This window comes from Maricaulis virginensis (assembly GCF_027922185.1).
Classification (GTDB): Bacteria; Pseudomonadota; Alphaproteobacteria; order Caulobacterales; family Maricaulaceae; genus Maricaulis; species Maricaulis virginensis.
Genome location: NZ_BSFE01000004.1, coordinates 56,257 through 169,602, shown reverse-complemented (window position 1 = coordinate 169,602; position 113,346 = coordinate 56,257). Strand labels below are relative to the sequence as shown.

At 65.2% G+C, this 113,346-nt stretch carries 107 protein-coding genes and 3 tRNA genes (2 of these 110 cut by a window edge); 62 read left to right on the top strand and 48 right to left on the bottom strand.

Features of this window, described 5'->3' with window-relative positions; translation table 11 throughout:
• Nucleotides 1–503, bottom strand: the 5' end (the start) of a protein-coding gene (locus tag PKE71_RS09205; RefSeq protein WP_271186671.1) for an alkaline phosphatase PhoX. Its footprint begins 913 nt before the window's first position; 503 of the gene's 1,416 nt are visible here — the first part of the coding sequence; the start codon lies at nt 501–503; the stop codon falls past the left edge of the window.
• A 224-nt stretch (nt 504–727) separates the two neighbouring features.
• On the opposite strand from PKE71_RS09205, the gene rplM reads away from it, so the two are divergent.
• Nucleotides 728–1,192 (top strand): 50S ribosomal protein L13, encoded by a 465-nt coding sequence (gene rplM, locus PKE71_RS09200; RefSeq protein WP_271186670.1) that lies wholly within the window; start codon nt 728–730, stop codon nt 1,190–1,192.
• A 1-nt stretch (nt 1,193) separates the two neighbouring features.
• Nucleotides 1,194–1,691: a 30S ribosomal protein S9 gene (gene rpsI / locus PKE71_RS09195; RefSeq protein WP_348508517.1), complete on the top strand. Its 498-nt coding sequence runs from the start codon at nt 1,194–1,196 to the stop codon at nt 1,689–1,691.
• Nucleotides 1,692–1,763: 72 nt separating this feature from the next.
• On the opposite strand, the gene PKE71_RS09190 is transcribed toward rpsI, so the two are convergent.
• A complete protein-coding gene (locus tag PKE71_RS09190; RefSeq protein WP_271186669.1) occupies nt 1,764–2,660 on the bottom strand; it encodes a LysR family transcriptional regulator in 897 nt (298 codons plus the stop codon).
• A gap of 91 nt (nt 2,661–2,751) precedes the next feature.
• Between PKE71_RS09190 and PKE71_RS09185 the strand changes: the two genes are divergently transcribed.
• The 3 genes from PKE71_RS09185 to PKE71_RS09175 all read left to right on the top strand — a co-directional run bounded on the left by PKE71_RS09185 (nt 2,752) and on the right by PKE71_RS09175 (nt 5,768).
• Complete coding sequence (locus tag PKE71_RS09185) at nt 2,752–3,375, top strand: class I SAM-dependent methyltransferase (RefSeq protein ID WP_271186668.1); 624 nt, start codon at nt 2,752–2,754, stop codon at nt 3,373–3,375.
• Between the two features lie 904 nt (nt 3,376–4,279).
• Nucleotides 4,280–5,257 (top strand): lipoyl synthase, encoded by a 978-nt coding sequence (lipA, locus tag PKE71_RS09180; RefSeq protein WP_271186667.1) that lies wholly within the window; start codon nt 4,280–4,282, stop codon nt 5,255–5,257.
• 10 nt (nt 5,258–5,267) lie between these two features.
• Complete coding sequence (locus PKE71_RS09175; protein ID WP_271186666.1) at nt 5,268–5,768, top strand: type II toxin-antitoxin system RatA family toxin; 501 nt, start codon at nt 5,268–5,270, stop codon at nt 5,766–5,768.
• On the opposite strand, the gene PKE71_RS09170 is transcribed toward PKE71_RS09175, so the two are convergent.
• Nucleotides 5,739–6,239, bottom strand: a complete 501-nt coding sequence (locus PKE71_RS09170) for a CinA family protein (protein WP_271186665.1) — start codon at nt 6,237–6,239, stop codon at nt 5,739–5,741. The genes PKE71_RS09175 and PKE71_RS09170 overlap by 30 nt on opposite strands.
• On the bottom strand, nt 6,236–7,387 hold the full coding sequence (locus tag PKE71_RS09165; protein ID WP_271186664.1) for a bifunctional 2-C-methyl-D-erythritol 4-phosphate cytidylyltransferase/2-C-methyl-D-erythritol 2,4-cyclodiphosphate synthase: 1,152 nt from the start codon (nt 7,385–7,387) through the stop codon (nt 6,236–6,238). Before PKE71_RS09165 ends, PKE71_RS09170 begins: the two co-directional genes overlap by 4 nt.
• An 84-nt stretch (nt 7,388–7,471) precedes the next feature.
• On the opposite strand from PKE71_RS09165, the gene dusB reads away from it, so the two are divergent.
• From dusB to hflX, 10 genes are all read left to right on the top strand, one after another.
• The gene (dusB, locus tag PKE71_RS09160; protein WP_271186663.1) at nt 7,472–8,473 is read left to right on the top strand and encodes a tRNA dihydrouridine synthase DusB; all 1,002 of its coding nucleotides are present in this window, start codon (nt 7,472–7,474) and stop codon (nt 8,471–8,473) included.
• Complete coding sequence (locus PKE71_RS09155) at nt 8,470–9,522, top strand: two-component system sensor histidine kinase NtrB (RefSeq protein WP_271186662.1); 1,053 nt, start codon at nt 8,470–8,472, stop codon at nt 9,520–9,522. Before dusB ends, PKE71_RS09155 begins: the two co-directional genes overlap by 4 nt.
• Nucleotides 9,519–10,787, top strand: coding sequence for a sigma-54-dependent transcriptional regulator (locus tag PKE71_RS09150; protein WP_271186661.1), 1,269 nt, complete (start codon nt 9,519–9,521; stop codon nt 10,785–10,787). The genes PKE71_RS09155 and PKE71_RS09150 overlap by 4 nt, the downstream gene beginning before the upstream one ends.
• A gap of 77 nt (nt 10,788–10,864) precedes the next feature.
• Nucleotides 10,865–13,078, top strand: a complete 2,214-nt coding sequence (locus PKE71_RS09145) for a sensor histidine kinase (protein WP_271186660.1) — start codon at nt 10,865–10,867, stop codon at nt 13,076–13,078.
• Between the two features lie 3 nt (nt 13,079–13,081).
• Nucleotides 13,082–14,470 (top strand): nitrogen assimilation response regulator NtrX, encoded by a 1,389-nt coding sequence (gene ntrX, locus PKE71_RS09140; RefSeq protein ID WP_271186659.1) that lies wholly within the window; start codon nt 13,082–13,084, stop codon nt 14,468–14,470.
• A 21-nt stretch (nt 14,471–14,491) separates the two neighbouring features.
• Entirely contained in the window at nt 14,492–15,865 is a 1,374-nt protein-coding gene (gene trkA, locus PKE71_RS09135) for a Trk system potassium transporter TrkA (protein ID WP_271186658.1), read from the top strand.
• A gap of 3 nt (nt 15,866–15,868) precedes the next feature.
• Nucleotides 15,869–17,272 carry a potassium transporter TrkG gene (locus PKE71_RS09130; protein ID WP_271186657.1) on the top strand — a complete coding sequence of 468 codons (1,404 nt, stop codon included), beginning with the start codon at nt 15,869–15,871 and terminating at the stop codon, nt 17,270–17,272.
• Nucleotides 17,273–17,282: 10 nt separating this feature from the next.
• Nucleotides 17,283–18,131, top strand: coding sequence for a D-amino-acid transaminase (locus PKE71_RS09125; RefSeq protein WP_271186656.1), 849 nt, complete (start codon nt 17,283–17,285; stop codon nt 18,129–18,131).
• A 107-nt stretch (nt 18,132–18,238) separates the two neighbouring features.
• On the top strand, nt 18,239–18,514 hold the full coding sequence (gene hfq / locus PKE71_RS09120) for an RNA chaperone Hfq (protein WP_271186655.1): 276 nt from the start codon (nt 18,239–18,241) through the stop codon (nt 18,512–18,514).
• Nucleotides 18,511–19,860 carry a GTPase HflX gene (hflX, locus tag PKE71_RS09115; RefSeq protein ID WP_271186654.1) on the top strand — a complete coding sequence of 450 codons (1,350 nt, stop codon included), beginning with the start codon at nt 18,511–18,513 and terminating at the stop codon, nt 19,858–19,860. Before hfq ends, hflX begins: the two co-directional genes overlap by 4 nt.
• Nucleotides 19,861–19,867: 7 nt before the next feature.
• On the opposite strand, the gene mazG is transcribed toward hflX, so the two are convergent.
• Nucleotides 19,868–20,686 carry a nucleoside triphosphate pyrophosphohydrolase gene (gene mazG, locus PKE71_RS09110; protein WP_271186653.1) on the bottom strand — a complete coding sequence of 273 codons (819 nt, stop codon included), beginning with the start codon at nt 20,684–20,686 and terminating at the stop codon, nt 19,868–19,870.
• 958 nt (nt 20,687–21,644) lie between these two features.
• Between mazG and PKE71_RS09105 the strand changes: the two genes are divergently transcribed.
• Nucleotides 21,645–22,520, top strand: a complete 876-nt coding sequence (locus PKE71_RS09105) for a universal stress protein (protein ID WP_271186652.1) — start codon at nt 21,645–21,647, stop codon at nt 22,518–22,520.
• A 6-nt stretch (nt 22,521–22,526) separates the two neighbouring features.
• Here PKE71_RS09105 and PKE71_RS09100 read toward each other — a convergent pair whose 3' ends face one another.
• The 3 genes from PKE71_RS09100 to PKE71_RS09090 all read right to left on the bottom strand — a co-directional run bounded on the left by PKE71_RS09100 (nt 22,527) and on the right by PKE71_RS09090 (nt 29,912).
• Complete coding sequence (locus PKE71_RS09100; protein ID WP_271186651.1) at nt 22,527–25,220, bottom strand: bifunctional acetate--CoA ligase family protein/GNAT family N-acetyltransferase; 2,694 nt, start codon at nt 25,218–25,220, stop codon at nt 22,527–22,529.
• 79 nt (nt 25,221–25,299) lie between these two features.
• Entirely contained in the window at nt 25,300–28,038 is a 2,739-nt protein-coding gene (locus PKE71_RS09095) for a cation-translocating P-type ATPase (RefSeq protein WP_271186650.1), read from the bottom strand.
• Between the two features lie 77 nt (nt 28,039–28,115).
• On the bottom strand, nt 28,116–29,912 hold the full coding sequence (locus PKE71_RS09090; RefSeq protein WP_271186649.1) for an adenosylcobalamin-dependent ribonucleoside-diphosphate reductase: 1,797 nt from the start codon (nt 29,910–29,912) through the stop codon (nt 28,116–28,118).
• A 171-nt stretch (nt 29,913–30,083) separates the two neighbouring features.
• Here PKE71_RS09090 and PKE71_RS09085 point away from each other — a divergent pair, with 171 nt between their 5' ends.
• The 10 genes from PKE71_RS09085 (at nt 30,084) to PKE71_RS09040 (ending at nt 39,374) form a co-directional block, all read left to right on the top strand.
• Entirely contained in the window at nt 30,084–30,488 is a 405-nt protein-coding gene (locus PKE71_RS09085) for a hypothetical protein (protein WP_271186648.1), read from the top strand.
• A 31-nt stretch (nt 30,489–30,519) separates the two neighbouring features.
• Complete coding sequence (locus tag PKE71_RS09080) at nt 30,520–32,340, top strand: PHA/PHB synthase family protein (RefSeq protein WP_271186647.1); 1,821 nt, start codon at nt 30,520–30,522, stop codon at nt 32,338–32,340.
• 97 nt (nt 32,341–32,437) lie between these two features.
• Entirely contained in the window at nt 32,438–33,406 is a 969-nt protein-coding gene (locus PKE71_RS09075; protein WP_271186646.1) for a thiamine pyrophosphate-dependent dehydrogenase E1 component subunit alpha, read from the top strand.
• 13 nt (nt 33,407–33,419) lie between these two features.
• Nucleotides 33,420–34,439 carry an alpha-ketoacid dehydrogenase subunit beta gene (locus tag PKE71_RS09070; RefSeq protein ID WP_271186645.1) on the top strand — a complete coding sequence of 340 codons (1,020 nt, stop codon included), beginning with the start codon at nt 33,420–33,422 and terminating at the stop codon, nt 34,437–34,439.
• Entirely contained in the window at nt 34,432–34,740 is a 309-nt protein-coding gene (locus tag PKE71_RS09065) for a biotin/lipoyl-containing protein (RefSeq protein ID WP_271186644.1), read from the top strand. Before PKE71_RS09070 ends, PKE71_RS09065 begins: the two co-directional genes overlap by 8 nt.
• Nucleotides 34,741–34,769: 29 nt before the next feature.
• Nucleotides 34,770–35,543 carry an SDR family NAD(P)-dependent oxidoreductase gene (locus PKE71_RS09060; protein ID WP_271186643.1) on the top strand — a complete coding sequence of 258 codons (774 nt, stop codon included), beginning with the start codon at nt 34,770–34,772 and terminating at the stop codon, nt 35,541–35,543.
• A complete protein-coding gene (locus PKE71_RS09055; protein WP_271186642.1) occupies nt 35,543–36,292 on the top strand; it encodes a 2-oxo acid dehydrogenase subunit E2 in 750 nt (249 codons plus the stop codon). Before PKE71_RS09060 ends, PKE71_RS09055 begins: the two co-directional genes overlap by 1 nt.
• 148 nt (nt 36,293–36,440) lie before the next feature.
• The gene (locus PKE71_RS09050) at nt 36,441–37,967 is read left to right on the top strand and encodes a PAS domain-containing sensor histidine kinase (protein ID WP_271186641.1); all 1,527 of its coding nucleotides are present in this window, start codon (nt 36,441–36,443) and stop codon (nt 37,965–37,967) included.
• On the top strand, nt 37,960–38,577 hold the full coding sequence (gene fixJ, locus PKE71_RS09045; RefSeq protein WP_271186640.1) for a response regulator FixJ: 618 nt from the start codon (nt 37,960–37,962) through the stop codon (nt 38,575–38,577). The genes PKE71_RS09050 and fixJ overlap by 8 nt, the downstream gene beginning before the upstream one ends.
• A gap of 116 nt (nt 38,578–38,693) precedes the next feature.
• Nucleotides 38,694–39,374 (top strand): helix-turn-helix domain-containing protein, encoded by a 681-nt coding sequence (locus PKE71_RS09040; protein ID WP_271186639.1) that lies wholly within the window; start codon nt 38,694–38,696, stop codon nt 39,372–39,374.
• A 118-nt stretch (nt 39,375–39,492) separates the two neighbouring features.
• On the opposite strand, the gene PKE71_RS09035 is transcribed toward PKE71_RS09040, so the two are convergent.
• Both PKE71_RS09035 and PKE71_RS09030 read right to left on the bottom strand, forming a co-directional pair.
• Nucleotides 39,493–40,059 (bottom strand): HPF/RaiA family ribosome-associated protein, encoded by a 567-nt coding sequence (locus PKE71_RS09035; protein WP_271186638.1) that lies wholly within the window; start codon nt 40,057–40,059, stop codon nt 39,493–39,495.
• A 4-nt stretch (nt 40,060–40,063) separates the two neighbouring features.
• Entirely contained in the window at nt 40,064–40,273 is a 210-nt protein-coding gene (locus PKE71_RS09030; RefSeq protein ID WP_271186637.1) for a dodecin family protein, read from the bottom strand.
• Nucleotides 40,274–40,398: 125 nt separating this feature from the next.
• Here PKE71_RS09030 and PKE71_RS09025 point away from each other — a divergent pair, with 125 nt between their 5' ends.
• From PKE71_RS09025 to PKE71_RS09005, 5 genes are all read left to right on the top strand, one after another.
• On the top strand, nt 40,399–41,097 hold the full coding sequence (locus PKE71_RS09025; RefSeq protein ID WP_271186636.1) for a dienelactone hydrolase family protein: 699 nt from the start codon (nt 40,399–40,401) through the stop codon (nt 41,095–41,097).
• Nucleotides 41,097–41,765, top strand: coding sequence for a phosphoribosyltransferase (locus PKE71_RS09020; protein WP_271186635.1), 669 nt, complete (start codon nt 41,097–41,099; stop codon nt 41,763–41,765). The genes PKE71_RS09025 and PKE71_RS09020 overlap by 1 nt, the downstream gene beginning before the upstream one ends.
• Nucleotides 41,766–42,123: 358 nt before the next feature.
• The gene (locus PKE71_RS09015; RefSeq protein WP_271186634.1) at nt 42,124–42,558 is read left to right on the top strand and encodes a DUF2267 domain-containing protein; all 435 of its coding nucleotides are present in this window, start codon (nt 42,124–42,126) and stop codon (nt 42,556–42,558) included.
• Between the two features lie 38 nt (nt 42,559–42,596).
• On the top strand, nt 42,597–42,980 hold the full coding sequence (locus PKE71_RS09010; protein ID WP_271186633.1) for a hypothetical protein: 384 nt from the start codon (nt 42,597–42,599) through the stop codon (nt 42,978–42,980).
• Between the two features lie 80 nt (nt 42,981–43,060).
• Nucleotides 43,061–43,264: a hypothetical protein gene (locus PKE71_RS09005; RefSeq protein WP_271186632.1), complete on the top strand. Its 204-nt coding sequence runs from the start codon at nt 43,061–43,063 to the stop codon at nt 43,262–43,264.
• A 51-nt stretch (nt 43,265–43,315) separates the two neighbouring features.
• Here the strand turns inward: PKE71_RS09005 and PKE71_RS09000 are convergent, their stop codons facing one another.
• The 6 genes from PKE71_RS09000 to PKE71_RS08975 form a co-directional block, all read right to left on the bottom strand.
• Entirely contained in the window at nt 43,316–43,744 is a 429-nt protein-coding gene (locus PKE71_RS09000) for a CBS domain-containing protein (protein ID WP_271186631.1), read from the bottom strand.
• A 30-nt stretch (nt 43,745–43,774) separates the two neighbouring features.
• Nucleotides 43,775–44,275, bottom strand: a complete 501-nt coding sequence (locus PKE71_RS08995; RefSeq protein ID WP_271186630.1) for an Hsp20/alpha crystallin family protein — start codon at nt 44,273–44,275, stop codon at nt 43,775–43,777.
• A gap of 107 nt (nt 44,276–44,382) precedes the next feature.
• Nucleotides 44,383–46,392, bottom strand: coding sequence for a protein-L-isoaspartate(D-aspartate) O-methyltransferase (locus PKE71_RS08990; RefSeq protein ID WP_271186629.1), 2,010 nt, complete (start codon nt 46,390–46,392; stop codon nt 44,383–44,385).
• 388 nt (nt 46,393–46,780) lie between these two features.
• A complete protein-coding gene (locus PKE71_RS08985) occupies nt 46,781–46,999 on the bottom strand; it encodes a hypothetical protein (RefSeq protein ID WP_271186628.1) in 219 nt (72 codons plus the stop codon).
• 31 nt (nt 47,000–47,030) lie between these two features.
• Nucleotides 47,031–47,549, bottom strand: a complete 519-nt coding sequence (locus tag PKE71_RS08980; RefSeq protein ID WP_271186627.1) for a hypothetical protein — start codon at nt 47,547–47,549, stop codon at nt 47,031–47,033.
• A gap of 887 nt (nt 47,550–48,436) precedes the next feature.
• Nucleotides 48,437–48,901, bottom strand: a complete 465-nt coding sequence (locus tag PKE71_RS08975; RefSeq protein ID WP_271186626.1) for a hypothetical protein — start codon at nt 48,899–48,901, stop codon at nt 48,437–48,439.
• A gap of 794 nt (nt 48,902–49,695) precedes the next feature.
• On the opposite strand from PKE71_RS08975, the gene PKE71_RS08970 reads away from it, so the two are divergent.
• Nucleotides 49,696–50,145, top strand: a complete 450-nt coding sequence (locus PKE71_RS08970; RefSeq protein ID WP_271186625.1) for a DUF411 domain-containing protein — start codon at nt 49,696–49,698, stop codon at nt 50,143–50,145.
• 6 nt (nt 50,146–50,151) lie between these two features.
• On the opposite strand, the gene PKE71_RS08965 is transcribed toward PKE71_RS08970, so the two are convergent.
• The 6 genes from PKE71_RS08965 to PKE71_RS08940 all read right to left on the bottom strand — a co-directional run bounded on the left by PKE71_RS08965 (nt 50,152) and on the right by PKE71_RS08940 (nt 55,628).
• Nucleotides 50,152–51,012, bottom strand: coding sequence for an MBL fold metallo-hydrolase (locus PKE71_RS08965; RefSeq protein WP_271186624.1), 861 nt, complete (start codon nt 51,010–51,012; stop codon nt 50,152–50,154).
• The gene (locus tag PKE71_RS08960) at nt 51,009–51,791 is read right to left on the bottom strand and encodes a TatD family hydrolase (protein ID WP_271186623.1); all 783 of its coding nucleotides are present in this window, start codon (nt 51,789–51,791) and stop codon (nt 51,009–51,011) included. Before PKE71_RS08960 ends, PKE71_RS08965 begins: the two co-directional genes overlap by 4 nt.
• A gap of 8 nt (nt 51,792–51,799) precedes the next feature.
• Entirely contained in the window at nt 51,800–52,843 is a 1,044-nt protein-coding gene (locus tag PKE71_RS08955; protein WP_271186622.1) for a DNA polymerase III subunit delta', read from the bottom strand.
• Nucleotides 52,840–53,472, bottom strand: a complete 633-nt coding sequence (tmk, locus tag PKE71_RS08950) for a dTMP kinase (RefSeq protein WP_271186621.1) — start codon at nt 53,470–53,472, stop codon at nt 52,840–52,842. Before tmk ends, PKE71_RS08955 begins: the two co-directional genes overlap by 4 nt.
• 5 nt (nt 53,473–53,477) lie before the next feature.
• Nucleotides 53,478–54,623, bottom strand: coding sequence for a D-alanyl-D-alanine carboxypeptidase family protein (locus tag PKE71_RS08945; protein ID WP_271186620.1), 1,146 nt, complete (start codon nt 54,621–54,623; stop codon nt 53,478–53,480).
• A gap of 99 nt (nt 54,624–54,722) precedes the next feature.
• Nucleotides 54,723–55,628, bottom strand: a complete 906-nt coding sequence (locus PKE71_RS08940; RefSeq protein ID WP_271186619.1) for a septal ring lytic transglycosylase RlpA family protein — start codon at nt 55,626–55,628, stop codon at nt 54,723–54,725.
• A gap of 169 nt (nt 55,629–55,797) precedes the next feature.
• Here PKE71_RS08940 and PKE71_RS08935 point away from each other — a divergent pair.
• Nucleotides 55,798–55,885, top strand: a tRNA-Ser gene (locus tag PKE71_RS08935).
• Nucleotides 55,886–56,087: 202 nt separating this feature from the next.
• On the top strand, nt 56,088–56,483 hold the full coding sequence (locus tag PKE71_RS08930) for a VOC family protein (RefSeq protein ID WP_271186618.1): 396 nt from the start codon (nt 56,088–56,090) through the stop codon (nt 56,481–56,483).
• Here PKE71_RS08930 and PKE71_RS08925 read toward each other — a convergent pair.
• Nucleotides 56,435–57,067 carry a helix-turn-helix domain-containing protein gene (locus tag PKE71_RS08925; RefSeq protein WP_271186617.1) on the bottom strand — a complete coding sequence of 211 codons (633 nt, stop codon included), beginning with the start codon at nt 57,065–57,067 and terminating at the stop codon, nt 56,435–56,437. The two genes, PKE71_RS08930 and PKE71_RS08925, sit on opposite strands and share 49 nt — an antisense overlap.
• A gap of 241 nt (nt 57,068–57,308) precedes the next feature.
• Between PKE71_RS08925 and PKE71_RS08920 the strand changes: the two genes are divergently transcribed.
• The 3 genes from PKE71_RS08920 to PKE71_RS08910 all read left to right on the top strand — a co-directional run bounded on the left by PKE71_RS08920 (nt 57,309) and on the right by PKE71_RS08910 (nt 58,859).
• On the top strand, nt 57,309–58,415 hold the full coding sequence (locus PKE71_RS08920; protein WP_271186616.1) for a pentapeptide repeat-containing protein: 1,107 nt from the start codon (nt 57,309–57,311) through the stop codon (nt 58,413–58,415).
• A 75-nt stretch (nt 58,416–58,490) separates the two neighbouring features.
• Entirely contained in the window at nt 58,491–58,619 is a 129-nt protein-coding gene (locus PKE71_RS08915) for an entericidin A/B family lipoprotein (RefSeq protein WP_367277704.1), read from the top strand.
• A 111-nt stretch (nt 58,620–58,730) separates the two neighbouring features.
• A complete protein-coding gene (locus tag PKE71_RS08910) occupies nt 58,731–58,859 on the top strand; it encodes an entericidin A/B family lipoprotein (protein WP_271186615.1) in 129 nt (42 codons plus the stop codon).
• A gap of 6 nt (nt 58,860–58,865) precedes the next feature.
• On the opposite strand, the gene PKE71_RS08905 is transcribed toward PKE71_RS08910, so the two are convergent.
• Genes PKE71_RS08905 through PKE71_RS08890 form a run of 4 tightly spaced genes read right to left on the bottom strand, consistent with a single transcriptional unit; the run spans nt 58,866 to nt 62,752 of the window.
• Complete coding sequence (locus tag PKE71_RS08905) at nt 58,866–59,246, bottom strand: GFA family protein (protein ID WP_271186614.1); 381 nt, start codon at nt 59,244–59,246, stop codon at nt 58,866–58,868.
• Between the two features lie 4 nt (nt 59,247–59,250).
• Nucleotides 59,251–60,741 carry a RimK family protein gene (locus PKE71_RS08900; RefSeq protein ID WP_271186613.1) on the bottom strand — a complete coding sequence of 497 codons (1,491 nt, stop codon included), beginning with the start codon at nt 60,739–60,741 and terminating at the stop codon, nt 59,251–59,253.
• On the bottom strand, nt 60,738–61,220 hold the full coding sequence (locus PKE71_RS08895; protein ID WP_271186612.1) for a GNAT family N-acetyltransferase: 483 nt from the start codon (nt 61,218–61,220) through the stop codon (nt 60,738–60,740). Before PKE71_RS08895 ends, PKE71_RS08900 begins: the two co-directional genes overlap by 4 nt.
• Nucleotides 61,208–62,752, bottom strand: a complete 1,545-nt coding sequence (locus PKE71_RS08890) for a bifunctional GNAT family N-acetyltransferase/carbon-nitrogen hydrolase family protein (RefSeq protein ID WP_271186611.1) — start codon at nt 62,750–62,752, stop codon at nt 61,208–61,210. The genes PKE71_RS08895 and PKE71_RS08890 overlap by 13 nt, the downstream gene beginning before the upstream one ends.
• Before the next feature lie 178 nt (nt 62,753–62,930).
• On the opposite strand from PKE71_RS08890, the gene msrP reads away from it, so the two are divergent.
• Nucleotides 62,931–63,944, top strand: a complete 1,014-nt coding sequence (msrP, locus tag PKE71_RS08885) for a protein-methionine-sulfoxide reductase catalytic subunit MsrP (protein ID WP_271186610.1) — start codon at nt 62,931–62,933, stop codon at nt 63,942–63,944.
• 3 nt (nt 63,945–63,947) lie between these two features.
• Nucleotides 63,948–64,622: a protein-methionine-sulfoxide reductase heme-binding subunit MsrQ gene (locus PKE71_RS08880; RefSeq protein WP_271186609.1), complete on the top strand. Its 675-nt coding sequence runs from the start codon at nt 63,948–63,950 to the stop codon at nt 64,620–64,622.
• Here PKE71_RS08880 and PKE71_RS08875 read toward each other — a convergent pair.
• A complete protein-coding gene (locus PKE71_RS08875) occupies nt 64,565–65,047 on the bottom strand; it encodes a hypothetical protein (RefSeq protein WP_271186608.1) in 483 nt (160 codons plus the stop codon). The two genes, PKE71_RS08880 and PKE71_RS08875, sit on opposite strands and share 58 nt — an antisense overlap.
• Nucleotides 65,048–65,166: 119 nt before the next feature.
• Between PKE71_RS08875 and PKE71_RS08870 the strand changes: the two genes are divergently transcribed.
• The 4 genes from PKE71_RS08870 (at nt 65,167) to PKE71_RS08855 (ending at nt 69,812) form a co-directional block, all read left to right on the top strand.
• Nucleotides 65,167–66,300: a M14 family metallopeptidase gene (locus PKE71_RS08870; RefSeq protein WP_271186607.1), complete on the top strand. Its 1,134-nt coding sequence runs from the start codon at nt 65,167–65,169 to the stop codon at nt 66,298–66,300.
• Nucleotides 66,297–66,752 carry a YaiI/YqxD family protein gene (locus tag PKE71_RS08865; protein WP_271186606.1) on the top strand — a complete coding sequence of 152 codons (456 nt, stop codon included), beginning with the start codon at nt 66,297–66,299 and terminating at the stop codon, nt 66,750–66,752. Before PKE71_RS08870 ends, PKE71_RS08865 begins: the two co-directional genes overlap by 4 nt.
• Nucleotides 66,753–66,824: 72 nt before the next feature.
• Nucleotides 66,825–68,720 carry a M2 family metallopeptidase gene (locus PKE71_RS08860; RefSeq protein ID WP_271186605.1) on the top strand — a complete coding sequence of 632 codons (1,896 nt, stop codon included), beginning with the start codon at nt 66,825–66,827 and terminating at the stop codon, nt 68,718–68,720.
• Between the two features lie 165 nt (nt 68,721–68,885).
• A complete protein-coding gene (locus PKE71_RS08855; protein WP_271186604.1) occupies nt 68,886–69,812 on the top strand; it encodes a hypothetical protein in 927 nt (308 codons plus the stop codon).
• Nucleotides 69,813–69,867: 55 nt separating this feature from the next.
• Here the strand turns inward: PKE71_RS08855 and PKE71_RS08850 are convergent, their stop codons facing one another.
• Entirely contained in the window at nt 69,868–70,455 is a 588-nt protein-coding gene (locus tag PKE71_RS08850; RefSeq protein ID WP_271186603.1) for a HupE/UreJ family protein, read from the bottom strand.
• 154 nt (nt 70,456–70,609) lie between these two features.
• Here PKE71_RS08850 and kynA point away from each other — a divergent pair, with 154 nt between their 5' ends.
• Together kynA and kynU are read left to right on the top strand one after the other, a co-directional pair.
• Nucleotides 70,610–71,458, top strand: coding sequence for a tryptophan 2,3-dioxygenase (gene kynA, locus PKE71_RS08845; RefSeq protein ID WP_271186602.1), 849 nt, complete (start codon nt 70,610–70,612; stop codon nt 71,456–71,458).
• An 18-nt stretch (nt 71,459–71,476) separates the two neighbouring features.
• On the top strand, nt 71,477–72,712 hold the full coding sequence (kynU, locus tag PKE71_RS08840; protein WP_271186601.1) for a kynureninase: 1,236 nt from the start codon (nt 71,477–71,479) through the stop codon (nt 72,710–72,712).
• Nucleotides 72,713–72,901: 189 nt separating this feature from the next.
• Here kynU and PKE71_RS08835 read toward each other — a convergent pair whose 3' ends face one another.
• Nucleotides 72,902–73,990: a DUF2855 family protein gene (locus tag PKE71_RS08835; protein WP_271186600.1), complete on the bottom strand. Its 1,089-nt coding sequence runs from the start codon at nt 73,988–73,990 to the stop codon at nt 72,902–72,904.
• A gap of 35 nt (nt 73,991–74,025) precedes the next feature.
• Between PKE71_RS08835 and PKE71_RS08830 the strand changes: the two genes are divergently transcribed.
• From PKE71_RS08830 to PKE71_RS08815, 4 genes are all read left to right on the top strand, one after another.
• The gene (locus PKE71_RS08830; protein ID WP_271186599.1) at nt 74,026–74,700 is read left to right on the top strand and encodes a TetR/AcrR family transcriptional regulator; all 675 of its coding nucleotides are present in this window, start codon (nt 74,026–74,028) and stop codon (nt 74,698–74,700) included.
• A 109-nt stretch (nt 74,701–74,809) separates the two neighbouring features.
• Nucleotides 74,810–76,189 carry an L-serine ammonia-lyase gene (locus PKE71_RS08825; protein WP_271186598.1) on the top strand — a complete coding sequence of 460 codons (1,380 nt, stop codon included), beginning with the start codon at nt 74,810–74,812 and terminating at the stop codon, nt 76,187–76,189.
• A 117-nt stretch (nt 76,190–76,306) separates the two neighbouring features.
• Nucleotides 76,307–76,831: a hypothetical protein gene (locus PKE71_RS08820; protein ID WP_271186597.1), complete on the top strand. Its 525-nt coding sequence runs from the start codon at nt 76,307–76,309 to the stop codon at nt 76,829–76,831.
• Between the two features lie 1,033 nt (nt 76,832–77,864).
• Entirely contained in the window at nt 77,865–78,554 is a 690-nt protein-coding gene (locus tag PKE71_RS08815; RefSeq protein WP_271186596.1) for a DUF4386 domain-containing protein, read from the top strand.
• Between the two features lie 239 nt (nt 78,555–78,793).
• Here the strand turns inward: PKE71_RS08815 and PKE71_RS08810 are convergent, their stop codons facing one another.
• The 5 genes from PKE71_RS08810 to PKE71_RS08790 form a co-directional block, all read right to left on the bottom strand.
• Nucleotides 78,794–79,858 (bottom strand): efflux RND transporter periplasmic adaptor subunit, encoded by a 1,065-nt coding sequence (locus tag PKE71_RS08810; protein WP_271186595.1) that lies wholly within the window; start codon nt 79,856–79,858, stop codon nt 78,794–78,796.
• Between the two features lie 15 nt (nt 79,859–79,873).
• Nucleotides 79,874–82,957 carry an efflux RND transporter permease subunit gene (locus PKE71_RS08805; protein WP_271186594.1) on the bottom strand — a complete coding sequence of 1,028 codons (3,084 nt, stop codon included), beginning with the start codon at nt 82,955–82,957 and terminating at the stop codon, nt 79,874–79,876.
• A gap of 140 nt (nt 82,958–83,097) precedes the next feature.
• A complete protein-coding gene (locus tag PKE71_RS08800; RefSeq protein ID WP_271186593.1) occupies nt 83,098–83,757 on the bottom strand; it encodes a CoA transferase subunit B in 660 nt (219 codons plus the stop codon).
• On the bottom strand, nt 83,757–84,461 hold the full coding sequence (locus PKE71_RS08795) for a CoA transferase subunit A (protein WP_271186592.1): 705 nt from the start codon (nt 84,459–84,461) through the stop codon (nt 83,757–83,759). The genes PKE71_RS08800 and PKE71_RS08795 overlap by 1 nt, the downstream gene beginning before the upstream one ends.
• A gap of 78 nt (nt 84,462–84,539) precedes the next feature.
• Complete coding sequence (locus tag PKE71_RS08790) at nt 84,540–85,439, bottom strand: YihY/virulence factor BrkB family protein (protein WP_271186591.1); 900 nt, start codon at nt 85,437–85,439, stop codon at nt 84,540–84,542.
• Nucleotides 85,440–85,526: 87 nt separating this feature from the next.
• Between PKE71_RS08790 and PKE71_RS08785 the strand changes: the two genes are divergently transcribed.
• Nucleotides 85,527–86,519 (top strand): helix-turn-helix transcriptional regulator, encoded by a 993-nt coding sequence (locus PKE71_RS08785; RefSeq protein ID WP_271186590.1) that lies wholly within the window; start codon nt 85,527–85,529, stop codon nt 86,517–86,519.
• Between the two features lie 148 nt (nt 86,520–86,667).
• On the opposite strand, the gene PKE71_RS08780 is transcribed toward PKE71_RS08785, so the two are convergent.
• Nucleotides 86,668–86,919, bottom strand: coding sequence for a hypothetical protein (locus PKE71_RS08780; RefSeq protein ID WP_271186589.1), 252 nt, complete (start codon nt 86,917–86,919; stop codon nt 86,668–86,670).
• 338 nt (nt 86,920–87,257) lie between these two features.
• Between PKE71_RS08780 and PKE71_RS08775 the strand changes: the two genes are divergently transcribed.
• The gene (locus PKE71_RS08775; RefSeq protein ID WP_271186588.1) at nt 87,258–88,472 is read left to right on the top strand and encodes a pentapeptide repeat-containing protein; all 1,215 of its coding nucleotides are present in this window, start codon (nt 87,258–87,260) and stop codon (nt 88,470–88,472) included.
• 61 nt (nt 88,473–88,533) lie between these two features.
• On the opposite strand, the gene PKE71_RS08770 is transcribed toward PKE71_RS08775, so the two are convergent.
• Entirely contained in the window at nt 88,534–89,622 is a 1,089-nt protein-coding gene (locus tag PKE71_RS08770; RefSeq protein ID WP_271186587.1) for a CaiB/BaiF CoA transferase family protein, read from the bottom strand.
• Between the two features lie 93 nt (nt 89,623–89,715).
• Between PKE71_RS08770 and PKE71_RS08765 the strand changes: the two genes are divergently transcribed.
• Nucleotides 89,716–91,032, top strand: coding sequence for a diguanylate cyclase domain-containing protein (locus tag PKE71_RS08765; protein ID WP_271186586.1), 1,317 nt, complete (start codon nt 89,716–89,718; stop codon nt 91,030–91,032).
• Here the strand turns inward: PKE71_RS08765 and PKE71_RS08760 are convergent.
• Nucleotides 91,023–91,340 (bottom strand): hypothetical protein, encoded by a 318-nt coding sequence (locus PKE71_RS08760; RefSeq protein ID WP_271186585.1) that lies wholly within the window; start codon nt 91,338–91,340, stop codon nt 91,023–91,025. The two genes, PKE71_RS08765 and PKE71_RS08760, sit on opposite strands and share 10 nt — an antisense overlap.
• 234 nt (nt 91,341–91,574) lie before the next feature.
• Between PKE71_RS08760 and PKE71_RS08755 the strand changes: the two genes are divergently transcribed.
• Nucleotides 91,575–92,273 carry a helix-turn-helix domain-containing protein gene (locus tag PKE71_RS08755; RefSeq protein ID WP_271186584.1) on the top strand — a complete coding sequence of 233 codons (699 nt, stop codon included), beginning with the start codon at nt 91,575–91,577 and terminating at the stop codon, nt 92,271–92,273.
• A 181-nt stretch (nt 92,274–92,454) separates the two neighbouring features.
• On the opposite strand, the gene mfd is transcribed toward PKE71_RS08755, so the two are convergent.
• Together mfd and PKE71_RS08745 are read right to left on the bottom strand one after the other, a co-directional pair.
• Nucleotides 92,455–95,955 carry a transcription-repair coupling factor gene (mfd, locus tag PKE71_RS08750; RefSeq protein WP_271186583.1) on the bottom strand — a complete coding sequence of 1,167 codons (3,501 nt, stop codon included), beginning with the start codon at nt 95,953–95,955 and terminating at the stop codon, nt 92,455–92,457.
• A 21-nt stretch (nt 95,956–95,976) separates the two neighbouring features.
• Nucleotides 95,977–96,270 (bottom strand): FAD assembly factor SdhE, encoded by a 294-nt coding sequence (locus PKE71_RS08745; RefSeq protein ID WP_271186582.1) that lies wholly within the window; start codon nt 96,268–96,270, stop codon nt 95,977–95,979.
• A 179-nt stretch (nt 96,271–96,449) separates the two neighbouring features.
• On the opposite strand from PKE71_RS08745, the gene recG reads away from it, so the two are divergent.
• Nucleotides 96,450–98,534, top strand: a complete 2,085-nt coding sequence (gene recG / locus PKE71_RS08740; protein ID WP_271186581.1) for an ATP-dependent DNA helicase RecG — start codon at nt 96,450–96,452, stop codon at nt 98,532–98,534.
• Here the strand turns inward: recG and PKE71_RS08735 are convergent.
• On the bottom strand, nt 98,521–99,183 hold the full coding sequence (locus PKE71_RS08735; RefSeq protein ID WP_271186580.1) for a DUF502 domain-containing protein: 663 nt from the start codon (nt 99,181–99,183) through the stop codon (nt 98,521–98,523). The two genes, recG and PKE71_RS08735, sit on opposite strands and share 14 nt — an antisense overlap.
• Nucleotides 99,184–99,324: 141 nt before the next feature.
• Between PKE71_RS08735 and PKE71_RS08730 the strand changes: the two genes are divergently transcribed.
• A complete protein-coding gene (locus PKE71_RS08730) occupies nt 99,325–100,530 on the top strand; it encodes a DUF3089 domain-containing protein (protein ID WP_271186579.1) in 1,206 nt (401 codons plus the stop codon).
• On the opposite strand, the gene kdsA is transcribed toward PKE71_RS08730, so the two are convergent.
• Nucleotides 100,527–101,375, bottom strand: a complete 849-nt coding sequence (gene kdsA / locus PKE71_RS08725; RefSeq protein WP_271186578.1) for a 3-deoxy-8-phosphooctulonate synthase — start codon at nt 101,373–101,375, stop codon at nt 100,527–100,529. The genes PKE71_RS08730 and kdsA overlap by 4 nt on opposite strands.
• 123 nt (nt 101,376–101,498) lie before the next feature.
• Between kdsA and PKE71_RS08720 the strand changes: the two genes are divergently transcribed.
• Nucleotides 101,499–102,968 carry a cryptochrome/photolyase family protein gene (locus PKE71_RS08720; protein ID WP_271186577.1) on the top strand — a complete coding sequence of 490 codons (1,470 nt, stop codon included), beginning with the start codon at nt 101,499–101,501 and terminating at the stop codon, nt 102,966–102,968.
• Here PKE71_RS08720 and PKE71_RS08715 read toward each other — a convergent pair.
• Nucleotides 102,965–103,567, bottom strand: a complete 603-nt coding sequence (locus tag PKE71_RS08715) for a DUF6134 family protein (RefSeq protein WP_271186576.1) — start codon at nt 103,565–103,567, stop codon at nt 102,965–102,967. The genes PKE71_RS08720 and PKE71_RS08715 overlap by 4 nt on opposite strands.
• Before the next feature lie 115 nt (nt 103,568–103,682).
• Between PKE71_RS08715 and PKE71_RS08710 the strand changes: the two genes are divergently transcribed.
• Genes PKE71_RS08710 through PKE71_RS08695 form a run of 4 tightly spaced genes read left to right on the top strand, consistent with a single transcriptional unit; the run spans nt 103,683 to nt 106,865 of the window.
• Nucleotides 103,683–104,687, top strand: coding sequence for a cysteine synthase A (locus PKE71_RS08710; RefSeq protein WP_271186575.1), 1,005 nt, complete (start codon nt 103,683–103,685; stop codon nt 104,685–104,687).
• The gene (locus PKE71_RS08705; RefSeq protein ID WP_271186574.1) at nt 104,684–105,508 is read left to right on the top strand and encodes a sulfurtransferase; all 825 of its coding nucleotides are present in this window, start codon (nt 104,684–104,686) and stop codon (nt 105,506–105,508) included. Before PKE71_RS08710 ends, PKE71_RS08705 begins: the two co-directional genes overlap by 4 nt.
• A 20-nt stretch (nt 105,509–105,528) precedes the next feature.
• Nucleotides 105,529–106,677 (top strand): cystathionine beta-lyase, encoded by a 1,149-nt coding sequence (gene metC / locus PKE71_RS08700; protein WP_271186573.1) that lies wholly within the window; start codon nt 105,529–105,531, stop codon nt 106,675–106,677.
• A 23-nt stretch (nt 106,678–106,700) separates the two neighbouring features.
• Nucleotides 106,701–106,865, top strand: a complete 165-nt coding sequence (locus PKE71_RS08695; RefSeq protein WP_271186572.1) for a hypothetical protein — start codon at nt 106,701–106,703, stop codon at nt 106,863–106,865.
• 16 nt (nt 106,866–106,881) lie between these two features.
• On the opposite strand, the gene PKE71_RS08690 is transcribed toward PKE71_RS08695, so the two are convergent.
• Nucleotides 106,882–108,009 (bottom strand): TetR family transcriptional regulator, encoded by a 1,128-nt coding sequence (locus PKE71_RS08690; RefSeq protein WP_271186571.1) that lies wholly within the window; start codon nt 108,007–108,009, stop codon nt 106,882–106,884.
• Nucleotides 108,010–108,241: 232 nt separating this feature from the next.
• On the opposite strand from PKE71_RS08690, the gene PKE71_RS08685 reads away from it, so the two are divergent.
• Nucleotides 108,242–110,320 (top strand): TonB-dependent receptor, encoded by a 2,079-nt coding sequence (locus PKE71_RS08685; protein ID WP_271186570.1) that lies wholly within the window; start codon nt 108,242–108,244, stop codon nt 110,318–110,320.
• Between the two features lie 11 nt (nt 110,321–110,331).
• Nucleotides 110,332–112,284, top strand: coding sequence for an alkaline phosphatase D family protein (locus PKE71_RS08680; RefSeq protein WP_271186569.1), 1,953 nt, complete (start codon nt 110,332–110,334; stop codon nt 112,282–112,284).
• A 241-nt stretch (nt 112,285–112,525) separates the two neighbouring features.
• On the opposite strand, the gene PKE71_RS08675 is transcribed toward PKE71_RS08680, so the two are convergent.
• From PKE71_RS08675 to PKE71_RS08660, 4 genes are all read right to left on the bottom strand, one after another.
• Nucleotides 112,526–112,602 (bottom strand) — tRNA-Arg (locus tag PKE71_RS08675).
• Between the two features lie 15 nt (nt 112,603–112,617).
• On the bottom strand, nt 112,618–112,923 hold the full coding sequence (locus PKE71_RS08670) for an ETC complex I subunit (protein WP_271186568.1): 306 nt from the start codon (nt 112,921–112,923) through the stop codon (nt 112,618–112,620).
• Nucleotides 112,924–112,968: 45 nt separating this feature from the next.
• Nucleotides 112,969–113,045: transfer RNA gene (locus tag PKE71_RS08665), tRNA-Pro, on the bottom strand.
• A gap of 40 nt (nt 113,046–113,085) precedes the next feature.
• Nucleotides 113,086–113,346: the final stretch of a DUF192 domain-containing protein gene (locus tag PKE71_RS08660; RefSeq protein WP_271186567.1), read on the bottom strand. Its footprint extends 378 nt past the window's final position; only the last 261 of its 639 coding nucleotides appear in the window; the start codon falls outside the window, past its right edge; it ends in the stop codon at nt 113,086–113,088.

Sequence of the window (113,346 nt, the reverse complement as noted above, 5' to 3'; positions counted from 1 at the left end):
TTGATCGTGCCGGCGAGCGACATGTATTGCTCGGTCACCTCCAGGGTTTCCGGATCGACGACCAGGTGGGTCGTTCCGCCCAGATGCGGTGCGCCGTCATCGGTCCAGTCATGCACCTTGTCGCGATCGATCAGCTCGAGACCGGCCGCATCGGGTCCGAAGGCGGATTTCTCGATCTCGTCCGGCGTGAGCTCGTGATTGCGCACTAGGACCCATTTGCCGTCCGCGCGGGTGAAACAGGCCATGCCGTCGAAATCGCCCGGCGCAACAAGACCGTCGGTCATGGCATCGCCGACGGTGGAGATGACCTCATAGGTGAAGCCCTCGGGCAGGTCGAACAGGCCGGCCGGATCGGCCACCAGCGCGCCATAGCCTTCGACCTGGTTCAGCCAGGGCTGGGTAATCCCGTCAGCCCGTGCACAACCGGCCAGAGCCGGCAGTCCGGCGAAGGCGACGGAGGTCGCTGTGGCGGATTTCAGGAAATTGCGGCGGGACAGGGACATCGAACAACTCCGGACGGTCTGGGGAGGGTGTAATTTAGTGTGGCAATACAACGGGTTCACGACGGAAAAATGACGTATGCGATATATGTGGTATCATTTGACCGTATGCGCAGGTGTATAAAATTCAACGCGGAATTCCGCCGAGGCTTGACCGGTTCGTATTTCACCTCTAAACGGCGCGCTCGAATTCAAACCGGGGCCGACCGGCCAAAGGCGAGAGAGTTATGAAGACCTATTCCGTGAAACCGGCGGATGTCGAGAAGAAGTGGGTCGTGATCGATGCAGAAGGCGCCGTTGTCGGCCGTCTGGCTGCCTACATCGCGACGCGTCTTCGCGGCAAGCACCGTCCGGACTACACCCCGCATGTCGACATGGGCGACAATGTGATCGTCGTGAATGCCGAGAAGGTCGTGTTCACCGGCCGCAAGCGCGACGACAAGCGTTACTACTGGCACACCGGCCACCCGGGCGGCATCAAGGAAACCAGCCCGGCGAAGCTGCTGGACGGCCGTTTCCCGGAACGCGTCGTCGAGAAGGCCGTGCTGCGCATGCTGCCGAAAGACAGCCCGCTGGCCCGCAAGCAGTTCTCGAACCTGCGTGTTTACGCCGGTGCCGACCACAAGCATGAGGCCCAACAGCCGGAAGTGGTCGACTTCAAGTCCATGAACACCAAGAATTCGCGAGGCTGATATGAGTGACGAAGCCCGCTCGCTCGAAGACCTGAAAGACGTCATGAAGGACGCCGACACCGGCGCCGTCGCGACTGAAGAGTCTGTCCCGGCCGAGCCCAAGATCGACGAACACGGCCGCGCCTACGCGACCGGCAAGCGCAAGAACGCGGTCGCCCGCGTCTGGATCAAGCGCGGCAATGGCAAGATCACTGTGAACGGCAAGGACCAGGAGCAGTATTTCGCCCGCCCGGTTCTGCGCATGCTGCTCCAGCAGCCGCTGGAAACCGCCGAGCGCAAGGACGAGTTCGACATTGTCGCCACCGTCGTCGGCGGCGGCCTGTCCGGTCAGGCCGGTGCCGTGCGTCACGGTATCTCCAAGGCGCTGACCCTGTTCGAACCGGGCCTGCGCCCGGTGCTCAAGGCCAACGGCTTCCTCACCCGCGACAGCCGCGTGGTCGAGCGCAAGAAGTACGGCCGCAAGAAGGCCCGCCGCAGCTTCCAGTTCTCGAAGCGCTAAGGGTTTTCGGAGCGATCCGATTTCAAAGAGACGGGCGGTGCCGCTGGCGCCGCCCGTTTTTTTATTGCGGGGTCACCGCCACAGCCTGCCCAGCTCCTCGGCCAGTATGTCATAGACCAGCCGGATCTTGCGGCTGGTATTGAGTTCGCGGTGGGTGACCAGCCAGACCGGGACCGGGATATGGGGCAGGGCGGGAAAGACCGGCTCCAGATCGGGACAGAAACCGATCATGTCGCGCGTCACCACGCCGACGCCGAAACCCTGGCGGATCAGGGCGAGATAGGCCGGCCCGCTTTCCGAGGTGACACGGAAACTCTCCGGTGTGAGATCGAGCCCCAGCTCCCGTAGAAATTCCAGGATGCGCGGATCGCGCTCGAAACCGACAAAGTCGAGCCGGCTGACCTCCTCCGCCGTTTGCGGCCGGCCCACCCGGTCGAGAAAGGCCGGCGCGGCATAAAGATGCGCACTGGTCTCGCCCAGCAGGCGGGCGATCAGGTCCGGCTGGTCCGGGCGGCCGTGCCGGATGGCGATATCCGCCTCGCGCTTGGTCAGGTCACGTACCGTGTTGGAGGCGATGATCTCGATCTGCAGTTTCGGCGCGATCGTGCGCAGGCGTTCCAGCGCCGGCGGCAGGAAATAGGTCGCCACCAGGTCGGTCGATGTGATCGAGACATAGCCGTCGACCGAATTGGCCTGGCCGGACGCGGTCAGCGAGATGCGCTGGGCCGCTTCGCCCATGGCGCGGACATGTTCGACCAGTTCCAGCGCTGCCCCGGTCGGCCGCATGCCGCGCGGGCCGCGCTCGAACAGGGTGATGCCCAGGGCCTCTTCCAGCGCCGTGATCTGGCGCGACAGGGTTGGCTGGGTCTGGCCCAGAGCGCGGGCGGCTGCGGAAAACGAGCCTTCCTCCACCGTCGCCAGAAAGGCGCGGACCTGGTTCCAGTCAAAGGCGATACTCGTCCAGTTCATCGGTTTTCGTATATCAGCTACAGGGATTTGCAGATTTATATCCGATTTGCGTATGGGTACATGGGGATCTGACCAACAGGGGATTGAACCGATGGACCGCAACCGCCGCTTCTGGGACCGCACGGCGAAAAAATACTTCAAGGCGCCGATCGGCGACGAGGCGGCCTATGAGCACAAGCTGGAAAAGACGCGGGAGTATCTCACGCCCGACAGCGAGGTACTGGAATTCGGCTGCGGCACGGGCGGCACGGCCGTGCTGCACGCCCCCCATGTAAAGCATTACCTGGCCACCGACATTTCCGATGAAATGCTCAATTTCGGCCGCGAACGGGCGCGCGAGGCCGGTGTGCAGAACATCACCTTCCAGCGCGCGAATTTCGACGAGCTGGACGCGGCACCGGAAAGCTTCGATGCCGTCCTCGGCCTGTCCATCATCCATTTGATGCAGGATCCCGAAGCCGCGATCGCCCGCGCCTTCCGCCTGCTCAAACCCGGCGGCGTCTTCGTCACCAGCACGGTGTGTATCGCCGACGGGCTGTGGTTCCTGGTGCCCGTCATCCCGCTCATGCAGCTCTTCGGCCTGGCCCCGCACGTAAAATTCCTGTCGGCCCGCCGCCTTCGCAAAAGCATGGAAACCGCCGGTTTCACAATTGAGTACGAATGGTGGCCCAAACGCTCCAAGGCCCTCTTCCTGGTCTGCCGCAAGCCGGGGTAGGGGGCTCGGGCAGGCCAAGGCCGCCCTCAATTTGTCATCCTACGCATTTTTCCTTGTCATCCTACGCATTTTCCCGGCCGGACGCCCGGCCAAGGCCGGGCGCAGTGCCGGGTTCTATGGGAAGCGCATCGCTTGAAATGATCTTCGGTCGGTCCCGGATCTGCAGCCTGCCTGCGCAGGCCTCCGTCCGGGAAAAGTGAGAGCGTTGGAAGAGAAGGCACCAACGCTCCAACAAGCACCGTCACCCTGACGAAAGTCAGGGCCCAGTTCATAGAGCGCGGTGGCCGCGATCTCGCACTTATCCCTCACATCGCCGACATTCGATCTGAGCCCGCCTGGCGAAAATCTCCCTTTACGATCTGGGTCCTGACTTTCGTCAGGATGACGGAGTGTGGGACCTGGGCCGGAAACTTATCCCCGCCCGCTCATTTGCCCTTACCATCGTCATCGGTTTCCGGGATGGGAGGCATGAGCTCAGTCCCTTGTGCCCGGGAGCGTGCGGAGCTCGTCCGCGCCTGGTGGGTGACAGCATCAGGCTCCGGCGTGGCCATCTGCGGGGACACCGGCACAAAGCTCGACCGGAGCGTGCCTGCAGGTTTCGAGACGGGGCCCGCAAGGGACCCGGGTAAATCTCCGCGTGCGGGATGCCTCGGGCATCACCACCAACACTTCAAATCGGACACGATGTCCGCCGTGCATCCCGCACCCCTCTCATATCTCCAGGGTTCTGCCCGTGGAGGGTTTCGTGCTGGGTGGCATCACCACACACTGCTTTCCCCGGATTTATTCCGGGGCCGGGGGAAGTGGAGGGAGTGGGGCGAAAACTGCGTCCCCCGCATTTCCGCAGGCCTGCCAGCAGCAGGCTCAACTTGATGGAAACCGCGCACGGGCTTATGTGCTGGGCATGGCCAATCTGATCGACAATACGGCGCGCAGCGCCGCGTCCGACGCCCGCGCTGCCCGTCACCCGGAAAAGCAGAAGCGTGCCGATACGCCCGTCCTGCGCAAGCCGGACTGGATCCGCGTCAAGGCGCCGCTGGGCAAGACCTTCTCGGAGACGCAGGAGATCGTGAAAAAGGGCGGTCTCGTCACCGTGTGCGAGGAAGCCGGCTGTCCGAATATCGGCGAGTGCTGGGAGCAGAAGCACGCCACCTTCATGATCCTGGGCGATACCTGTACCCGCGCCTGTTCCTTCTGCAATGTGAAGACCGGCCTGCCGGGCCCGGTCGATCATGACGAGGCCCGCCGCGTTGCCGAGGCGACGGCCCAGATGGGGCTGAACCATGTCGTCATCACCTCGGTCGACCGCGACGATCTGGACGATGGCGGTGCCCAGCACTTTGTCGATGTGATCGAGGCGATCCGCCGCGAGACGCCGGGTACGACGATCGAGATCCTCACTCCGGACTTCCTGCGCAAGCCGGGTGCGGCCGAGCGCGTCATTGATGCCAGGCCGGACGTGTTCAACCACAATCTGGAAACCGTGCCGCGGCTCTATCTCTCGATCCGTCCGGGCGCGCGCTACTACCATTCCCTGCGCCTTCTGGAGCGGGTGAAGGAGCGCGATCCGGCGCAATTCACCAAATCGGGCATCATGGTCGGCCTGGGCGAGACCAAGGAAGAAGTGATGCAGGTGATGGACGATATGCGCTCCGCCGGCATCGATTTTTTGACCATCGGCCAGTATCTCCAGCCGACGCGCAAGCACGCCGCCGTCGACCGTTTCGTCACGCCGGACGAGTTCAAGGCCTATGAGACGATCGCGCGCGCCAAGGGTTTCCTGATGGTGTCGGCGACGCCGCTGACACGTTCGAGCCACCATGCCGGCGATGATTTCCGCAAGCTCCGCGAGGCGCGCGACGCCATGCTGGCGCGCGGCTGACGGGGCCGGCGTGACCGTCGAGACCCGCGAACGCCTGCGGCTTTTCCATGCGCCGGACGATCTGTTCGATCTGGTGATGGATGTGCGCAGCTATCCCGAATTCATCGAGCAGATCACCGCGATGCGCGTGCTCAATGAAGCGCGCGACGGACCGCTGACCGAGCTGACGGCGGAAGCGCGGGTGCGCTATAAATTCGTCTCCGAACGCTTCACCTCGCGGGTGATCGCCGACGCCTCGCGCCGCTCGATCGATGTGAGTTTCGTGGCCGGGCCCTTCCGGGTGCTGGAGAACGCCTGGCGGTTCCGCGAATTGTCGGACGGCTCCACCCTGGTGGAGTTCTCCATCCGGGCGGCGTTCAAGAACCCGATCCTGCAGATGCTGCTGGAGACCAATCGCGAGCGGGCGGGCCGTGTCCTGGTGCAGAAGTTCTCGGCCGAGGCTGAACGGCGCTATACCCGGACTGGCAATCCGTCCAGGGACTTATCCAAAGAAATCGACGCCCTGCGATAACAGGTCGAGGGCCGTGGCCACGCTGGCCAGGCGCACGGCATCGCGGCCGCGATCACCGAAACGGTGGACCTCGGTGATCGTCGCGCCATCGCGGCGGGCGAGGGCGAAATGCACCAGGCCGGCCGGCTTGCGCTCCGATCCGCCCGGACCGGCCACGCCCGTGATCGCCACGGCGATATCTGCATTCGAGCGCAGCAGCGCTTCCTCGGCCATGCGGCGGGCGACCTCGTCGGACACGGCCCCCTGCGCCTCGATGACGCGCGCCGGAATGCCCAGCATTTCGGTCTTGGCGGCGTTGGAATAGGTCACGAAGCCGCGATCCACCACATCCGAAGATCCCGGGATCTCGGTCAGCAGCGCGCTCACGAGGCCGCCAGTGCAGCTTTCCGCCGTGGCGATCATCACGCCGGCGGTGCGCGCCCGGTCCAGCAGGGTTTCCGCCTGGTCGACGAGGGAGTGATTGAAGATCATGACAGTCTCGCGGTGACGATGGCCTGGGCGGCGAGGCCCTCGCCGCGCCCGGTGAAGCCGAGTTTTTCCGTCGTGGTGGCCTTGATGTTGACGCGCTTTGGATCGAGTCGCAGGAGCTGCGCCAGCCGGGTCCGCATCGCCTCGCGATAGGGCCCGATCTTCGGCCGTTCGGCGATCAGTGTGACATCGGCATGGATGACCTCGCCGCCGGCTTGCCCGAGCAGCTCCAGCGCATGCAGGAGAAACGCGTCCGAGGCGGCGCCTTTCCATTTCGGGTCGGAGGGCGGGAAGTGCTGGCCGATATCGCCGGCGCCGGCACAGCCCAGCACCGCATCGGTGACGGCATGCAGCCCCGCATCGGCATCGGAATGCCCCACAAGGCCCAGACCTTCATGCAATTCCACACCGCACAGCCACATCGTTTCGGCCGGCTCGAGACGGTGAACATCGAAACCCTGGCCGCTCACCGTGATCGTCTCGCCCATCAGCATCGCCTCCGCGCGCCGGAAATCGGCCGGCATGGTCAGTTTGAAATTCTCCGCTTCGCCCTCGACGGTGTGAACCTGACCGCCTGCGGCGAGGATCACCGCGGCATCGTCCGCCAGCCCGCCGCCGCCGAGCCGGGCATAGGCCGCGCTCAGCGTATCGAAGCGGAAGGCCTGCGGTGTCTGGGCAGCACGCACGACCGCCCGGTCGACGGGTTCGACGATCGTGCCATCGGTCATCACCCGCATCAGTGCATCGGTAGCGGGCAGGGCGGGGATCACGGCTGCGTGCCGGTCCAGCGCCTCGGCGAGGCGATCGATCAATGCGGAGGACAGGAAGGGGCGCGCGGCGTCATGGATCATCACCGCATCGGGGGCATCGTCTGCCAGAGCCGCCAGCCCGGCCCGGACGCTATCGGTCCGGGTGGCTCCGCCGGGCACCGTTGTGAAACTGCGGGCGGTTTCCCCGCGCACGGCCTCGACATGATCCGTATCCTGTGGATTGACGACCACAACGACCCGGCGGATTGCAGCATGGCCGGCGAGCGCGTCCAGCGTCCGCGCCAGCACGCTGCGGCTTGCCAGGGACCTGAATTGCTTGGGAATACCGCCGCCGGCGCGCTCGCCGCGTCCTGCAGCCACGATGATGGCATCGATTGTCATCCGGCACCCTCATGCATTGCCGCAGCGCAGCATAATCGCTAGCCTGACGGGCTTACGACGCCCCTTCAGGATTTGTCCAGACGCATGCACTTCTCGATCGGTCCCCACCGGATCACCGTTCCGGCCATTCTGGCGCCCATGTCGGGCGTGACAGACCTGCCTTTCCGCTGCCAGGCGCAGCGTTTCGGGGCGGGCATGGTCGTGTCGGAAATGGTCGCCAGCGACGCGCTGGCCCGCGGCCGGGTCGATATGGTGCGCAAGGCGGCACTGGACGCATCGCTGCAGCCCTGTGTGATCCAGCTGGCCGGGCGCGAGGCGCACTGGATGGCGGAAGGGGCGAAAATCGCCGTCGATGCCGGCGCCGACATCGTCGATATCAATATGGGCTGCCCGGCCCGGCAGGTGACCAGGGGGCTCTCCGGTTCTGCCCTGATGCGCGATCTCGACCACGCCCTGACCCTGATCGAAGCGACCGTCTCTGCGTCCAGCGTGCCGGTGACGCTGAAAATGCGCCTGGGCTGGGATCATGACAGCATCAACGCGCCGGAACTGGCGCGGCGGGCCGAGGATGCCGGCATCCAGCTGGTGACGGTACACGGCCGTACCCGCCAGCAATTCTACAAGGGCGAGGCCGACTGGTCGGCCGTGCGGCCGGTGAAGGAGGCGATCTCCATCCCGCTGATCGTCAATGGCGATATCCATACGGCCGAGGATGCCCGCAAGGCCATTGCCGCCTCGGGCGCCGATGCGGCGATGATCGGCCGTGCGGCACAGGGGCGCCCCTGGCTGGTCGGCGAGATCGGCGCAGATCTCCTTGGCGAGCCTGTCGAAACGCCCTGGGCCGACAAGCTGCCTGCGCTGGCCGCACAGTTCGACATGTCGCTCGATCACTATGGCGGCGAACTGGGAATTCGCATGATGCGCAAGCACTTCGCCTCCTTTGTTGATGCCGAAGCGCAAGCGGAAGGATGCGATCCGGACTGGCTCTCGGGACTGAAAGCCACGCTGTGCCGCTCGACCGACGCCACGGCGATCCATGATGCGCTGGCCCGGCTGGCCGTGCCGGAAAAGCGGGCTGTCGCATGAACGGACGTCCGGCACCGACATCGCCGGCCGAACCCGCTGCCGAAATGGCGGCGATCCCCTTGCTGCAATTCTCCGAAGATGCCCGCTTCACCTGGGCCAATACCCAGGCCGAGGAATGGCTGGGCCTGTCGGCCCGGCACCTGATGAAAGGCGATTTCGGCACCCAGTCGCCGGTCTGCGCCCATCTGGCCGAGATCGTCGAGCAGGCCTGCGACGCACGGCGCACCGTCGTGGCGCTGGGCTGTGTGCTGGGCCCGGGCGGGCCCTTCGACCTGCACGCCCGCTGGTCCGACGAGACGTCTTCGGTGACGCTGTCCGTGCTGCCGCACCGGGAACCGGGCGCCAAGGCCTCCCAGGCGCCGGCGCTGGGTTTCGGCCGCATGCTGGCGCACGAACTCAAGAACCCGCTCGCCAGCGTTCGAGGTGCGGCGCAGCTGATCCGCCGGGAGAGCAATATCGACGCGGCCGCCGAGCTTGCCCAGCTCATCATCCAGGATGTCGACCGGATCACCCGCCTGGCCAATCACTGGAGCCGGGTGGGGGATATCCGCCTGGGGGAACGCGGCGAGGTCAATCTCAACCACCTCGCCATGGATGCGATGGAGAGCATTGTGCGGGCCGATCCGCATGCCAGATCGATCCTGAAAGAGGATTTCGACCCCTCGCTGCCACCGGTCGATGGCGACCGGGATCTTCTGCTGCAGGTGGTTCTGAACCTCCTGCAGAACGCGCTGGATGCGGTGCGCGACATGCCGGATCCGAAAATCCGGGTCGAGACGCGCTTCGATACGGGACCGCGCAGCCGCACCGGCGCCAATCCGACGCCGCTGGTCCTTGTGGTGCGGGATAACGGCCCCGGTATCCCCGATGCGCTGGGCGCGGGTATCTTTACCCCCTTTGTCACCACCAAGCCGGCGGGCGAAGGGCTGGGACTGGCTTTCGCCGCGCGCATCGCCGCGCTGCATGACGGCCAGCTGGACTATGAAAGCGAACCGGGACGGACGGGCTTCAACCTGCGCCTGCCGGTCGCCAGGGAGGAAACATCGTGAGCGCGCGCATCCTGCTTCTCGAAGACGATGAAAGCCTGAAACTCATCCTCTCCCGGGCCCTCGGCTCGGCAGGCTACCAGGTGCGCGCGACCGCCTCGCCGGACACGGCGCTGGGCTGGATCCGCAATGGCGAGGGTGATCTCCTGCTGGCCGACGTTCTGCTGGACGGCACGAACTTCCTGGAAAATCTCGGCCTCGTCGCCCGCCTGCGTCCCAACATGCCGGTCATCGTGATGAGTGCGCAGGCGACCGCCTCCACTGCGATCAATGCCGCCAAGGGCGGTGTGTTCGAATATCTGCCCAAACCCTTCGACCTGGATGACATGATCTCGGCGGTTGCCGCAGCGCTGGGCGACAAACGGGCCGGCCAGCAATCGCGCTCCACCGAGGAGCCGACAGGCTTCATCGGCCAGTCCGTCGCGATGCAGTCGGCCTTCAAGGCGATCGCCCGTGCCGCCACCAGCCAGGCGCATGTCATGATTACGGGCGAGCCCGGTGTCGGCAAGCGCCAGGCCGCCGAGGCCCTGCTGCGCGCCCGCGGTGTGGCGTCCGAGGATGCCGTTGTCGTCACGCCATCGAATACGGCGACCGAGATTTTCGGCTCCACCCAGGCCGCCCGTCAGGTGGTCTGGCTGCGTCTGGAGGAATGGAGCGCCGAACAGCAGCGTGCGGCCCGCGATGCGCTGGACGGTGGCGCCGGCCGCGTCATCGCCACGGTGTCGCAGGCGCCGTCCAATCCGATCGACAACCGGCTGGCGGCCCGGCTTTCGGAATGCGTTATCACCGTGCCGCCGCTGCGCGAACGCCGCAGCGATATCCCTGCGCTGTGCGAAGCCTTTCTCGGCCAGTTTGCCCGCCGCGACAAACAGGATCCAGTGCGTCTGTCGAAGGAGGCCGTCGACTATCTCGTGAACTCGCCCTGGACCGGCAATGTCGTCGAATTGCGCTCTGTGCTGTCACGCCTGGCCCTGGCGACGCGGGGCCGTGTGGCGGGTCTGGACGATGTCGCCCAGGCGCTCAATGCCGACGGTGCCGATTTGAGCGAGGACATTGCCGTCCATGCCAACGCCCTGGCCGCATTGGCCCTGTCGCGGCCGGATGCGCGCCAGAGTGCCGTCGATGCACTCGAAAGGGCGTTGTTCACCCAGGCGCTGGACCGCTGCAATGGCAACCGGTCACGGGCGGCGGACCTGCTCGGGCTGAACCGCAACACGCTGGCGCGGCGGCTGTCGGAGCTGGACGGGACGGACGAGGAAACGCCCTGACTGTTGCGGGTGCGGCACTGTGTTGATTTCGTGCAACGCAGGAGTAAGCTCGGTCGCTTGAAGCAAGTGAGGCTGATTTGCCGAACGCGTCCAGGAACACTCTGATCCGGAACATTTCTCCGCGCTCGGCCGCGCTGTTCGGCGCGGGCTTTCTGGTCTCGCTCGGCCTTCTGGGCGTGGCCGCCTTCATTCTGCTGAACGAAGGCGGGCTGACCGGCGCCAACAACCGGATCGCGCTCGGCATCCTCGTCGGCAACCTCGTGCTTCTGTTCGGCCTGGCCGGGGTCGTCGTGCTGCGCTTTGTGCGGCGGGTGAGGGCGCGCCGCTTCGGCGAACCGACGCCGCGCCTGCATCTGCGCTTCGTGGCACTGTTCTCGATCGCTGCCGCCACGCCGGCCGTCCTCGCGGCCATCTTCCTGGGCTTTGTCATTACGCGCGGCGTGGATCTGTGGTTCGACGACAGGATTGGCACCCTGGTCGAACGGCTGGAGGAAGTGGCGTTCGATTTCTATGGTCGCGAAGCGATAACGGCTTCTGCTCATGTGGAAAGCATGGCCACCGATCTCAGCCAGGATGGCTCCGTCGACGCCTTCACGACCGCGCGCATCCAGTACATCACCTATCTGAATAACCAGGCCGCGCGGCGCGGGTTCGCGGCGGCCTATATTGTCGACGGCCGCGGCACCTTGCTTGCCCGCACCCGCTTCCGGGAAAACGAGGAATATGTCGCGCCGTCGCAGGCGCTCTACGACTATGCCAATGACGGCGATGTCGCGGTGTCCACGCCCAGCTCGTCGGCCGAGGCGGTCGATGTGATGCGGCTGCTCTATCGCCTCGACGCCTATCCGGACGCCTATCTCTTCGTATCCTATCCGGTGAATATCGATCTGTTCCGGGAGATGGCGCAGGCACGCAATGAATTGCGCGATGCCGGCAATCAGGAAAGCCGGGTCCGCGGCTCCTTCTACTTCCTTTATTTCGAGGTCGCGGTCCTCATCCTGATCGGCTCGATCTGGCTGGCCCTGTCGGCGGCGACCCGGGTCGTGACGCCGATCTCGCGCCTGGTCGGGGCGGCCGAGCGTGTGCGTCGCGGCGATCTGGATGCACGGGTGCAGATGGGGCGCGAGGATGACGAGATTGCAGCGCTCGCCCGGGCTTTCAACCGGATGACGCGGCAATTGCGCAGCCAGCGGCGCGAGCTGATCGAGGCGCATGCCGAATCCGAACAGCGCCGTGCCTTTATCGAGGCGATTCTCGCCGGGGTGCGGGCCGGTGTGATCGGTCTGGACAAGGATAACCGGATCACGCTGATCAACCGCTCGGCAATCTCCATGCTGGCCCCGGGGACGGACGATCTGATCGGCGTCGGCATCGACGAAGTCACGCCGGAACTGGCCGGGATCGCGGCTGAGGCCCGCCGTCGGCCGGGCTCCGTTGCCGAGGCGCAGATCGATCTCAAGGCGCCGGACGACCAGATCCGTCACCTCACGGCGCGGGCGTCAATGGACGAGGAAGCCGGCCTCGTCATCACCTTTGACGATGTGACCCGTCTCGTCACCGCCCAGCGCAATGCGGCCTGGCGCGAGGTTGCGCGGCGCATCGCCCACGAGATCAAGAACCCGCTCACCCCGATCCAGCTGTCGGCCGAGCGCATCCGGCGCAAGTATCGCGACGAGATCACCTCCGACGTCGAGACCTTCGACCGCTGCACCGACACGATCGTGCGCCAGGTCAGCGATATCGGCCGTATGGTCGACGAGTTCTCCAGCTTTGCCCGCATGCCCCAGCCGAAGGTGGAGCGTGTCGAGATGGGCGAGCTGGTGAAATCCTCGGTGTTCACCCAGCGGGTCGCCTCGCCGAATATCGAGATCGTGTTCGAGCATCCCGGCGTGCAGGTTCACGCCATGTGCGACGCGCGGCTTTCGGTTCAGGCGCTGGCCAATATTCTCAAGAATGCCTGCGAGAGCGTCTCGGCCCGCATGGACCGGGATGGCGGCCCGGGGCAGCTCGTGGTCAGCCTGACCGAGGCGAACGGTTATGCCGTGATCGAGGTGGCCGATAACGGTCTGGGCTGGCCGACGCCCAATCGCGAACGCCTGACCGAGCCCTATATGACCACGCGCGAAAAGGGCACGGGCCTCGGCCTCGCCATCGTGAAGCGCGTGATGGAAGACCATGACGGACGTCTGGAACTGGACATTCCGCGAAGCGGGCAGGGCGCTCTCGTGCGGCTCGTCTTCCCGCTGGCGGATATGGCCGATCCGGCGCCGCAATCCCTGAAGGAGGCTTGATAGATGGCCCGGGATATTCTCATCGTCGACGACGAGGCCGATATTCGCGAGCTGATCGGCGGCTTGCTCGAGGATGACGGCTATGAGCCGCGCGAGGCCGCCGATGCCGATGGCGCCCTGGCGGTGATCCGGCAGCGCAAACCGTCGCTGATCATCCTGGATGTCTGGCTGCAGGGCAGCCGGCTGGACGGGATCGAACTGCTCGACGAGTTCCGCGCGCTCGATCCGGACCTGCCGGTGATCGTGATTTCCGGTCATGGCACGATCGAGACCGCCGTCGCGGCCATTCGCAAGGGCGCCTATGACTTCCTCGAGAAGCCCTTCAAGAGCGACAAGCTGCTGCTCACGGTCAAGCGGGCGCTGGAGACCAGCCGCCTGCGCAGCGAGAATGCCGACCTGCGCGCCCGCACCCAGGCCCAGAGCACGCTGATCGGCGATTCCAGCGGCATCCTGCAGGTGCGCCAGTTGATCGAGCGCGTCGCGCCGACAAACAGCCGCGTCCTGATCCGCGGTCCCTCGGGTGCCGGCAAGGAACTCGTTGCCCGCCTGATCCACGAGAACTCGCCGCGCTCGGGCGCCGACTTCGTCGCCGTCAGCGCGCCGGGCATGTCACCGGAAGGCGTCGAGGAGGAACTCTTCGGCCGCGAGAATGATGACGGCTCGGTCAAGCATGTCGGCCTGCTGGAGCGGGCCCATGGCGGTACGCTCTATCTCGACGAGATCGCCGACATGCCGACGGCCACCCAGAGCAAGCTCCTGCGCCTGCTGGTGGAACAGCGCTTCCGCCGGATCGGCGGGGCCGGGGATGTGCAGGTCAATGTGCGGGTGATCTCCTCGACCGCCCAGGATCTGGCCGTGCGCATCCAGGAAGGCCGTTTCCGCGAGGATCTCTACCACCGTCTCGCCGTGGTGCCGGTCACCGTGCCGGCCCTGGCCGAGCGGCGCGAGGATATTCCCGCGCTGGTCGATCATTTCGTGAAGACCCTGACGCAGTCCGCCGGCCTGCCGCTGCGCGCCTTCGGCGACGATGTCATGGCGGCGCTGCAGGCGCACAGCTGGCCGGGCAATGTCCGCCAGCTGCGCAACAATATCGAGCGCCTGCTGATCCTCGCCACCGGTCCGGCCAGCGAGCCGATCACGCTGGATGCCTTGCCTTCGGAAGTCGTCACGCGCGACAATCACGAGACCGGCTTCGATGCCGAGAAGATGATTGCCCTGTCGCTGCGCGAGGCCCGGGAGAATTTCGAGCGTGAATACCTCAAGGCGCAGATCGACCGGTTCGGCGGCAATATCTCCCGCACGGCGGCCTTTATCGGCATGGAGCGGTCGGCGCTTCACCGCAAACTCAAATCGCTCGGCGTCACCTCGCCGCAGCGCGACGGCGCGGCCTAGTCCGCACCCAACGGAGACGACATGAAAGCCATAGTCTGCGGAGCCGGGCAGGTCGGCGTGGGCATCGCCCGGGCGCTCGCCCGGGAAGGTAATGCGGTGACCGTCGTCGACTGGTCGACCGAGCTGATCGACAATGTCGTGACCGACCTCGACGTGCGCGGCGTGGTCGGCCATGCCTCGCACCCGGACGTACTGGAAAAGGCCGGGGCGGCGGAAGCCGATCTCCTCGTCGCCGTGACCTATTCGGACGAGGTGAACATGATTGCCTGCCAGGTCGGGCATTCCCTGTTCTCCACGCCGATGCGGATCGCCCGGGTGCGGGCCCAGGAATATCTCGATCCGGCCTGGGGCGATCTCTTCTCCACCGGCAATCTGCCCGTCGATGTGGTGATCTCGCCGGAGCTCGAGGTCGGCCGCGCCATCCTGCAGCGGGTGGAAACGCCCGGCGCCTTCTCCACGGCGGTGTTCGCCGGCGGACGGGTACAGCTGCTGGGGCTGCGTCTGGAAGAAACCTCGCCGGTGGCCGGATCGACGACGGAACAGGTCATGGAGCTTTTCCCGGATCTGCGTCTGGCCGTGGTCGGTGTGCAGCGCGAACGCACGCTCTTCATTCCCAAGCTCAAGGACCCGCTGCTGCCCGGCGACGATGTCTATGTCGTCACGGAAAGCGCGCAGGTACGGCGTCTGCTGGATATTTTCGGCCGCAGCGCCGAGCAGATCCGCCGCGTCGTGGTGGTCGGGGCCGGCAATATCGGTGTCTATGTCGCCCGCGCCCTGGAACGCGCCGGCGGGGTGAAGGTGCGCCTGATCGAGGCCGACAAGGCGCGCGCCGAACACGCCGCGGAACGCCTCAAGCGGACGGTCGTGCTGCACGGCGACGGTCTGAATGCCCGCATGCTGCGCGAGGCCGGGGTCGCCAACGCCGAGCTGGTCATCTGCGTCACCAATGACGACAAGGTCAACATGCTCTCCGGCGTGATGGCCAAGCGGGAAGGGGCCGAGCGCGCCCTCAGCCTGATCAATGACCGCACCTTCGAGGGCATGCGCGAACCGCTGGGCATCGACGTGCTGATCGATCCGCGCGCGACCACCGTGTCGACCATTCTCCAGCACATCCGCCGCGGCCGGATCACCGGCCTGCAGACGCTTGGCGGCGGTGAGGCGGAAGCGCTGGAAGGAATCGCGCTGTCGACCTCGCCGCTGGTCGGCAAGACGCTGGACGAGCTGGAGTTGCCGGACGGGGTGGCGCTGGGCGCCGTGGTGCGCGGCGACAAGGTGATCCTGCCCTGCGACGAGGGCCGGATCCGCGAGAATGACCGCGTTCTCCTGTTCTGCAACAAGGCTCTGGTGCCCAAGGTCGAGCACCTGTTCCGGGTCAGCCTGGAATACTTCTGATCCATGTCGCCGGCGGCGCTCTTCCGCCCCCTCGGGGCCTTGTGGGTGCTGGTCGCGCTGATCGCACTGCTGGCAGCTCTCTGCGCGCCGGCCGTGGAGGAATGGCATCTGGCGCCTTTCTTCATCACCACGGCCGGGCTCGCCTTTGTGCCCGGTGCGCTCGTTCTCGCGGCCACCCGGGGCATCCAGGTGGGCGCCAGCGCACTCGATGCGCTGGGTCTGGCCCTGCTGGCCTGGGTGACGACACCCGCCTTTGCAGCGCTGCCATTCTGGCTGACCGGCTATTTCGGTCCGATGGATGCGCTGTTCGAGGCCTATTCGGCCCTCACCACAACCGGCGCGACCCTGCTGCCCGCCGACGAGCTGCCGCGCTCCCTGATCTTCTGGCGCGCCGTGCTGGCCTGGCTGGGCGGGTATGCGACCCTGTTGCTGGCCATTGCCGTTTTCGCCGCGCTCGACCGGGATGTGCCTGCGATCCGGAAATCGGCACTCCTGACCGTGCGGCCCGACAATATCCTCTCCCACCTGCCGGTCGCGGCACGGCGGGTGGGACTGGTCTATGCCGTGCTGACCGCGGTGACCTGGCTCATGCTGCTGTTTGCCGGCAATGGTTTCTTCGACGCCAGCGTGCTGGCCATGTCGGCGATCTCGACCTCCGGCTATGCGCCGGTTGATGGGGGGCTGGCGACGAATTTCGGCACGGTATCGATGCTGATCGTGGCGCTGGCCTGTCTGGCCGGATCGGTGAATATCGCCCTGTTCTGGGACGTCTTGCGCGACCGGGGCGTGCTGCGGGACCCCGACCTTGCCGGTATCGCCGCGCTCGTCATCGGTCTGGGCGGGCTCTACGTGATCGCCGACACCTCGCACATTCCCTCGCGCTTCATCGACGCCTTCTTCGTCGTTTCGACCAGCGGCTACACCGTGTCCGCGCCTGCATCGCCGGTTCCGGTGGCGGCGGTTTTCGTGGCGCTCGTGGGCGGGGCGGCGGCATCGACCACGGGCGGTGTGAAAATCTCCCGCATTCTCCTGCTCTGGCGGCGCATGGGCTCGGAACTTGCCGTGCTGACCGATCCGTCCAGCCTTGTGCCCGTCACCTTCCGCGGGCGCTCGGTGCGTGACACGGCGCTGATCGGCATCTGGGCCTATGTGCTGGGCTTCCTGGCCTGTCTGGGCCTTGGCGCCCTGGTGCTGACACTGGCCGGGCTGGATTTCCAGACCGCCTTCCTGGCGAATGCAGCCGCGCTGGCGAATGCCGGGCCGCTGCTGCATGAAACCAATGCGGGACACGGGTGGGACGAGCTTGCAGACAACGCCAAACCGATCCTTATTTCAGCCATGATTCTCGGGCGTCTGGAGGTGCTCGCCGCGGTCGCGGCCATATGGGCGCTCTTCATCAGGAAATAAGAGAGAACGCGTGTCCAGGATTGCCTATGTCAACGGCCGCTTCCAGCGCCACGACCTTGCCGCCGTACACATCGAGGACCGGGGCTTCCAGTTCGCCGACGCGATCTACGAGGTCTGGGCCGTGCGCAAGGGCGAACTGCTGGACGCCGAGGGGCATTTCGACCGGCTCGACCGGTCCCTGGGCGAACTGCGCATTGCGCACCCGGTCACCCGGGCCGCGCTGACCATCGTGATCCGCGAACTGATCCGCCGCAACCGGATCGGCGATGGCTTGGTCTATCTGCAGATCAGTCGCGGCCGGGCGCGCCGCGACCATGGCTTCCCGCCCCCCGGCACACGGCCGACCCTGGTTCTCACGACCAAGCGCCTCGATCTGGATGCCGTGGCCGGACGGGCAGCGCAGGGGGTCTCGGTCATCTCCGTACCCGACCAGCGCTGGGCACGTTGCGATATCAAGACCGTGAACCTGCTGCCCAACACGCTCGCCAAACAGGCTGCGCGCGATGCCGGCGCCTATGAGGCCTGGCAAGTTGATGCCGACGGCTTTGTCACCGAGGGCACGTCGTCAAACGCCTGGATCCTGACCGCCGACGGCGCGCTGGTCACGCGGCCCGCCGATCACGCCATTCTGCACGGCATCACGCGGGCAACACTGATCCGCGTCGCGACGTCCGCCGGCTATCGTCTGGAAGAACGCCCCTTCACGATCGCCGAAGCGCTCGAAGCCCGCGAGGCCTTCCTGACATCGGCCACGAATTTCGTGATGCCGGTGACCCGGATTGACGGCCGTCCGGTGGCAAATGGCGAACCGGGTTCGGTATCTGCCGAGCTGCGTCAGGCCTATCTGGCGGCCGTGTGACCAACATTCCGGCTTTCTCAGAAAGATGAGATGGTTGCAGGCCATGGCGGGGGCTGTATACCCTGTTTGGCGAATCGCTTGCTTCAAGCGAGTCATGTGGAGCCGACATGTCGCACGATAAAAAACAAAACCTGCAGGACGTCTTCCTGAACTCGGTGCGTAAGACGAAAACGCCGCTGACCATTTTTCTGGTCAATGGTGTGAAGCTTCAGGGCGTCGTAACCTGGTTCGACAACTTCTGTGTTCTTCTTCGCCGCGACGGGCTTTCCCAGCTCGTCTACAAACACGCCATCTCGACCATCATGCCGGCTGCGCCGGTTCAGTTGTTCGATACGGACAGGACGGACGAGGATGACGCAACGGATGAAAGCACCGCGGATTGATTGATCGCGAGGCGCCGGTATCGCGCGCACTTGTCATTCATCCCGCTGCCCGCGACGGCATGGCGCGCTCGGAAGCGCGTCTGGAAGAAGCCACCGGTCTGGCCGAAGCGCTGGACCTGGAGGTGGCGGAGGCCTTTATCGCACCGATCCGCAAGATCGATGCGGGACGCTATTTCGGCCGCGGCAAGCTGGATGAATTGAAGGCGCGGATCGAGGAAAACACGGCGGATGTCGCCGTGATCGATACGGCTTTGTCGCCTATTCAACAGAGAAATCTGGAAAAGGCGTGGAACGTCAAGGTGATAGACCGAACCGGTCTGATCCTTGAAATCTTCGGCCAGCGCGCACGCACCAAGGAAGGTGTGCTGCAGGTCGAACTGGCGCGCCTGGCCTATGAGCGCTCGCGCCTGGTGCGGACCTGGACCCACCTGGAACGCCAGCGCGGCGGCCGCGGCTTTCTGGCCGGTCCGGGCGAGACCCAGATCGAGACCGACCGGCGCCTGCTCAACGAGAAGATGGCCAAGCTGCGCCGCCAGCTCGAGGATGTCCGGCGCACGCGCAGCCTGCACCGCGCGCAGCGCCAGGAGGTGCCGTTCCCGACGGTCGCGCTGGTCGGCTATACCAATGCCGGAAAATCCACGCTTTTCAACAAGCTGACCGGGGCAGGGGTGTTCGCACAGGACATGCCCTTCGCAACGCTCGACCCCACTGTACGGGCCGTGGATCTGCCCGGTGGCACCCGCATCCTCCTGTCCGACACGGTGGGCTTCATCACCGACCTGCCGACCGAGCTGATCGCCGCCTTCCGGGCCACGCTGGAAGAGGTGCGCGAAGCGAATCTCCTGGTCCATGTCATCGACGCCTCCGACCCGGACCATGAAGGCCGGATCGGCGATGTGATGAGCGTGCTCGACGCCATCGAGGCCGGCCCCGCACACGAACAGCCGATGATCGAGGCCTGGAACAAGGCCGACAATCTGGCGCTTGAAGAGGCCGAGGATCTCGCCATCCAGTCCGACATCGCCAACATGAAGGCGGGCCGGGCCGTCAAGCTCCCGCTGTCGGCGATCTCGGGCGATGGCGTGGACGCGCTGGTCGATGCCATCGAGAGAGCTCTGGCGACCGATGACGAGCGGATCGAGGTGCGCGTGCCGCCGGAACAGCCGCGCGCGCTGGCCTGGCTGCATTCCCATGGCGAGATTCGCGACAGCCAGATGGATCCCGAAACCGGCGTGACGACGGTGCGCGTACGGCTCGCACCGGCCGAGGCCGGCCGCTTCCGGGCTCAATTCCCCGATCTCGCCATTCCGCAAGGGATTGGCGAGGTGGAAGAGGACGAATTCTAGGGGGGATTCAGGCCGGTGCCGCGGCCTTCTCCTTGAGCTTTGCCTCGGTCCACAACGCTTCCATCTCGTCCAGGCTGGCGTCCTCGGGCTTGCGTCCCTGGGCCGCAAGGCGATCCTCGATATAGCGGAAGCGGCGTTCGAACTTGGCGTTGGCATCACGCGTCGCGGTCTCGACATCGACCTTCAGCTTGCGGCCGAGATTGGTGCAGACAAACATCAGATCGCCGATCTCCTCGGCGATATGCGCCGCATTGCCCGAAGCGATCGCCTCACGAACCTCGGCGATTTCCTCATCCACCTTGTCGAGGACGCGCCCGGCGTCCGGCCAGTCGAACCCGACGCGCGCCGCGCGCTTCTGGAGCTTCTGGGCGCGCTTGAGGGCGGGCAGGGCGACCGGCACATCGTCCAGCACGCGATCGCCCTTGGCCGATCCGGCGCGCTCGGCCGCCTTGATGGCTTCCCATTCAACAGTCTGGGTTTCGCTGTCGCGCGTGTCCGCATCGCCGAAAACATGGGGATGCCGGCGGATCATCTTGTCATTGATGGCCCGGCAGACATCGGCAAAGTCGAACAGGCCGGCTTCCTTCGCCATCTGGGCGTGGAACACGACCTGCAGGAGAAGATCGCCCAGCTCGTCCTTCAGCTCGCCATGAGCCTCGCGCTCGATCGCGTCGGCAACCTCATACGCTTCCTCGATCGTGTAGGGCGCAATCGAGCGGAAATCCTGCTCCAGATCCCAGGGGCATCCGCCATCCGGATCGCGCAGTTTCGACATGATGGCGAGGAGGCGATCGATAGGGGCGAGATCGGGCGATGGCGCGGTCATGTCGGCTCCGTGGCGGCGGTCGCGGGATTCGCGCGCCATGCTAGCCCGGAACGGCCGCATGACGCGATGCAGGATACTTCAAGCACCAACGCAGAATGCACCTGCCATACCACGCGAACCAGAAACCCGAATGAGGTGCTGGTTTGATAATCAGGCATTGTGTGTTGAAATCAATTCAGAATTTTGGATTGGATTTGACGAGGGGCCGGAGTAACAGCGCCGGATTGCGACATCAATTTCGCGCACAGGCGGAACTTTCGCAGACCGCTGCAGGCGGAGTTTTGCCTGACTTCGGATGCCGGCAGGCTCTGCGCCGGCGTTCGATTCATTATGCTGTCTACGTCAACAACTAGGCTGCGGGAGGGCGAACGATGCAAAATTCCGAGACGGAGTTTCTCGAGCAGTTTCGCTCGCCAACCGAAGAATAAATCGCGGAGGGGTTCCGGGCTGTGGTCAGGTTGTTCGTGAGCCGGCAGCTGGATGATACGGACGCCACCGCTGTCCTTGATGTAAACGTGGATACGTATGGCAAGTGGCGAGATGATAGTGGCTGTACCTTCGATCGGGCTTTGGGGGGGCCGGTTCTCGCCCTTGTTGGGCATCCACAAGGCCCCCAGTGCGGGGATATGCTTGGATCAAACGCAAGAACGACACTTTCGACGGGTATTCTGTGCTGGATCTATTGACTACCGGCCAACTGCCTCAAGCCCGCCGTCTACACTCGTATCTGGCCGCTGAGGCCGAGTAGCGGGCCGCCCCAGTTATCCACACCGCGCATTTCATACATCAAGGCTGGCATGGAAAGATACTGATTGTCGTGTGTCGCGCTTGTTCCTGCAGACACTGCCGTCGGCGTGTTCTTCGTCCTGCAGGACGTGACTTTGGGGCGGTTTTGATCCGCGTCAATGCCACGGCCCGCGGCCGGTTCCACTCTTCACGCGTTTCAAGGAGTGGGACGATGGACATCCGCAAGATCACCATACCCTTTGTCGACGCCGGGACCTGTGAGACCGGCTTCAAGAACGCCCTGGTTCTGGCCCGGCATTTCGGGGCGCATCTCGACGTGGTCCATGCCCGGCCCCGCGTCGAGCTGCCCGGCGGGATGTATAATCCGGTTGCCGTTCCCTATCTGCAAAGCAATTACGATGCCTTGTCCGAAGCGATTGCATCGGCGGCGCGGGAACTCAAGACGCGCTTTGAAGGTCTGTGCAGGACTCACAAGCTGGATGTGGTCGAGCTGGGGGAAGTCCGGCCGGAGCAGGCGCCGACGGCGTCCTGGAGCGAGTTCGAGGCTGGCAGCGTCTACGGGCTCGGTGAGCGGGCCCGCCTTTGCGATCTCTCGGTCATGGTGAGACCCGACGCGGTCGACCGGCGCGACGAGTACGGCCTCATGGAATCTGTGCTGTTCGGATCGGCGCGGCCGCTTCTCGTGTTCGGCCGTGAAACGCGCATCAAACACGTTCCCGCCACCATTGTTGTCGCCTGGAATGGCGGGCTGGAGGCCGCGCGGGCCCTGCTGGCGGCGCGGCCGCTGCTGGCCGCCGCACGCGCCGTCTCCCTGCTGTCTATCGGCGATACGGAAAAGGACCAGCTTTCGGCCGAGGCTGCCTCGGCCTATCTGCGTCTGCATGGTATTGCCGCCGAACCGCGGCAGCTTGAGCGGAGCCTGTTTGAACGGGCCGAAGACGTGATGATGAAAGTGATCGATGCCGATGAACCGGAACTGGTCGTCATGGGTGCCTATTCTCACGGCCGGCTGCAGCAGACCGTGCTGGGCGGGTTCACGCGCCGTCTTCTCCACGAGGCCGAATGCCCGGTATTGCTGGCACACTAGGCGCGATCATGCCTGCGTCAGATGCAGGAAGACGCGCGTCAAACCCTCGCGATCGGCTACGCGTTCCGCGTGGAAGCCGAGGTCGTGCGCCAGAGCGAGCATGGCGGCATTGCCGGCGGGAACCAGTGCGAACAGTTCGCCGATTCCGCGGCTGCGGGCGCAGGCAATCAGATGTGTCATCAGGCAGGTGCCGACACCGGCGCCGGCCTTGTCGGGCTGAACGATCAGCGTGAATTCGGCGCGCTCGCCGTCCGGATCCGCGCTCATGCGGACAATGCCATAGAGTGTTGCTTTCCCGGCCGGCCCCGGCTCGGCAAGAACCAGGCTCATCTCCCGGTCATAGTCGATTTGTGTGAAGCGCGCCGCAGCGGCATGACCGGATATTGCCACGGGACCGAACAGGCGCAGCTGGGTTTCCTCCTCGGCCAGCCGGGCGAAGGCACCGTGGAAGGCCGGCTCGTCCTCCGGCCGCACGGGACGCAGTATGGCGGGGCCGATGCCCGCCAGTTCCACGGGGGTTTCCAGTTCCGCCGGGTAGGGCCGGATCGCCAGCCGGTCCAGCCCGCTGCCGGCCCGGTCCGCGACGCGGATCCGGGCGTCCAGTGCGATCACGCCGGTGGCGTCCGCCAGCAGCGGATTGATGTCGAGTTCGACGATCTGCGGATGGTCGGCAGCCAGCTGGGCGATGCGGATCAGGCTGACCGCGATGCCGTCGAGATCGGCCGCCGGCCGGTCGCGATAGCCGCGCAGCAGGTGCACAACCCGCGTACGGCCGATCAGTTCTCGGGCCAGCTTCATGTTCAGCGGCGGCAGGCCGATGGCGCGGTCCGCCACGACTTCCACGGAAACGCCACCCTGTCCGAACAGCACGACCGGGCCGAACTGGGCGTCTTCCTTGAGGCCGAGAATGAGCTCGTGAGCGCCGGGCCGCTCGATCATGGGTTGGACGGTGAAGCCGTCGATACGGGCTCCCGGGCGATGCCTGGCGACACGGTCAAGCATGGCCTGCGCGGCCGCCGCGACGGCATCAGCGCCGGTCAGGTTCAGGGCCACGCCGCCGACATCGGACTTGTGCGTGATATCCCGCGACAGGATTTTCAGGGCGACGGGGACGGCGAACTCCTCGGCGCGGGCTGCAGCGTCGGCGGGCGTGCGGGCGACCGCCGTTGGAGAGACCGGGATGCCATAGGCGTCCATCACGGACTTCGCTTCCGGTTCAGAGAGCCACTCACGGCCTTCGCGGATCGCGGCCGAGAGAATGGTCGCAGCGCCGTCCCGGTCGGGCCGGATGTCGCCAGGCTGTGCGGGCGGCGTCTCCATCAGGGTCTCGCGGGCGCGCCGGTCTTCGACCAGGTACATGAAAGCCTTCACCGCTTCTTCCGGCGTGGCGAAATCGGCCATGCGGGACGCGGCGAAGCGGGTACGGGCCGCGCGGGCGGTCAGCTCGCCGACCCAGCTGGTCAGCACCGGCTTGTCCGGCGCCATGCGCGTGACCGTGTCGATCACGGCTTCGGCGGCCTCCAGCGAGGAGGTTACGCCGGTCGGACAGTTGAGCACGAGGACGGCGTCATTGCTGTCGCTCTCCAGCAATGCCTCGAGCGCTGCCGCATAACGCGGACCGTCGGCATCACCGATGATGTCGACCGGGTTGCCGTGCGGCCAGGTTGGCGGCAGGACGCCGTCGAGCCTCTGGCGGGTGGCCGTGTCCAGAGGGGCCAGCGCGCCGCCCTCATCGATCAGCGCGTCGGTTGCCAGCACGGCGATTCCGCCGCCATTGGACAGGATCGCCAGCCGGTCGCCGGCCGGGCGCTGCCGCGTGGCAAGGATGCCGGCGGCGTGGAACAGGTCTTCCAGGGAATAGACCCGCAACAGGCCGGCCCGGCGGAAGACGGCATCATAGACCGCATCCTCGCCCGCCAGGGCTCCGGTGTGTGAAGCGGCGGCGGCGGCGCCTTCGGCGTGCCGTCCCGCCTTTACCACGATCACCGGTTTCATGCGGGCCGCCGCCCGCGCGGCCGACATGAACTTGCGGGCAGAGGTAATGGCCTCGACATAGAGCAGGATCGCATTGGTTCCCGGGTCGCGGGCGAGATAGTCCAGCATGTCGCCGAAATCGACGTCGATCATGTCGCCCAGCGATACGAGGTGGGAAAAGCCGATATCGCGGGCTGCCGCCCAGTCGACCACCGAGGTCACGATGGCGCCGGACTGGGTGGCGAAGGCCAGCCCGCCTGTGCCGGGCATCAGATGGGAGAAGCTGGCATTGAGCCCGGCCGGCGGCACGACGATGCCCAGGCAGTTGGGACCGACGATGCGCATCAGGTGCGGCCGGGCAGCGTCGAGCACGGCCTGGCGGCGGGCCAGGCCCGCCTCATGTCCGCCTTCGCCGAAGCCGGCCGTGACGATGACGGCCGCCCGCGTGCCGCGCGCGCCCAGTTCGGCGATGATGTCCGGCACGGTGTCAGGCGGGGTGCAGATGACGGCGAGGTCGGGCGTTTCCGGCAAGGATGCAATATCGGGATAGGCCAGAACGCCGGCGATCGAGCGATACTTCGGATTGACCGGCATGACGAGGCCCGGGAACCCGCTCCGGAACAGGTTGCGGGCCGTGACCTCGCCGACCGAACCCGGGCGATTGCTGGCTCCGATCAGGGCCACGCTCTGCGGCCGGAAGAGAGCGTCGAGATTTCGGATGCTCAACTGGGGACCTCGCTTTGTGCTGCGACGGGTGAAGACCCGGCGATAGAACCTGTCTTCAGGACGTCCGCATTGACCGGGGTCATTGTACCACCTGTATGTGGTGACGCCGGCGTCGATGCCACAACAGCCACTTGACGCTCTCCGGTATCAGAAAGATCGGCGCGGATACGGCCAGGATGACGCCCCAGTCCGCAAGGGTCAGCGGCACGGTGTGAAGGATGGGCTGCAGGATCGGCGCGTGGACGGCGAGAACCTGCAGACCCAGCGTGGCGGCGACGGCACCGATCAGAAGGCGGTTGGAGAACAGGCCGATCCGGGTTGCCGGTTCGTGCATGGTGCGGAAATTCATCACGTTGAACTTTTCCATCACGATCATCGCCGTGAAGGCCATGGTCTGGGCGCGCGCCGCGAGATCCGGCGTGGCGAGATAAACGGCGAACAGGCCCAGCGCGCCCAGTGCGAGATAGCCGCCCAGCGCTGAGACCAACAGCATGGCGGGCCGGTCCAGCACGCCTTCCGACGGTCGTCGCGGTGGCTGTTCCATCAGATCAGGCTCGCCTTTTTCAACACCCAGGGCGAGAGCCGAAAGCCCGTCGGTGACGAGGTTCATCCACAGGATCTGGACCGGCAGCAGGATCATCGGTCCCCCGGCGATGAGGGCGACCGCCACGGCCAGGACTTCGCCGATATTGGACGACAGCAGGTATCGGACGAATTTCTGGATATTGGCGAACTGGCGCCGCCCTTCGCGGATGGCGGCAATTATCGAAGCGAAATTGTCGTCCAGCAACACGATGTCCGCGACATTCTTAGCGACGTCGGTACCGCGAACGCCCATGGCGACGCCGATATCGGCCTGTTTGAGCGCGGGTGCATCGTTCACGCCGTCGCCGGTCATCGCGACGATCTCGCCCCGGGCCTGCAGCAACCGGACGACACGCATCTTGTCTTCCGGCGTCGCACGCGCCAGCACTGCCCCGGCTTTCAGCTTCTCTGCCAGCTCGGCATCGGCCAGCTCGGCAAATTCGGAGCGCGCCAGCACCAGATTGGTTGGCAGGTCCAGCTGGCCGGCAATGGCCGCGGCGGTGGGCGCCGCATCGCCGGTAATCATGATCACGCCTATTCCCGCGGAACGGGCGGTATCAACGGCGTGGCGGGCCTCGGCCCGCGGTGGATCGGAAATGCCGAAGACACCAAGCAATGTCAGCCCCGTCTCGGCCGTCTGCGGGCCCGGGGTCTCCGCATTTGCCGGCAGGTCACGGCGGGCAACGGCCAGCGTGCGCAGACCACGGGCGGCCATGTTGTGATAGGCGGCGAGGGTGACATGACGATCGGCATCGACAATCGGGCGAACGGTTGCGCCATCGAGTATGTGGGTCGCAAACGCCAGCACGACTTCGGGCGCCCCTTTCATGTGGAGGCGTTGCCCGCTTTCATGATCGACGATCACGCTCATGCGCTTGCGGTCTGAGTCAAAGGGAAATTCGCAAACCCGCACCGGCGCGCCGTCGGAAAATCCGGCCTTGGCAGCGGCCACCTTGAGGGCAGCCTCCGTCGGCTCGCCTGTCACCCGCCACCGGCCGTCTTCTTGGGCCAGGCTGGCGTGATTGCACACATTGCCGGTCTCCAGCGCTGCCATCAGGTCAGGCCGGGAGTCAGCGGCGATCACATGGCCGTCCTCGTGGAAATGGCCGTGCGGACGGTCGCCCGCACCGTCAACCGAGACGGACCCGGCGGGCAACCAGATATCGGTCACGGTCATCTCGCCGCGGGTCAGCGTGCCGGTCTTGTCGGTGCACACGACAGTCGCCGCGCCGAGCGCCTCGATCGCCTGAAGACGCCGGACAAGAGCATTGTGGCGCACCATGGCCGCGGCGCCGAGCGCCAGTACGATCGTCACCACAGCCGGCAGGCCTTCCGGAACAACGGCGACAGCCAGGGAAATGGCCGTCAAGGCCATTTCGTCGAGGGGACGGCCCGCCAGCCAGCCGGCTGCAGTGACCAGGACCGACACCGCGATAGCGAACAGCGCCAGACGGCGTCCCAGACGATCCAGCTTGCGTTGCAGTGGCGTACCGGTGTCGCCGGCCGCTTGTGCCAGGGCCGCGATGCGGCCGAACTCGGTCGCCATGCCGGTCGCCACGACCACGCCCTGGCCCTGTCCCGCCACGATATCCGTGCCCATCCAGCTCATGCCCGTGCGCGCGGCAAGGTGGACCTGCGGAGATGTCGGTGCGGGATGCTTGCTAACCGGTGCCGCTTCGCCGGTCAGGGCGGCCTCGTCGGCGCGCAGATCGACGGTCTCGATGAGACGGATATCCGCCGGGGTCCGGTCGCCGCGCTTCAGGCAGACGATGTCGCCGGGCACGAGGTCGCCGCGATCGATCTCCTGGCGGCGACCGTCGCGTATCACGGTGGAGGTCGGCGCCAGCATCCGGCGCAGGGCGTCGAGCGCCCGCTCCGCGCGCCATTCCTGGATGAAGCCGAGGGCGGCGTTGAGCAGGATGATGGCAGCAATTGCCGCGGCATCGACACGTTCGCCGATTGCCAGGGAGATCGCCACCGCGACCACCAGGATAAGAATCAGCACGTTCTGGAACTGCCGCGCCATCAGGCGGGGCCAGCCGATCCGGCGGCGATCGTCCAGGCGGTTTGTGCCGTAGCGGTCGAGCCGGTCGCGGGCCGCATCACCGGAAAGGCCCTGCGGACCGGTCGTCAGCCGGTCGAACACCTGTTCGACCGGCAGGGCATGCCAGTCGGGGCTGGGCGCCGGCGGGGCTGTCTCTCCACCAGGCCTTTCGTCGACGGGCAGCTGCATGATCGGTCGTCCTCCCCTGGGCCGGCGGCTGCAGTTATCCTATACGCCGGACACGGCAGGTCGCAGCGGCCAATTCGTCACGCCTCGACCCGGCAGCAATGCCGGTCCTCCGGTCGATCTTCTCCGGTCAGGACCGCACCGGTCACGGGATTGGGCCGGAAGACGGTGCATCCCTTGAGACCCAGCGCGAAAGCGCGCTCGTAGAGGCCCGCGAAGGCCTCGCGCGTGCAGTCGGCCGGAACGTTGACGGTTTTTGAGATGGCATTGTCGACATGGGGCTGCAGCGCGGCCTGCATGTCGAGATGGGCCTCAGCCGGCAGGTCGGTGGCGGTCACAAAACCGTGGGGCACGCCGTCTTCGTGACGCGCCATTCCGCGCCACACTGCCAGCGCGTAATCGGTCAGATCCAGCGAGACCGGCTCGCCGTCCGGACCGATGACACGTCGCCGGAACCGCCCGGCGAAGATCGGTTCCAGCCCGCTTGAGACATTGCCGGCCAGGAGGCTGATACTGCCCGTCGGAGCGATGGCGAGGAGGTGGCTGTTGCGGATGCCGTATGCGGCGATGGCATCGCGGATATCGGCAGGCAGGGCCGAGACGAAGCCGCCCGCCAGATAGGCGTCGCGCTCGAAACGGGGAAAGGGGCCCTTGTCCCGGGCGAGTGCGATGGAGGCGCGATAGGCGGCGTGGCAGATGCGGCGCATGGTTTCGGCAGCCAATTGCCTGGCGGTGTCTTCACCATAATCCAGGCCCAGCATGAGAAAGGTATCGGCCAGACCGGTCATTCCCAGTCCGATGCGCCGGGTCTGTCGGGCCATTTCGGCCTGGGCGTCCAGCGGGAAGCGGGAGATGTCTATGACATTGTCGAGCAGGCGTACCGCGACCGGCACGATCGCTTCGATAGCGCCGGTGTCGAGCCGGGCCCGGGGCGTAAAAGGATGTTGCACGAAGCGGGTCAGGTTGATGGAGCCGAGATCGCAGGCGCCATAGGGCGGCAGCGGTATTTCACCGCACGGGTTGGTCGCCGTGATGCATTCGCAATAGGCCAGATTGTTGAGCCGGTTGATCCGGTCGACAAAAAGTACGCCCGGTTCGGCGGTGTCATATGCGGTGTCGGTGATCCTTGCCCAGAGGTCGCGGGCCCGGATCCGGCGCAGGATGCGGCACGGCACCGGCTCCGGCGCGCCGGACCATGGTCGCACGACCGTCTCCCCTCTGGCCTTTTGGCCGGTCGAGGGGAAGACGAGCAGCCAGTCGCCGTCGGTGCGCACGGCCTCCATGAAGGCATCGGATACCAGGACCGACAGGTTGAAATGACGCAATTGCCCGGGCTCGCGCTTGGCATCGATGAACGTCTCGATGTCGGGATGGTCGCAGCGCAGGGTTGCCATCATGGCGCCGCGGCGGGCGCCGGCGGACAGGATTGTGGCACACATGGCATCCCATATCCGCATGAAGGAAACCGGTCCGGTTGCGATGTTTCCGGTCCGGCGCGCCGGCATGCTGCAGGGACGCAGCGGAGAGAAGTCGATCCCGATGCCGCCGCCCTGCTGCATGGTGCGGGCGCTCTCCTCCAGGGCGCCAAATATGCCCGCGACCGTGTCCTCCAGGGTGCCCATGACAAAACAGTTGAACAGGGTGACGTCGCGCCCGGTTCCCGCGCCCGCCAGTATGCGGCCGCCGGGCAGGAAGCGGAAACCCGACATCGCGCCGAAAAAGCGATCCGCCCATGCCGCACTGTCCTGCGTTTCCGCCGCGGCGAGGGCGTTTGCGACACGCCGCCAGCTATCGTCCGGTGAGGTCTCGGCCGGATCGGCATGACGATACTTGTCTTCCCAGACACGCCGGGAGATCGCGGCAGGCCAGTGGAACATGGCGGCAATCTAGCGGTCTGACAGGCCTCTCTCCAAGCGAAACCGGGCCGGCTACGTAGAATTGCGGGGTTGTGGCGAATGGGTCCGGAACGGATCAATAGAGTGCAGGGCCAATGCGTCCGCAGGCCCGTCACAGCAGACCAGAGCGCGTCCAGTCACGGAGCTTCGACCATGACAACCACAACCACGAACCAGACCGAAACCAGGACCTCGACCGGCAGGGACAAGGCACCCGCGGCCGTCAAGGCCGATGGCCGGGCGGAAGCAGCTGCGGCCGCCGTCAACGAAGCCGCCTCAAACATCAAGACGGTCATGGAAGCCGCGACCAACGGCTTCTGGCAGCGGGCGATGGCCTTCAATGGCGAAGCCGCTCGGCTCGCCAGCGTGAGGGCCGGGCATTATCGCGAGTATTTCGACGAACTGGCGTCCTGCCAGTCGCCGGTTGATGCCGGCGAGGTCGCGACACGCGCGGCGCAGACGGCCTTCCAGGATTATATGGACGAGTTCGGGCGCCTGTCCCAGATCGCCATGTCGGGACTGCCGGATGCGGGCAAGGGCGGCGCGTCCAGGCGCTGAGCCCTGCCGGCACCGGCGGGAGGGAAGCGCGATGGAAAAGACCCGTCGGGAAACGGGCCGGCCCGAGAGCGGCGCAGGCCCTGAAGCCGATGCCGATACGGCGCCCCGCCCGGCCGGTGGGGGTGCTCCGGAGGATCCGCACACACTTGACCGTACAGCCCGCGCGGCCATGGCGCGCCTGACCGGAGGCGTTTCACCGTCCGCCGTTCTGGCACCCTGGGCCGACTGGGCGATCAATCTGGCTGCGGCGCCCACGCACCGCGCAGCCTTGGGGCTGAAGGCCGTGGCCGATGGCTGGGCGCTGGGCAGCTACGCGCTGCAGCGCCTGGCGGGCCTGTCCGATGTAGAGCCGCCGTTTCCCGAGACGGGCAGGGACGCTCGTTTCGCCGATCCGGGCTGGCGCGACCTGCCCTTCGATCTCTATGCCCAGTCCTGGGCCGCAGCGGACAGCTGGTGGCACGCGGCGACCGGTCCCGTCCGTGGCATGCACGAACGCAATGTCCGGCGCACGGCCTTCATGGCCGATTTCGCGATGGACGCCGTGTGTCCGGCCAACAACCCGGTTCTCAACCCCGTCATATGGCGCCGCACGGCGGAAACAGATGGCCGCAATCTCTGGCAGGGCGCAGCCAATTTCCTGGAAGACATGGTCAGCGTCACCCGCGGCAAAGGGCATGACCGGGCCGTCCGGGAAGCGGTCGGTCACAGCCTGGCCACGACGCCGGGAGAGGTTATCTACCGCAACGGGTTGATGGAGCTCATCCAGTACGCACCGCAGACCGGGAGCGTGCATGCCGAACCGATCCTGATCGTACCGGCCTGGATCATGAAATACTATATCCTCGACCTGTCGCCCGAGAACTCGCTGGTCGGCTGGCTGACCCGCCAGGGCTTCACGGTCTACATGATCTCCTGGATCAATCCGGGGCCGGACGACCGCGACCTGTCGCTCGACGACTACCGTACCTTCGGGATCATGGACGCGCTCGACACGATCGGCGCCGTCCAGCCGGGCGCGAAGGTTCATGCCTGTGGCTATTGCCTCGGCGGCACGCTGCTTTCCATCGCCGCCTCGGAAATGGCGCGGCGCCGGGACGACCGGCTTGCCACCATCACCTTGCTCGCAGCCCAGGTCGATTTTGCCGAGGCCGGCGACCTGCTGCTCTTCGTCGACGATGCGCAGATCGCGTGCCTGGAAGACATGATGTGGGATCAGGGTGTGCTGGAGGGCCATCAGATGTCCGGCGCCTTCACCTTGCTGCGGGCGGACGAACTTTTCTGGTCGAAGGCAGCACGGGAGTATTTTCTCGGCGAACGCGACAAGCCCTTCGACCTGTCGATCTGGAATTCCGACCAGACCCGCATGCCCGCCCGCATGCATTCGGAATATCTGCGCGGCCTGTTCCTGGAGAACAGGCTGACGGCGGGGCGGTTCGCCGTGGAGGGGCGGGTAGTTGCGCTGTCCGACATCGACGCGCCGATCTTTCTGGTCGGGACCGAGAAGGACCACATCGCGCCCTGGGCTTCGGTCTACAAGCTCAATCTCTTTGCCCGGGTGCCCATCACTTTCGTGCTGACGAGCGGCGGGCACAATGCGGGCATCGTCTCCGAACCGGGCCATATCGGCCGGTCCTTCCGCATTGCGACGCGCCAGCCGGAAGACGATTATCTCAGTCCGGAGCGCTGGAAGGCGGGTGTCGAGCCGCAGGACGGTTCGTGGTGGACGGCCTGGGCCGGATGGCTGGCCGAGCGCGGTTCGCCAAGCCGTGTCGCACCGCCCCGGATGGGCGCGCCGGAGCAGGGCTATGCCCCTATCGGGCCGGCCCCGGGCTGCTATGTCCAGATGAGCTGATAGCGGTTTCCCGTTACCGACTTGACGAATGTCAAAGCGTGCCGCGGTCCTGCCGTTCAGGATCGATCCGACATCAAGAAGTCGGGGAGATCCGGTCATGAGACTAGAGCGTGAAGACCTGCTGCGCGCCTATCGCCGCATGCGCACGATCCGGGAGTTCGAGGAACGGGTGCACCGGGAGTTCGCGAGCGGCGGCATTCCCGGCTTCGTACACCTCTATGCCGGCGAGGAAACCGCAGCCGTGGCCGTGTGCGAAAACCTGCAGCCTGGGGACCAGATCACCTCGACCCACCGCGGCCATGGTCATTCCATCGCCAAGGACTGCGATGTGACGGCCATGATGAAGGAGATTTTCGGGCGTGCGGACGGGCTGTGCCATGGCAAGGGCGGCTCGATGCATATTGCCGATATCTCCAAAGGCATGCTGGGCGCCAATGGTATTGTCGGCGGTGGTCCGCCGCTGGCCTGCGGCGCGGCGCTGTCGGCACGTGTGCTCGACAATGGCGGAGTGGCTGTCGCCTTCTTCGGCGATGGTGCCTTCAACCAGGGCACGACGCTGGAATCGCTGAACTTCGCCCGGGTCTACGACCTGCCGGTCCTCTTCGTGCTGGAAGACAATGGCTATGCCGAGAGCACGTCGAGCGACTGGTCGATCGGCGGCAACGATCCGGTCCGCCGTGCCGAAGGCTTCGGCATCAAGGGCGAGAAGGTGGACGGGCATGATTTCTTTGCCGTCTACCGCGCCGCACAGGAAGCGCTGGAAGCAATCCGCAATGGCGCCGGACCGCGCTTCATCCACATCGAATTCACCCGCTACTACGGACATTTCGAGGGCGATGCCATGACCTATCGTCCGCCCGGCGAGGTGGAGGAGGAGCGCAGCTTCCTGGATTGCCTGGCGTTCTTCCGGGCCCGCACCACCCAGGGCGGCCAGCTCGACACTGCCGAACTCGACGCCATCGATGCCGAGGTGCGCGCATTGGTCGAGGATGCGGTGGCCCAGGCGAGGGCGGCTCCGCCGCCCGCGCCGGAAACCCTGACGACCCACGTCTACGCCGCCTATTGATGGGAGAAATGCGATGTCCGTGAAATCTTTCCGCCAGGCCATCAATGAGGCCTTGCGCGACGAAATGCACCGCGATCCCACTGTCGTGCTTCTGGGCGAGGATATCGCCGGCGGCATGGGCGCGCGCGGTGCCCAGGATGCCTGGGGCGGCGTGCTCGGCGCCACCAAGGGCCTGCTCAACGAATTCGGCCGCGGCCGGGTATTCGACACGCCGATCAGCGAAAGCGCCTTCATCGGTGCGGCCGGCGGCGCGGCTGTAACCGGCTTGCGGCCTGTGGCCCAGCTGATGTTCGTCGACTTCTTCGGCGTGTGCGGCGACCAGATTTTCAACCAGATCGCCAAGTTCCGCTACATGTTCGGCGGCACGGCGAAGACTCCGGTGGTGATCCGCACCCTCTGCGGGGCCGGCGTGCGGGCAGCAAGCCAGCACAGCCAGATGCTCTATCCGGTCTTCACGCACTTTCCGGGCCTGAAAGTGGCCGTTCCGTCTTCACCTTACGAAGCGAAAGGGCTGCTAACCCAGGCGATCCGCGACGACGACCCCGTGGTCTTCTTTGAACACAAGGCGATGTTCGACGACACGGGGGAGGTGCCGGACAAGCCCTACGCGATTCCCTTCGGTGAGGCCCGTATCGTCTGCGAGGGCGGGGACGTCACACTGGTGGCCCTGGGCCGCATGGTCGGGTTCGCGAAGACGGCCGCCGACCGGCTCGCCAAGGACGGCATACAGTGCACCGTGATCGACCCGCGCACCACTTCGCCGCTGGACACCGAGACGATCCTGGCGAGCGTGCGCAGCACCGGCCGGCTGGTCGTCATCGATGAGGCGCATCCGCGCTGCGGCATGGCGGCCGACATCGCCAGCCTCGTCGCCGAAGAGGCATTCAACAGTCTCAAGGCGCCCATCCGCAAGGTCACGCCGCCGCACTGCCCCGTCCCCTTCGCCCCGGAACTCGAGGACGCCTACATCCCCGGTCCGGACGATATCGAGCAGGCGGTACGCGCGATTGTCAGAGAGCGGGCCGATGCCTGAGGGGCTGGTACCGATCACCCTGCCCAAGCTGGGGCTGACAATGGAAACCGGATCGGTCAGCCGCTGGCTCCGCAAGGAGGGCGAGACGGTGAGGGCGGGCGAACACCTGTTCGACGTCGAGACATCAAAGAGCGCGAATGAATGCGAGGCGCCGGCCGGCGGAATGCTGTCGCGGATCGTCGTCGGGACGGGGATCGAGCTCCCCGTCGGAGCCCTGATCGGGGTGATTGCGACGGGCAAGGCATCGGAGGCCGACGTGTCGGCTTTCATCAAGAACTACCAACCGCAGAGGAAGGCGTGACAACGCCGGCGACAGGAAAGGACAGACCGATGAAACTGAGCGGGAAGACAGCACTGGTTACGGGAGGCAGTCGCGGTATCGGGCGCGGCATCGCCCTGGAACTAGCCCGCGAGGGTGCGGATATTGCCATTGCCGATGCCCGGCTGGGAACGGATGCCCAGAAAACCCTGTCGGACATACAAGCGTTGGGGCGTGAAGCGGTCGAGATCGAGGCGGATGTCTCGAAGGCCGACCAGGTCGCCTTCATGATTGACCGGACTATCGAAGCGCTCGGTGCGGTCGATATTCTTGTCAACAATGCCGGCGTGCTCAGCGCGGCTCCGGTCGAGGAACTCGAGGAGGCCGAATGGGACCGGATCATGGCGGTCAATGCCAAGGGCCCCTTCCTGTGTTCCAAGGCGGTCATCCCGCACATGAAGGTCTGCGGCGGCGGCCGGATCATCAACGTCGCCTCGATCGCCGGCAAGAACGGCTTCACGACGCTGGCGCACTATTGCGCCTCCAAGTTCGCTGTGGTCGGCTTTACCAACACCCTGGCCAAGGAGCTCGCCCGCGACGGCATCACGGTGAACGCGATTTGCCCTGGTATCGTGCGCACCTGGATGTGGGACTATCTCTCCGAGGAATGGCGTGCGCCGGAGGAGGGCGTCGAGGATTCCTGGGCCCGGCATATCGACACGATCATCCCGCAAGGCATCGCCCAGACGCCGCAGGACATGGGCCAGCTTGCCGTCTTTTTCGCGACGGCACCGCATGTCACGGGCCAGGCGTTCAATGTGGACGGCGGCGTCGAGCTGCACTGATGGCCCAGTCGGACACGCCCTTATCAGTCGTCGAGACTGAGGCTGCGCTCTTTGGCGCGGTCGACCGCGAACCGCTCACGCCGGTGCGCCGTGTCGTGGCGGAACGCATGACGACGAGCTGGCGGGAGATCCCGCAGGTCACCCAGTTCGACGAGATCGATCTGCAGCCGCTCGAACGGCTCCGACAGCACGTCTCGGATGAGGCCGGTGAAGCTGGTGTGCGACTGACCTGGCTGCCTTTCATTCTCAAGGCCTGCGCTCGAACGCTGGTTTCGCACCCGGCTCTCAATGCGGCTTTCGATGCGCAGGCCGGGGCGCTGGTCCTCAAACGGTATGTGAATCTGGGCGTGGCCGTGGATACGCCTGCGGGTCTCATGCGGCCGGTAATCAAGGATGCCGCGGATCTGGGCTGGCTGGACATTGCCCGGCGGCTCGCAACCTTGTCCAGGGGCGCCCGCGAAGGGCGGCTGCCCTTCTCCGATATGGAAGGCGCATCCTTTTCCGTGACCAGCTTGGGCCGGATCGGCGGAACCGGGTTCACGCCTCTCGTCTTTCCGCCGGAAACGGCCATTCTGGGTATCGCGCGGGCGTCTCATAGGATTGTGCCCGAAGCCGGGGGTGTCACGGCGCGCCTGCGCCTGCCCCTCGTGCTGACCTATGATCACCGTGCGGTCGACGGGGCCACGGCGGGCCGCTTCCTGACGGAACTGGCAGCCTGTCTGGAGCATCCCGAGCCGCTCGCTTCCTGAAAAACTCTGTCACACCCGGCCTTTACCGTGCAGTTTTTTGCAATTGGACCGCTGGGTTGTTCCTGACCTAGGATGATGTCCTACAAGGCGGGCTCGCGGATACTCCGGACACCGGGCCGACGGCAAAACGGGTCGGGGCGACGGGCAAATGGTCAGCAATATTCCCCCTTTTCTGCAGCGCGAACCGGTTGACCCTCGGGAACTGGGAGATGCAGCGAGGCGGTGCGGCATTCTTGCGCTTGATGCGGACGGCCGGATCACGGGCGTCAGCGTGCCCTTCGAGCGTATTACCGGATGGACCCCGGACGAGATTGTCGGCCGCCGCGCCTCGTTCCTCTACCCGCCCGATACACCGGCGGACGCCCGACTGGACGCGCTTCTCTCGGATGCTGCCGAGGCGGGCTACCACGAAGACCACAGCGACCGGATGACACGGGATGGCAACCGGTTCCTGGCAACCGTCATAACCATGCCCGTGCGAACGGCCGATGGCGGTCTGAACGGGTTCGTCAAATTGGTCTGCGATCGGGCGGATATCGATGCGGCCGTCGATGTGCTGCGTCTGCGCGAAGCGCATCTCAGCGCCGTCGTCGAGGCGGTTCCTGCGGCCGTGGTCACGATCGATGAGAGCGGCATCATCCGCGCCTTTTCCAGGAATGCGGAACGCCAGTTCGGCTACGCCGCAAACGAGGTCGTCGGGCTCAATGTGTCGATCCTGATGCCGGCGCCCTATCGCGAAGAACATGATGGCTATCTCGCCCGCTACCTCGAAACGGGCGAGAAACGGGTTATCGGTATCGGGCGGGTGGTGACGGGCGAGCGAAAGGATGGCGGGACCTTTCCCATGGAGCTCAATATCGGGGAAACGAGGGCCGGCGAGCAGCGCTATTTTACCGGTTTTATCCGTGACCTTACCGAGCGCAGGAAGGCGGAGGTCCGCATGCAGGAGCTCCAGTCCGAACTGACCCACATTTCGCGACTGACAGCTCTGGGCGAAATGGCGTCAAGCCTCGCACACGAGCTGAACCAGCCGCTGGCGGCAGTCACCAACTATCTCAAAGGGTGCCGGCGGATGATAGAGCAGGGGGATGCTACGGACACCGCGGTCCTGGTGCAGGCCCTCGACCGGGCGGCCGACCAGGCCATGCGAGCCGGCCAGATCGTCAATCGGCTGCGCGAATTCGTTGCGCATGGCGAAAGCGAGCGCCGGGTCGAGCGCGTCGGCAAGCTGGTGGAGGAAGCGGGAGCCCTCGCCCTCGTCGGGGCGCAGGACCAGGGTGTCCAGGTGCGGTTCGATCTCGATCCGCGCGCCAGCCATGTCCTGGCCGACCGGATCCAGATCCAGCAGGTCCTGCTCAATCTGATGCGCAATGCGCTGGAGGCGATGGAAGGCAGCGATCGCAGGGCGCTCACGGTGTCCACATGGTTGCGCGCCGACGAGTACATCGAATTCCGGGTGAGCGACACGGGGCCGGGATTGAGCGAATACATCGCGTCTAGACTCTTCCAGCCTTTCGTTACCTCCAAACCTCACGGCATGGGTGTGGGATTGTCGATATGCCGCACGATTGTGGAAGCGCATGGCGGCCGCATCTGGGTTGAGCCCAATTCGGGGGGCGGTACAGTGTTCGCGTTCACACTAGGAACTATAGACCCGGAGGGTCGCGATGAGTGACCGGCAACGCGTTCATGTCATTGATGACGATGAAGCGATGCGGGATTCGCTGGCCTTTCTGCTGGGTGCTGCGTCGCTGGACGTGACCGGGCACGCGTCCGCGGAAGGCTTTCTGGAGGCGCTGCCCGATACGCCTCCGGGCTGTGTTGTCACCGATGCCCGCATGCCGGGCCTGTCCGGTATCGACTTGCTGGTTCGCTTGCAGGAGATCGACGACACCTTGCCGGTTATCGTGATCACGGGGCATTCCGATGTTCCAATGGCTGTAAGGGCGCTGAAGGCCGGTGCCTTCGACTTCATCGAAAAGCCCTTCGACGACAGCAAGCTGATCCAGACTGTGCGCGATGCGCTGGCCTGCCGTAGCGATGCGGTGCGTCGCAAGCACAGCCGCGAGGCGGCAGCGGGGCTGATCGAGACGCTCACGGCGCGTGAGCGGCAGGTGTTCGATGGCCTGGTTGCCGGGCGGCCCAACAAGGTGATTGCTCACGATCTGGGCATAAGCGCCCGCACGGTCGAGATCTACCGGGCCAATGTGATGAGCAAGCTGGATGCATCCAGCCTCTCCGATGTTGTCCGCATCGCCTTCGTCGCGCGCGGGCCGGATCTTTGACGCCGCTCGCTTGACCGGGCCGGATTACGCAATTTCCCTTAGGGAGAATATCCGAATATCGCCCCTGCAGGGTGCGCGCTAGGAAAATGGCCTGTCCTGTCAATTCGGGGGCTGCCATGCTGAATGCCACTCTTCCGACGGACACACGGCATTGTGCCGTGTCCGCATTGCGCTGTATCGCTGCCGAGGCTGGGGATCCCCTTGCCAAACTGTTCGAGAACGACGGCGCGACGGCGCACTTCCGGGCCAATGACGAGATCTTCGCCGAGGAGGAGGCCGCAGATGCGGTCTACCGGGTGACCGAAGGTGTCGCGCGCATCTGCAAGTTCACCGAGGATGGCCGCCGCCAGATTGGCGAATTCCACTTTTCCGGTGACGTATTCGGACTGGAATACGGCTCGCATCGTTCCGTGTGCGCCGAAGCGGTTACCGATTGCCGGGTCAGCATCGTCGGCCGGGCGCAGCTGCTCGCCAAAGCCCGGAGGGATGGCGAGCTGGCAAATGCGCTGTGGCGATCGTCCTGTGACGCGCTGCACCGTATGCACGAGCAGCTATTCCTGCTGGGCCGGGCCAATGCCGCCGATCGGGTCCTCGCCTTCTTCCACATGACTGCCGAACGTCTCAACAGCCGGGGCGTGGTGGAGATTCCGATGTCCCGCCAGGATATTGCCGATCATCTTGGCCTGAATATAGAGACCGTGTCCCGCACAATCACCCAGTTGCGCGGCGAAGGCGCGATCCGGCTGGAAGGGGCCCGGCGCGTGTGCCTCGACACACATGACAGGCTCTACGCCTGAGGGCGCAACTATTGCAGAGGTCTGTGAACGGTCCCTTCGAGCCCTCGCCCGTTCGCATGACAAGCCCCGGCCGTGAGGGCCGGGGCTTTCCTTTTACGGCTGATGGCTGGGCCATCGTTCAGCGCAGGGCGCGCTTGCCCAGGGGCTTCACCGTACTGGCCTGGGGACCTTCATCGCCGCGTTCTTCGTGAAACACCACGCGCTCGCCCGGGACCAGTTCATCGATGTCCATGCCCAGCAGGCTGTTGGCATGAAAATAGATCCGGCGGCCGTCCACCGCTTCCAGAAAGCCGAATTCTCCGGACCCGTCGATGGCGATGACGGTGCCGATAGGCGGGTGCTCGCGATCGCCGGCATGGGGGCGCATCTGTTGCGCCTTGGTCTGCAGCTGCCGGCGGGCCCGCTTGAAGGCGTCATTGATCGCGAAGGCGAGCTGCCCGTGACGCTCGTCGGGCGTCGGCGTGCGGCTCACCGAGACTGTGCGGCCTTCGGGCAGGTCCAGATGGATGCGCACCTCGTAGAGTCCACCTGTCGTGTGATGGCCGCTGGGCGCGCGCACGACGACCCGGCCGGCCGTTATACGTCCGAAGCGGGTTTCCAGTTCGGCTATACGGTCGACGATGACCGCCTGCCATTTCGGCTCGGCGTCCATGCCCTGGAAATCGATCTGAAGCGGCGTTTCCACGACCTCAGTCCCGGCCGTCGAGGACAAAGCTGATCTTGGCGTTCACACGGAAACTCGAAATGGCGTCGTCCTCGACGGTTGCCTCGAAATTCTCGATATAGATCGACCTCACATTCCGCACACTGGATACGGCCTCGGCAACAGCTTGCCGGGCAGCGTCTTCCCAGCCTTCGGACGACTCCGCGAGGACCTCGATTACCTTGAGCATGGCCATGGTGGTCCCTCCTTTCATGCTGCGAACCCGGACATCATCGGCGCTGCGCGGCAGTCCGGCATTGACGCACGTCAATGCCGATCGCCGTCCGAACGGGTTTCGTGGCGATGAAGGAGACAGACCTCATGATTGCGCCAACCCTGTCTGCCACGGACGCAGAAGGCTCCCCGCATCGTCACGTCGATGTCAGCATTCCGCCGCTGGACCTGCCCGGACTGTTGCGGATGCCCGAGACGGCGGTCGGGCTGATCATCTTTGCTCATGGCAGCGGATCGAGCCGCTTCAGTCCACGCAACAACCACGTGGCCGAGGCTCTTGGCCGTGCCGGCTTTGCGACCTTGCTGTTCGATCTCCTGTCGTCCGGCGAGGAGGCGGACCGGCGCAATGTCTTCGACATCCCGGTCCTGGCCCGTCGCGTATGTCATGCCATCGACTGGGCTGTCGCCGCCACGCCGGCGACCGGCTTGCCGATTGGCCTGTTCGGGGCCAGCACGGGCAGTGCGGCTGCACTGACCGCGGCGGCCGCGCGTCCTGAAGCTGTGGCTGCGATCGTGTCGCGTGGCGGACGCCCCGATCTCGCGATGGCGGTGCTGGACAAGGTCCGGGCCCCGACCCTGCTTCTCGTCGGCAGCCGCGACGGCGAGGTACTCCGGCTCAACCAGATGGCCCATGCCCGGCTCCGGGAGCCCAAACGGCTGCAGGTCATTCCGGGTGCCTCGCACCTGTTTTCCGAACCCGGCACGCTGGACATGGTCATCAATGCGGCGACGGTCTGGTTCCGGCGTTTCTGCACGCGACCTCAAGACCGGAAAGGATCAGGCTGATGGTATTTCGCGATCGCAACGAGGCCGGGCGCCTGCTCGCCCTGGCCCTGAAGGATTATCGGGATCAGAAAATTGTCGTTCTTGCGCTCCCGCGCGGCGGTGTCCCGGTTGCCGCACAAGTGGCCCGGTATCTTGATGCGCCGCTGGATCTGCTGCTGGTACGCAAGATCGGCGTTCCGGGACATGCCGAGCTGGCAATGGGTGCGGTGATCGACGGTGACCATCCGATCGCCGTGCGCAACGAGGATGTGATCCGCTTTGTTCGCGCAACGCCGGCCGACTTCAGCCGCGCCTATAACAAGGCGCTCGACGAACTCGAACGGCGCAGACAGCGTTATCTGGCCGGGCAGTCGCCCTTTCCCGTGTCGGGGCGCACGGTTATCCTCGTCGATGACGGTATCGCGACAGGTGCAACGATAAGGGCTGCCATCAAGGGGCTCCGCCAGCGCAACCCGGCAGCCATCGTGCTGGCGGCGCCGGTCGCCCCGCCGGAAACGGTCGAGGCGCTGCGTCCACTTGTCGATGATATTGTCTGTCTTGACCGGCCGGCGCTCTTCCGGGCGCTCAGCCTTCACTATGCCGACTTCCACCAGGTCAGCGATGAAGAGGTGCTTGAACTGCTGGCGGCCGCGCGGGCACGGACAGACACGCCGGAACGTGCAGGTTGAAGCCTGAAAAAAAGAGGCCGCCGTACTGCGAGGTCCGGCGGCCTTTTCAACCAACCACAGGGGGCAAGTGTGGGTGAACGATGCCCGCGGCGGCGGTTTTCAACTCGAGAGTCTCCTCCTGAGCGACCAACGCGCCTGACCGCGGGCCCGTTCGTACCGGTTCTCCGGCGGGCCGGTCCGTCGCTTCGGTCCGATTCGCGCCTGGCGACGTTTCACGGCCTTGCTTCTCCGGTCTCACCTCCCCGGTACGACACGATCATTTCACCGCGACCGGAAGCCCACCGCATTGACCTGCATCAATGCCCGGTGGCGGACGGAAGTCGAAATTGACGGATGAATATTTGCCATGGAGCGATACATGAGCCATCCTACGTTCGATCATACCCTGCAGGAAGGAAACCTCTGGCTCAAAGCGGTCGCCGGCGAATTGCACATGGACGAGATGCGGCACGCCTACTCCGCTCTGCGTGCCACGCTGCATGCCCTGCGCGATCGTTTGCCGCCGGAGCGGGCGGTGCATTTCGGCGCGCAGCTGCCCATGCTGATCCGGGGACTGTTCTTCGAGGGGTGGCGCCTGGCGGGCAAGCCGACAGGCGAACGCTCCGTCGATGCTTTCTGCGAGCATGTCGGTCATGAGTTGCCGCCGCACTTTCCCATGGATGCACAGACAGTCGCGCGAGGTGTTTTCGCCACGCTTGCCGCAAGGGTTGATGCCGGTGAGATCGGCAAAGTGATCGACCAGCTGCCCATCCCGTTGCGCGCGTTGTGGCCTGAAGTGGCGCGCCGTATCTGAACGCGTATCGGTTCTGTTCAGGGCAGGGAGGCTGGCCGGTGGAGAAGAGCGATCTGTCCTTCCGGGCGGAATCCCTGCCGATCCCGCTTCAGGAATTGTGCTGGAAGTTTTCTAAAACTCGGGAGGCTGACGCCAAGGATGTCGGCATGGCTCCCGACTACGGTCCCGCTCCGGCTGATGACATGATGGGATCGGCCGCCAAGGGCGGCGCCTGTGCGTGTCTCTTTAAAGAGCCGACTGCTTTCATCGAAAACTCGATAGCCGTCGCACGGCCGGACTTCTTCATCCTGGCCCGACCGGTCAAGACGCTGCCGCTGGCGTGCGTGGATGCGGCGACGGCTTGGAAAGCGCGCTTTGTGACCTATTTTCCCCGGCGCCCGTGTCCGGCTTGCTGCCAGTGTGGCGATCTCGGCCACCTGTAACGGCCCGCTATCTGCTGCGCAGTCTGGACAGGTGCGGGTTTCGGGATAGAAACCGTATCTTTATTGTGGGAATATATTGTATGTGGCGTGAAATCGGGACGGCTCCGGACGATCGGGACATCGAGCTCGCGGTGATCGATGAAGGAGAGGCGCATCCGCTTGTCTTTCCGTGCCGCCGCGGCAGCGCCGGCTGGCACGATGCATCGACCGGCCAGCGCATCGATATCGATCCGACCCATTGGCGTGAATGGAGCGGTGAAGGCGGTGGGGATAGCGGGATCTGAACGTTTAGAAGGAGAGGCGGGACCGGTCCCGCCTCTCGGGCGGCACGAAGTCTAGGCCACCAGGTCGCCGTGGCGGGAAACCGTGCTCAGGAGCTCTCCCGACACGGCGTGTGACATGCGCTGGGCGATGTCGCCGAGGGCCACCACGCCGACGATCGTGTGATTGTCGTCGATGACCGGAAGACGGCGGACCCGGTATTTCTCCATCTTGCGAACGACATCATTCACATCGTCGTCTTCCTGACAACAGACCGGCCTGTCGCTCATGAAGTCGCCGACGGTTTTTTCCGTGGCCGGCCGGTTGTCGGCAACCGCTCGAATGACGATGTCCCGATCGGTGATTATCCCCACAAGGCGTTTGCCGTCGACGACCGGAATGAAGCCGATATTGGCATCGCGCATCAGGTAAGCAGCCCGTGTCAGCGACGCGCCGGTCTGGATCGTCGTTGCATTGGGCGTCATGATATCCTTGACCTGCATGGTGTACCTCGTTCGGGTATTCGGGGGCGGTCAGCTGGCGTGGATCTCGATTTTCTTGCGGGCCTGTTTGGCCTGGGGCGCCTTGGGCAGGTGAATCCGGAGCACCCCGTCCTTGAGGTCCGCCTTGATCTTGGCAGCATCGACTTCGTCGGGCAGGCGGACGGAGCGGGAGAATTCGCCATGCCCGCGCTCGGCCCGATAATAATTCCTGTCCTTCTTTTCCTCTTTCCATTCGCGCTTGCCGGAGACGGTGAGGCGGTCACCGGCCAGGTCGATCTCGATCTCGTCCCGCTTGAGGCCGGGCACGTCCAGCGTGACCTCCACGGCATCGTCGCTCTCGCAGATATCCATGTCGGCGAAAAAGGCCTCGGTCCCGTCGCCATTCGTCAGCGGCAATTGCGTGCTGGCGAAGAGATCGCCGAAGACGCGGTCCACTTCATCGTGAATCCGGCGCATTTCAGCGGGCCACAATCGCGATTCAGCATTCTGGCGGCGCAGGCTGAGCGGGTTCAGGAGGGATTGCATTCTCATGGTCTCATACCTCTCTTCCAGTAGCCGGCCGGAGGCCGGTAGCAGCGTTGGCAAGGATATGATGACCGGGCCGGCCGGGCGTTGACCTTTGTCAATTGCCAGCCGCCCTACAGGCCGAAGGGGTAGGTATCGGGCACACCGTCGCACACGCTGGTGTCCAGCGCCCGGACCGGGCTCGTTTCGTCGATCCAGACATATTCATCGAACTGGCGCGGCAGATCGGCTTCGAAATAGTGGCTGAACCGCTCGCTTTCGGGCCGGTAGATGACGCCGATCGCGCGTTCCAGGCGCGGTGATGACAGGTATTCTCGGACAACAGCCTTGCCCTTGCGCAAGGGCAGAAGCAGGCAGGGCTGATTGCTCAGGTGAAAGAGGCGTTCATAGCTCTGCGGGTGCGCCGGACGGATCGTCTTGTATTGCAGCGGGCCGCCCCAGTCGCTCGCGGCCGCGACCCGGCCGTGATCGGTACCGAAGCCGATAGAATAGACTTTCGATCCCCATCGGGCGCGGGCGAGGCGCCCGATATTGAACTCGCCGCGGGCCGACATCTCCGTCGCAGCCGAGTCCCCGAGATGGGAGTTGTGAGCCCACACGATCCCGCGGGAGCGCGGACCGTAGTGGTCCAGGAGGCTTTCCAGCGTTTCGAACATATGGGTGTCGCGCAGATTCCAGGACGCGCGCGATCCGTAATACATCGTGCGATAATAGCGCTCGGCGCTTGCGACCAGCCGCGCATTGCGCTCGGCGTCGAAAAAGGCGCCTTCTGCCATCGCCTGCCATGCGTTGCGGCTGCGCAGGAGGGCGACCAGGACGTTCAACACATCCTGCTCGCAATCCCGGTAGGCGCCCGTGAGGGCAGCATGGCCGTAAGCGGCCGGGTCCGTTTCCCAGGGCGTCAGGCAGGCATAGCGCTGCCGCGCAATGGTGGCGATATCGGGGTCGACCGTTTCGAGGTGATTGAGGACCTGCTGGACCGAGAGATAGAGCGAGTAGAGATCGAGACCATGAAAGCCGGCCCGGCGATCCGGCTCTCTTTCCTTGTTCCAGCTGTGCAGCCAGTCGGCAAAATCGCGGGTCTCTTCATTACGCCACATCCAGGTCGGGAACCGCGCGAAGGCGGTCCATTCGGCCGGCACGGCTTCCTTGTGGCGGACATAGTGATCGATCCGGGCCGCATCCGGCCAGTCAGCCTCGACGGCCACGAAGTCAAACCCGCGCTCTGCGATGAGCGCCCGGCTGATCCTTGCGCGCAGGGTATAGAATTCATGCGTGCCATGCGTGGCCTCGCCGATCAGGACAACCCGTGCGTCGCCGATGCGGTCGAGCAGGGGCCGGATGTCGATCGCTTCCGGCGCTGCCGCGGTTTCGCCGTGGGCCGCGATGAGGCTCACCGTCGACAGGTCGGTCACGGGGCGCCGTTCGACAAGGCGCGGCGGCCAGGACGACGGCGCGTCCGGGGGCGGCGGCGCCTCTGCCTCGTCCTCGCCGCCCAGCGGCGCGACATAACGAATGTCGGCAATGTCCTCCCGGACGAAGCGGTCCTCTCCGGTTCGGGTTATGCGGACCAGTTCCTGACCGGCCGGGGTTGCGCCCACCGGTGCGACGAGCCGCCCGCCGGGGGCGAGCTGGCTCAGCAGGGCCTGCGGGATATCGGCGACGGTCATGGAGACCAGGATTGCGTCGAACGGGGCCTGGCGCGGCCAGCCCTTGCGTCCATCGCCGCAACGCACGTCGATATTGGTTATGCCCAACTGGTGGAAGACCGTCCTGCAATGATCGGCCAGCGCATCGATCCGCTCCACGACCGAGACATGACGGCAAAGGTCGGCGAGGATGGCGGCGGCATAGCCCGATCCGCCGCCGACTTCGAGCGCGGTTTCGTCTTCGGACAGATCCAGTGCCTCGGCCATGAAGGCGACAAGCCGGGGCGGGGTTGCGGTCTGGCCATGGCCGATGGGAAGCGGAATATCCTCATAGGCGATCGCGGCGTCCGACGGCGCGAGGAAGCATTCGCGCGGCAGACGCATCATGGCCGCGAGCACCCGGGGATCGCGCACGCCGCGGCCGCGGACCTGGCGCTCCACCATCGCAGCGCGCTGCCTTTCATACCCGCTCATCGCTCGCTCCTGCTTCACGCCAGCAGTATTGCAGCGCCGGGCACGCAAGGGTTTGACCTGCGTCAAGGCTCTCGCGGCAGGCATGGATGGCGGTTCAGTTCTATGAGGCACCGTCCGCGTCAGGGACTGGACGAACACCTGGCATCTGAATCGGATCCGAAAGTCTGATCTGGACCCGAACCGCTACAGGGATGGTCGATCAAGGCGCTGAAAAGATCGCGAAAGGATGTCCGCGATCGCCCGAAGCTTGTCCGTAATTGCCCGTTGGTCTGGGGAAGTCAGACTGTTGGAATTGGGATTTCGGGTTCACCGGCACACAAAGTAGATTACAGCCGGTCTACCGCGGACATCATACAATAGCGGAGGCATAATCCGCACGCTTCCGGCATCAACCCCGGTCAAGCTCAGTGATCTCGGCGTCATTCTGACCAAGTGCGCCGCCTTCTTCGAGATAATCGAGAATGTGCTGATAGTCCTCAAAGAATCTCCTCCAGGCACGCATATCTCCAAGTTCCCCCACAGCCGTGATCATGGCCTGGTGGGAGGCAATGAGCACGGCGTTCTGTCTCTCCAGATCTGAAGTCTTCCTTCTGGCCTCTGCCAGCAAGAGACTTTCACCTTCACTAAGACGCCCGCGTTTATTGTTCGCTAGCCGCTTCACAGTCTTGGCCAGCGCCTGGCACCGCCGAATTCGTGGCTTTGGGCGACACTCTTTCGTCCGAAGCGGTTGGTGATGATCGTGTCGGCAACTCCGGCAGCGAAGAGTTGGTTTTTGTGCATGTGGCGTGAGGAGTGGCTCTTGAAGCAGAGCGATCGGTGCTCCGGCTTCTGATGACGTCGAACGGCAGCAGGAGGACTTCACCGCGCCTGAGGTCCTGATGAAGAAGACAGAGCAGGATGGCCATGTTTTGCCAGCGTTGCGCTTCGGACCGGAAAGGGTTGTCTGCACTGTTGGGTTTGAAGAGCGCGTAGAGCTCTTCAATCACGCGCGCCGGCAAAGCCCGCAACACATGGATCCGCTTGGGGAGAGGGGCGGGCGACAGGTTCCGGTATCGCAGCTCCCAGCGATGAAGCTGTGAAGTCAACTCAACGAACTTCGATTGATCGCCGGAGGGGTGAGCCAAATCGCGAAGTGTCTCGACAACAAACTTGCGCACGATCTGCCACCCGCGGCCGACGCCGGCGCTGGAGCGGGTGGCGGTTGTTGGGCATTGAAGAATGCCTTGAGTAGCTTATCGAGTTCGTCAGTCACGAGATCAGCGGTCAATTGATCGAGTGTGTCTCGTCCTTAGAAGTCGCCCGCGAAGTTTCTTTCTCACTGTAGAGGGCGCATGAGCTGAACGGTTTCGTTGGGCGTAGACACCCGCCCAGAATCCATGGCTCCAAACTCCGCGGAAACAGCAACCGGCGCAGCAAGCGCTCGCGGGACCTGAATGCGGAAGAATCGTAATACCGGCATGCCGCCTTTCCACAAGGCAAGCTCGATGACAACAACGCGGCGCTCAGCATCACTTTCCGCACTTAAAGCTCGAACCCGTGACACATGCCATACCGCATGAACTTGGGAGCGACCTGAAGTTTCACAAAAACCTATCGCCGTAAGTCACGGAACAAAAAGTGGAAAATCGCCACGTTGGCTTGCGGGGGCTGCCGGTCCCGAACCAGTTCCTAAAGCATCAATTTAGCGCATAATAAATATTATGATAAATATTGGATGGGTAGCGGCATGGTGTGTGAAGACAATCGACGATGCTCAAAAGACGCGAGCATGGCCAATGAGTCCGGGAAAACCATCGGGCGTTTGACACACCTGAGTTCCGCTCCGGACATCCCGAGCGCGTTCGCCAACAGCGAGCCGCACGCCGCCGCCTTATAATCTTCTGAAATCGCGCGAACGGCTTCGTGATCCGATCGGCGACGTCACAAGGCCTTTCTGGCTGGATTCGATCGGTCATGAAGCCCCGGTTTCCGGATCAGCCCATGAACGGTACTTGGCTTCCCGGTCCGCAGTGCGTCGACGGTAGGTCGTCGCTGTGGCCGGAGGTCAGCGAAGAGAAAGCTTGGCCAGCGCGATGCCGGCGAGCGCCTGCTCCTCCCTGTGAAAATCGCCCCAGAACGCGCCATCAACCGTGACGCGCCAGATTCCGCCCGTCTCCTTGAGCTGTATCCTGTCGGCCGGCAGCTTGGCGGGGCCGCAGGATTGCGCGCGAGTTGCAGTCGGCGCACTTGCGAGCGGGAGGACATGCTCGGCTGAACGGGCGGGTTTGCCGGTCTCCCCGATCAACATGATCGCGCGGATGAATTCCTCTGCGAAATCATCCACCTCCCTGTAATTGTGCTCGTGCCGGGCCATCTTCATGGGTTCGACAAACCGATCCCGCAGATGATCCAGAAAGCGCGGCTCGGTTCTGGACATGTAGGCGATGAGTGACTGAAGAATTCGCGCGTGCGCCAGAACACGGCGCTCCAGTTCGGTAATTTCCGGCGGGCTAGATCGTGCGGTTGGCATGACAAGCCTCCCGTTCACGGCTTTCCTCATCGCGCCTGGCTTGCGCAATAGCATCCGACAGGCTCGTGTATCGAAATTCGCGATAATGAAAACAATCTACAGGACAACACTATATTCCGTATTTTTCTGCGTATTCAAAATATTTTGTAATATTTTTCTTGGTTTTTCTCAGCGATTCAGGAGGTAACATTTTTCACTCCATCATACATTTTTATGAATACTATATATGATCCGTTTTTTGTAGAATTACAATTGATCTCGCGAAGGCCTCGGGCTTCATACCGCGGATCGGTCTGGCGATGCATGGCTCGCTCTTGCACCTTCTTGAGCGCGTCCGACACGAGCTACTGCCCCCGGCGCCGGCGGGCTTTGCTGAGGGCGCCATCGGCCTTTCTTTTCTCGATGGGCTCTATCGGCCCGTGGCCGGAGTTCAGGGCGCTCAGTCGGGTTCTCGACTTCTTGAATATCACCGATGTCGCATTCAGCAGTGATGTCACGAAAACATGCTGGAAATCGGTGTTACACTTGTAACGAAGCGCTCCGTGTATCGCGTCTCGAGAGGTTCCCTCATGTCCGTTTCCCGCTCTTGTCCGCCTCAGTGCCCTGACAGGCCTTCAGGGCGTCGCTTCGATTGGAGGCACGGAGATCCAGCTGGCCGAGCGTGACGGTGAAAGCCAGATCGTCTGCCCGCCGAACCGGCACCGCCAAACTGGAACGCGCGGATCGCCGCATCGTCCTGTCAGTCCTTGTCTGCTAGATAGTGCGATGAAACGCGAAAAACCCGGAGCCTCTTCATGATCGACCGCCGCGCCCTCGTCCTGTCCGGCCTCGCCAGCCTGGCTTTTGCCGGCCGGGCCAGTTCAGAGGATCACCCCGTCATGGTGGTCTACAAATCACCGACCTGCGGCTGCTGTGGTGCATGGATCGAGCATGTCGAGGCAGCCGGTTTCCGGGTTGCGGTCCGCAACATGCCGGATGTGGTGCCGGTCAAGACCGAGTTCGGCGTGCCGCAGGCCTTGTGGTCCTGTCACACGGCCCGGATCGGCGACTATACGATCGAGGGACATGTCCCGGCCGAGGATATCCTGCGGATGCTGGACACCCGGCCGCAGATTGCCGGTATCGCCGTGCCCGGCATGCCGGCCGGATCGCCGGGGATGGAAATCCCGGGCTACAGCGAACCGTATGATGTCTATGCCTTTTCCGGCGATAACATGTCGGTTTTTGCCAGCCATGAGGGCTGAGGTGCCCTACTCCGGAAGGTCGTCGAACCGCACGCTCTCGCCATCCCAGATCAGCCGCATCCCGTCATAGCCGGGCCAGACATGCTCGGGCAGCGTGTCGACCAGGACGTCGTAATCCAGCGTGATGTGCATATTGGTCAGCACGCCGAACCGGGCCCCCACCCGCTCCAGCGCTTTCAGGGCGTCGTCGACGGTATAATGTGTCGGATGCGGTTCGCGGCGCAGGGCATCGACAATCCAGCAGCCCACACCGTGCAGCAGCGGCACGCTCGCCTCCGGCAGGGCGTTGATATCCGGCGAATAGGCGATATCGCCGATGCGGAAGCCGAGCGAACGGATCGATCCGTGCTCCTGATCGACCGGAATGAGCGAAACCTCACCGCCCGGCCCGTCAATCGTCACCGGCACACCGAAATCCGGCATGTCGCGGCGGTCGAGAATGGCCGGATAGCTGGAGCCCGGCGGTGTGTCGAATGTGTAGCCGAAACGCGACACCAATGTTGCTGCTGTGGGGCTGTCCATCCACACAGGGATGCGCTGACGTTGCAGGTATGCAAAGGCCCGCAGATCGTCGATGCCGTGGGTCTGGTCGGCATGGTCATGGGTCAGGACCACACCGTCGATCCGCGTCACCCGGGCTGACAGCATCTGCTCCCGGAAATCCGGCGAGGTATCGATAACGACGCGTGTCACCGCTTCCCCGCCATCCAGATCGGTACGCGTTTCTGCACGCTCCACCAGGGCCGAGCAGCGGCGGCGGCGATTGCGCGGATTATTGGGATTGCAGTCGCCCCAATCGCCATTCGCACGCGGCACACCGCCCGAGGATCCTGTGCCCAGCAGGGTTATCCGGACCAGGCCCGTCACGGTTTCGCGATCCGGTCGAACAGGTTGAGCGCGGCTTGCGTGGTCCGGGTCGCGCACTCCTCGATCGTCCAGCCCTTCACCGCGGCAAGTCCGGCCGCAACGTCGGGCAGGAAGGCCGGTTCGCAGCGCTTGCCGCGGTGCGGTACGGGCGCGAGATAGGGGCAGTCGGTCTCCAGGATCACCCGGTCGTCCGGCACCTCGTCGCGGAACACGGCCCGCACATCTTCGGCCTTCTTGAATGTGACAATGCCGGACGCCGAAAACCAGGCGCCCAGACGGGCGGCCCGGCGGGCCAGGTCGGCACCGCCGGTATAGCAGTGCAGCAAGGGCCGGAAGGCCCCCTTCCCCATTTCCTCTTCCAGAAGATCCGCCATCGCCTCATCCGCTTCACGGGTGTGCAGGACGAGCGGCAGATCCGTCTGGCGCGCCGCTTCTATATGCGCCTTCAGGCTGGCGAACTGGTCCTCGCGCGGGGAATAGCCGTAGTGGAAATCCAGCCCGGTCTCGCCGATGCCGACGACCTTGGGGTGGCGGGCGATCTCGACCAGCTCGCCGGCGGTGATATCCGGCCGGTCCTTGGCGTGGTGCGGATGCGCGCCGATCGTGCAGTAGATGTCGTCATGCGCCTCGGCGATGGCGGAGACGGCATCGAAATCGCTCAGACGGCAGCAGATCGCGATCATGCGCTCGACGCCCGCCGCGCGGGCCCGTTCGATGACGGCGTCGAGATCGTCGGCAAACTGCTCGCCGTGAAGATTGACGTGTGTGTCGATGAACATGGCGGGTCTCAGACGGTTTCCTTGCGCGCGGCATCCCGGGCGAGCGAGAGGGCTGCAAGCGCACTTTGCTTCGGGTCGAGATAAAGCGCCTCGGCATCCCGGACAAGCGAACCAAGCTCCCGCCAGGCCGTAAGCCAGGCCGTCACATCCTCGCCATTGGCGGCCCGGCGTCGTGCCTGATTGCGCAGGGCACCGGCCAGCGCCTCGTAGAACAGGTCGCGCAGATCCTCGCCGGCCTTGGTGGAAACCCGGTCGGCCAGGCGGCGCATTTCGGGCTCGCTGGCCGAACGCCCCTTCTCCACGATGGCCTCGACATCGCGGGCCAGGCCGACCCCGCCCGAGACATGCAGGGACAGCGCCCGCCCCGGTGCGCCCGCGGCCAACCTGGACGCAGCCAGCGCATCGCCGGCGCCGGCATCGCTGATCCCGGCAAGCCACTCGGCTGTCGCCTCGACGGATGGAGCGCGCAGGTCGAGCCGGCGGCAGCGTGAACGGATCGTGGCCGGCAGGCGGCCCGGCGTATGGGTCACCAGAAACAGGACACCGCGTTTGGGCGGCTCCTCAAGAGTTTTCAGCAAGGCATTGGCAGCGTTCGTATTCATCTCGTCCGCACTGTCGACGATACAGACACGCCAGCCGCCCTTGGCGCCCGAGCTCATCTCGAAAAAATGCGGCGCCCGTCGCGCTTCTTCCACGGTGATCTCCGCGCGCCAGCGCTTGCGCTTGTCGTCCCAGGGACGCCGCAACAGCAGGAGGTCCGGATTGGCCTGGGCCTCCAGCAGCTTGCAGACAGGGTCCTGCGGGCTTGAGCCGAGCGGTCCGCCCTCCTCCATCGGTGCCGCGCCAAGAACCCGGCGTGCGGCGCGCCAGGCGAAGCTGGCCTTGCCGACGCCACGCGGTCCGGTGATCATCCACGCGTGATGCAGGCGCCCGCTCTGCCAGGCCTTCGCGAAAGCCTGTTCTGCGGCCTCGTGGCCGAACAGGTCATAGCGCTCGCGAGGCGGCAGGCAGCCCGGCTGGACGTCGGACCCGGTATCCGGATCCGTACTCATGCCGGGGCGCCGAGCCGCGTCTCGATGGCCTGAAGGGCCGCCGCGGCGACGGCACCCGCATCCGACCCGGCATCCAGAACGACACAGCGGTCAGGCTCGGCCGCCGCAATGTCCAGGAAGGCCTGGCGCAGGCGAGCATGGAAATCCGCATCAAAGCGCTCGAAGCGTGTCGCATCCTCGCCGCGCGCGACCGTCCGCTCCAGCCCGGTCCGCGGGTCGAGGTCGAGCACCAGGGTCAGGTCCGGCCGGAAATCGCCCAGCGCGGCCGCATGCAGCTGGCGGATACGGTCGAGCGGAACGCCGCCGGCCGTGCCCTGGTAGGCCATGGTGGAATCGGCAAAGCGATCGGAAATCACCCAGGCGCCACGGGCCAGTGCAGGTTCGATCAGCCGTTCGACATGATCGACACGGGCGGCATACATCAAGAGCGCTTCGGTGACCGGGGACCAGCGATCCGTCGCGCCCTTGAGCAGGATGTCGCGCAGGACTTCCGCGCCCGGCGTACCGCCGGGCTCCCGGGTGACGACCACATCCAGGCCTTTTGCCGCAAGAGCGGCCTGCACGGCCTTGATCAGTGTCGTCTTGCCGGCGCCCTCGCCGCCTTCAAGTGTGATGAACTTGCCCCGCACGCCGATCAGCCCCGGATCATGTGGACAAGCGCAGCCCCGATACGGCCCATCAGCCCCTTGCGGGGAACGTCATTCGCTGCGACCAGCGGGAAATCCTGCGGCTCCATCCCGGGCGCTTCGACGGTCAGCGTGGCGATAACATCGCCTTCCGCGATCGGCGCGGAAACAGGGCCGTCATAGTTCACCGAAACCGTCATGTCGCGGCGGGCCCGGCGATGCAGGCCGACGGCAATGTCTTCGTCGACACGCAGGGCGACGGTGGACGCCGTGCCCATGAAGACCTCGGCTTCATGCTCGACCGTGTCACCGGCCGCGAAAAGATCGTAGACGCCGTAATCGGTCAGCGCCGCACGCATCATGCGCTCGGCCTCGGCGGCGCGGGCCGCATTCGAGTCCATGCCATTGAAGACGATGATGCGGCGTTCGCCATCGCGTTCGGCAGATCCGACAAGGCCGTAGCCGCTGTCTTCCGTATGGCCGGTCTTCAGTCCGTCGGCACCGGAGAACACACCGAGCAGCGGGTTGCGATTATACTGGCGGATGCCGTTATAGGTGAATTCCCGCTCGGCCCAGATGCCATAGAAGTCCGGGTGATCGCGGATCAGGATCTGCGCGATGCGGGCAAGATCCTCCGCGCTGACCATGTGGTCCGGGTCGGGCCAGCCTGTGGAATTGGCAAAGTGCGCATTCTCCAGGCCCAGCTCGCGGGCACGCTGGGTCATCATGTCGGCAAAGGCCGCCTCGCTGCCGCCGATCGCCTCGGCCAGAACGATGCAGGCATCATTGCCGGACTGGATGATGACACCGCGCAGCAGGTCCTCGACGCGGGCCCGGCTGTTCACGTCCAGAAACATGGTCGACGATCCGGAGGCGGCGCCGCCGCGGCGCCAGGCCTCTTCGGAGACGGGCAGTTCATCGTCCAGCGACAGCGAGCCCGACTCGATGGCTTCCAGGGTCATCAGCACCGTCATCATCTTGGACATGGAGGCCGGCGGCATGGGCTCGTCGCCATTTTTCGAGAACAGGACCGTGCCTGTCTCGAAATCCATGATCACCGCATGGCTGGCATCGGTCTCATAGGTGTTCTGGGCGGCGGCCGGTGCGGCTGCAACCGGAATGGCGAAAAGAAGAATCGCAAGAAGACTGCGCACGGAGGAACTCCCTGGCCGGAATCAGATGGGGCGGCTTGGCAACAGGAAGCATCAAAGCGCGGCAAGACCATGGCGTCCAGCGCCACGGACGCAGCAGGCTCAGTCGAGGGCGACGATCCGGGCGCCGAACACGCCCCAGTCGGCCAGGCTGGCCCGTGCCGCATCGGCACCGCTGCGATCGGCCCAGCGCCCGAAGAAGACCCGGTATATCGGGCCATGGTCGGACTGGCCGGGCTCGACCCACACCTCTCCCGCTCCGGCGACGCGCCGGACCAGCCGGTCGGCATTGTCCGCATCGCTGAAAGCGCCGAGCTGCAACGTCACATCCCGTCCGGCGCGGACCGGGATGTTGTCGACGGCAGCCACGGTCTGTGCTGTGGCCGGGCTGGATGGTTGCATAGCGGGAGCTGTAGCAGCCGCACCGGCGACCCGGACATTGCGCTGAGGTGGCGGTGCATCGGGATGGGCCGGACCGAGATAGCGGACCCGGACCCGGGCGAGTCCCGAACCGATATAATCCAGCTCGGTTGCCGCAGCGCGGGACAGATCGATAATCCGGTCGTCCACGAAGGGACCGCGATCATTGACGCGAACGATGATGCTGCGCCCGTTCTCGAGATTGGTGACTTCCGCGATCGAGGGAATCGGCAGGGTCGTATGCGCGGCAGTCATCGCGTACTGGTCGAAAATCTCACCGTTAGCCGTTGGTCTTCCATGGAAATTCGGGCCGTACCAGGACGCAATTCCGGTCCGGTCATAGCGATCGTCCCGCTGCGGGCGATAGGTCCGGCTGCCCACGCGATAGGGGTTGCCGACCTTCTGGTGACCACTGTCTGTCGCAATCAGTCCCGCCACATCGATATCGACCGGCGTCGCCGTCCCGCTCGTCTGCGGTGGCGTCGAAGGTACCGAGGCCGGATAGCTGGAATAGCGTTCGGGCGAGGATGCACACGCTGCGAGCGACGCAGCGGCGAGGCCAACAAGAGCGAGAGACAGTCTGGACAAGTCTGAACCGGATTTCCGCTGACGAAGTTGCGGCAAGATTATCCCGGATTGGTGAAGGGAGGGTAACCCTGTTTCATGTCGCGACTGTCCTGGGTGCGCGCCTCGGCTGCCATGCGTTCTGCATCCGCACTTGCACTGCAGAACGCATCGCCGTTATCTGCACGGGACCGGAGGGGTGGCAGAGTGGTCGATTGCGGCGGTCTTGAAAACCGTTGAACCGCGAGGTTCCGGGGGTTCGAATCCCTCCCCCTCCGCCATTGTCTTGATCTCGCGGCAGTCCGCTGCGCGGACGTGCTTGCGAACCCTCCGGGTTCGATGTTGTTCCGTACAGCTCCCCCACCAGGCTCGATGCTTCTGTCCCGGCCGGCACCTGCCCGGCATCCCTGTCGCGATCCTTCAAGACGGACCGGCCCGGCATGCGCTAGACGCCCGGATCGCTTTTGCACACCGGAGCCTCGCATGATCTTTCGCTACACCATTCTCTATGTCGATAACGTCGCCGCCTCGATGGCCTTCTACGAAGCCGCTTTCGGACTGGAGCGGAATTTCCTGCATGAGGGCGGAGATTATGGCGAGCTGAAAACCGGCGAGACGCGGCTGGCCTTTTCCTCGACGGCCCTGATGCGGCAGCTGGGCAAGTCGCCGAAAAAGCCGGAAGCCGATGCGCCGGTCTTCGAACTGGCCTTCGAGACGGAGGATGTGGCGGCTGCCCTCGCCCGCGCCGTCAAGGCCGGTGCCACGCTGAAGCAGGATGCGCGGGAGGAGGACTGGGGCCAGACCACCTCCTATGTCAGCGATCCGGACGGCTATCTGGTGGAGATCTGTTCTCCGGTCCAGTTGCCCAGCGCCGGCTGAGATATCAACGCAAGACGGCGCGGATCGCGGCGCAGGCTGGCCGGTGTCGCGCCGAACCAGCGCAGGCATTCGCGCGTCATGTGGGCCTGGTCGGCATAGCCGCTTTCACCGGCAATGTCGGCCAGCGTACATGCAGACGTCAGGCATTGCGCAGCGCGGCGTGCCCGCGCGAGCAGGCGCCAATAGTCCGGCGCAGGCAGACCGAATTCGCGAAACCGCCGCTGCAGGGTGCGTTGCGATACGCCGGCCGCTGCGGCCACGGATCGAAGGCTGGCACCCGGCCGGGTCAACGCCATGATCGCATCGCCGAGATCGTCAGGATCGCGCCGGGTTTCGGTGAGTATGGCATCTGCATCGCCGGGCTGTCTTGCGATGGCGTCCAGAGCGGCGGGATCGAGTTGCGAACCGGGACGAAGCCGGAAGCCCGTGATGTGTGTTCCCGCTGTCAGTCGAACCTGGCGCGGCACGAGGTCATGATCGGTCAGAATGATGCGCGGCGGACCGCTCTGCGTCTCGATCACGAGGATGTCGCGGCAGCCATCGGGAAAGACGGGCGCTTCATTGTCACTCGTCGCGGTAAACACCCATTTTTCGTATCCGCGCGAAGCCATCATCCCGCGGTGAATAGCAAGCGTTGCACAGACTGCCTAGACAGTCAGCGTGTCCGCGTCGGTGCGCTTGACCGCCTTGTCTTCGTCTTCGTCCGGCCCCACGCTCTCCGTAATAAATTATGCCGTAATATCAGCAGGAAACAGCCGGAACTTGACCCGGTTTTAAGCTTGGCCGCGGATGTCTGACAGCCACAAAACACGGGAATGACGGGATATGGGGCATACTTCCAACGGGGAGCTGATCGCAGCGCACGAGGATTTCGCGCAGGGCGTGCCCGGCGGATGCCGCGCCGTCTTCCGCTTCGATGCGCTTCGTGACCTGCGCCTGCTTCGCCGGAAACTGGAGGGGATCCAGTTCATTGGCTGTGATCTGTCGGGCGGCCGCTTTGCCGAAAGCGACCTGCGCTTCGCGTCCTTCTACTGCTCACGGCTTGAGCAATGCGACTTCCGGGGCAGCGATCTGACCCGCGCCGACCTCCGGGGCGTTTCCCTGCGGGGGACACGCCTGAACGGCGCTCGGCTTGACGAAGCCGATTTCCGGAGCGCGGAGCTGGCCCGCATTGACGAGGACGAGCGGTTTGTCCGTCATGTCGTCCATGCTGACCGCCAGACGCATGACGGAGCGGACGGCCTGGTCGCCAGTGTGGATTTTTCACACTGCTCGCTGAAAGGCGCGCGTCTCAACGGCGCGCGGCTTCAGGGTGCTGACTTCTCGGACGCGATCCTGTCGGAAGCCGATCTCAGCGGCGCCAACCTTCTCGGCGCCCGTTTCAACGGCGCCATCATGACCGGCGTAGCCCTTGCGAATACCCGGCTGGACGCCGACGCGCTTTCAGGCGCCTTGCAGGATCCGACATCGGCAGCGCACGACGCCCGGCCTGGCCTGCAGGCCAGCATCCGGGCCGGTAATCTGTGGACTTTGACGCAGGGGCGCGAGGGAGAAGTCCCCCGCTTCGACGGTGAAGACCTTCGAGTTTGCGGTCGGGACTTTTCCGGAGTCGCCCTTGCTGGCGCCTCCCTCCGGAACTGTTGCGCTGTCGGGGTGCCGTTCACAGGCGCCCGGCTGATCGGAGCGGTCTTTGACGGCGCCGACTTGCGCGATGCCGACTTTACCGGCGCTGACCTTCGCGGCGTGTCCTTTCGAAACTGCAAGCTCGCCCATGCGCGGTTTTCCAGCTGCGACCTTCGCAGCCTGGAAGGATCGGGCGGACGCCGCTTTGCACCGCGTTTCGAGGGCAGCGCCCCGGAGCTTGCCTGGTTTTTCCGTTGCGAGACTGATGCACGTGCGCGCCAGCTGGACCGGATTTTCATCGCGTCGTGAAACCGCGCTTATCCGGCTTCCCAAGCGGCCCGCGCATGCTAATCTCCCGGGGTATTCCAAAGAGGAAATCGTCCCGTGAAAAAGCTCGCTACCGGCGTCCTGATCGCCCTGACTGCCCTCTCGCTTGCTGCCTGCAACACGATCCGCGGGATCGGGCAGGATGTTGAACGCGCCGGCGAGGCCGTCCAGGACGCCTCAAGCTAGACGCGGCCGGCATACCGACAGGTTTTCACTTGGTTTCGGGACGGGGTGTGGAACCCTTTCCTGCACTTATGCGTATCTCCTGCACATGTTCTGCAAATGGAGATTGTTGCGATGAAAAACCTTGTGATCGGCCTTCTTCTTGCCCTGACCACGCTCTCGCTGGCCGCCTGCAACACCGTCCGCGGTGCCGGGCAGGATGTCGAGGATGCGGGTGAAGCGGTCCAGGACGCTGCGGACTAAATCCTGCTAATCCAGGAAATCCCAGCTGTCAGCGCCGTCAAAATGCCGGACCCGCAGATGTGAAATCTGGTCAGGGTCCAGCATGGCGGCGTTGACGGCCATACGCGTCTCTTCAGGCTTTTGTCCCTCGGACCTTGCAGACAGATTCTCCCAGTGCGTCGTGCAACCGCAATGCCGGCACGACACGAAGGCGAGCGTAGCCTCGCCGTGGGTATAGCGGATCCTGTCGGCAGGATTTCCATGCAGGCTGATTTCGGCCTCGCTCACATGCGCCCAGAGTGCGCCGCTTCGCCGGCAATAGGAGCAGTTGCAGCGGGTCAGCCATTGCGGCTCGACGTGCAGCGTCCAGCCGACGTGTCCGCAATGACAGCGACCTTCGTAGGGCACGGCATCAGGCTCCCGCGTCACGCCCGGCCTGCCCCGGCACACCGCCGATGCGGCGCTCCAGCCGGTCTGCGAACCAGGCAATGATGGACTGCCAGAGCGCATCCTTGAGCACCAGGCCCTCCACCTCCCCGTCAAGATTGGGGTTGTCATTGACCTCGATGACAAAGACACCGCGGTCATTCTGCTTGAGATCGATGCCGTAAAGCCCCTGCCCGATCAGGCGGGCCGCCTTCACGGCGACATCGATCACCTCGGCCGGAGCGTCTTCGACGGCGACGGTTTCCGACCCGCCCTCGGTGACCTTGCCGCCCTCGCCATGCTTGATGATCTGCCAGTGGCCGCGCGCCATCTTGTACTTGCAGGCATAGAGCGGCTTTCCGTCCAGTACGCCGACGCGCCAGTCATAGGCGGTGGGCATGTATTCCTGGGCGATGATCAGAGCCGTGTCCTTGAACAGCGCCTTTGCGCGTTCCTTCAGTTCGGCTTCGCTGGAGACCTTGTGGACCGAGCGGCTGAAGGAGCCATCCGGCGCCTTGAGCACGACCGGGCTGCCCAGCCGCTCGATCAGCCCGTCCAGGGACTGGTTCTCGTCCAGCACTTCAGTGCGCGGACACGGCACCCCGCCCAGCTCCATCAGCTCCTTGAGGAAGACCTTGTTGGTGCAACGGATCATCGAGGCCGTATCGTCTATGACCGGCATGCCTTCCTGTTCCGCCCGCCGTGCAAAGCGGTAGGTGTAATTGTCGATCGCCGTCGTCGCCCGGATAAAGAGCGCGTCGTATTCCGCGAGGCTGGACAGGTCATTGGGCCCGATGGGCGCGACTTCGACGCCCATCTTCGAGGCAACCGCCGCGAGGCGTTTCAGCGACGCCGGGCTCGAAGGCGGCAGGGCTTCCTTGGGATCCGCAAGAACAGCCAGCGACCAGCGTGCCGGCACCCGGTCTTTCTGGGCCGTCCAGGCCCTTCCCGTATGGGCGTCCAGGCTCTCCAGGAAAAAGTCCCGCGCCTCGCCTTTGAGCGTGTTGGGCGGGACCGGACGGATACGCTCGATCCGCCCGCCCGGATTGAGGCTCACCTCGAGCACGGGAACCCGGAACCAGTCGAACAGCAGGCGTCCGAACCGCTTCAGGCCATGTTCGCGCACGCGGCCGAATGCGACCAGCAAGGGCCCGAACGGCATGTCGCGTCCCTCGCTTTCCCGCGCCAGCGCCGCATCGAGTTCCGGAAGCGCCTGGGCGTAGAGCGTCTTGCGCGACAGCTCGACCATCGACTGGGCGGTCGGCACGATCCGGTGCCCGCGCGCCTCGGCCAGCAGCGACGCATAATAGCCGTTGGACTGATAGGCATAGGAGCGGGCGAGATTGATGATGTTGGGACGGCGCGACATGAAGAGCCGCGGGTTCGCCAGATAGTCCCGCACACGCAGAACCTTGTGTGGTGTTTCGTGCTGCGCCACGTCGGTGGCGTGTTCGACGAGAATGAGCCAGTCGCTCACGAGATAGGTGTCTCCCGGGTCCGTGCCGGCTCCAGAGGTTCAAGGAGCGCTTCGAGTTGCAGGGCCGCTTCGCCGTCCTCGTAATAGGCCGGACGCCGCTCACGCAAGCAAAATCCTTCGCGTTCATAGAGCCGGCGTGCAGCCAGATTGCTCTCCCGGACCTCTAGCCGCAGCGCGCGCAGTCTTTCGGCCCGCGCCAGGCTCCGGGCCGCAGCGATGAGTGCCGCGGCAATCCCCCGCCCCCGGGCGTCGGGGTGTACGGCCAGGGAATAGATTCGCCCGGTGCGGCCGCCGCGCCGCAGGCTCAGCGCGAGGTAACCGGCACCCTCGTCCGCCAGGAAAAACCGGGTCCGACCGCCCTTCAGCATCCGGGCGAGATTGCGCCGCGGAAAGCGGTCGCGCTCGAAGCTGGCTGCTTCGATCGCGTCGATCGCCGGGAGATCGTCCCGGCCGGCTTCGCGGACGGCTACCGCTTCCATCGAATGGCGTAGAGGTCGAAGCGCCGGTCACGCAGATTGCGGACCGTGCCCTCCTGGCGCGCCCAGTCGAGATCGGTCAGATCGAGATCGGCGATCGAGACGGTCTCGACATTCTCCGAGCATTCCTCGGCAATCCCGTCTCGGGCAAAGTTGAAGTCGCACGGCGTAAGGATGCAGGACTTGGCGTACTGGATGTCCATGTTTTCCACACCCGGCAGATTTCCCACATTGCCGGACATCACGACATAGCACTGGTTTTCGATGGCCCGGGCCTGGGAGCAGTAGCGCACCCGCATATAGCCCTGCCGGTTGTCGGTGCAGAACGGCACGAAGAAGATTTTCGCGCCCTCGTCCGCCAGTTTGCGGGCGAGCTCGGGGAACTCGCTGTCATAGCAGATCAGGATGCCCACCGGGCCGCAATCGGTCTGGATCGTGCCGATCTGGTCGCCGCCCTTGATATTCCACCAGTGACGCTCGGACGGCGTGGGATGGATCTTCTCCTGGGCGTGTACGGAGCCGTCGCGCAGGAAGACATAGGCGACATTCTGGATATCCCCGTCATCGGTGCGCGTCGGGTGCGAGCCGCCGATGATGTTGATGTTGTAGCTGATCGCCATCTGCCGCATTTCCTCGACAAAGCGCGGCGTGTACTCGGTGAGCCGTTCGATCGACTGGGCATGCGTCAGACGCGTCTCCTCCAGCGCGAGGAGCTGGAGGGTGAACAGTTCGGGGAAGACCACGAAATCCGATCGATAATCCGAGGTCACCGAGACGAAATACTCGATATTGCCGATGAATTCCTCGAAGCTCGACACGCGCCGCTGCTGGAATTGTACGGTCGCGACACGCACGACGTCTTTCGATCCCGGCGGTGCGCTTTCGCTCTTGGTCTGCTCGATCGCATAGGGATTGCGCCAGACCATGTGAGTGGCATAGCCGCCCGATTCCCGGTCCGACGGCAGGTAGGCCTTGAGCACACCGATCGGCTCGAACCCCATACGGGTCTGGAAGCGGATCACCGGATCGGCGACTTCCTGGGCCATCACGGCCGCGAGATAGGCTCGCGGCGTCGAATACTGTTTGCGGCGCCGCTTCCAGTGCGGCATCCGGCCGCCGAACACGATGCCCTTCAGCTCCATTCGTTCGGCCAGTTCGCGCCGGGCGTCATAGAGGCGCTGGCCGATACGCAGACGCCGGCGGTCCGGGTCGACGCAGATTTCCATACCGTAGAGCCAGTCGCCCTTCGGGTTGTGCCGTGAGGCATAGCCATTGCCCGTGATCGCATCCCAGGTGTGCGGCGACAGCGCTGCGGCCTCGTCGATGATGAAGCTGGCGGCGTAGCCGACGACTTCGCCCTCATACTCGACGACGACTTGTCCTTCGGGGAAATTGATGAGCTGGCCCTGGATCTCGCTTTCCGAATAGGCTCCCATCACAGGATAGACCTTGCCGGACAGGGCGACGATGCCGGGGATGTCCTGCAAGGTCGCATTGCGGACATTGAGGGCGGAGCGGGAAGTATGGCGGGGCATGGGACCGATCGATCTGCTGTCTGCATCAACTGGTCTCAAGCCGGTGCCGGCGTCAAGCCGCGCGGCATTCGGGCCGCACGATGGCCTGACATCCTCATCACGATCGCGTGGACCGGGAAGACGCGGCGCGTTTGCGCCCTATTATCGGGGACAACAACGTTAGCTGTGGACCGAACCCATGTTTTTCTATCGCAAGCCCAAACCCTGGCAGGGGCGCGAAGCGGACGTGACGCCGCGCGCGCTCTACATCAACCGGCGGCAGATCATGGCGGCCGGTGGTGCCGTTGCGGTGACCGGCCTGGTCGGTTGCGGCGGCTCGGAGACCGAAGCCTCCACGAGCGCTGAGAGCACGGCTTCCAGCACAGCCGCGGCCCGACAGCCGGCACCTCCTTCAGGCGGGCTGCAATACGCCGGGACCGGGTACAGCGTTCCCGATCCGCTCACCCCCATCGATGCCGTCACCGGCTACAATAATTTCTACGAATTCGGCGTCGACAAGTCGGACCCTGCCCGCCACGCGCATGAGATGTCGGTCGACCCCTGGTCGATCGAGGTCGACGGGCATGCCGGGCGGACGGGACGTTTCGCACTCGAGGACGTGGTCGATTTTTCTGCTCTGGAGGAGCGCATCTACCGGCTGCGCTGTGTCGAGGCCTGGTCGATGGTGATCCCGTGGATCGGCGTGCCGCTGGCCGGCGTGCTGCAGCAGTTCGAACCGACCGCGGACGCGCGCTATGTCGCCTTCGAGACCTATCTCGACCGTCGCGAGATGCGCGGCACGCGTTTCCCGGTGCTGGACTGGCCCTATGTCGAAGGCCTGCGCATGGATGAGGCGATGAACGAGCTCGCCTTTCTGGCCGTCGGTCTCTATGGCGATGTGTTGCCCAACCAGAATGGCGCCCCGGTCCGGCTCGTCGTGCCGTGGAAGTATGGCTACAAGTCGATCAAGTCGATCACCCGGATCAGCTTTGTCTCCCAGCAGCCCGAAACCGCCTGGAACAAGGCCGCGCCGAACGAGTATGGCTTCTATTCCAACGTCAATCCGAACCGCGCTCATCCGCGCTGGAGCCAGCAGACGGAGCGCGTGATCGGCGGCAATCTGTTCAATCGGCGCGAGACGGAGATGTTCAACGGCTATTCCGAACAGGTCGCGCATCTCTATGCCGGCATGGACCTGATCGAGAACCACTGAACCATGGCCAAGCGTGCGGTCCTGCGCAGTTTCGGCCGTCACTGGCTGAAACCCCTCACCTTCTGGCTGCTGGCCCTGCCCGGGCTCTGGCTGGGCTGGCAATGGGCGATGCTGCTCAACGGTCAGCCGCACGCCCTCGGCTTCAACCCGATCGAGACGACCCACCGTTTCCTGGGCGACACGGCGCTGCGGGTCCTCCTGATCTCGCTGGCGGTGACACCGTTCCGCGATATCACGCGCTGGCTCCCCGTCATGAAAGTGCGCCGGCGGATCGGACTGGCGGCATTCTGGTACGCCCTGCTGCACGTTGCCGCCTATCTGGGGCTCGATCTCCTGATCGCGGCGAATATGAGCGTGGCGGGGATGTTTGCCGGCCTCTGGGAGGATGTCGCCAAGCGGATCTACATCACGCTGGGCATGGCAGCCTTTGTTGGCCTCATCCCGCTGGCCGTGACCTCGTTCAACGCCATGGTGCGGTGGCTGGGCGCCCGGCGCTGGCAGCAACTGCACTGGGCGATCTATCCCGTCGCGATCCTGGCCGTGCTGCACCATGGTTTCATGGAAAAGGGCAATCAGCCGATGCCCTGGATCCATGGCGGCATTCTGGCCCTGCTGCTGGGCTACCGGCTGGTGCGCAGTGCCCGCAACAGATCGCGGCCCAGCCCTGCGGCCTCGTGACGGTTGATCACCAGCAAGGCAAGACAGGACAGCCAGACCAGGCAGGCGGCCACGAAGAGGCCGCCGCCATCATTGTTCGGGTCGATGCCCAGCGGCGTGAACAGGTGGAAATTCACCGCGCCGGTCATGATGGCGAGACCGAGAAGACTGCCCAGCGCCTGCAGGCGTTTCAGTCCCGGCAGGAAACCGGTGAGCAGGAGCGTCGAAGCGGCGAGCTCGGCCGAGCCGATGACATACTGGCTGAACAGGCCGGTATGTCCGAACAGGCCCGCCGCGCCCCAGCTGGCCGCCCAATCGTCAAGCAGGCCGAATATCACCTGCGTCTCCGCGGCGTCGGTAAATTTGTAGCGCAGCGAATCGAGAAAGATCGCGCAGACGAAAAGCGGCAGTCCGATCGTGACGATCCGCCAGATCCAGGTTTTCATGCAGGCCTCCAGGCTCCTGGCGAACCGGCACATGCCGCCGCCCCGTATCTCGAACGGGCATTATGGGCTATCCCCCTCACAAGCCAGTCACCCTTTCGCGAGCTGCCGGAGACGACCCCATGAGCCTTCACATCACCGACGCTTTCGACAGCGGCAATATCGAGGTTCTCGATGCCGCCGATCCGCAACGTATCCGCCTGGAAATCCGCAAGGATAACGGGTCGGATTTCTATCAATGGTTCCATTTCCGGGTGACCGGCGCGCGCGGCTCGGCGCTGTCCATGGCGATCGAGAATGCCGGTGGAGCCGCCTATCTGGAAGGTTGGCCGGATTATCGCGCCTGCGCGTCCTATGACCGGGAGACCTGGTTCCGGATCGATACCGAATATGCCGACGGTGTCCTGACGCTGCACCACACGCCGGAATGCGACACGGTCTGGTATGCCTATTTCGCGCCCTATTCGATGGAGCGCCACCAGAACCTGATTGCCTGGGCGCAGACCCATGTCGATGTCGATCTCGAAGTCCTCGGCGAAACGCTCGACGGTCAGGCGATGGACCTCCTGCGCGTCGGCACGCCGGGCAGCGGCAAGCGCACGATCTGGGTCACGGCGCGCCAGCACCCCGGCGAGACCATGGCGGAATGGTGGATGGAAGGCTTTCTCGGCCGCCTGCTCGACGATGAGGACCCCGTTGCCCGTGTCCTGCGAGACCGGGCCGTTTTCCACATCGTTCCGAATATGAACCCGGATGGCAGTAAACGCGGGCACCTGCGCACCAATGCCAAGGGCGTCAATCTCAATCGCGAATGGGACAAGGCCAGCGCCGCGAACTCGCCCGAGGTCTTCCACGTGCTCAACCGCATGCGCGAGACCGGGATCGACCTCGCCCTCGATGTCCATGGCGACGAAGCCCTGCCCTACAACTTCATCGCCGGCGGCGAAGGCGCGCCGAATTTCGACGCGAAGGGCCAGGAATTGCTCGACGCCTACAAGGCGGCGCTGAAGACGGCGAGCCCGGACTTCCAGACCGCGCACGGCTATGCCGTCGATGCCCCGGGGACCGCAAACCTGTCCGTCTGTACCAATTATCTGGCGAACGAATTCCGTTGCCTGGCGATGACACTGGAAATGCCCTTCAAGGACAATGCCGATCTGCCGGACAGCGAGCATGGCTGGTCGCCGGAGCGCTGCCGCAAGCTGGGCGCCGCCAATCTCGATGCCATGCTGGCCCTGGTGGATCGTCTGCGGTGACCATCTACGTCGATGCCGATGCCTGTCCGGTAAAGGACGAGATCATCCGGGTCGGTGAACGCCACCGCACCGAAATGCTCTTCGTGTGCGATGGCGGTCTGCGACGGCCGAATTCCCAATGGGCGCGGCTGGTGATCGTCAATGAAGGCCTCGACGCCGCCGACAACTGGATCGCCGAACAGATCGGTCCGGGCGATGTCTTCGTGACGGCCGACATCCCCCTCGCCGACCGCTGCATCAAGGCGGGGGCCATCGGGATCGATCCGCGCGGCAAGCTCTGGACCGTGGACAATATCGGTGCCTCTCTGGCGACGCGGAACCTGATGAGCGATCTGCGCGAGGCGGGAACCGTGACCAGCGGCGCCCGTCCGTTCGGACCGAAGGACAGGTCCGCCTTTCTCGACGGTATGGAGCGCGTCATGCGGCAGGCTGCCTCGGCGCGCGGCGCTTGACCCGCAAGCCGATAAGGCGAGGATGGGCGCGGGTAAGTTGATCGCCCGTTCCGGGCAAAAGGGGAGAGACCAATGAGAGCACTACTGGGCGGCGTCGCGATCGGCGCCATTCTGGCCGGCGCCGGTGTCTATTATTTCGGACCGGGCTTCGGCTCCGTGCCGGACGCCAGCGAACAGGCTGACAGCGGGACCGGCAGCTCGGCCTCCGGCGCCGGGGGCGCCGAGACCGGCGATGTGACCGTCGCCGACGCCGAAGCCTTCCTGGCCGAGACCGAGGCAGAGATGCGCGAGTTCGGCGAATTCGCCTCGCGCACGGCCTGGGTCCAGAACAACTTCATCACCTACGACACCAACTGGCTGCTCGAACGCATGTCGACGCAGGCCACGGAAATGTCCGTCGCGGCCGCCGGCGAGACGGCCCGCTATGCCGATCTCGACCTGCCCGAGACCATGGCGCGGAAAATGAATTTCCTGCGCGCCGGAATCACCCTGCCCGCGCCGGCCGACAGCGCTGCAGCGGCGCGCCTGTCCGAGCTGACGACGCGCATGGGCTCGTCCTATTCGTCCGGCCTGATGGAAATCGACGGCGAGATGGTCGATCACAACGAGCTGGAAAACATCATGCGGACCAGCCGCGACCCGGAATTCCTGGCACATGTCTGGGATGGCTGGCGCCGCGCCTATGATCCCGCACAGATGTCGACGGACTATGCCGAGATGGTCGAGATCGCCAACCAGGGTGCCCGCGACCTCGGTTTCGACAACCTCGCCCAGATGTGGCTGTCCAATTACGACATGCCGGCTGACGAGATGGAAGCGGAAGTCGAGCGGCTGTGGGGCCAGGTCGAGCCGCTTTACCAGCAGCTGCACTGCCATGTCCGCGCCAATCTGAACGAGCTCTATGGCGACGAGATCCAGGCAGCCGAAGGCCCGATCCGGGCCGACCTTCTGGGCAATATGTGGGCCCAGTCCTGGGCGTCGCTCAGCGATGTGGCCGCGGTCAGCGAGAGCGGCCCGGCCTATAATCTCGACGACCTGCTCGTCGAGGCCGGCTATGACCAGCACCAGATGGTGGAAACGGCGGAAAGCTTCTTCACCTCGCTGGGCATGGAACCGCTGCCCGATACCTTCTGGGAACGCTCGCTGATCACCCAGCCGCGCGACCGGCAGGTGGCCTGCCATGCCTCGGCCTGGAACATGGATTATGAAGACGATCTGCGCATCAAGATGTGCACTCGCGTCAATGGCGACGACTTCGTCACTGTGCACCACGAACTCGGCCACAATTTCTACCAGCGCGCCTATAACGAACAGGATGTCCTGTTCCAGACCGGCGCCCATGACGGTTTCCACGAAGCCATCGGCGATTTCATCGCGCTGTCCGTGACCCCGGAATACCTGGTGCAGATCGGTCTGCTCGACGAGGCCGACATGCCGGATGAAAGCGCCGACCTGTCGCTGCTGATGGATACGGCCCTCGACAAGATCGCCTTCCTGCCGTTCGCGGTGATGATGGATCAGTGGCGCTGGCAGGTCCTGCGCGGCGAAATCACGCCGGAAGAGTATAACGAACAGTGGTGGGCGCTGCGCGAGAGCTATCAGGGCATCGTGCCGCCGGTCGACCGGCCGGGCGACGCCTTCGATCCGGGCTCGAAATACCACATCGCGAACAATGTGCCGTACCTGCGGTATTTCCTGAGCTTCATCATGCAGTTCCAGTTCCATGAAGCGGCCTGCGAGATGGCCGGCTGGGAAGGCCCGCTGCACCGCTGCTCGATCTATGGAAACGAGGAAGTCGGCGCGCGTTTCAATGCAATGATGGAGATGGGCGCGTCCCGGCCCTGGCCGGACGCGCTGGAAGCCTTCACCGGCACCCGGGAAATGGATGGCTCGGCCATCATCTCCTACTTCCAGCCTCTGATGACCTATCTGGAAGAGGAAAACGCCGACCGCAATTGCGGCTGGTAGATTCCGCTTTACTGGAAATCGGGAAAGGCGGTCCTTCGGGGCCGCCTTTTTCGTTTCCGGCGGATCGCTTCGCTGATCGGCAAATTGTCACAACCGGCCATTCCGCAATTGCCGCGTGCAGGCGAGGCGGACTACCCTGTCACAACAGCAGACAGGGGGTTGCTCATGTTCCAGGATTTCCTTCGTCCGGCCGCCGCCGGAGCCGCCGCCGCGCTTGTCCTTGCGCCGGTGGTATCAGCCCAGGACTATTCGCTTCAGCCGTCCTTCGGTTCGATCAACCTGTCGGCCGGCTTTCTTCCGGACCCGTATGAGCGGCGCCTGACCGCCGGCGGATCGATCCGGGCGCAGAACCGGTTTTCCAATTGCCGCGGCTATATCGCCAATGCGCCGGACTTCTCGCTCTACTACACGGCCGGTTCGCAGGACCTTTTCATCAATGTCGATTCCGAAGCCGACACCACACTGGTGGTGAACGGCCCGGACGGGCGCTGGTATTGCGACGATGACGGCGCGGACGCACCCTTCAACCCCCTCCTCCACTGGCAGACGCCCCAATCGGGCCGCTACGACATCTGGGTCGGCACCTATTCGACGGGATCGGGCGTTCCGGCCACGCTGTTCATTTCGGAGCTGGGCGAAGCGACCGTGCGCGGCGGCCTCAACATGCAAAGCGCCAGCGGCGTCGATATCACGGCGCCTGCGCGCCACAATGTCATCCTGAATGGCGGCTTCCTGCCCGATCCTGAACAGGTATTCGTGCAGGCGGGCGGCAATATCCGGGCGGCCGACGCAATCTCCGGCCAGTGCCGCGGCTATGTCGACTACGCGCCGACTGTCCAGCTGACCTATAACGGCTCGGGCTCGCTGCACATCTACACGCACGGCAATGCAGACACGACCCTGGCGATCAATGCGCCGGACGGTCAGTGGTTCTGCAATGATGACGCGATCGGCACGGATGCCGGTATCAGTTTCACGGCCGGCACGCAGGGCGTCTACGACATCTATGTCGGGACCTATAGTTCCGGCCGGGCGGATACGACCTTGCGCATTTCCGAAATCCGGCTCGGTTACGCGCCGGGCGGAAAATAGCTCCCGTTTCCAGAGGATTGCGAGGGCGGCCCGGCGGCCGCCCTTTTCTTTGGGCCTACGCTGCCAGCACCGTCCGCTCCAGCGTCCACCAGAGCGCGATCAGCGCAATCCCCACCGACACGATCCGCACCAGCCAGGGATACCAGGTCGCGTCCCGGAAACGGTGCAGCGCCAGCCAGCAGGCCAGCACGATGGTCAGCTGGCCGAGTTCCACACCGACATTGAAGCTCAAGAGGGCCGGCACCAGCTGTCCGGCCGGCAGACCGAGTTCGGAGAGTACGCCGGCAAAGCCCAGCCCGTGGAAAAGGCCGAAGACAAAGACGATCAGCGGCCGCCAGCGGGTCATGTCCTTGAAAACGAGATTTTCCACCGCGACGAAGGCGATCGACAGCGCGATGATCGGCTCCACGATCGCACCCGGCAGCGTCACCAGGCCCAGCGTTGCCAGGCCCAGGGTCAGCGTGTGGGCCACCGTGAAGGCCGAGACCTGCCAGACCAGCGGTTTCAGGCGGGTCGAGGCGAAGAACAGCGCCAGGACGAACAGGATATGGTCCAGCCCCTTGGGCAGGATGTGGGTATAGCCCAGCTGCAGATAGAGTCCGATTACGTCCCGCACGGTCTGTTCGCTGACTTCGGCAAGCATGGCTGTCTCCCCCGGCATGATGCGCGCAGACGCTAGCCACACCCGCACCCCGCTTCAAGCGCGGCTCGCGGTTGGCGGCGAAGCAGGCTAGACCGGGGCACCACGAACAAGACGGCGGCCCGATCCGCCCGAACCGATCCGCGGGAGAGGCAGAATGAGCGAGCAATTCTCGTCCAGCGTGGACGTGTCCGGTGAGGACATCCACTGGGACTTCAAGGACGCCATGTCCTATGGCGGCTATCTGGGGCTGGAGCGGCTCCTCACCTCGCAGAAATGCCTGACCGAAGAGCATGACGAGATGCTGTTCATCGTCATCCACCAGGTCGGCGAGCTGTGGATGAAGCTGGTGCTGCACGAGACCGAAGGCGGGATCGCCCATCTGCAGCGCGACGAGGTCGGCCCGGCGCTGAAGATGTTTGCCCGCGTCAGCCGCATCCAGGAACAGCTGATCCATGCCTGGGACGTGCTTTCCACCATGACCCCGGCCGACTATCTCGCCTTCCGCGATGCGCTGGGCCAGAGCTCGGGCTTCCAGTCCTTCCAGTACCGCACGCTGGAATACCGGCTGGGAAACAAGAACGCCGCCCTCGCCCGCGTGCACAAGCACAATCCGCCGGCCCACAGGATGGTGACGCGCGCGCTGGAACTGCCCAGCCTGTGGGACGAGACCCTGCGCCTTCTGGCCCGCCGCGGTTATGCCATTCCGGCCGAGCTGGTCGAGCGCGACTGGACGCAGCCCTATGCGCCGTCCGAAGCGGTCGAGGATGTCTGGCGCACCATCTATCGCGATAGCGAGACCCATTGGGAAGCCTATGAGCTGGGCGAGAAGCTGGTGGACCTGGAGCACAAGTTCCAGCAATGGCGATTCAACCACATGAAGACGGTCGAGCGCATTATCGGCTATCGCAAGGGCACGGGCGGTACGTCGGGTGTGTCCTATCTCGTCAAGGCGCTGGATCTGCGCTTCTTCCCGGAAATCTGGACCGTGCGCACCACGCTCTGAAGCTTCACGAGGCCTCGCATGAAAACGCTCGAAGACGTCCGCGCCCTCGATGCCGCCGATCCGCTGCGCAGTTTTCGCGACCGGTTCGACCTGCCCGAGGGTGTGATCTATCTGGACGGCAATTCGCTGGGTGCCCGGCCCAAGACCGCCGCGGCGCGGATGGCCGATGTGGTCGAACGCGAATGGGGCCAGGATCTGATCCGCTCCTGGAACACCAATCACTGGATGGACATGCCGCGCCGGCTGGGCGGCAAGGTGGCCCCGCTGATCGGCGCGAAGCCCGAGGAGGTCGTCGTCGCCGATTCGACGTCGATCAATATTTTCAAGGCGCTGTCGACCTGTATTCAATTGCAGCCCGAACGGTCGGTCATCCTGTCCGAGACCGGTAATTTCCCGACCAATGTCTACATGATGCAGGGTCTGGCCGCGGCGTCCGGCGGCCGGGTCGAGCACAGGCTGGTGGCGACAGAAGACCTGGTCGATGCGCTCGACGAGACGGTCGCGGCGCTGCTGATCACCCAGGCCCACTACAAGACCGGCTATCTGCACGACATGCAGGCAATCACGCGCGCGGCCCAGGACAAGGGCGTGCTGGTGATCTGGGATCTGTGTCACTCGGCCGGGGCTCTGCCGATCGATCTGAATGCCTGCAATGCCGATTTCGCGGTGGGCTGCGGCTATAAATATCTCAACGGCGGACCGGGTGCGCCGGCCTTCATTTTCGTCGCAGAGCGGCACCAGGACCGTGTCATGCCGGTTCTCAGCGGCTGGCTTGGGCATGCAAGACCGTTTGATTTCAGTGATATATATGAGCCGGCTCCGGGTATCGACCGGTTCCGATGTTCCTCGCCCAGCATCCTCGCAATGGCCTCACTGGAGTGCGGTCTGGACATCTTTGCGGATACACAGATGACCCATATCCGCACCAAATCTGTTGCATTGTGTGACCTCTTCATCGAGCAGGTCGAGGCCCGTCTGGACGGGCACGGTTTCACCCTCGCCAGTCCGCGCGATGCCACCATCCGCGGCAGCCAGGTCTCCTTCACCCATGAGCACGGCTATCCGATCGTGCAGGCCCTGATCGATCGCGGTGTGATCGGCGATTACCGCGATCCGGGCATCATGCGCTTCGGCTTCACCCCGCTTTATGTCAGCCACGAGGATGTGTGGCAGGCCGTCGAAATTCTGCAGGATATCATGACGACGCAAGCGTGGGACAAGCCGCACTTCCACGCCCGTGCTGCCGTGACCTAGGCGGGGATAAACCGCCGTTCCCATCGTCCTTCCCCATCAAGGGGAAGGTGGGCCGAGGCGAAGCCTCGGGCCGGAAGGGGTGAAGCCCGGTGTGAGCCTTCCAGGTGCGAAATGGCAGGCACCTTGCCACCACCCCATCCACCACGCCTTCGGCGCGGTCCCCCTTCCCCATCAAGGGGAAGGACAATGCTACAGCACGATCACATGGCCGACCGCCGGATCGCCGCCATTGGCTGCAAGATCGGCGATGACGGCCTGCGCGCCGGCGAAGCCCTCGGCCTCGTCCAGGCGGACCCAGGCCGGGCTGGCGCTGTCGAGATGGGCGAAGAAGTCCGACTCGGCCTGGTTGTAGCGGCGGGTGACCTCAGCCGGTCCCCAGTCCTTGTTGCGCTTCTTGATCTGGTTGGGCGCGAAATAGAAGACCGGCTTGGGTCCGGGCAGATCCTGCTCGCCGATGAAACCGGTATTGGCGGCCGAGCCGGCAAAACAGTCATGCACGAGATTGTCGCCGAAATGCCGGTGGATGCGCTCGCGCAGGCCGTTGTCGCCGGAAAAATCGACATAGATCGCCGGTGTTCCGGCATCGAGGCTTTCGACATCGCCATAGGCCACCACGCCGTCATAACAGCCCAGCCCCTCGACATAGGCCGCATTGCGCGGCGAGGTCAGCCCGGTCGCCGGGATGCGATCCGCGCCGAGGCAGAAGGCGGTGCCATAGGCGGTCTTGCTCGAGGCGCTGGAGATGATCAGCTGGCGCGCGCCGAAGAAATCATTGTCGGCCAGATAGTCGGCCAGCATGAAGGAGGTGATGAAGAGCGGCCGGTAGAGCGCCTGGAAGGCCTCGCGCTCCGGCGCATAAACGGTATCGGCGCTGCAGCGCGTATACTGATTATAGGCGGAAACCAGGGCCTGGCGGTGTTCGGCGCCGTCATAGAAGCCGCGCTCGGAAATCCGCTCCGGCTTCATCACAACATGGCTGGCGATCGGGAAATAGCCGTAGAAGCGTTCGCCGGCTTCCAGACCGGGGATATCCGAGGCGACGATATCGGCAAAACCCCAGACCGGCATATGGCCCCAGCCCTCCTGGCCGGTCGGGAAGAAATGCCAGTACTGCATGGCGTCGCCGAAGGCGGCATAGGTGATATTGTTGGTCGTCAGGGAGAAACGGTCGAGTTTCAGCACGATCTCGCCCGGCCCGGCCTGCGGTGCGGGGCCGGTTTCCAGACGGGTGCTGCCAAGATCGCCCTTGTCGGTGAGAAGACGGGTATACTCGCTCATATCGGTCCTGCCGGTCGGGAAGTGGAAGATGTGCCATGAGTGATAGCAGGTCGCGGCCCGTACGGGGTTCGGATTTGTCGACCGCGCGCACGCCGGAGGCAGATGCCCTGCCCCGCCCGCGAAAACGCCCGGTCCAGGCGCGCGCCCGCTTCACCGTCCAGGCGATCTATGACGCCTATGTTCGGATTTGGCGGCGCGGCGGTCCGGACGCGCTGACCATGCGGGCGCTGGCGGATGAATCCGGCTTCGCCATCGGCACGATCTACGAGTATTTCCCCAACAAGGCGGCCCTGCATTCCGGCTATGTCCGCCATGTGATGGACACACTGCGCGCGCGGATCCGCGAGCAGGTCGTCGAAGCCGGACACGGCCCCTGGCGCGAACAGCTGGCCCGGCTGGTGGAGATCACCTGCGCGGCCGATGGCGATGCGGCCTTCTTCGACACCGACATGCATTATCTGGAAGCCCGGATCGCGGCGCCGGAACACCATCAGCGTTCCTTCGATGCGCTGGCCGATGTGTGGTGCGATGCGGTGGCGGGCTGGGACGATCTGGTGCCGCAGCCGGCACCGGAGCGCGTGCGCATGCTGATCTTCCTGGTCTGGAGCGCCATGCGCTATCGCCTGCTCGCCGACCCGGTGAAGACGGACGAGGCCCTCTGGCTCGCCGAGATCCGCGAAATCTGCGAACGCACCCTGGCGCCGGCCTGATCGCCTGCATTGCGGCAATGGCGAAACGGGGTTTCGCGCGCTCGTCAGGCCGACTAGTTTCGCGTCGCGCCGCTGATCAACCCCGCAGCGGTTTCAAGGAGTTCGCGCCATGCATTTCGGTGTCTTCGACCTGTTCAAGATCGGTGTCGGTCCCTCCAGTTCGCATACGGTCGGACCGATGAAGGCGGCGAAAATCTTTGTCGAGCGCTGCCTGGCCGATGGCGCCTCTGTCGCGCGCCTGAAGACCGAGCTCTACGGATCGCTCGCCCTGACCGGGCTGGGCCATGGCACCGATACGGCGGTGCTGCTGGGCCTGGAGGGCAGCGATCCGGCCAAGATCGACCCGGATACCATCCCGGACCGGCTGGCCCGCATCCGCAGCGAGAAGACGCTGAAACTGGCCAATGGCCGGGAAATCGCTTTCGAGGAAAAGGCCGATCTGGATTTCCGCGGCGATGTGCGCCTGCCCTTCCACTCCAACGCGATGAAATTCTTTGCCTATGACCCGCATGGCGATGTCGTGCGCGAGGAGATCTGGTATTCCATCGGCGGCGGCTTCGTGATCGACGAGCACGAGGCCGGGCGCAATTCGGCGGCTGACGTCAAGGAGGGCGAGCCCTTCCCCTTCAACTCCGCGGCCGAACTCCTGGAGATCGGCGAGCGCGAGGGGCTGTCCATCCACCGCATCATGCTGGCAAACGAGCGCACCTTCCTGCCCGAAGACACGATCCGCGCCGGTATCGAGGGCCTGTGGCGCGCGATGGAGGATTGTATCGACCGCGGCCTCACCGAGGACGGCGTGCTGCCCGGCGGGCTGGGCGTCAAGCGGCGGGCGCCGAAGATGCATCGCGATATCCTGGCCAATCCGGTCAGCCCGGAAGAAGACCCCCTCGCCCCGATGGACTGGATCAATCTGTGGGCGATGGCCGTGAACGAGGAAAACGCCGCCGGCGGGCGCGTCGTCACCGCCCCCACCAATGGCGCCGCCGGCATCATTCCGGCCGTGGCGCGCTATTTCGACAAGTATCACCGCGACCCGGACGATGAGGAGGCGCTGCAGCGCTTCTTCCTGACCGCCGCGGCGATCGGCTCGCTCTACAAGAAGAATGCCTCGATCTCCGGCGCCGAGGCCGGCTGCCAGGGCGAGGTCGGCGTGGCCTGTTCGATGGCGGCTGCGGCGCTGGCTGCCGCCATGGGTGCCAATAACCACCAGATCGAGGATGCCGCCGAGATCGGCATGGAGCACAATCTGGGCCTGACCTGCGACCCGGTCGGCGGTCTGGTGCAGATCCCCTGTATCGAGCGCAACGCCATCGGCGCCATCAAGGCGATCGACGCCGCCCGCCTAGCCCTGCGCGCCACCTCCGCCGACATGAAGGTCTCGCTCGACCAGGTCATCGAGACGATGCGCCAGACCGGTGAGGACATGCAGGAGAAGTACAAGGAGACCTCGAAGGGCGGTCTCGCCGTGAATGTCGTCTATTGCTGACGCGTGATTCGTTGTGGACGGGATGAATTTATAGTAGCATCACGCAACCCGGCCCGCTCCGGGTGTGTAGTTCGCATTCCCCCTCTTCTGACTGTCAGAAATGAAAAGGCGAACGAGATGACTTCTTCCCATTCCAACACCGTGACCCTCGAATCCGGCCTGATCGAGAGCATCAGCTATATCGACGGCACCTTCGTGATCACCGACGGACAACCCTATGAGTCAGGCCCGACGGCCAAGAACAAGGGCAAGGGCGTCTGGGAGATCACGGTCAATTGCGGCCGCAAGAAATCCGACGCCGTGGCCCAGAAATTCAACAGCCTGGCCGGCGGCGAGTATCACGAATACGCGCCCAAGGGCGGTGGCGGCACGCCGGACGAGCTGAACTTCATGTTCGGCGTCACGGTGACCTTCTCCAATGCGGCGCCGATCACGCTCTACCTGGCCCAGGGCTCCTATTCCTCCACCAATAACTGGTGGATCGGCGGCCAGAATGTGATCAATGACGGCAAGCCCGACCTGGTGCTGATCTCCAACAATCTGCCCACCCAGGTACTGCGCATGTCCGGCTCGACCTCGGAATTCGTGTTCGAGACCCTCGCCGCCGGCGTCAGGAAAGCCGCCCTCGCCAGCGCGGAATAGCGGCGGCCTCCCGTTCTTTCTTCCCCACATCGTGGGGAAGTGGCCCCTTCTTCGCCTTGGCGAAGGAGGGGTCGAAGGGGCGGCGCGAAGCGCCGGAAAGCAACCCCGCCAAGCTCCACCATTCCGCCGCTGACGCGGCAGCCCCTCCCCCGTTTCACGGGTCCCCCTCCCCATGAATGGGGAGGAAAGGCATCGCGCCTGTCGCAGCGCTCCCCCTTCTCCCCCGGGGAGAAGGTGCCCCGAAGGGGCGGATGAGGGGAAAGCCCGGTGCTGGCGCTTCTATCGCGAAGGCCGGTGTCTCCCCCCTCTCCCTCGATCCCTCTCCCCTGGGAGAGGGAGGAACGGGTTCAGCGCTTGCCGTTCTTCTTCCCCATGAATGGGGAGGAAAGGCATCGCGCCAGTCGCACCAGCGCTCCCCCTTCTCCCCCGGGGAGAAGGTGCCCCGAAGGGGCGGATGAGGGGGGAAGCCGGGTGCTGGCGCTTCAATCGCGAAGGCCGGTGTCTCCCCCTCTCCCTCGATCCCTCTCCCCTGGGAGAGGGAGGAACGGGTTCAGCGCTTGCCGCACTTTCTTCCCCACGTGAGTGGGGAAGTGGCCCCTTCTTCGCCCTGGCGAAGGAGGGGGCGAAGGGGTGGCGCGCAGCGCCAGAAAGCAGCACAGCCAGGCTCCACCATTCCGCCGCTGACGCGGCGGCCCCTCCCCCGTTTCACGGGCCCCCTCCCCATGAAATGGGGAGGAAAGGCATCGCGCCTGTCGCAGCGGGCTCGTCCGATCCTCCACAAACCCTTTCCCCCGGCCCTGTGCCGGGGCCTGGCATGCGCAGCCTGATTTCACGGACTCAGGAGAGCGTACTCGCGGATATCCCCCAAGCCCCGGCACAGGGCCGGGGGAAACGTACCGGCGGTTTCCGGGCGGGCCTTCCGTCCCCATTTCGCCAATTGACATGGCCGATTTCCAAATCGGCCAGACTGACGGCCTGCGCCGGTACAGGCTGGACGCTGACAGTGTCCAACCCCTTGTACCGGAGCGTATTGATGACCCTTCGACTATCCGACGGCAGACTGGCCGGCCTGCTGTATCTCCTGCTCGTCCTGACCGGGATTTTCAGCCTGATCTATGTGCCCTCGCAGGTGATCGACCTGGACGATCCCGTGCGGATGCTGGCGCTGATCGGCGATAACCGCACCCTGTTTGCTGCCGGCATCTGCGTCGGCCTGACCGCCTATGTGATCTATCTCGCCTTGCCGGTGGTGCTCTACCGCGTCCTTGCACCCTACGGACAAAGCGCGGCGCGGCTGATGGTGCTGTTTGCACTGGCCAGCGTGCCGATGACCTTCCTGGCCCTGGGCGAACAGCTGGCCCTGCTCGATCTCGTGACCGGCGAAAACGGCCCCTCCGAGGCGGCGGGCGCGCAGGCGCTGGTGCGGATGGAGACCTATTTCCGCTATACCGGTCTGGCGTCGATCTTCTGGGGTCTGTGGCTCTTCCCGCTGGGCTGGCTGGGCTGGCGCTCGGGCCTGCTGCCGCATGTGCTCGGCTTCCTGTTGATGATCAGCTGTATCGGCTTCCTGATCGAGTTCGCCGGCCCGCTTTTCATGAGCGGCTATTCCGGCAGCCTCCTCAGCACGATTGCCGGCACGCCCTCTTCCTTCGCCGAGATCGGTACCTGTCTGTGGCTTTTGATCATGGGTGAGCCGAAGGCGTGGCGGCGGGAGGCGGCATAGCCGGTGCGGCGACGCTCCCCCTTCCCCCTCGGGGAGAAGAGGGCCTACGCCCAACCAGTGTCATCCCGGACGCATGCCCGGCCCTGTGCCGGGCGGAGATCCGGGACCCATAATCCCGGTGCTGATCCTGATACCATGGCCGGTGAGCCCGCTACCGGTCGAGCGCGGTGCGTATAGGTCCCGGCCCTTTGCCCCGCCTTCGCGGGGCGTCCGGCCGGGATGACATATGAGCTTGCCCCCTAAGCGTCCTCGCCCAGTTCCTGGACCGGGCGGCCGTCGCTGAGGGTTTCCGCGCCGGAGACCACGACGCGCTGGCCGGCTTCCACATCCCCGTCGATGGCGACATAGCCGCCTTCGCGCACGCCGGCCACGACAGCAACCTGGCGGGCGATGTCGTCCGCGTCGACGACGAAGACATGGCTGCCGCTGGAGCGCAGTACGACGGCGTCATAGGGCGCAGCGGCCTGCAGGCGCGGGGTTTCGGCCGGGAAAGCCGCGCGGGCGGCCGAGCCGACAATCCAGTCGGAACCGGTCAGATCGATCCGCACCTCGAAGGTGCGCGAGACGGCGTCGCCGACCGGAATGATGGCGCGGATCGGCGCACGCTGGCTGGTGCCGTTGGCGAGCGACAGCGTGACCTCCTGGCCCACTTCCAGGAAGGGCGCGATGGCGACGGGCACCTGGGCGACGGCCTCCTTGTGTTCGATATCCACCAGGCGGACGATCTCGCGGCCCGGCGCGGAGATTTCCCCGGCCTGGATCAGGCGTTCGGCGACCCGGCCCGGAAACGGTGCGACGATCTGCGTGCGCTCCAGTTCCAGCTCGGCGCGCATTACCGCAGCCCGGGCCTCGCGCAGATCCTGGTCGGCCAGGTCGCGGGCCAGTTCGACCTCGCGCAGCCGGTTGGCCGGCACGGTGCCGTTTGCGGCGAGGCCTTCATAGCGGTCGGCCTCGGCATTCTGGTAATTCGCATTCGAGGTGGCACGGGCCAGGCGGGCGCGGGCCTCGTCGAGCTGGATGCGGGCCTGGCGGTCGTCCAGCTGGGCGATCAGCCCGCCGGTCTCGATCATGTCGCCCGGCTCGGCCACGAAAGTGACCCGGCCGAAGGCTTCCGCGGCGATGCGGGCATCATTGCGCGCCATCACGCTGGCCGGTGTCATCACCGTGCGGGCCATGTCGCGCTGGACGATCTCGGCGGTGCGTACCACGGCCGGCGGCGGCCCCTCCTGGGCCAGCACCGCGGCGGGGGCAGCGGCCAGGAGCGCGGCGGAGCCGGCAGCGAGGCAGATGAAGGATCGCAACATGTCGGAGCTCCAGGGCTATTCGGCCGGCGCAGGGGCCGGATCCGCCACCGTGCGGGCCTGGCGCAATTCGCCCAGGCGCAGGAGGCAGGGAATGAGAACGAGGGTGAAGACGAGGCTGACGCTCATGCCGCCGACAATGGCCGCCGCCAGTCCGCGATAGATGGTCGAGCCGACGCCGGGCACCAGCAGCAGGGGCAGCATGCCCAGCAGGCTGGTCATGGTCGACATGAAGATCGGCCGCAGACGCACGCGCAGGGCCTGGTCGACCGCTTCGCGCCGGGCCAGGCCTTCGCGCTCGCCCTGGCGGGTCTGGTCGACCAGCAGGATGGCATTGTTGATCACCAGGCCCAGGAGGATGACGAAGCCCATCATGGTGAGAAGATCGAGCGGCTGGGAGACGAACAGGTTCAGCACCTGCAGCATCACCACACCGCCAACCCCGGCCAGCGGGATCGAGACCAGCACCAGCAGCGCGTCGCGCAGCGAGCGGAACATGCCGGCCAGGATCAGGAAGAGGATCACCATCGCCATGCCCATATTCATCAGCATGGTGTTGATGGCCCGGTTCAGGCTGTCGGCGCTGCCGCCATAGACGATCGAGCCGTCGGCCGGCAGTTCGGCGCGCATGGCCGGCTCGATCTCGGTGCGCACGGTCTCCAGGATCTCTTCCAGCGAGACGTTTTCCGGCTGGTTGATATTGATGGTGACGGTGCGGCGGCGGTTGAGGCGCTGGATGGCGCCCGCCCCCACTTCCTCGCGGATGTCGACCAGATCGCCCAGCGGCACGACGGCGCCGGACGGGGTCGCCACCGGCATGCCGGTCAGCTCGTCCGGCGTTTCCCACGGGGTGGAGCGCAGGATCATGTTCATGCGCGTCTCGCCGTCGAAATACTCGCCGATGAACTGGCCGTCGCCCAGCATGGCGATCATGCCCGCCACATTGCGGCGCGCCCATCCGGCCTCCTGGATCCGCCGGTCATCCGGCACCAGGGTCAGGCGCGGCTGGGTCGCCTGGGGCGGCGGATTGGCATTGATGTTCACGCCCGGAAAGCGCTCGCGCAGCATGGTCAGGCCGACCTGGGTGGCGCGCGCCCGCGCCTCGGCATCGGCGGACTGGATATTCACCTGGATATTGCCGCCCTGGGAGAAGCCGCCGAACAGATCGCCCTGCTGGGCGAAGCCGAACACGTCGGGAATGCCGGTGATGATCTCCTCGCGGACGATACGCTCCAGCTCGCCGACCTGTGACTGGTCCTGCACGCGGATGCCGGCCGTCGCCCCGGTACCGCCGGGGAAAGTGCCGAAATAATAGTTGCGCAGCGCCGGTTCCCGCTCGCCGCTCATATAGGGCTCGAGGCGTTCGATGACGGTGGCGGCGACCTCCTCCTCGATCCAGTCGAGATTGGAGCCCGGCGGGAAGATCAGGAAAGCGTCCACCGCGTCGCGTTTCACCGGCGGCAGATAATCCAGATCCGGCCGCAGGAACCAGGTCAGCGCCAGCGGAATGGCGATCAGCGTACCGGCCAGCGCCAGGCGGCGGCGCGGACTGTCGCTCAGCGGCATCACGCCCGACGCGATCCGGTTGAGCAGGGGCTGGCGGGTCTGCGTCGCGCGGTCGCGCACCCAGTATTTCGCCGCCACCGGCAGGATGGTCACGGCAACGATCATCGATACCGCAACGCCCACCGCGATGGTGATGGCGAGATCGGCGAAGATCTGGCCCTCGGCATTGCGGGTGAAGATGATCGGCAGGAAGATGGCAACGGTCGTGGTCGTGGAGGCGAGCAGCGCGCCCCATACCTCGCCGGCGCCGCGTTCGGACGCGGTGTGCGCATCCTCACCGCCCTCGCGCCGGCGGATGATGTTCTCCAGCACAATGATCGCCGCATCCATCACCATGCCGGTGGCAAAGGCCAGGCCCGCCAGCGAGATCACGTTGAGCGAGCGGCCCAGCAGGAAGAGCACGATCAGGGTGGAGAGCAGCGAGACCGGGATGGCGAGCGAGATGATCAGCGTCGCCCGCGCCCGGCGCAGGAAGAGCCAGAGCCCGAAAATCGCCAGCGCCACACCCAGAAGCAGATTGGTGCGCAACAGGTCGATGGCCCGCATGATGAAGACCGAAGCGTCGAAGGACGGCGCCATGACCAGCTGGCGTTCGGCGAGCAGCGTCTCGTTGATCGTCGCGACTTCCGCCTTCACCGCGTCCAGCGCGGCGAGCACATTGGCCCCCTGCTGGCGGCGCACCTCGATCCCCATCGCCGGATTGCCGTTCTGGTAGGTGAAATTCGTGCGCTCGCCATAGGTCACCTCGACCGTGGCGACATCGGACAGGCGCACCGGCGTGCCATCGCGCCAGACGATCACCAGATCGCCCATTTCGGACGGTTCGAACTCGCCCTCGAAACGCATCTGGTAGGAGCGGCGGCCGATCTCGGCATTGCCGCCGGACACGTCCTGGTTATTGGCGATGGCGCCGGAAATCTGCGGCAGGGTCACGCCCAGCGCGGCGGCGCGGTAGGGATCGACCGTGATCAGCAATTCCTCGGGCCGCTGGCCCCAGCCGATATTGACGCTGGCCACGCCCGGGATCGCCTCGAGGCGCGGCACCACCGTGTCCTCGATGAAGCTGGTATAGTCGTGGATCTCCAGCGGATTGCCGGGCAAGGCCTGGACGAAGAACCAGATCAGGCTCTGCTGGGCGTCGCCGCCGAACCCGCCGACATTGGGCCCCACCGCATCGCGCGGCAGCGGCGGCAATTGCGACAGGCGGTTCGAGATCTCGATCGCCGTCTGCGTCATGTCGGTTTCAAGCGCGAAGGTCAGGTTGATGAAGGCCGCGCCCTCATTGGTGAAGACGCGCATCTCCTCCAGCCCGGGCAATCCGGTGAGGAGCTGTTCCTGCGGCTCGACGATTTCCGATTCCATTTCCAGCGGCGAGGCCGAGCGCCAGAACGTGGCGATATTGACCTGCGGACGTTCGGTATCCGGGAAGAGCTGGATGGGCAGGCGTGTGAAGGCAAGAATGCCCATCAGCACGATCAGGGCAATTCCGACGCACACGGCGGCCGGATTGCTCAATGACAATCGGGTGAGCGGCATGTTTTCCTCCCTCGCCCGGCTTTCATAGCACTGCGGTGCGGGGGCAGGATTAAACCTTGTCAAGGCGGCTCACACTTTGGTGAGCCGCCTTGCAGGTCAACAAGTTGGCGCTGATTACTTTTGCGTCAGGTCAGGTTAGTTCAGGCCGCCGCGTGTTCTTTCAGCTGCGGCGAGACGGTGTAGCTCGCTTCGGTCTTCGACTTGATCTCGTCCAGCGTGACCTCCGGGGCCAGCTCGATCAGTTCGAGATGATCGCCCTTCACATCGAACACGCCCAGCGTGGTGATGATGCGGTCGACACAGGCCTGGCCGGTCAGCGGCAGGGTGCAGGTCTTCAGCAGTTTCGGTTCGCCGGCCTTGTTGGCGTGGTCCATGATCACCACGACGCGCTTGACGCCGGCGACCAGGTCCATGGCGCCGCCCATCCCCTTCACCAGCTTGCCCGGGATCATCCAGTTGGCGATATCGCCCGTCTCGGACACTTCCATCGCGCCCAGGATCGAGATGTCGATATGGCCGCCGCGGATCATGGCGAAGCTGTCGGCGGAAGAGAAATACGAGGTGCGGCGCAGCTCGGTGATGGTCTGCTTGCCGGCATTGATCAGGTCGGGATCGACCTCGTCGTCATAGGGGAAAGGCCCCATGCCCAGCATGCCGTTCTCCGACTGCAGGGTGACGTCGATATCGTCGGCGATATGGTTGGCGACCAGGGTCGGGATGCCGATGCCGAGATTGACGTAGAAACCGTCTTCCAGTTCCTGGGCGGCGCGGGCCGCCATTTCATCGCGTGTCCAGGCCATTATGCGCTCTCCCTTTCGCGGATGGTGCGCTGTTCGATGCGCTTTTCGAATTCGCCCTTGAACAGGCGCTGCACGAAGATGCCGGGCGTATGGATATGGTCCGGATCGAGCGCGCCCAGTTCGACGATTTCCTCGACCTCGGCGATGGTCACCTTGCCGGCCGTCGCCATCATCGGGTTGAAATTGCGGGCGGTCTTGCGGAAGACCAGATTGCCTTCCGGGTCGGCCTTCCAGGCTTTCACGATGGAAACATCGGCTGTCAGGCCGGTTTCCATGATATAGGTCTCGCCGTTGAATTCGCGGTGTTCCTTGCCTTCCGCGATCATCGTGCCGACACCGGTCTTGGTGAAGAAGCCCGGAATGCCGGCACCGCCGGCGCGGATGCGCTCGGCCAGCGTGCCCTGGGGATTGAATTCCAGCTCCAGCTCGCCGGACAGGAATTGCCGCTCGAATTCCTTGTTCTCGCCGACATAGGACGAGACCATCTTCCTGATCTGCCTGGCGTCGAGCAGGATGCCCAGACCGAAACCGTCGACCCCGCAATTGTTGGAGATCACGGTGAGATCCTTCACGCCGGATGCGTGCAGGGCCGCAATGGCGTTTTCCGGGATGCCGCACAGGCCGAACCCGCCCGCCATCAACGTCATGCCATCGAAGACGAGGCCGTCCAGGGCCGCCTTGGCGTCAGGATATACCTTTTTCATGCAGACCTCTGCGTCAAAGTTGATAACTGGTTCATGTTTATATCGCGGGCGCAGCAGAAATCCAGCCGCCTCGCCTGCCTAGCCTGCGGTCCGGTCCCGGCGCGTGCCGTAGCGGGCGTCGATCTCGATCGCCAGCGCGCCGCCGAAGAATACCGCATAGGCCGACCAATAAATCCACAGAAGGAAGACGACAAGGGCGCCCAGCGACCCGTAGACGCCAAAATCGATCACCTGACCGACATAGAGCGAAAAACCTTTCGACAGGCCCAGCCACAGACCGGTCGACACCAGGGCCGCGACGGTCGAGGCCCGCCAGCTGACGGCTTCGGAGCGGCGGCGCATCGTCATCCGGTAGAGCAGTTCCAGTGCCACGAACATCACGAGGGCGGCCGCTGTCCACTCATTCACCAGCCCGCCGAAATCGAGCGGTTCCAGCCCGAGGAGCACGAAGACCTTGCGCAGAAGGACCGGGATAGCCAGCACGGCCAGATTGGCCAGGGTCAGCATCATCCCGCCGATCAGCACCGAGCCCATCGCCAGGATGTTGAAATGGATCACATTGCGGATGTCCTGGTCTTCCGCGAGATGGTTCAGCCCGGCGATCACTGCCTTCACACCGCGCGAGGCAGCGAACAGGGCGATCGCCAGGGCGATGGCCCCGTTCACCGACAGCGCCGAGATCGGTGTCACGGCAAGACGCGCCATCTGGTTCAGCACGAAGTCCTGGGCGCCCTGTGGCATGATGCCGGCAAAGCGCGCGATCTGGGTCTCCACATCCGAGATGTCATTGGTCAGGCCGTAGATCGACATGGCCAGCGCCATGGCGGGAAACAGGGCCAGCATGCCGAAATAGGAGGCGCCGCCGGCGAACAGCATCACGTCGCGCGCCATCGACCGGCTGACCGCCTTGACGATAATCGTCAGCACGTCGAGCACCGGATGCGATTCCGGGATGTGTTTGCGAATGGACTTGAACATTGCCTGCCAAACGGGCCCTCTGCCGCACGAAAACGGAATCAGTCGTGTCCAGGCTGCCCCGCTTGCCCGTGAAACTAGGATAACCCGATGGCGTTTTCCAAGGCCGTGGAACTGTTGCAGCTGGCGCGCATGGCCAGCGGCTATGCCGGCGTCTCGCTGAACGAGATCGAGGCGGAGTTCGATTGTGTGCGCCGCACCGCCCAGCGGATGACCGATGCGCTGGTGCGCGTCTTCCCCGACACCGAGGATTATGTCGACGCCGAGGGCCACAAGCGCTGGCGCGTGCCGCGGCGCCGGGTGGCGGAATTCTTTGCGCCGACGGCCGACGAGGTTGCCGCGCTGGAACTGGCCGGCGCGACGCTGGACCGCCAGGGCCTGACCCGCGAGGCCGGTCAGCTGCGCACGCTGCGCGAAACCATCAAGATCCTGATGCCCGACAAGCGGCGCCCGGGTCTGGAAGCCGATGAGGAAGCGCTGCTGGAAGCCATGGGCCATGCCGCCCGCCCCGGCCCGCAGCCGGCCTCGGATCCCCGCATCGACAGCGCCATTGCCGAGGCGCTGAAAGGCCCCTTCGTGCTGGAGATCGCCTATCGCGGGCGTCAGGACAGTGCGGCCAAGATCCGCCGGGTGGAACCCTATGGCCTGCTGCTGGGCGCGCGCCGCTATCTGGTCGGCCGCGACCGGGCGCGCGGCGACACGGTGATGCGTCACTACCGGGTCGAGGATATCGAGAGCGCCGAGGTGACACAGGACTGGTTCGCCCGCGACGAGGCCTTCGACCTGGAAGCCTACGCCAACCGCTCCTTCGGCGTGTTCCAGAACGAGGCCGAGTTCGGCGATGTGGTGTGGAAATTCACCCCCGCCGCCGCGCCCCACGCCCTGCGCTACCGTTTCCACCCGCTGCAATCGACCGAAACGCTGGAAGACGGTTCGGTGATCGTGCGCTTTCGCGCCAGCGGCCTGCTGGAAATGTGCTGGCATCTCTATGCCTGGGGCGACCAGGTCGAGGTGCTGGAGCCCAAAGCGCTGGCCGACATGGTCGCCGGCCATCGCCGCGGGGACTTTCCGGGGCTGCCTTAATGCGCGCCCGTACACTCAGTTTTCCCCGGCCTTGTTGTTCAGCCCGGGGACATGGCTGAGTATGCGCTTGAAACTTTGGCAGGCCCCGGAATGAATCCGGGGGAAGAGTAAATCCGGGGAAATGGCACCCGGTGGGTAGAGAACTCCCTCACCGCACCGCAATCCGCACCATTTCTGCCGGCTGCCAGGAGGGCATGGAGTGGCCGTCGGCCGAACTCATCGCCAGCTGGTAGCCCTTGTTGAGATAACGGCACACCGAGCGCAGGTCTTCCACGTGCAGGCAGTCGATCTCGTCGCCGGGACGCTGCATGCGGAAGAAACCGTCCCGGAAACGGTGCGGGACCATGTTGCGCAGAACGCCGCCTGCACCTTCGACATAGGCATTGATCGCGATGGCCATTGGGGCTCTCCATCCGTGTTCATCTTCGATGGAGATCACTCTGACAGGCCGCCAGGACAAAACCTGTCACCCCTCTTTTGCCCTGCTGAAACAAAGAAACGCCGGCTGTTGGGGGCAGCCGGCGTTTCGGTTCTATCTAAGCGATATCGAGACCGGAAAACGAGCGAGGGACTACAGGGTGTTCGCCGGTCTCGAGACGGACATTGCCAATGGCCCGCTGAACCCGACATGAACGTTATTCATCTATGATGTCCGTCGCCGGTCCCTGCCGCTTGCCAGCATGCAGGCGCTTGGGTATCGCAGGTGCACAACATGTTTCAGGCCGCACGGATGAACCGTTGACCGCACATGCATCCCGCAGCTGGGACCGGGCCGGCATCGAAACCGCACTCCGGCTGCATAGCGCATTCCTGAAGGGCGAGCCTGGCGGTCAGCGGGCGGTCTTCCGCGGCGGCGCCCTGGCCGGCGAGGATTTCAGCGGCAGCGATCTGCGCGATGCGGATTTCTGCGATTGCGATCTGGTTGCGGCGCGATTCGACGGGGCGGACTGCCGCGGTGCCCGTTTCCAGGGGGCCGTGATGCACGGCGCCAGCCTGGTCGGCGCCCGGCTCGATGGCGCCGATCTGCGCGGCTGCGACCTGACAGGCGCGCGGCTGATCGCAGCGCGCTGTGCCGGAGCCGATTTCCGCGAACGCCCCCTGCCCGGCCAGGACGGCAAGCCGGCGACGGTTCAGGCCAGCACGCTCGATGGCGCGGATTTTTCCGGCGCCTCGCTGGCCGGGGCCCGGCTGGGCGGCGTTTCGGCGCGCGAAACGCGGTTCGAGGATGCCAATCTGTCGGGCGCCGGCCTGTGTCGCGCTGACCTGGACGGCGCGCGTTTCGCGCTCGCGCTGGTCGCCGGAACGGATTTTTCCAGCGCTTCGCTGAAGGCCGCCGATCTGCGCGGCTGCGACATGGAGGGCGCCCGGCTCGACATGGCGGTCACGCGCGACATGCAGACCGGTACCCATCCCGACCGCCCCATCCCGGAACCGGCCGGCGTGCTGACAGCACGCGAGGCCGAGACGCGGCTGACCGGGCATATCCAGCAGGTGCGCGGCAGCGCCAGCGGCCAGCCGGTCGATTTCACCGGCCTCGACCTGCGTCCTGCCGGCTCGCTCGCCGGGCGGGCCCTGACTGCGCTGCGCGCTCCGCGGGCCTGTCTGGCCGGGCTGGACCTTAGCGGCTGCGAACTGCAGGGCGCCCGCCTCGCCGGGGCCGATCTGCGCGGCTGCAAACTCGCGGGGGCCGATCTGCGCGGGGCCGATCTCAGCGGCGCCTGGCTCACCCATGCCGATCTGACCGGTGCCCGCCTGACCCCGCTCACCCTGGGCGGCGGGCGTGTGCTGCCGGTGCAGCTGGACAAGGCCCAGTGCCGCTACAGCGACTGGGGCGATGCGAATCTGGAGCAGGCAAGGCTGGCCGGCACCGATCTCGCCTATGCGCGGATGACCGGTGCGCGGCTCTCGCCCGATGCGCTGGCCGGCGCCCTGGGCATCGACCGCCTGCTCTAGTTTGAGCGGTCGCATTTTCGAACCGCAAAACCGGTGCCCACTTTTGCTGAAAATGCTCCGGTCAGACACCCCAATCAGCCAGGATTGCCTCACGATCGGCGCCCGGCACAGGCGCCGGTCCCTGGATCGCGCCGGGTGTGCGCGAGAAGCGCGGCGCCGGCGCCGGCTGGCGCACCCCGCCCGGTTCGGCATAGCTGCCGCGCTCGCGCATGTGCGGATGGGCGGCAGACTCCTCGTAATTGAGCACCGGCGCGAAACACACATCCGTGCCTTCCAGCAGTTCGCACCATTCATCGCGTGTCTTCTGGCGGAAGAGATCGGCAAAGACCGGCCTGGCCTCCTCCCAGTTGCGGCCCGACCAGTCGGCCGGCAGGGCCTGGGCATCGACCCCCAGTTTCTCGCACAAAAGGGCATAGAATTCCGGCTCCAGCGGGCCGATCGAGACATGGCCGCCATCGGCGCATTGATAGACCGTGTAGAAATGCGCCGCGCCGTCGAGCAGGTTGCGGCCGCGCTCCGGCGACCACAGGCCGACCGCCGCCAGCTGGTGCTGCGAGGCCATCAGCGAGACGGCACCGTCGACAATGGCCGCATCGACCACCTGCCCCTCCCCGTGGGTGCGCGCATGATGCAGCGCAGCCAGCACACCGAAGGCGAGATACATCGCCCCGCCGCCGAAATCGCCGACCAGGTTGAGCGGAACGGCCGGCTGCTCCTTGCTGCCGATCGCGCCGAGCGCACCTGACAGGGCGACATAATTGATGTCGTGGCCGGCAGCATGGGCGAGCGGTCCGTACTGGCCCCAGCCCGTCATGCGGCCATAGACCAGGGCCGGATTGGCAGCCAGGGCGACGTCGGGCCCCAGGCCCAGGCGTTCCATCACGCCGGGACGATAGCCTTCCAGCAGGATGTCCGCCTTGCCGATGAGATCGCGGCACAGGGCCAGCTCGGCCTCGTCCTTCAGATCGAGTGCAATCGAGCGCCGGCCACGGCCCAGAACGTCGGCATGTCCGCCGCCCAGCGCGCCCTTGCGGTCGACACGGATCACGTCTGCGCCCATATCCGAGAGCATCATGGCGCAGAAGGGTGCCGGGCCTAGTCCGACAAACTCAATTACCTTAACGCCTTTTAGAGGTCCTTGGGGTTTCATGTCGCCAACCTTTGATTCGTTTGTTCCGGAAGCGTGGCACTTGTGACAAACTCGCGAAATACGGCATCGGCGCTCAAATCGGCAGGGGGACGAATGGGACGCTCGCTCGACGTCCTGATTTTCGGACTGTCCGGCCGCGTGGACGGACTGGCGGAGCAATTGGGCCGGCTGGCCCTGAATTGCCGCATCGTGCGCGCCGACAGCCCGCCCGCCCGGCGTCACCACTACTGGGCCGGCGGCGTGATCCTCGCCGAATGTGAAAACGATATCGATGACGGGCTGCGCGCCTTTGCGCGCTTTTCCGACCAGGCGCTCCCCGTGCTCGTGGTGGGCCCGGCCGGTCTCGCCCCGCGCGACACGGTGGATGCCTGGCTGCGCGATCCGGCTCCGGCGGTCCAGATCGCGGCGCGCCTGCGTGCCCTCTTCCGCCTGCATGCGATGGAAATCGTCGCCGCCCGCCGCGCCGAGGTCACCGCGCTCTACGGCCGCGGGCGTCCGCAGGTGGAACGCCAGGACACACCGCCCAGCGTGCTCTATGTCGGCGATGCCTCGCCGCGCTTCATGGGGCTGCAGCACGTGCTGGAACAGGCCGGCGCCGATGTCGTCGCCGCCTTCTCCTCCTATTCCGCCTTCGACTATCTGCACGAGCGGCCCTTCGACGCCGTGGTGCTGAACGCGACCGGCAAGCGCGAGATCGCCTTCACCATCTCCTCGGCCATGCGCCGCAATGCCCGGCTCTACCACACCCCGGTCGTGCTGCTGGCCGACCGCGTCGACACCCAGACTTCCGACGAGGCCTTTGCGCGCGGCGTATCCGATATTCTGGTGCCCTCGGCGGGCGATGCGGAGCTGCGCGAGCGCATCCTGACCCTGACCGAGGAGCGCAAGCGCCGCCGCCAGGCCAAGGCGGCGCTGGATGCCTGCCGCGATCCGCGCACGCTGGATATCGAGACCGGCCTGTTCAATTCCGGCTTCCTGGTGTCGCACATCCAGGACCTTTTGAACGTGTCGGCCCGCGACGAGCTGAGCTTTGCGCTGATTGCCCTGCAGATCATGCTGCCGGACGGCCGCGAACGGCCCGACGATGCCTCGGCCGAAAAGGCGCGCCGCCAGTTTGCCGCGATGCTGCGTCACCTGCTGCGCACCGAGGACGCGGCCGCCCGCTTCTCCAGCGACGTCTTCCTGGCCGTCCTGCCCTTCACGGACGCGCCGGGCATTGACTGTGTCGCCGCCCGGATCGCCGCGATCGCGGAATGCACGGCGTTCGAGAGCGAGGATCCGCTGCATCCTTTCCGGCTGACCGTGCGGGCCGCGCCCGTTCCGGTGCGCACCGGCGAGACGGCGGAAGCCCTGGTCGAGCGGGCGATGCGGGCCCTGCAGAGCCCGGCCCAGATCGTCGCTCAGGCCTGAGGCTTGCCGCCGACCGGCCCGTCGCGCACCAGAAGCACCATTCCGCCGCCCATCAGGACGAGGCTGACGAAGAAACAGCCGCCGGCCGCGAGCAGCAGGCCGGCTGCACCGCCGAGCGAGTATTCGCGCCCGGCCTGCGCCAGGATCAGGAAACCCAGCGGGATTCCCAGCATGGCAAGTTTCAGCAGCATGCCGCCGGCGCCGCGCAGCACGGCGCGGATCCGCAACATGACCAGCAAAAACAGCATGAAACCCAGCCCGGTCAGGATCTGAAAGGCCGGTGTAAGGATTTCCTTCGAGGCGTCCATCGCACGTCTCCCCGCTTGACGATGGCCGCAGGCTCGCGGGAATCAGCGTGGCGGTCTCTCCCCCGTTCCGGGGAGCCTGCGGGCGCCTGTCCTGGCAGCGGACGCTGGCAAGACAAGAAATTCCTGCCGTTTCCCGGATAGTCCTTGTTATTCTTCTTCCAGTCGGTTCGGGACTTTTCAAGACTTCCGGAACAAGCCGCGCAGATGCGCTGCGGCCAGAGTGTGAGGAAGAACATGAAATTCGGTGATTATCTGCGCCAGAAGCGCGAAGACAGGGGCTGGACCCAACCCGAAGCCGCCGCCAAGGCGCGGATCGAACAATCCTATCTGTCCAAGCTGGAAACCGGGCGATCCTACCCGTCCGACGACGTCTTCGAACGCCTTGTCGAGGTATTCGGCATCGATACGGGCGAGCTCAGCGAAAGCGTCTCGGCCGCCGAACTCGACCGCCTGCGCGAGATCCGCGAAGTGCGCGCCGCCGTGCTGGCGGGACAAGCGGGACGCCTGCGCCTGACCCGGGGCTGGCTGCTGGCCGGCCTGGCCTTCCTGATGCTGGGGGGCGGCGCGCTGGGCCTGTCCCGTATCGATCTGTCAGAGGACACGAATTTCTATCGCTATCGCTCTGACGGCGTGTTGCGGCTCGATGAAAGCCCGAATGCCTTCAACATCGTGCACTCCGAGGTTCCCGCCGACCATCCCCGGCACGAACAGATCCGCGCCATGCGCGAGCGGATCGATCAGCTTGATGTCACCACAGACCAGTATCGCGGCAATGGCTATTACGAGGACGTCGAGGGCGGACGGCGTTATTTCGAGCTGAACCACCACGCGCTTGTCACCCCGCCCAACCCGCTGCGCTGGTTCCTCGTGCCCGGGCTGATGTTCCTGCTGGGCAGTCTGGGCTGCTTCTTCATCAGCTTCCGCTGGCGGTAAGCGCCCGGCTCCCCGAGAGGCCAACCCGACCAAACCTCTTTCCCCGGACCCGTTCCGGGGTCTGGCGGCGCTTCAGATGCGGGCTCAGCCGGGCCCCGGGCCGAACAATAAAGCCGGGGAAACGAGATGGAGCCCAGGGAAACGATAGGAGGCCGGGGAAAACAGAGCGAGCTTCGCAGGCTCAGGCCGTTCCGGCCTGGGCCTGTTTCGCGCGGGCGGCGATGTCGGCCAGCGGGGCCATGGCCCGCTCGATGGCGCGCAGACGATCCTCCGGCGCATCCCATTCGGCGCGCAGGACCAGCTTGTGGTCCGGCCGCACCTTGAAGAGAGCCGGATTCTTCGAGATATGCCCGATCAGGGCCGGAGGATCGACGAACTTGTCGCCGCGGAAATGGATCACCGCGCCCTTCGGACCGGCATCCACCTTCTCGACGCCGGCATGCTTGCACAGCGATTTCACGGCGACGACACGCATCAGCGTCTCGACCTCGCCCGGCAGCGGGCCGAAACGGTCGATCAGCTCGGCCGCAAAGGCTTCGCGCTCGGTCTTGGTGTCCAGCGAGGACAGGCGGCGATAGAGCTGCAGGCGGACATCCAGATCGGGGACGTAATGGTCCGGGATCAGGACGGCAGCGCCGGCATTGATCTGCGGCGACCATTCGCCCTCATCCTCGGCATCGCCGCCGCCGCGCAGCGAGGCGACCGCCTCTTCCAGCATGGACTGGTAGAGCTCGACGCCGACATCCTTGATATGGCCCGACTGTTCCTCGCCGAGGAGATTGCCGCCGCCGCGCAGATCGAGATCGTGCGAGGCCAGGGTGAAGCCCGCGCCCAGACTGTCGAGCGACTGCATGACTTTCAGCCGCTTGTCGGCGCCATCGGTGATCTTCTGGCGCATCGGCGTCGTCAGATAGGCATAGGCGCGCGTCTTCGAGCGCCCCACCCGTCCGCGCAGCTGGTAGAGCTGGGACAGGCCGAACCGGTCGGCCCGGTGCACGATCAGCGTGTTGGCGGTGGGGATATCGATGCCGGATTCAACGATCGTCGTGGACAGGAGCACATCATAGCGGCCCTCATAGAAGGCCGTCATGATGTCTTCCAGCTGGCTCGCCGCCATCTGGCCATGCGCCGCAACGAAGGACACTTCCGGCACGCTTTCGCGCAGGAAGGTCGCAGTCTCGTCGAGATCGGTGATGCGCGGCACCACGAAGAAGGCCTGGCCGCCGCGATATTTCTCGCGCAGCAGGGCCTCGCGCACCGAGACCGGATCGAAGGGCGCGACATAGGTGCGCACGGCCAGCCGGTCGACCGGCGGCGTGGCGATGATGGACAGGTCGCGGATCCCCGTCAGCGCCAGCTGCAGCGTCCGCGGGATCGGCGTCGCGGTGAGCGTGAGCACGTGCACATCGGTGCGCAGCTCTTTCAGGCGCTCCTTGTGCTTCACCCCGAAATGCTGCTCCTCATCGACGATGAGCAGGCCGAGATCGGAGAATTTCACCGTCCTGGCGAGCAGTGCGTGCGTGCCGACGATGATCTCCACCTTGCCGTCGGCGAGCTCGTCGCGCGTGGCCTTGGCTTCCTTGGCGCCGACCAGGCGCGACAATTGCCGCACCTTCACCGGCCAGTTGCGGAAGCGTTCGGAGAAGGTCTTGTAATGCTGCCGTGCCAGCAGGGTCGTGGGCGCAACCACAGCCACCTGGCGGCCGGACATGGCGACGACAAAGGCCGCGCGCAGCGCCACCTCGGTCTTGCCGAAGCCGACATCGCCGCAGATCAGGCGGTCCATCGGCCGGCCGCGCGCCAGATCGCCGAACACATCCTCGACCGCATTGAGCTGGTCGTCGGTCTCGGCATAGGGGAAGGCGGCGCAGAACTCGTCGAAAATACCGCTCGCCGGTTCGATCGGGTCCGCCTTGCGGGCCATGCGCTCGGCCGCGATCTTGATCAGCTGGTCGGCCATGTCGCGCAGGCGCTTCTTGGCCTTGGCCTTGCGCGCCTGCCAGGCGACACCGCCCAGCTTGTCCAGCTGCGCCGTCTCGCTCTCGGCGCCATAGCGCGAGAGGAGTTCGATATTCTCGACCGGCAGGTAGAGCTTGGCCGCGCCGGCATATTCCAGCTCGATACAATCATGCGGCGCGTCCTGCACCGGCAGGGTTTTCAGACCGATGAAGCGGCCCAGCCCGTGATCGGCATGGATCACCAGATCGCCCGGCGACAGCGAGCCCGCCTCGACGATGATATCCGCCGACTTGCGCCGCCGCCGCGGCCGCGCCAGACGGTCGCCGAGGATATCCTGTTCGGAGATGACCGCGAGCTCGTCGGTCTCGAAACCGCGTTCCAGCGGCAGGACGACACGCGCCACGGCCGCGGCCGGCAGGCCTGTCACATCGGCCCAGCTCTCGCAGGCGCGAATGCCGGAAATCCCGTGATCGCCCAGCACGCTGGCGAGGCGTTCCGATGCGCCACCGGACCAGGAGGCCAGCACGACGCGCTTGCCGGCCTTGGTGAGGTCACGCACATGGCCGGCCGCAGCGTCGAACACATTGACGTTCTGGGCCGTGCGTTCGGCGGTGAAGGCGCGGCCCTGCTTGCCGCCGGCATCGATGGTCTGCGGGCCCGGCTCGCGGAAAGCCGTGAAGCGGCGCACCGCCCGGCCCTGCAGCGCCTTCGTCCAGTCGCCTTCGGCAAAATACAGCGCTTCCGGTTTCAGCGCCCGGTAGGTCGGGGCCGACAGGCTGCTCTCATGCCGGCTCTCATCGACCGTGGTGCGCGCCTCGTAATAGTCGGCGACCTGTTTGAGCCGCTCGTCCAGCGCGTCCTGGGCCAGGTGGTCGATACCGATCAGCGCATTGTCCGGCAGATAGTCGAAGGGCGTCGCCAGGTGTTCGTAGAACAGCGGCAGCCAGTGCTCGACACCGGCCGGCCGCGCGCCGGCGCTGACCTGTTCATAGACCGGATCGTCCTTGATCGCGCCGAAGGTCTTGATGAAGCCGGAACGGAAGCGCGATACCGTCTCCTCGTCCAGCAGGACCTCGCTGACCGGGGTGAAGGCGATGCTGTCCATCTGGCGGGTCGAGCGCTGGGTTTCCGGATCGAAACCGCGGATCGATTCCAGCGTATCGCCAAAGAAGTCGAGGCGGACCGGTTCCGGTGCGCCGGGCGGATAGACGTCGATCACCCCGCCGCGCACAGCATAATCGCCCGGCTCCATTACCGTGGCGGTACGGGCATAGCCATTGACGGCGAAATGGTGCTTGAGCTTCTCGACATCGACGCTGGCGCCGGGGCGGATCGCAATGCCCGCACCGGTGAGCACCTCGACAGGCGCACAGCGCTGGGTCATCGCATTGATTGTGGTGACCAGGAAAACCGGCTTGCTGCCCAGCCCGCCAGCCAGACGGGCCAGCGTCGCGGCGCGGCGTGCCGCGACACGCGGCGACGGCGAGATGCGGTCATAGGGCTGGCAGTCCCAGGCCGGCAGGCGCAGGATTTCCGCGTCAGGCGCAAAGAAGTCGAGGGCAGACGCAAAGGCGGCGGCGCGGGAATCGTCGCGTGCGACAAAGACGCTCAACCCGCCATGCAGACGGCCGGCATCGGCCAGCATCAGCGCATCCAGGCCTTCCGGCGCACCGCAGACAGTGGCCGGGCCCCGGGCGCGGGCGATCATCTCGATATCGGACATGTCTGCGCTGCCTCGCGAATATCAGGCTTTCGGCCCGTCGCCGAAGGCTGCGTCCGCATCGACGCGGAACGCCTTGAGCCGGTCCATCACCGGCGTGTCGAATTCGGCCGGAACGGGCTCGCGCCCGATGATCCAGCCGTACACATCCTGATCGGACTGGTCGAGCAGGGCCTCGAACGCGTCGAGGCCGGCCTTGTCCAGGCTGTCGATATTGTCGTCGCAGAAGCGGCCGAGGATCAGGTCGGCTTCCTTGAAGCCGCGCCGCCAGGCGCGGATCCGCAGTTTTTTGCGTTGGGTGTCGAGCGTATCGGTCATGATGGGCGCATATAGTCCCGTTGAAAGGCCGCGTCGACCGGTGGCAGCCGCGCAACTTGCCGATAAAGTAGAGCTGACGCATGATTGTATCCTGCAGATACGATCATGCTTGCGCTTTCTGGGTGTTCGCGTGATCGAACCGGTGAACCGGTTTCCACTTCACCTGATCACGCTTCAGGATGCGCCCAGAGATTCTCTTCCCCCTGTTCCAGGACGTCACCGCCCTGCCCGGTATCGGCCCCCGGCTGGCCACGCTTGTCGCCAAGGTGGCGGGGCCGCGGGTGAAGGATGTGGTGTTTCTCAAACCGGCCAGCATTGTCGACCGGTCGCGCCAGGTCAGTGTGATCGATGCGCCGGAAGACCAGATCGTCACCCTCACCGCAACAGTCGAGGAACATGTGCCCGGCCGCCGCCAGGGCCAGCCCTACAAGGTGCGCATGTATGACGGCACGGGTTTCCTGCATCTCGTCTTCTTCCACGCCCGGCCCGACTATCTGCAGCGCATCCTGCCGGTGGGCGGGAGCCGCATCGTCTCGGGACGTTGCGAACGCTATGGCTCGGAAATCCAGATGCTGCATCCCGATCTGGTGATGACCGAGGAGGAGGCCGCCGGCACGCCCCTGATCGAGCCGGTCTATCCGCTCACCGCCGGTCTTGTCGCCAAGACCATGCGCAAGGCGGTGTCCGGTGCGGTGGCCATGGTGCCCACCCTGCCCGAATGGCTGCCGGACGAGATGCGTCGCGAAAAGGGCTGGCCGGACTTCCGCCAGGCCGTGCGCATGCTGCACACGCCTGAATCCGCCGCCGATCTGGATCCGTCGCACCCGGCCCGCGCGCGGCTGGCCTTCGACGAGGTGTTCGCCCGCCAGCTGGCCCTGCAGCTGGTGCGGGCACGCCGCAAGGCCCAGTCCGGCCGGGCCCTCAAGGGAACCGGCGAAAAAGTACGGGCCATTCTGGAAAACGCGCCTTTCGCACCGACCGGCGCCCAGACGCGGGCCTTCGATGCGATCCGCGCCGACATGGAGTCCGGCGAGCGGATGACCCGCCTGCTGCACGGCGATGTCGGCGCCGGCAAGACTTTCGTTGCGGCCCTCGCTGCGGCCCAGGCCGCCGAGGCCGGCACGCAGGCCGCGATCATGGCGCCGACGGAAATTCTGGCAAGGCAACATGCCAAGACCCTGGCACAGCTGCTTGAACCGGCGGGACTTTCCGTGATCGCCCTGACCGGCCGTGACAAGGGCGCCGCGCGCAAGGAAATCCTGGAGCGCATGGCCGCCGGCACGGTGGATGTGGTCTGCGGTACCCACGCGCTCTTCCAGGAGGGCATTGAATTCGCCGATCTCGGCCTGGTCGTGATCGACGAACAGCACCGTTTCGGCGTCTCCGACCGGATGCGGCTGACGGCGAAGGGGCACAAGCCCGATACGCTGGTGATGACGGCCACGCCGATCCCGCGCACCCTGTCGCTCGCTGTCTATGGCGATCTCGACGTGTCGCGCCTGGACGAGAAGCCGGCCGGGCGTATCCCGCCAGAAACGCGGCTGGTCTCGATGGAGCGGCTGGACGAGGTGGTGGAGGGCGTGCGCCGGGCGATCGGCCGCGGCGACCGGGTCTACTGGGTGTGTCCGCTGGTCGAGGAATCCGAACAGTCCGAGCTTTCCGCCGCCGAGGATCGCTGGCGGCATTTGCGGGCGGCGCTGGGGGATCAGCGCGTCGGCCTGCTGCATGGCCGCATGAAAGCGGCCGAGAAAGAAGCCACAGCCACCGCCTTCCGCAATGGCGAGATGGATGTGCTGGTCGCGACCACCGTGATCGAGGTCGGTGTCGATGCGCCGGACGCCACGGTGATGATCATCGAGCACGCCGAACGCTTCGGCCTGGCGCAATTGCACCAGCTGCGCGGACGGGTCGGCCGGGGCGACAAGCCCTCCTCCTGCCTGCTCCTGTACAAGGGCCCGCTGGGCGAGACGGCCCGCTCGCGGCTGGAGACCATGCGAGAGACCGATGACGGTTTCCGCATCGCCGAGGAGGACTGGCGTCTGCGCGGCGCCGGCGATCCGCTGGGCCTGCGCCAGAGCGGTCTGCCTGACTTCCGTCTCGCCGATCTGGAAGCCCATGGCGAGCTGATCGCCGAAGCGAATGACCAGGCCCGCCTGCTGGTCCATCAGGACCCTGAACTGACGGGCGATCGCGGTGAGGCCCTGCGGGTCCTGCTCTACCTGTTCGAACAGGACCAGGGCGTGCGCATGCTCAGGTCCGGGTGAACATTTCCGGTGGCAGGGTGGCACGTACATCGCGCGGCAGCTTGTCCGGCGTGACCATGCCGAAGGAAATGATCAGCTTGGCCGCCTCCTCCACCGACATGTCGATCGGGATGGTGTTCTTCTTGGGCGTGTAGAGCAGGAAACCTGAGGTCGGGTTGGGCGTCGTGGGCACGAACAGGCCGACCACATCGTCGGAGATCTTTTCCTTCAGATTATTGTCGCCATTGGCCGAGACGAACGCGACGACATAGAGCCCTTTCATCGGGTACTCGATCAGCACCACCTCTTTGAAAGAATTGCTCTTTCCGGAAAACACCGTTTCCATGATCTGCTTCAGCGCGCCATAGACATTGCGCACCAGCGGCACGCCCGCGACGATCCGGTCGCCCAGATTGATCAGCGTCCGGCCGAACACATTTGCGGCAAAGGCGCCGAGCAGGGTCAGGATCACCACGGCGATCAGCACGCCCAGCCCGGGCAGGGTGAAATCGCCCGGCAGATAGTTTTCCGGATTGTAGCGCGCCGGGATCAGCGGCTTGACGACATTGTCGACGAAGCCGACGAATGCGACGATCAGATAAAGCGTCACACCCAACGGGGTTGCGATAACGATCCCGGTGAGGAAACTGTTGCGAAGCCAGCGAAACATGGCACTCCCGTGTCCGGACGGCGCAAGGCGCGTGAAAAGAGCTGATTCCCCCGCAGCAAGGGTAGTCTACGTTATGGATTCCGGTGCGCCAATCTCGGCACGCGACGTCTTCCGGCAGGTCTGCAGGGAGACCGTGACCGCATGAAGGCCAATCCCATATCTATCGCCCGCTGGATGATGCTGGCCGGCGCGGCCGGCTTCCTGGTCCTGCTCGCGCTGACCAGCTGGGCCCTGCGCGACCAGATCTACCAGACCTTCCAGGATCCCGGCGAACCCTTCCAGACCTATACCCCGCCGCGCGGCGCCAATTATGCCAGCGACGAAGCCTGGTTCGCCCGCGGCACGTTTGCCGGCGCTGACGAGCCGGCGGTCTTCTTTATCCATCCCACCACCTATTCGGGCGGCTCGAACTGGAATGCCGAGCTGGACAAGGAGCGCGCCGTCGAGGCTGTGACGCGCACCATGCTGCCCAACTACGCCGCACCCTTTGCCAATTCCGGCGTGCTCTTTGCGCCGAAATACCGCCAGGCGGCGCTCTATACCTTCATGAATAATCGCGAGGATTCGATCCTCGCGCGGCAGTTTGCCTATGGCGATGTCGAACGCGCGTTCGACGCCTTCCTGACGCAGGCCGGGGATGAGCGGCCGATCCTGCTGGCCGGTGTCGGCCAGGGCGGTTTCCACGTGCTGGGCCTGCTGATCGAGCGGGTCGCGCCCGATCCGGAACTGCGCGAGCGGCTGATCGCCGCCTATATCCTCGAATCGCCGGTGCCGCTCGACCTGTTCAACAATGTGCTGGCCGATATCCCGCCCTGCGAGACACCCGAGGATGTGCGCTGCGTGCTGGCCTATTCCTACGCCCGCCCGGGCGAGGAAGGCCGCATCCGCATCCTCACCGAGCGCTCGATGACCTGGACGCCGCGCGGCGGTCTGGACTTTGTCGACGGGCGCGGCCTCCTGTGCGTCAATCCGATCCTGTCGGCCCGCACGGCGGAATATGCCTCGGCGCGCCTGCATCGCGGCGGCGTGGCCGCCGAAGGCCTGCCGCCGGATTCAACGCCGGCGCCGGTACCGGGCCAGACCGGTGCCCAGTGCGGCGACGGAATCCTGTTCGTGGAAGAGCCGGACTATGCCGATCTGCGCCGGCCCAACCGGCTGGCCGAGGAATACCGCGTGCCGCCCTTCAATCTCTTCTACGAAGACCTGCGCCTGGACGCCGCGCGGCGCAGTCTGAACCTCTCCACCATCCTGCAGGAGGAACGCCGCTGGGCACCGGCACTGGACGGGATCGAGGAAGTCGAGGATGCGCCCGTTGTGCCCATCCCCGACAGACGGGAATTCCGCTAGAGGCCTTTGGCGAGAGCGTCGAACTCGAGCAGGCGAGCGGCCAGGGCTTCGAATTCGCTCAGCGGCACCATGTTGGGGCCGTCCGACGGCGCATTGTCCGGATCCGGATGGGTTTCCATGAAGACGGCGGCGACGCCCACAGCCACGGCCGCACGGGCCAGGGTCGGCACGAATTCGCGCTGACCGCCGGAGGTCGTGCCCTGCCCGCCGGGCTGTTGCACCGAATGGGTCGCGTCGAACACGACCGGTGCGCCGAAGCTGGCCATGATCGGCAGTGAGCGCATGTCGGAGACGAGCGTGTTGTAGCCGAAGCTGGCGCCGCGCTCGCAGGCCATGACATTCGGATTGCCGGCATCGGCCACCTTGGCGATGACATTCTTCATGTCCCAGGGTGCGAGGAACTGGCCCTTCTTCACATTCACCGGCTTGCCGGTTTCGGCCGCCGCGATCAGCAGATCGGTCTGGCGGCACAGGAAGGCCGGGATCTGGATCACATCGACGGCCTGGGCGGCGAGTTTCGCCTGCTCGGCCGTGTGCACATCGGTGAGCACCGGCAGGCCGGACTTTTCGCGGATCTCGGCAAACACCGGCAGCGAGGCTTCCAGCCCCATGCCGCGCGCGCTCGAGAGCGAGGTGCGGTTCGCCTTGTCATAGGAGGTCTTGTAGATCAGGCCGACATTGAGCCGGTCGGCGATCTCGCGCAATTGCTGGGAGACTTCCAGCCCGTGCTCGCGGCTTTCCAGCTGGCAGGGGCCCGCGATGAAGGTGAGCTTGCGGTCATTGCCGATCTCGATCGGATCGCGACCGGGACGGGGGACGGAAATCACGGAATTGACCTGGCTCATTCACGGCCTCCTTCGGGCCTCGTTCTGCAGCCGGCCTGCAGCCGGCGCTGGTGTCGCTCGCCTGATCCGATATCGGGTCGGCGGCGTATTCAGACAAGGCCCTTATCGATCCACAGGACACTCATGGCAACTGCAACCGCCACCGCACCTGCACTCGTCTGGTTCCGGCGCGATCTGCGCCTGGCCGACAATCCGGCGCTGCACGCGGCGGTCCAGAGTGGCCGGCCGCTCCTGTTTGTCTACATCCGCGAAGAGGATACAGCGCTGCGCCTGTCACCGGGCGCCGCGGCCGACTGGTGGCTGCACCACTCGCTGACCGCGCTTGCTGCCGATATCGAACGCCTGGGCGGAAGGCTCAGCCTGCGCCAGGGGGCGGCAGCCGATCTCATCCCCGAGATCGTGCGCGAGGCCGGAGTGCGCGAGGTCTTCTGGAACCGCGTCGACTGGCCCTGGATCGATGCCCGCGACCGCGATATCGCCGAAGCCTTGCAGGCCGCGGATGTCCGGCCGCGCGCCTTCCGCGCCACGACCCTGATCGATCCGGCCAGCCTGCTGAACGGCTCCGGCCAGCCTTACAAGGTATTCAGCGCCTTCTGGCGGGCCGCACAGAAAGACTTTTCGCCCCGCGGCCCCCTGCCCGCACCGGACAGCCTGACCGCGGCCGATCCGATCGCCAGTGACGATCTGGCAGACTGGGAGCTGCTGCCGGTCAAGCCCGACTGGGCGGCCGGTTTCCATGACCGCTGGACGCCCGGCGAAGCAGCGGCCCGCAAACAGCTCGAAACCTTCCTCGGCGAGGCGCTGCCCGACTACAAGACCCATCGCGACCGTCCCGACCTGTTCGGCACTTCGCGCCTGTCGCCGCATCTGGGCTGGGGCGAGATTTCGCCCCGCGCAGTCTGGCACCGTGTCCAGCTGCAGGCCGAGCGCGGGCAGTCCTTCGGGGCAGCCGAAAAATACCTCGCGGAAATCGGCTGGCGCGACTTCGCCTATTATCTCGTCCACCATTTCGGCGATCTGCGGCAGAAGAATTTCGACCCGCGCTTCGATCACTTCCCCTGGCGCGACAATCCCGAAGGCCTTCAGGCCTGGCAGCGCGGCCGGACCGGTATTCCCATGGTCGATGCGGCGATGCGCGAGCTCTGGAAGACCGGCTGGATGCACAATCGCCCGCGCATGATCACCGCCTCCTACCTGATCAAGCATATCGGCTGTCACTGGCGTGACGGCATGGCCTGGTTCGAGGATACGCTGGTCGATGCCGATCCGGTGGTGAATGCCGCAAGCTGGCAATGGGTCGCCGGCTCCGGCGCCGATGCGGCGCCCTATTTCCGCATCTTCAACCCCGCGACCCAGGGCGAGAAGTTCGACCCGGACGGCCATTATGTCCGCCGCTGGGTGCCCGAGCTCGTCAGCCTCGCGACACGCGATATCCATGCGCCCTGGGAGGCGTCGGCCGGTCAGCTTGCATCGCAGGGCGTGGAACTGGGACGCAACTATCCGCGCCCCGTCGTCGACCTGAAAGCGGGCCGGGAGGCCGCCCTCGCCGCCTTCGAACAGATGAAAGCGGAAGCCGCCGAAGAGAACGCCTAAGCGTCTTGCAGGACGTAGCGGATCGACTGGCCACGCGCTTCGAAAGCGCAACCGACCCAGCGGCCCTCGGCGTCGTACCAGAGGTCGACGGTGAGCGTGCCGGTCATGCGGATACGGCGCGCCTCGATCTCGCCGGATGCCGTCTCGACCGTCTCCAGCCCGAGATCCTCGATCTCGACCGGCATGGCTTCCCCGGTTTCGGTATTCAGGATGCGGCGCTCGGCCGGGTCATAACCCAGCCAATGGCTCGACGGCATCAGGTCAATCAACCCGGTGTCACCTCGTTCGACATCCACCGCAATCCGGTCGCCATCCTTCAGCGTCTCGGCCTCCAGCGAGACCAGCTGACCGTCGCGCCAGACTTCCTCGGCAGCGTGTTCGTACCGAAACACGGTGATCGGGCCGAGGCCCGCCCGAAGCTCGATATCGATATCGACCAGGAGTTCACCCGCCTCGCCCTCGTCGAAACGCACTTCATGTCGGCCGAAGGCCTGACCATTGCGCAACACGTCGAACACGATATCGGCCGGCGGTTCGGCGGGAACGGGTGCCGGTGAAGCGAAGGCGGTGGACAGGAGGGTCAGGACGAGGGTTTTCATACCCTGTCTACGCGCGAAGGTGCGATCCGGATCCCCGGATTTGCGTTTTATGGCTGGAGGCCCGACAAGGGCGTGCCTATATCGCCCGCAGTGTCCGCAAAACTGGAGAGCGCCCGTGCCCCCCGCCAAGTCTGTCATCGACCTGATCGGAAACACGCCGTTGCTCCGGCTCAACGCGGCCTCGGAGGCCACCGGCTGCGAGATCCTCGGCAAGGCCGAATTCCTCAACCCCGGCGGATCGATCAAGGATCGGGCGGCGCTGGGCATCATCCGTGCGGCGGAGAAATCCGGCGCACTGAAACCAGGCGGCACAATCGTGGAAGGCACGGCCGGCAATACCGGGATCGGCCTGGCCATGGTCGGTGCGGCGCTGGGCTACAAGGTCGTGATCGTCTTCCCGCGCACCCAGTCGAAGGAAAAGAAGGACGCGATCCGGCTTCTCGGCGCCGAGCTGATCGAGGTCGATGCCGTGCCCTATTCCAACCCCAATCACTATGCGCGCTATTCCGGCACGCTGGCCGAGGAGCTGGCCAGGAGCGAACCGAATGGCGCGATATGGGCCAACCAGTTCGACAATACCGCCAATCGCGACTTCCACGCGGCGACCACGGCACAGGAAGTCTGGGACCAGACGGACGGCAAGGTGGACGGCTTCATCTGTGCTGTCGGTTCGGGCGGCACGCTGGGCGGCCTGTCGGCGGGCCTCAAGGCGAAAAATCCCGATGTGCAGATCGGTATCGCCGATCCCGGCGGCGCGGCCCTCTACGGATATTTCGCCCATGGCGAGCTGAAAGCCGAAGGCACCTCCATCACCGAAGGCATCGGCCAGAGCCGCATCACGGCCAACCTCGTCGACACCAGGGTCGACCGCGCCTATCGCATCTCGGATGAGGAAGCCCTGCCCCTGATCTTCGATCTGATCTCGCAGGAAGGCCTGTGCCTGGGCGGGTCGTCGGGGGTGAATATCGCCGGCGCGATCCGCATGGCGCGCGATATGGGGCCGGGCCACACCATCGTGACCGTGCTGTGCGATCACGGCTCGCGCTACCAGTCCAAGCTCTACAATCCCGACTTCCTGCGCGAGAAGGGCCTGCCGGTGCCGGCCTGGATGGAGGCATGACCGACCCGGTCATCTCCGTCGCTGATGCTCTCGGGCGGCACGGCGCCGCCGGAACCGTCTTTCTCGACGCGACCTGGACCTTCGAGGGCGGGCCGCAGCCGCGCGTGGCGGGCTGTATTCCCGGTGCCCGGCAGATCGATATCGACACGGTGAAGGACGAGGCCTCGCCCCTGCCCCACATGCTGCCGCCGCCGGACGTCTTCGAGCGTCATGCGCGCGCCCTGGGTATCAACCGGGACAGCGAACTGATCGTCTACGACCGGATGGGCCTGTTCAGTGCGGCGCGTGTCTGGTGGATGTTCCGGGCGATGGGACACGATTCCGTACGCGTGCTGGACGGTGGACTGCCGCTCTGGCTGACCGCGGGCGGACCCGTCGAAAACGGCCCGGCCGGGGACTGGCCGCAGGGCGATTTCACAGCGGACTTTCAGCCGCACCGTCTCGCCGGACGGGAGGACGTGCTTGATGCGGTCACATCCGGTGCCCACCAGGTTCTCGATGCCCGGCCTGCGGCGCGCTTTGCCGGCAGTGCAGCGGAACCCCGCCCGGGCATGCGCAGCGGACACATGCCCGGCGCGCTGAACCTGCCCTTCGTCCAGCTGCTGAACGAGCGGGGAGAACTCGCCGGCCACCCAGATCACTTCCGTGCAGCCGGTTTGCGCGACGATACGCCCGTCATTACCACTTGCGGCTCCGGGGTGACGGCCTGCATCCTTGCGCTCGGACTTGAAAGACTGGGCCGCACGGCTGCTGTCTATGACGGCTCCTGGGCCGAATGGGGCAGCCGCGACGACACACCGATCGAAGCCGGCCGGGATTGAACAACAGATTGAGGGATTTGATGAAGGACGAAACCCGGCTCACCCGGCTTGGACGGCCGCACGACGAACGCGGACAGGTCAATCCGTCCGTCGCCCGCGGCTCGACCATGCTCGCCCCGTCAGCGGCCGAGCTTTACGACTTCCCGCCGGGACGCGTGCATTATGGCCGGGTCGGTCTGGAAACCCACCAGGCCCTGCGCGGCGCGCTGACCGAGCTGCAGGGCGGTGCCGGCTGTGCCCTCACCTCCTCCGGCCTGATGGCCAACACGCTCTCCATCCTGGCCTCGGTCGAGGCCGGCGGGACCGTGCTCGCGGCCGACTGCATCTACGGGCCTGTGCGCAACTTCCTTCTGACCACCATGCCGAAATTCGGGGTGAAGACGGAATTCTTCGCGCCGCGCATGGGAGCCGAAATCGCCGATCTCATCACGGACGAGACCCAGGCCATCCTGCTGGAATCGCCCGGATCGCTGACGATGGAGATGCAGGACATTCCCGCCATCGCCAGGGTCGCGCGCGAGAAGGGCGTCATCACCATTATCGACGATACCTGGAGTGCCGGGCTGACCCTGAAGCCGCTGCAGCTGGGCGTCGATTATGCCGCCCAGGCACTGACCAAATATGTCGGCGGGCATTCCGATCTTCTCATGGGCGCCGTGGTGGCGCGCGACGAGGCGCTGTTTGCGCGCCTGCAGGCCACCGAGCGCAGCTTCGGCTTCCACACCGCGCCCGACGACGTCTATCTCGCCCTGCGCGGCCTGCGGTCGATGGCCGTGCGGATGGAGCGCAGCTTTGCCTCCTCAATGGCGATCGCCGACTGGCTGAAATCCCGTCCGGAGACCGGCCGCATCCTGCACCCGGCCCATGCCGACCATCCCGACAACGCCTTGTTCCAGCGCGACTTTACCGGCGGCTGCGGCCTGTTCTCGGTGGAGTTTCCCGGCTGGGACATTCCGAAGAGCGAGCGCTTCCTCGATGCGCTCGACGTGTTCGGCATGGGCTTTTCCTGGGGCGGCTATGAGAGCCTGGCGATCCATTGCGACCCCCAGCTCAAGCGCACCAGGACCACGCACCGCCATGACGGCGCCCTGATCCGCTTCGCCATCGGCCTGGAAGCGCCGGAAGACCTCATCGCCGATCTGGAACGGGGCTTCGCCGCCGTCGCCTGATCCGGCACGAAAGGGACGTAGAGATGTGGCTTTTTCTTCTGTGGTGGCTGGTCGACGATCACATCGCGGCCGCGCTGGATGCACCCGGTGTCGGCGAATTGCCGATCTGGGTCCCCCTGATCATCGGCATCGCCTTTTCGGTGACCTTCTCCGCAAACGGCGGCGGCAAGGGCCGCTGCCGGGACTGACGGCACCGTCGGCCCGCTACATATCCAGCAGGCTGAGCATCAGATGGCCGGAAATCAGCTTGTATAAGAAGACGGTCCGATCGCCGCTGCCACCTGTCCCGGCTTCGCCCAGAAGCCGGATGAAGTTCGCGATCTGAAGCGCGTACAAGTCTTCCATCGCCGCGTGCATGGAGGGCGTGCGTCCGGCCAGAAGACCGATATTGAGATGGGCGCGCGTCGCCGCCTGTCCCTCTTCGAGATAGAATTCGGTCAATGTCTCCACCAGGCTGTTCATGTCCCAGGAAGCCGGGCCCACAGCGCTCCCGCTGTCCGCCAATGCGTGCTGCGCCCTCTCGATCAGGCGTTCGAGTGCCGCTTCGAAGATTTCGGTCTTGGATGCGAAGTAATAGGTCGTGGCCGACAGCGACAGACCGGCCTGGCGTGCCAGGCTGCGGTGGGACATCGCCCGCAGGCCGTCATCGGCGAGAAGATCGATCGCGGCATCCAGGATCTGCTCGCGCGGGGTCGTGACCGGGCCCTCAGCCACTGAAGGCGCCGGCCCGACGCCGGGCGTCCGGTGCCGGTGACGCGGCAAGCCCGGTCCTGTGAAAGCCTCTTCGAGTTCACGGTCGAGCGAAAACAGGTGATGGGCCCCATGCCCGCGAGCAGCATGGGTGAGCACGGCCCCCACGACCAAAGCAAAGGCGGTACGCGGCTCACGCGGCTGCCGCCCCTCCCCCAGACACCGCACGATCCGGCGCAGACTGGCCGCAAGACGCACGATGCGACGACGATAATCCGCATCGTCGAGTGCGAGGAAGGCGACTTCTAGGATCGCCAGGCCGTGCCCCTGGGGTCCCAGGGCCTGCATTGCCAGCTGAGCCCATATTCGCGGGCCGCTCGCCTCCTTTGGCGAATAGGCTGCCAGCTCTTCTGCCACAATACGGATCCGATTGCGGAAATCAGAGAGTACCCGGTCTGCCGCCGCAGCGCGCAGGGCTGCAATCGTGGGAAAGTGATATGCGGCGAGAGACTTCTGTACGCCGGTACGGGCCGACACCTGACCGAAGCTCACGGCGCCGGGCCCTGCATCCAGCCAGAGCGCTGCCGCGCAGTCGGCCAGCCGTCTGCGGACTGTATCAGGCGTGCTCGCAATGTCCGTCACATTCTTCCCCGTCCTGTTTGCTCCGTCATAGGCGGTTTCGGCAGAAAGAACAAACCGAATCCCGCTAACAACACCATCAAACTGAACGAACGTACCATTTATACCGTCACAACATCGTCACGCATATCTGTCATATCGCGCCTCATGAACGGCGACTCGATGCCATTGACGTAGATTTACTGAACATTCGTACCGGACTCGCTTGAGCCGGTGGCAAGTTGGGGATTGCACCATGAGAAAAACCGCCTTGATGCGCGCGGCCGCGTTCGCAGCCATCGCCGCCGCCAGCCTTCCACTGCCGGCAAACGCCCAGTTCGACGAGGCGTTGGAGGAGACCGATGCAGACGTCATCGTCGTCACCGCCCAGAAACGTGAGCAGCGCGCCCAGGACGTCGCCGCCAGCCTGGACGTCCTGACCGCCGCCGCTCTGGAGAATGCCCGCCTGCTGGACATCGCAGACCTGGCATCCGGCATCGCCGGGCTCGACATGGCCGAATTCGCCGATGGCCAGTATCGCCTCGCCTATCGCGGTATCGGTGCCACCGGCACATCGGACAACCAGAATTTCTCGACGGCCATCGATGGCGTCATCGCACCCTACAACAACACCTACCGCCTGCTGGACGTGGAGCGCGTGGAAGTCCTCAAGGGGCCGCAGGGCACACTGTACGGCCGCAACACCAATGCCGGCGTTGTCAGCATCGTCACGCGCGATGGCAGCGAGGGCGATGGTGGCTCAGTCACGGTTTATGGCGGCAGCGGAGAAACCTACGGCCTGCGTGCGGCGCTCGGCGGACCGCTGGAGGAAAGCAATCTCTTCTTCCGCCTCGCTGGCCGGTACGAACAGAGTGAGGGTTTCATCGAGAATACCGTGCTCGGTCTGGACGACGCGCATGCCACCGAGGATTTCACCCTGCGCGGAACGGCCGGCTGGGACAATGGAGGCTTGCGGATTGTGGGGCGGCTCACCTATGACCGCTATGACAACAATGCCGATAATCTCGTGCCGGTACAGACGCCGCGCGAAAGCATCGCGCCGGACCTGGGAACGGGCTACGGCCAGCTGGTCCTGCCGGTCGTGACAATCGAGGGCCCGCTCCTCGGCGCCGATTTCACCTCCATCACCGCCTATGCCAGCGCCGACCGCATCGCGCGCTTCTCGGCGGTGCTGTCTCCGGTCCTTCTGGGCCAGGAGGACAGGTTCGACAGCTTTTCCCAGGAATTCCGTCTCGCCGGCGATGCGCCGCTCTTCGGCCATGCGTCGAGCTGGGTCGCCGGCCTCTACCTCCTGGACGAGCGCCACGCCTTCCGCAGCACGACTCTCTTCACACCGCTCAACCTGCTTCTGCTCGACCAGTCCCAGCGGCAGTCGACCCGCGCCATCGCCCTGTTCGGTGAGGCCGAGACGGAGCTGTCGCAGGACTGGACACTGACCACGGGCCTGCGTCTGGCCTTCGAAGACCAGGAAGCAGACTATCGCGTTGCCGCGGGCGCCCCTCTGCAGTCGCACTCCGACGACTACACCTCGCTCCAGCCCAAACTGGTGCTCGCCTGGCGGCCGCAAGACGACATGCAGATCTACGGCTCGGTCACGCGCGGCTTCCGGGCCGGCTCGATCTTCATCTCGAACCCGGGCGATCCGGGCTATGACCAGGAAGACGTCTGGCAGTACGAGCTCGGACTGAAGGGCGTATTTCTGGACGGCGCGCTCGAGATCGATGCCGCGGCCTTCTACATCGACTGGACCGACATGCAGATCCAGCGCAGCGTCGTCCTGTCCACCTCGCCTTTCCAGACAGGCACTGTGGTCGACAACGCCTCCAGCGCCCGCTCTGCCGGCTTTGAGCTGGGCGCCCGCTACTCCCCGGCAGACAGGCTGGAACTGTTTGCATCGGCAAGCCTGACCGATGCCGAGTACGAGGATTTCCGCACGTTTGACACGCTCGGCAACCCGCTGGACTACAGCGGCAACCGGATCGAACTGATCCCGGAAACCGCGCTGACCGCCGGGGCGGTTTACACGCACCCGTCGGGCGTCTTCGCGTCGATCGATGCCACACACTATGGCGAGATGGCCTATGACGCGGCCAATACGGACTTCCAGTCCGAATACACCACGCTCAACGCCACGCTGGCCTACGACGCCGAGGCATTCCGGATCGCCCTGAGCGGACGCAATCTGACGGATGAGGAATATTTCACCCGCGGTCTCGTGGTCGCCGGTGCCGGGACGTTCGGTTACCCGGCCGATCCGCGCACCGTCATGCTGGAAATCACAGCCCGCTTCGGCAGCGGCACCCGGCCGCGCTGAGGAGAAGGGCCATGATCAACCGACGCACACTGCTTCTCGCTCTGTCCGCAACGACGTTTGCGGCGACGGCCCGCCCGGCCTTTGCCGCACACGCCGTACCGCGCCGGCTCGCTCCGGATGTCTATCCCCAGGGCGTGGCCTCGGGCGACCCGACAGAGGATGGCGTGGTGTTGTGGACCCGCATGCTGCCGCCTGAAGCCGGCGGCGCTGCTGGCGGTCACCTGGAAGTCGCAACCGACGCAGGCTTTGCATCGCTCATTGTCGAGCGGGCAGTCGAGACCGGGCCCGACGCGGATTACACCGTTCGTGTCGTGGTCGACGGGCTGCAGCCGGGTCAGCGCCTTCACTACCGTTTCGTGCGCGACGACGGCGCGATGTCGCCAACGGGGATGTCACGCACAGCCCCGGCAGCAGACAGTGCCGAGGACGTACAATTCGCCTTTGCATCGTGCCAGAATTTCCAGACCGGCCATTATCACGCCTACCGCCACCTGCTCACCCGGGGGGAGGACGGCGCCGATCTGGATTTCGTGCTTTTCCTCGGCGACTTCATCTATGAGCAGATCTTCGCCATGAGCGGGCTCGCCCGCGATCTCGCCTGGCCGGAAACGGACGGCGCGCGCGCCGATCATGCCGTCACGCTTGACGATTATCGCCATCTGTATCGCACCTATCTGTCGGATCCGTGGCTGCAGCGCACCCGGGGGCGCTGGCCTTTCCTGTCGATCTGGGACGACCATGAATTCTCCAACAATTCCTGGCAGTCCGTCTCGACCTATGACCCCGCCGGCACGCCAGCGCAGGAACGAAAGATGGCCGCGAACCAGGCCTGGTTCGAATACATTCCGGCGCGCCTGTCAGGCCTTGCCGGAGACCAGTTCGCCCGGGATTTCGAACTTGCCGATGTCGTGAATTCCGCGCTGGACACGCCGGAAGGTGCGGCGGCGAACGAGACTGCCACGCACAGCCTGGTCATTCCGCGGCGCCTGCGCTGGGGCGCACGGCTGGACCTGTTTCTGACCGACAGCCGGTCCTTCCGGTCGGAACATCCCATACCGCCCGAGCGCGCACTGGAGCTGTCCTTCCACCCCCACGCGATCCTTCCGGTCGAGGAGATCGCGCGCTGGGATGCCGGACGCGCGGCGGCGGATCCCGCCGTCGACCGGCCGGTCGGCACGATGTGGGGCGATACGCAGAAAGCCTGGCTGAAACGCTCGCTGAAACAGTCGGATGCCACATGGAAAGTCTGTGCCCTGTCGGTGCCCATGTCGCCGATGACACTGGATTACACCTTCGTGCGCCACGCGATCGAACCGGTCGAGACGGCGATGAATATCGATGCTTTCGACGGCTATCCCGCCGAACGTCTCGAATTCCTGCGCTACTTGCAGGCAGAGAACATCGAAAACGTCGTTTCGCTCACCGGCGACCATCACATGCATTTCTCCAGCGTGCTGGGCGAAGGGCTGGACTGCGGGCCGGCGTCCAACGAGTTTGCCGTGGCAGGGATATCCTCCACCAATTATTTCCGGGTCTTCGACCTGCATGTACGCCGGCTCTATCCGGACGGCATGATCCCGCGCCTGTTCTCCGATGCCGGGCCCGGCGGCGAGCGGGTGGCCTGGCTCAACTCGACCATCCTCTACGGACACGCCCGGACCGCCGGCTGGCTCGAGGCCGGCGCCCCCGATGCCGAGGCCCTGACAACAGCCGAGCTGCGCAATACCGGCCTTCGCTATCTGGACAGCGACGCCTACGGCGTCGCCCTTGCCAGGGCCACAGCCGACCGGTTCGACGTCGAATATCTTGTCTTCACACATGAAGACATGATGCGTCCGGCGCACGAGGGAGAACCGGCCATCGCGCCCGCGCGGCGCACGCGGATCACGGTGCCTTCCGGGCGTCCCGAACAGTCAGCCCCTGAATTCATCGGCGGTGCGCCCTTCCCCTACACCGCAGACTAGACCCACGCGACATCGATACGAAAAGCGCCCCGGACATGCTGGCGGGGCGCTCTTCATTGCGAGTTGCCGGACGATCCGGCCAGGCTCTGCCGGGACAGTTCGGGTTGTGAACAGGAAAAAGTGGCACGCCTTGAAGGAGCTATTTCGAACCCGAAGGGTTCGCAAGCGCCACCGCGCGTCGGCCGGTCAGGCCGCCCTGTCGGAGACGTTCGCGAAGCGAACTGTCGTGAGATCAGAAAAATGGCGCCCCCGGCAGGACTCGAACCTGCAACCATCCGCTTAGAAGGCGGGCGCTCTATCCGGTTGAGCTACGGAGGCCAGACAGGCCCCGGTCTAGTGCGACCAGGGCTGTTTGCGATCGGCGGAGAAATTGTCGGCGTAGGACTTCTCGTACCGCTTGGGTTCGTGCGGCTCGACGACCTGGAAGGGGATGCCCTGGCGCTTGGCGTAGGCCACAGCGTCTTCCTGGCTGTCGAACTTCAGGCGGATCTGGCTGCGCATGTCCGAGCTGGACGTCCAGCCCATCAGCGGATCGGGCTTTTTCGCCATCTCCGGCGAAAACTCGAGCACCCACTTCTTCGTCTTGCCGCGGCCCGACTGCATCGCATTGCGGGCCGGACGATAGATCCTCGCGAACATGCGCGTCTCCCATTTCAACCGCATGGACCGGCGAAAGCCGGTCAATGGTCGGGGCGGCAGGATTCGAACCTGCGACCCTCTGGTCCCAAACCAGATGCGCTACCAGGCTGCGCCACACCCCGAATATTGCCCTTATGTAAGCGCCCTCGCCTTTAGGCAAGCCTACTGCGCGTCTTCGGGCGTATCCTGTGCAGGCGTATCCGTATCCGCCTCGCCGGCGGCCTCGGCATCTGTATCTTCGGACGTTTCTTCAGCTGTTTCTTCCGCGGCCGGCGCCGCGTCGTCCTCACCCTCATCCACATTGCCGAAGAAGGCGTGGCGCACCGTGTCGCCCGGCCGGATGCCCAGCTCGAATGTACGGCCCGCCGGCAGTTCCAGCACGCCGGCAACCACGGCATCCGACGCCAGGCTGCGGCGCGAGCC

Bases quoted from the DNA above. Each gene is read 5' to 3' on its own strand.
- PKE71_RS08685 (WP_271186570.1), top strand. From the start codon at position 108,242: ATGAGAAAAACCGCCTTGATGCGCGCGGCCGCGTTCGCAGCCATCGCC.
- recG (WP_271186581.1), top strand. From the start codon at position 96,450: ATGCGCCCAGAGATTCTCTTCCCCCTGTTCCAGGACGTCACCGCCCTG.
- mfd (WP_271186583.1), bottom strand. From the start codon at position 95,955: ATGTCCGATATCGAGATGATCGCCCGCGCCCGGGGCCCGGCCACTGTC.
- PKE71_RS08850 (WP_271186603.1), bottom strand. From the start codon at position 70,455: ATGCTTGCCGAAGTCAGCGAACAGACCGTGCGGGACGTAATCGGACTC.
- PKE71_RS09130 (WP_271186657.1), top strand. From the start codon at position 15,869: ATGTCGCCGGCGGCGCTCTTCCGCCCCCTCGGGGCCTTGTGGGTGCTG.
- PKE71_RS08790 (WP_271186591.1), bottom strand. From the start codon at position 85,439: ATGTTCAAGTCCATTCGCAAACACATCCCGGAATCGCATCCGGTGCTC.
- msrP (WP_271186610.1), top strand. From the start codon at position 62,931: ATGTTTTTCTATCGCAAGCCCAAACCCTGGCAGGGGCGCGAAGCGGAC.
- PKE71_RS09065 (WP_271186644.1), top strand. From the start codon at position 34,432: ATGCCTGAGGGGCTGGTACCGATCACCCTGCCCAAGCTGGGGCTGACA.
- PKE71_RS08695 (WP_271186572.1), top strand. From the start codon at position 106,701: ATGTGGCTTTTTCTTCTGTGGTGGCTGGTCGACGATCACATCGCGGCC.
- PKE71_RS09105 (WP_271186652.1), top strand. From the start codon at position 21,645: ATGGACATCCGCAAGATCACCATACCCTTTGTCGACGCCGGGACCTGT.
- rpsI (WP_348508517.1), top strand. From the start codon at position 1,194: ATGAGTGACGAAGCCCGCTCGCTCGAAGACCTGAAAGACGTCATGAAG.
- PKE71_RS08890 (WP_271186611.1), bottom strand. From the start codon at position 62,752: ATGCCCCGCCATACTTCCCGCTCCGCCCTCAATGTCCGCAATGCGACC.
- PKE71_RS09085 (WP_271186648.1), top strand. From the start codon at position 30,084: ATGACAACCACAACCACGAACCAGACCGAAACCAGGACCTCGACCGGC.
- ntrX (WP_271186659.1), top strand. From the start codon at position 13,082: ATGGCCCGGGATATTCTCATCGTCGACGACGAGGCCGATATTCGCGAG.
- PKE71_RS09055 (WP_271186642.1), top strand. From the start codon at position 35,543: ATGGCCCAGTCGGACACGCCCTTATCAGTCGTCGAGACTGAGGCTGCG.
- PKE71_RS08760 (WP_271186585.1), bottom strand. From the start codon at position 91,340: ATGGACGCCTCGAAGGAAATCCTTACACCGGCCTTTCAGATCCTGACC.
- PKE71_RS08895 (WP_271186612.1), bottom strand. From the start codon at position 61,220: ATGGAAGCGGTAGCCGTCCGCGAAGCCGGCCGGGACGATCTCCCGGCG.
- dusB (WP_271186663.1), top strand. From the start codon at position 7,472: ATGCACTTCTCGATCGGTCCCCACCGGATCACCGTTCCGGCCATTCTG.
- PKE71_RS08970 (WP_271186625.1), top strand. From the start codon at position 49,696: ATGATCGACCGCCGCGCCCTCGTCCTGTCCGGCCTCGCCAGCCTGGCT.
- PKE71_RS08995 (WP_271186630.1), bottom strand. From the start codon at position 44,275: ATGAGAATGCAATCCCTCCTGAACCCGCTCAGCCTGCGCCGCCAGAAT.
- PKE71_RS09005 (WP_271186632.1), top strand. From the start codon at position 43,061: ATGTGGCGTGAAATCGGGACGGCTCCGGACGATCGGGACATCGAGCTC.
- PKE71_RS08975 (WP_271186626.1), bottom strand. From the start codon at position 48,901: ATGCCAACCGCACGATCTAGCCCGCCGGAAATTACCGAACTGGAGCGC.
- PKE71_RS08780 (WP_271186589.1), bottom strand. From the start codon at position 86,919: ATGGCCATCGCGATCAATGCCTATGTCGAAGGTGCAGGCGGCGTTCTG.
- PKE71_RS08990 (WP_271186629.1), bottom strand. From the start codon at position 46,392: ATGAGCGGGTATGAAAGGCAGCGCGCTGCGATGGTGGAGCGCCAGGTC.
- PKE71_RS09040 (WP_271186639.1), top strand. From the start codon at position 38,694: ATGCTGAATGCCACTCTTCCGACGGACACACGGCATTGTGCCGTGTCC.
- hfq (WP_271186655.1), top strand. From the start codon at position 18,239: ATGTCGCACGATAAAAAACAAAACCTGCAGGACGTCTTCCTGAACTCG.
- PKE71_RS09080 (WP_271186647.1), top strand. From the start codon at position 30,520: ATGGAAAAGACCCGTCGGGAAACGGGCCGGCCCGAGAGCGGCGCAGGC.
- PKE71_RS09015 (WP_271186634.1), top strand. From the start codon at position 42,124: ATGAGCCATCCTACGTTCGATCATACCCTGCAGGAAGGAAACCTCTGG.
- PKE71_RS08870 (WP_271186607.1), top strand. From the start codon at position 65,167: ATGAGCCTTCACATCACCGACGCTTTCGACAGCGGCAATATCGAGGTT.
- PKE71_RS09155 (WP_271186662.1), top strand. From the start codon at position 8,470: ATGAACGGACGTCCGGCACCGACATCGCCGGCCGAACCCGCTGCCGAA.
- fixJ (WP_271186640.1), top strand. From the start codon at position 37,960: ATGAGTGACCGGCAACGCGTTCATGTCATTGATGACGATGAAGCGATG.
- kynA (WP_271186602.1), top strand. From the start codon at position 70,610: ATGAGCGAGCAATTCTCGTCCAGCGTGGACGTGTCCGGTGAGGACATC.
- PKE71_RS08705 (WP_271186574.1), top strand. From the start codon at position 104,684: ATGACCGACCCGGTCATCTCCGTCGCTGATGCTCTCGGGCGGCACGGC.
- PKE71_RS08810 (WP_271186595.1), bottom strand. From the start codon at position 79,858: ATGTTGCGATCCTTCATCTGCCTCGCTGCCGGCTCCGCCGCGCTCCTG.
- PKE71_RS09165 (WP_271186664.1), bottom strand. From the start codon at position 7,387: ATGACAATCGATGCCATCATCGTGGCTGCAGGACGCGGCGAGCGCGCC.
- PKE71_RS08680 (WP_271186569.1), top strand. From the start codon at position 110,332: ATGATCAACCGACGCACACTGCTTCTCGCTCTGTCCGCAACGACGTTT.
- PKE71_RS08800 (WP_271186593.1), bottom strand. From the start codon at position 83,757: ATGGCCTGGACACGCGATGAAATGGCGGCCCGCGCCGCCCAGGAACTG.
- trkA (WP_271186658.1), top strand. From the start codon at position 14,492: ATGAAAGCCATAGTCTGCGGAGCCGGGCAGGTCGGCGTGGGCATCGCC.
- PKE71_RS08735 (WP_271186580.1), bottom strand. From the start codon at position 99,183: ATGTTTCGCTGGCTTCGCAACAGTTTCCTCACCGGGATCGTTATCGCA.
- mazG (WP_271186653.1), bottom strand. From the start codon at position 20,686: ATGACCGCGCCATCGCCCGATCTCGCCCCTATCGATCGCCTCCTCGCC.
- PKE71_RS09030 (WP_271186637.1), bottom strand. From the start codon at position 40,273: ATGGCCATGCTCAAGGTAATCGAGGTCCTCGCGGAGTCGTCCGAAGGC.
- PKE71_RS08795 (WP_271186592.1), bottom strand. From the start codon at position 84,461: ATGAAAAAGGTATATCCTGACGCCAAGGCGGCCCTGGACGGCCTCGTC.
- PKE71_RS09095 (WP_271186650.1), bottom strand. From the start codon at position 28,038: ATGCAGCTGCCCGTCGACGAAAGGCCTGGTGGAGAGACAGCCCCGCCG.
- PKE71_RS08805 (WP_271186594.1), bottom strand. From the start codon at position 82,957: ATGCCGCTCACCCGATTGTCATTGAGCAATCCGGCCGCCGTGTGCGTC.
- PKE71_RS08825 (WP_271186598.1), top strand. From the start codon at position 74,810: ATGCATTTCGGTGTCTTCGACCTGTTCAAGATCGGTGTCGGTCCCTCC.
- PKE71_RS09070 (WP_271186645.1), top strand. From the start codon at position 33,420: ATGTCCGTGAAATCTTTCCGCCAGGCCATCAATGAGGCCTTGCGCGAC.
- PKE71_RS09020 (WP_271186635.1), top strand. From the start codon at position 41,097: ATGGTATTTCGCGATCGCAACGAGGCCGGGCGCCTGCTCGCCCTGGCC.
- PKE71_RS08960 (WP_271186623.1), bottom strand. From the start codon at position 51,791: ATGTTCATCGACACACACGTCAATCTTCACGGCGAGCAGTTTGCCGAC.
- PKE71_RS08880 (WP_271186609.1), top strand. From the start codon at position 63,948: ATGGCCAAGCGTGCGGTCCTGCGCAGTTTCGGCCGTCACTGGCTGAAA.
- PKE71_RS08785 (WP_271186590.1), top strand. From the start codon at position 85,527: ATGGCGTTTTCCAAGGCCGTGGAACTGTTGCAGCTGGCGCGCATGGCC.
- PKE71_RS09050 (WP_271186641.1), top strand. From the start codon at position 36,441: ATGGTCAGCAATATTCCCCCTTTTCTGCAGCGCGAACCGGTTGACCCT.
- PKE71_RS08730 (WP_271186579.1), top strand. From the start codon at position 99,325: ATGAAGGCCAATCCCATATCTATCGCCCGCTGGATGATGCTGGCCGGC.
- PKE71_RS08720 (WP_271186577.1), top strand. From the start codon at position 101,499: ATGGCAACTGCAACCGCCACCGCACCTGCACTCGTCTGGTTCCGGCGC.
- PKE71_RS08875 (WP_271186608.1), bottom strand. From the start codon at position 65,047: ATGAAAACCTGGATCTGGCGGATCGTCACGATCGGACTGCCGCTTTTC.
- PKE71_RS08745 (WP_271186582.1), bottom strand. From the start codon at position 96,270: ATGACCGATACGCTCGACACCCAACGCAAAAAACTGCGGATCCGCGCC.
- PKE71_RS09185 (WP_271186668.1), top strand. From the start codon at position 2,752: ATGGACCGCAACCGCCGCTTCTGGGACCGCACGGCGAAAAAATACTTC.
- PKE71_RS09170 (WP_271186665.1), bottom strand. From the start codon at position 6,239: ATGATCTTCAATCACTCCCTCGTCGACCAGGCGGAAACCCTGCTGGAC.
- lipA (WP_271186667.1), top strand. From the start codon at position 4,280: ATGGCCAATCTGATCGACAATACGGCGCGCAGCGCCGCGTCCGACGCC.
- PKE71_RS08670 (WP_271186568.1), bottom strand. From the start codon at position 112,923: ATGTTCGCGAGGATCTATCGTCCGGCCCGCAATGCGATGCAGTCGGGC.
- PKE71_RS08820 (WP_271186597.1), top strand. From the start codon at position 76,307: ATGACTTCTTCCCATTCCAACACCGTGACCCTCGAATCCGGCCTGATC.
- PKE71_RS08765 (WP_271186586.1), top strand. From the start codon at position 89,716: ATGGGACGCTCGCTCGACGTCCTGATTTTCGGACTGTCCGGCCGCGTG.
- kynU (WP_271186601.1), top strand. From the start codon at position 71,477: ATGAAAACGCTCGAAGACGTCCGCGCCCTCGATGCCGCCGATCCGCTG.
- PKE71_RS09000 (WP_271186631.1), bottom strand. From the start codon at position 43,744: ATGCAGGTCAAGGATATCATGACGCCCAATGCAACGACGATCCAGACC.
- rplM (WP_271186670.1), top strand. From the start codon at position 728: ATGAAGACCTATTCCGTGAAACCGGCGGATGTCGAGAAGAAGTGGGTC.
- PKE71_RS08755 (WP_271186584.1), top strand. From the start codon at position 91,575: ATGAAATTCGGTGATTATCTGCGCCAGAAGCGCGAAGACAGGGGCTGG.
- PKE71_RS09075 (WP_271186646.1), top strand. From the start codon at position 32,438: ATGAGACTAGAGCGTGAAGACCTGCTGCGCGCCTATCGCCGCATGCGC.
- PKE71_RS08830 (WP_271186599.1), top strand. From the start codon at position 74,026: ATGAGTGATAGCAGGTCGCGGCCCGTACGGGGTTCGGATTTGTCGACC.
- PKE71_RS09025 (WP_271186636.1), top strand. From the start codon at position 40,399: ATGATTGCGCCAACCCTGTCTGCCACGGACGCAGAAGGCTCCCCGCAT.
- PKE71_RS08955 (WP_271186622.1), bottom strand. From the start codon at position 52,843: ATGAGTACGGATCCGGATACCGGGTCCGACGTCCAGCCGGGCTGCCTG.
- PKE71_RS09190 (WP_271186669.1), bottom strand. From the start codon at position 2,660: ATGAACTGGACGAGTATCGCCTTTGACTGGAACCAGGTCCGCGCCTTT.
- PKE71_RS08910 (WP_271186615.1), top strand. From the start codon at position 58,731: ATGAAAAACCTTGTGATCGGCCTTCTTCTTGCCCTGACCACGCTCTCG.
- PKE71_RS08835 (WP_271186600.1), bottom strand. From the start codon at position 73,990: ATGAGCGAGTATACCCGTCTTCTCACCGACAAGGGCGATCTTGGCAGC.
- PKE71_RS09060 (WP_271186643.1), top strand. From the start codon at position 34,770: ATGAAACTGAGCGGGAAGACAGCACTGGTTACGGGAGGCAGTCGCGGT.
- PKE71_RS08930 (WP_271186618.1), top strand. From the start codon at position 56,088: ATGATCTTTCGCTACACCATTCTCTATGTCGATAACGTCGCCGCCTCG.
- PKE71_RS08855 (WP_271186604.1), top strand. From the start codon at position 68,886: ATGTTCCAGGATTTCCTTCGTCCGGCCGCCGCCGGAGCCGCCGCCGCG.
- PKE71_RS08860 (WP_271186605.1), top strand. From the start codon at position 66,825: ATGAGAGCACTACTGGGCGGCGTCGCGATCGGCGCCATTCTGGCCGGC.
- PKE71_RS08920 (WP_271186616.1), top strand. From the start codon at position 57,309: ATGGGGCATACTTCCAACGGGGAGCTGATCGCAGCGCACGAGGATTTC.
- kdsA (WP_271186578.1), bottom strand. From the start codon at position 101,375: ATGAGCCAGGTCAATTCCGTGATTTCCGTCCCCCGTCCCGGTCGCGAT.
- PKE71_RS08715 (WP_271186576.1), bottom strand. From the start codon at position 103,567: ATGAAAACCCTCGTCCTGACCCTCCTGTCCACCGCCTTCGCTTCACCG.
- metC (WP_271186573.1), top strand. From the start codon at position 105,529: ATGAAGGACGAAACCCGGCTCACCCGGCTTGGACGGCCGCACGACGAA.
- PKE71_RS08770 (WP_271186587.1), bottom strand. From the start codon at position 89,622: ATGAAACCCCAAGGACCTCTAAAAGGCGTTAAGGTAATTGAGTTTGTC.
- PKE71_RS09090 (WP_271186649.1), bottom strand. From the start codon at position 29,912: ATGTTCCACTGGCCTGCCGCGATCTCCCGGCGTGTCTGGGAAGACAAG.
- PKE71_RS08815 (WP_271186596.1), top strand. From the start codon at position 77,865: ATGACCCTTCGACTATCCGACGGCAGACTGGCCGGCCTGCTGTATCTC.